The organism is Nitrospira sp. NS4 (assembly GCF_049546785.1).
GTDB lineage: Bacteria > Nitrospirota > Nitrospiria > Nitrospirales > Nitrospiraceae > Nitrospira_D.
Genome location: NZ_JBMWAN010000001.1, coordinates 57,075 through 169,534, shown reverse-complemented (window position 1 = coordinate 169,534; position 112,460 = coordinate 57,075). Strand labels below are relative to the sequence as shown.

At 59.6% G+C, this 112,460-nt stretch carries 110 protein-coding genes and 3 tRNA genes (1 of these 113 only partly in view); 72 read left to right on the top strand and 41 right to left on the bottom strand.

Annotated elements, in window-relative coordinates:
• The 20 genes from ACO9S2_RS00825 to ACO9S2_RS00730 form a co-directional block, all read left to right on the top strand.
• Positions 1-45 carry the 3' end of a VOC family protein gene (locus ACO9S2_RS00825; protein ID WP_423719859.1) on the top strand. Its footprint begins 543 nt before the window's first position, so 45 of the gene's 588 nt are visible here — the last part of the coding sequence; its start codon lies off the left edge, out of view; its stop codon occupies positions 43-45.
• Positions 46-74: 29 nt separating this feature from the next.
• Positions 75-1,181, top strand: a complete 1,107-nt coding sequence (locus tag ACO9S2_RS00820; protein WP_423719858.1) for a homogentisate 1,2-dioxygenase — start codon at positions 75-77, stop codon at positions 1,179-1,181.
• Entirely contained in the window at positions 1,181-2,173 is a 993-nt protein-coding gene (locus tag ACO9S2_RS00815; RefSeq protein WP_423719857.1) for a fumarylacetoacetate hydrolase family protein, read from the top strand. Before ACO9S2_RS00820 ends, ACO9S2_RS00815 begins: the two co-directional genes overlap by 1 nt.
• Before the next feature lie 2 nt (positions 2,174-2,175).
• The gene (locus tag ACO9S2_RS00810; RefSeq protein WP_423719856.1) at positions 2,176-2,928 is read left to right on the top strand and encodes a hypothetical protein; all 753 of its coding nucleotides are present in this window, start codon (positions 2,176-2,178) and stop codon (positions 2,926-2,928) included.
• 30 nt (positions 2,929-2,958) lie between these two features.
• The gene (locus tag ACO9S2_RS00805) at positions 2,959-3,957 is read left to right on the top strand and encodes a thiamine pyrophosphate-dependent dehydrogenase E1 component subunit alpha (RefSeq protein ID WP_423719855.1); all 999 of its coding nucleotides are present in this window, start codon (positions 2,959-2,961) and stop codon (positions 3,955-3,957) included.
• A gap of 33 nt (positions 3,958-3,990) precedes the next feature.
• Positions 3,991-4,989 carry an alpha-ketoacid dehydrogenase subunit beta gene (locus ACO9S2_RS00800; RefSeq protein WP_423719854.1) on the top strand — a complete coding sequence of 333 codons (999 nt, stop codon included), beginning with the start codon at positions 3,991-3,993 and terminating at the stop codon, positions 4,987-4,989.
• Between the two features lie 8 nt (positions 4,990-4,997).
• Entirely contained in the window at positions 4,998-6,134 is a 1,137-nt protein-coding gene (locus tag ACO9S2_RS00795) for a dihydrolipoamide acetyltransferase family protein (RefSeq protein ID WP_423719853.1), read from the top strand.
• Positions 6,131-7,318 (top strand): thiolase family protein, encoded by a 1,188-nt coding sequence (locus ACO9S2_RS00790; protein WP_423719852.1) that lies wholly within the window; start codon positions 6,131-6,133, stop codon positions 7,316-7,318. The genes ACO9S2_RS00795 and ACO9S2_RS00790 overlap by 4 nt, the downstream gene beginning before the upstream one ends.
• 132 nt (positions 7,319-7,450) lie before the next feature.
• Complete coding sequence (locus ACO9S2_RS00785; RefSeq protein ID WP_423719851.1) at positions 7,451-8,353, top strand: 3-hydroxyacyl-CoA dehydrogenase family protein; 903 nt, start codon at positions 7,451-7,453, stop codon at positions 8,351-8,353.
• A gap of 45 nt (positions 8,354-8,398) precedes the next feature.
• On the top strand, positions 8,399-9,994 hold the full coding sequence (locus ACO9S2_RS00780; protein ID WP_423719850.1) for an acyl-CoA mutase large subunit family protein: 1,596 nt from the start codon (positions 8,399-8,401) through the stop codon (positions 9,992-9,994).
• A gap of 115 nt (positions 9,995-10,109) precedes the next feature.
• Positions 10,110-10,958 carry an MBL fold metallo-hydrolase gene (locus tag ACO9S2_RS00775; protein ID WP_423719849.1) on the top strand — a complete coding sequence of 283 codons (849 nt, stop codon included), beginning with the start codon at positions 10,110-10,112 and terminating at the stop codon, positions 10,956-10,958.
• Positions 10,949-11,350 carry a cobalamin B12-binding domain-containing protein gene (locus ACO9S2_RS00770; protein WP_423719848.1) on the top strand — a complete coding sequence of 134 codons (402 nt, stop codon included), beginning with the start codon at positions 10,949-10,951 and terminating at the stop codon, positions 11,348-11,350. The genes ACO9S2_RS00775 and ACO9S2_RS00770 overlap by 10 nt, the downstream gene beginning before the upstream one ends.
• Positions 11,347-12,630: a thiolase C-terminal domain-containing protein gene (locus tag ACO9S2_RS00765; RefSeq protein ID WP_423719847.1), complete on the top strand. Its 1,284-nt coding sequence runs from the start codon at positions 11,347-11,349 to the stop codon at positions 12,628-12,630. The genes ACO9S2_RS00770 and ACO9S2_RS00765 overlap by 4 nt, the downstream gene beginning before the upstream one ends.
• A 99-nt stretch (positions 12,631-12,729) precedes the next feature.
• Positions 12,730-13,194, top strand: coding sequence for a Zn-ribbon domain-containing OB-fold protein (locus ACO9S2_RS00760; RefSeq protein WP_423720687.1), 465 nt, complete (start codon positions 12,730-12,732; stop codon positions 13,192-13,194).
• Between the two features lie 13 nt (positions 13,195-13,207).
• Positions 13,208-13,963 carry a methylmalonyl Co-A mutase-associated GTPase MeaB gene (gene meaB, locus ACO9S2_RS00755; RefSeq protein WP_423719846.1) on the top strand — a complete coding sequence of 252 codons (756 nt, stop codon included), beginning with the start codon at positions 13,208-13,210 and terminating at the stop codon, positions 13,961-13,963.
• 16 nt (positions 13,964-13,979) lie between these two features.
• Positions 13,980-14,753 carry an enoyl-CoA hydratase-related protein gene (locus ACO9S2_RS00750; protein ID WP_423719845.1) on the top strand — a complete coding sequence of 258 codons (774 nt, stop codon included), beginning with the start codon at positions 13,980-13,982 and terminating at the stop codon, positions 14,751-14,753.
• A 149-nt stretch (positions 14,754-14,902) separates the two neighbouring features.
• Positions 14,903-16,300: an MmgE/PrpD family protein gene (locus ACO9S2_RS00745; RefSeq protein ID WP_423719844.1), complete on the top strand. Its 1,398-nt coding sequence runs from the start codon at positions 14,903-14,905 to the stop codon at positions 16,298-16,300.
• An 85-nt stretch (positions 16,301-16,385) separates the two neighbouring features.
• Entirely contained in the window at positions 16,386-17,297 is a 912-nt protein-coding gene (gene prpB / locus ACO9S2_RS00740) for a methylisocitrate lyase (protein WP_423719843.1), read from the top strand.
• Positions 17,284-18,441, top strand: a complete 1,158-nt coding sequence (locus tag ACO9S2_RS00735) for a citrate/2-methylcitrate synthase (RefSeq protein ID WP_423719842.1) — start codon at positions 17,284-17,286, stop codon at positions 18,439-18,441. Before prpB ends, ACO9S2_RS00735 begins: the two co-directional genes overlap by 14 nt.
• Positions 18,416-20,134, top strand: a complete 1,719-nt coding sequence (locus ACO9S2_RS00730; RefSeq protein WP_423719841.1) for a class I adenylate-forming enzyme family protein — start codon at positions 18,416-18,418, stop codon at positions 20,132-20,134. Before ACO9S2_RS00735 ends, ACO9S2_RS00730 begins: the two co-directional genes overlap by 26 nt.
• A gap of 94 nt (positions 20,135-20,228) precedes the next feature.
• On the opposite strand, the gene ACO9S2_RS00725 is transcribed toward ACO9S2_RS00730, so the two are convergent.
• From ACO9S2_RS00725 to ACO9S2_RS00715, 3 genes are all read right to left on the bottom strand, one after another.
• A tRNA-Phe gene (locus ACO9S2_RS00725) sits at positions 20,229-20,304 on the bottom strand.
• Positions 20,305-20,457: 153 nt separating this feature from the next.
• Complete coding sequence (locus ACO9S2_RS00720; protein ID WP_423719840.1) at positions 20,458-21,132, bottom strand: FKBP-type peptidyl-prolyl cis-trans isomerase; 675 nt, start codon at positions 21,130-21,132, stop codon at positions 20,458-20,460.
• A 182-nt stretch (positions 21,133-21,314) separates the two neighbouring features.
• A tRNA-Ser gene (locus ACO9S2_RS00715) sits at positions 21,315-21,408 on the bottom strand.
• Between the two features lie 1,012 nt (positions 21,409-22,420).
• Between ACO9S2_RS00715 and ACO9S2_RS00710 the strand changes: the two genes are divergently transcribed.
• Positions 22,421-22,771 carry a PilZ domain-containing protein gene (locus ACO9S2_RS00710; RefSeq protein ID WP_423719839.1) on the top strand — a complete coding sequence of 117 codons (351 nt, stop codon included), beginning with the start codon at positions 22,421-22,423 and terminating at the stop codon, positions 22,769-22,771.
• Between the two features lie 1,414 nt (positions 22,772-24,185).
• Here the strand turns inward: ACO9S2_RS00710 and ACO9S2_RS00705 are convergent.
• The 3 genes from ACO9S2_RS00705 to serS all read right to left on the bottom strand — a co-directional run bounded on the left by ACO9S2_RS00705 (position 24,186) and on the right by serS (position 26,204).
• Positions 24,186-24,428: a thermonuclease family protein gene (locus ACO9S2_RS00705; protein WP_423719838.1), complete on the bottom strand. Its 243-nt coding sequence runs from the start codon at positions 24,426-24,428 to the stop codon at positions 24,186-24,188.
• Between the two features lie 377 nt (positions 24,429-24,805).
• A tRNA-Ser gene (locus ACO9S2_RS00700) sits at positions 24,806-24,895 on the bottom strand.
• Positions 24,896-24,920: 25 nt separating this feature from the next.
• Positions 24,921-26,204, bottom strand: a complete 1,284-nt coding sequence (serS, locus tag ACO9S2_RS00695; protein WP_423719837.1) for a serine--tRNA ligase — start codon at positions 26,202-26,204, stop codon at positions 24,921-24,923.
• A 147-nt stretch (positions 26,205-26,351) separates the two neighbouring features.
• Here serS and ACO9S2_RS00690 point away from each other — a divergent pair, with 147 nt between their 5' ends.
• Together ACO9S2_RS00690 and ACO9S2_RS00685 are read left to right on the top strand one after the other, a co-directional pair.
• Positions 26,352-27,368 (top strand): PA0069 family radical SAM protein, encoded by a 1,017-nt coding sequence (locus tag ACO9S2_RS00690; protein WP_423719836.1) that lies wholly within the window; start codon positions 26,352-26,354, stop codon positions 27,366-27,368.
• An 11-nt stretch (positions 27,369-27,379) separates the two neighbouring features.
• Positions 27,380-27,760, top strand: a complete 381-nt coding sequence (locus ACO9S2_RS00685) for a rhodanese-like domain-containing protein (RefSeq protein ID WP_423719835.1) — start codon at positions 27,380-27,382, stop codon at positions 27,758-27,760.
• Positions 27,761-27,767: 7 nt separating this feature from the next.
• Here the strand turns inward: ACO9S2_RS00685 and ACO9S2_RS00680 are convergent, their stop codons facing one another.
• The 3 genes from ACO9S2_RS00680 to ACO9S2_RS00670 all read right to left on the bottom strand — a co-directional run bounded on the left by ACO9S2_RS00680 (position 27,768) and on the right by ACO9S2_RS00670 (position 31,683).
• Positions 27,768-28,319 (bottom strand): OmpH family outer membrane protein, encoded by a 552-nt coding sequence (locus tag ACO9S2_RS00680; protein WP_423719834.1) that lies wholly within the window; start codon positions 28,317-28,319, stop codon positions 27,768-27,770.
• Between the two features lie 95 nt (positions 28,320-28,414).
• Positions 28,415-29,923: an HD-GYP domain-containing protein gene (locus ACO9S2_RS00675; RefSeq protein ID WP_423719833.1), complete on the bottom strand. Its 1,509-nt coding sequence runs from the start codon at positions 29,921-29,923 to the stop codon at positions 28,415-28,417.
• Between the two features lie 35 nt (positions 29,924-29,958).
• Complete coding sequence (locus tag ACO9S2_RS00670) at positions 29,959-31,683, bottom strand: HEAT repeat domain-containing protein (protein WP_423719832.1); 1,725 nt, start codon at positions 31,681-31,683, stop codon at positions 29,959-29,961.
• Between the two features lie 155 nt (positions 31,684-31,838).
• Here ACO9S2_RS00670 and ACO9S2_RS00665 point away from each other — a divergent pair, with 155 nt between their 5' ends.
• Positions 31,839-32,480, top strand: coding sequence for a GDSL-type esterase/lipase family protein (locus tag ACO9S2_RS00665; RefSeq protein ID WP_423719831.1), 642 nt, complete (start codon positions 31,839-31,841; stop codon positions 32,478-32,480).
• A 5-nt stretch (positions 32,481-32,485) separates the two neighbouring features.
• Positions 32,486-32,809, top strand: coding sequence for a thioredoxin family protein (locus tag ACO9S2_RS00660; RefSeq protein WP_423719830.1), 324 nt, complete (start codon positions 32,486-32,488; stop codon positions 32,807-32,809).
• Positions 32,810-33,400: 591 nt separating this feature from the next.
• On the opposite strand, the gene ACO9S2_RS00655 is transcribed toward ACO9S2_RS00660, so the two are convergent.
• The 7 genes from ACO9S2_RS00655 to ltaE all read right to left on the bottom strand — a co-directional run bounded on the left by ACO9S2_RS00655 (position 33,401) and on the right by ltaE (position 40,845).
• On the bottom strand, positions 33,401-34,627 hold the full coding sequence (locus tag ACO9S2_RS00655; protein ID WP_423719829.1) for a BACON domain-containing protein: 1,227 nt from the start codon (positions 34,625-34,627) through the stop codon (positions 33,401-33,403).
• A gap of 456 nt (positions 34,628-35,083) precedes the next feature.
• The gene (locus ACO9S2_RS00650) at positions 35,084-35,266 is read right to left on the bottom strand and encodes a hypothetical protein (protein WP_423719828.1); all 183 of its coding nucleotides are present in this window, start codon (positions 35,264-35,266) and stop codon (positions 35,084-35,086) included.
• Between the two features lie 374 nt (positions 35,267-35,640).
• On the bottom strand, positions 35,641-36,609 hold the full coding sequence (locus tag ACO9S2_RS00645; protein WP_423719827.1) for a BACON domain-containing protein: 969 nt from the start codon (positions 36,607-36,609) through the stop codon (positions 35,641-35,643).
• Between the two features lie 456 nt (positions 36,610-37,065).
• The gene (gene zwf, locus ACO9S2_RS00640) at positions 37,066-38,610 is read right to left on the bottom strand and encodes a glucose-6-phosphate dehydrogenase (RefSeq protein ID WP_423719826.1); all 1,545 of its coding nucleotides are present in this window, start codon (positions 38,608-38,610) and stop codon (positions 37,066-37,068) included.
• 123 nt (positions 38,611-38,733) lie between these two features.
• Positions 38,734-39,519 (bottom strand): hypothetical protein, encoded by a 786-nt coding sequence (locus tag ACO9S2_RS00635; protein ID WP_423719825.1) that lies wholly within the window; start codon positions 39,517-39,519, stop codon positions 38,734-38,736.
• 2 nt (positions 39,520-39,521) lie between these two features.
• Entirely contained in the window at positions 39,522-39,746 is a 225-nt protein-coding gene (locus ACO9S2_RS00630) for a hypothetical protein (RefSeq protein WP_423719824.1), read from the bottom strand.
• A 67-nt stretch (positions 39,747-39,813) separates the two neighbouring features.
• Entirely contained in the window at positions 39,814-40,845 is a 1,032-nt protein-coding gene (ltaE, locus tag ACO9S2_RS00625; RefSeq protein WP_423719823.1) for a low-specificity L-threonine aldolase, read from the bottom strand.
• Between the two features lie 101 nt (positions 40,846-40,946).
• Here ltaE and ACO9S2_RS00620 point away from each other — a divergent pair, with 101 nt between their 5' ends.
• From ACO9S2_RS00620 to ACO9S2_RS00590, 7 genes are all read left to right on the top strand, one after another.
• The gene (locus ACO9S2_RS00620) at positions 40,947-42,221 is read left to right on the top strand and encodes an NTP/NDP exchange transporter (RefSeq protein WP_423719822.1); all 1,275 of its coding nucleotides are present in this window, start codon (positions 40,947-40,949) and stop codon (positions 42,219-42,221) included.
• Positions 42,222-42,345: 124 nt separating this feature from the next.
• Complete coding sequence (locus ACO9S2_RS00615) at positions 42,346-43,713, top strand: glutamate-5-semialdehyde dehydrogenase (protein WP_423719821.1); 1,368 nt, start codon at positions 42,346-42,348, stop codon at positions 43,711-43,713.
• A 38-nt stretch (positions 43,714-43,751) separates the two neighbouring features.
• Positions 43,752-44,942 (top strand): class I SAM-dependent methyltransferase, encoded by a 1,191-nt coding sequence (locus tag ACO9S2_RS00610; RefSeq protein WP_423719820.1) that lies wholly within the window; start codon positions 43,752-43,754, stop codon positions 44,940-44,942.
• A gap of 122 nt (positions 44,943-45,064) precedes the next feature.
• Positions 45,065-46,423, top strand: a complete 1,359-nt coding sequence (locus ACO9S2_RS00605) for a DUF3422 family protein (protein ID WP_423719819.1) — start codon at positions 45,065-45,067, stop codon at positions 46,421-46,423.
• Between the two features lie 333 nt (positions 46,424-46,756).
• A complete protein-coding gene (locus tag ACO9S2_RS00600) occupies positions 46,757-46,999 on the top strand; it encodes a CsbD family protein (RefSeq protein ID WP_423719818.1) in 243 nt (80 codons plus the stop codon).
• 82 nt (positions 47,000-47,081) lie between these two features.
• Complete coding sequence (locus ACO9S2_RS00595; protein ID WP_423719817.1) at positions 47,082-47,426, top strand: hypothetical protein; 345 nt, start codon at positions 47,082-47,084, stop codon at positions 47,424-47,426.
• Between the two features lie 40 nt (positions 47,427-47,466).
• On the top strand, positions 47,467-47,649 hold the full coding sequence (locus tag ACO9S2_RS00590) for a hypothetical protein (RefSeq protein WP_423719816.1): 183 nt from the start codon (positions 47,467-47,469) through the stop codon (positions 47,647-47,649).
• A gap of 198 nt (positions 47,650-47,847) precedes the next feature.
• Here ACO9S2_RS00590 and ACO9S2_RS00585 read toward each other — a convergent pair whose 3' ends face one another.
• From ACO9S2_RS00585 to ACO9S2_RS00570, 4 genes are all read right to left on the bottom strand, one after another.
• Positions 47,848-48,705, bottom strand: a complete 858-nt coding sequence (locus tag ACO9S2_RS00585; RefSeq protein ID WP_423719815.1) for an acyl-CoA desaturase — start codon at positions 48,703-48,705, stop codon at positions 47,848-47,850.
• A 73-nt stretch (positions 48,706-48,778) separates the two neighbouring features.
• Complete coding sequence (locus tag ACO9S2_RS00580; protein ID WP_423719814.1) at positions 48,779-49,114, bottom strand: RNA recognition motif domain-containing protein; 336 nt, start codon at positions 49,112-49,114, stop codon at positions 48,779-48,781.
• Between the two features lie 368 nt (positions 49,115-49,482).
• A complete protein-coding gene (locus ACO9S2_RS00575; RefSeq protein ID WP_423719813.1) occupies positions 49,483-49,809 on the bottom strand; it encodes a hypothetical protein in 327 nt (108 codons plus the stop codon).
• 53 nt (positions 49,810-49,862) lie between these two features.
• Complete coding sequence (locus ACO9S2_RS00570) at positions 49,863-50,201, bottom strand: hypothetical protein (RefSeq protein ID WP_423719812.1); 339 nt, start codon at positions 50,199-50,201, stop codon at positions 49,863-49,865.
• Between the two features lie 1,151 nt (positions 50,202-51,352).
• Here ACO9S2_RS00570 and ACO9S2_RS00565 point away from each other — a divergent pair.
• Positions 51,353-52,228, top strand: coding sequence for a substrate-binding domain-containing protein (locus ACO9S2_RS00565; RefSeq protein ID WP_423719811.1), 876 nt, complete (start codon positions 51,353-51,355; stop codon positions 52,226-52,228).
• Positions 52,229-52,506: 278 nt separating this feature from the next.
• On the opposite strand, the gene ACO9S2_RS00560 is transcribed toward ACO9S2_RS00565, so the two are convergent.
• Positions 52,507-53,382 (bottom strand): helix-turn-helix domain-containing protein, encoded by an 876-nt coding sequence (locus ACO9S2_RS00560; protein WP_423719810.1) that lies wholly within the window; start codon positions 53,380-53,382, stop codon positions 52,507-52,509.
• Positions 53,383-53,778: 396 nt separating this feature from the next.
• On the opposite strand from ACO9S2_RS00560, the gene ACO9S2_RS00555 reads away from it, so the two are divergent.
• The 32 genes from ACO9S2_RS00555 to ACO9S2_RS00400 all read left to right on the top strand — a co-directional run bounded on the left by ACO9S2_RS00555 (position 53,779) and on the right by ACO9S2_RS00400 (position 85,245).
• Complete coding sequence (locus ACO9S2_RS00555; RefSeq protein WP_423719809.1) at positions 53,779-53,946, top strand: DUF1328 domain-containing protein; 168 nt, start codon at positions 53,779-53,781, stop codon at positions 53,944-53,946.
• Between the two features lie 44 nt (positions 53,947-53,990).
• A complete protein-coding gene (locus ACO9S2_RS00550; RefSeq protein ID WP_423719808.1) occupies positions 53,991-54,212 on the top strand; it encodes a hypothetical protein in 222 nt (73 codons plus the stop codon).
• Between the two features lie 30 nt (positions 54,213-54,242).
• Entirely contained in the window at positions 54,243-54,611 is a 369-nt protein-coding gene (locus ACO9S2_RS00545) for a hypothetical protein (protein WP_423719807.1), read from the top strand.
• Between the two features lie 71 nt (positions 54,612-54,682).
• A complete protein-coding gene (locus ACO9S2_RS00540; RefSeq protein WP_423719806.1) occupies positions 54,683-54,895 on the top strand; it encodes a hypothetical protein in 213 nt (70 codons plus the stop codon).
• A gap of 149 nt (positions 54,896-55,044) precedes the next feature.
• Positions 55,045-55,743: a Crp/Fnr family transcriptional regulator gene (locus tag ACO9S2_RS00535; RefSeq protein WP_423719805.1), complete on the top strand. Its 699-nt coding sequence runs from the start codon at positions 55,045-55,047 to the stop codon at positions 55,741-55,743.
• Positions 55,744-56,923: 1,180 nt separating this feature from the next.
• Positions 56,924-57,202, top strand: a complete 279-nt coding sequence (locus ACO9S2_RS00530; protein ID WP_423719804.1) for a hypothetical protein — start codon at positions 56,924-56,926, stop codon at positions 57,200-57,202.
• Positions 57,203-57,356: 154 nt separating this feature from the next.
• Positions 57,357-57,611, top strand: coding sequence for a response regulator (locus ACO9S2_RS00525; RefSeq protein WP_423719803.1), 255 nt, complete (start codon positions 57,357-57,359; stop codon positions 57,609-57,611).
• Positions 57,612-58,570: 959 nt separating this feature from the next.
• Complete coding sequence (locus tag ACO9S2_RS00520; RefSeq protein ID WP_423719802.1) at positions 58,571-59,278, top strand: M48 family metallopeptidase; 708 nt, start codon at positions 58,571-58,573, stop codon at positions 59,276-59,278.
• A gap of 29 nt (positions 59,279-59,307) precedes the next feature.
• Positions 59,308-59,952, top strand: a complete 645-nt coding sequence (locus ACO9S2_RS00515; protein WP_423719801.1) for a superoxide dismutase — start codon at positions 59,308-59,310, stop codon at positions 59,950-59,952.
• A gap of 575 nt (positions 59,953-60,527) precedes the next feature.
• Positions 60,528-60,893, top strand: a complete 366-nt coding sequence (locus ACO9S2_RS00510) for a PEP-CTERM sorting domain-containing protein (RefSeq protein ID WP_423719800.1) — start codon at positions 60,528-60,530, stop codon at positions 60,891-60,893.
• Between the two features lie 314 nt (positions 60,894-61,207).
• Positions 61,208-61,516 carry a BON domain-containing protein gene (locus tag ACO9S2_RS00505; RefSeq protein WP_423719799.1) on the top strand — a complete coding sequence of 103 codons (309 nt, stop codon included), beginning with the start codon at positions 61,208-61,210 and terminating at the stop codon, positions 61,514-61,516.
• Positions 61,517-61,955: 439 nt separating this feature from the next.
• Complete coding sequence (locus ACO9S2_RS00500) at positions 61,956-62,099, top strand: hypothetical protein (RefSeq protein ID WP_423719798.1); 144 nt, start codon at positions 61,956-61,958, stop codon at positions 62,097-62,099.
• Between the two features lie 308 nt (positions 62,100-62,407).
• Positions 62,408-63,142: a GDSL-type esterase/lipase family protein gene (locus tag ACO9S2_RS00495; protein ID WP_423719797.1), complete on the top strand. Its 735-nt coding sequence runs from the start codon at positions 62,408-62,410 to the stop codon at positions 63,140-63,142.
• Positions 63,143-63,554: 412 nt separating this feature from the next.
• Positions 63,555-63,908 (top strand): hypothetical protein, encoded by a 354-nt coding sequence (locus ACO9S2_RS00490; RefSeq protein WP_423719796.1) that lies wholly within the window; start codon positions 63,555-63,557, stop codon positions 63,906-63,908.
• Between the two features lie 186 nt (positions 63,909-64,094).
• Positions 64,095-64,922, top strand: coding sequence for a class I SAM-dependent methyltransferase (locus tag ACO9S2_RS00485; protein ID WP_423720686.1), 828 nt, complete (start codon positions 64,095-64,097; stop codon positions 64,920-64,922).
• Between the two features lie 98 nt (positions 64,923-65,020).
• Entirely contained in the window at positions 65,021-66,100 is a 1,080-nt protein-coding gene (locus ACO9S2_RS00480; RefSeq protein ID WP_423719795.1) for a polysaccharide deacetylase family protein, read from the top strand.
• Between the two features lie 1,181 nt (positions 66,101-67,281).
• Complete coding sequence (locus ACO9S2_RS00475; RefSeq protein WP_423720685.1) at positions 67,282-67,668, top strand: response regulator; 387 nt, start codon at positions 67,282-67,284, stop codon at positions 67,666-67,668.
• Between the two features lie 263 nt (positions 67,669-67,931).
• Positions 67,932-68,765 carry a hypothetical protein gene (locus tag ACO9S2_RS00470; RefSeq protein ID WP_423719794.1) on the top strand — a complete coding sequence of 278 codons (834 nt, stop codon included), beginning with the start codon at positions 67,932-67,934 and terminating at the stop codon, positions 68,763-68,765.
• Between the two features lie 348 nt (positions 68,766-69,113).
• The gene (locus tag ACO9S2_RS00465; RefSeq protein WP_423719793.1) at positions 69,114-69,341 is read left to right on the top strand and encodes a CsbD family protein; all 228 of its coding nucleotides are present in this window, start codon (positions 69,114-69,116) and stop codon (positions 69,339-69,341) included.
• Positions 69,342-69,409: 68 nt separating this feature from the next.
• On the top strand, positions 69,410-69,967 hold the full coding sequence (locus ACO9S2_RS00460) for a BON domain-containing protein (RefSeq protein WP_423719792.1): 558 nt from the start codon (positions 69,410-69,412) through the stop codon (positions 69,965-69,967).
• A 90-nt stretch (positions 69,968-70,057) separates the two neighbouring features.
• Positions 70,058-70,570 (top strand): hypothetical protein, encoded by a 513-nt coding sequence (locus tag ACO9S2_RS00455; RefSeq protein WP_423719791.1) that lies wholly within the window; start codon positions 70,058-70,060, stop codon positions 70,568-70,570.
• A 125-nt stretch (positions 70,571-70,695) separates the two neighbouring features.
• Positions 70,696-71,097 carry a DUF3015 family protein gene (locus ACO9S2_RS00450; protein WP_423719790.1) on the top strand — a complete coding sequence of 134 codons (402 nt, stop codon included), beginning with the start codon at positions 70,696-70,698 and terminating at the stop codon, positions 71,095-71,097.
• A 34-nt stretch (positions 71,098-71,131) separates the two neighbouring features.
• Positions 71,132-71,515, top strand: coding sequence for a beta/gamma crystallin domain-containing protein (locus ACO9S2_RS00445; protein WP_423719789.1), 384 nt, complete (start codon positions 71,132-71,134; stop codon positions 71,513-71,515).
• Positions 71,516-71,596: 81 nt separating this feature from the next.
• Positions 71,597-71,917 carry a YtxH domain-containing protein gene (locus tag ACO9S2_RS00440; RefSeq protein WP_423719788.1) on the top strand — a complete coding sequence of 107 codons (321 nt, stop codon included), beginning with the start codon at positions 71,597-71,599 and terminating at the stop codon, positions 71,915-71,917.
• Between the two features lie 63 nt (positions 71,918-71,980).
• Positions 71,981-72,133 (top strand): DUF3309 family protein, encoded by a 153-nt coding sequence (locus tag ACO9S2_RS00435; RefSeq protein WP_423719787.1) that lies wholly within the window; start codon positions 71,981-71,983, stop codon positions 72,131-72,133.
• 124 nt (positions 72,134-72,257) lie between these two features.
• Positions 72,258-72,479 carry a DUF3185 domain-containing protein gene (locus ACO9S2_RS00430; RefSeq protein ID WP_423719786.1) on the top strand — a complete coding sequence of 74 codons (222 nt, stop codon included), beginning with the start codon at positions 72,258-72,260 and terminating at the stop codon, positions 72,477-72,479.
• 192 nt (positions 72,480-72,671) lie between these two features.
• Entirely contained in the window at positions 72,672-73,832 is a 1,161-nt protein-coding gene (locus tag ACO9S2_RS00425; protein WP_423719785.1) for a DUF1207 domain-containing protein, read from the top strand.
• 107 nt (positions 73,833-73,939) lie between these two features.
• Positions 73,940-82,741, top strand: a complete 8,802-nt coding sequence (locus tag ACO9S2_RS00420; RefSeq protein ID WP_423719784.1) for a GH36-type glycosyl hydrolase domain-containing protein — start codon at positions 73,940-73,942, stop codon at positions 82,739-82,741.
• 461 nt (positions 82,742-83,202) lie between these two features.
• Positions 83,203-83,529 carry a hypothetical protein gene (locus ACO9S2_RS00415; RefSeq protein WP_423719783.1) on the top strand — a complete coding sequence of 109 codons (327 nt, stop codon included), beginning with the start codon at positions 83,203-83,205 and terminating at the stop codon, positions 83,527-83,529.
• A 108-nt stretch (positions 83,530-83,637) separates the two neighbouring features.
• On the top strand, positions 83,638-84,000 hold the full coding sequence (locus tag ACO9S2_RS00410; RefSeq protein ID WP_423719782.1) for a PepSY domain-containing protein: 363 nt from the start codon (positions 83,638-83,640) through the stop codon (positions 83,998-84,000).
• Positions 84,001-84,095: 95 nt separating this feature from the next.
• The gene (locus tag ACO9S2_RS00405; RefSeq protein WP_423719781.1) at positions 84,096-85,037 is read left to right on the top strand and encodes a hypothetical protein; all 942 of its coding nucleotides are present in this window, start codon (positions 84,096-84,098) and stop codon (positions 85,035-85,037) included.
• A gap of 40 nt (positions 85,038-85,077) precedes the next feature.
• Positions 85,078-85,245, top strand: a complete 168-nt coding sequence (locus ACO9S2_RS00400) for a hypothetical protein (protein WP_423719780.1) — start codon at positions 85,078-85,080, stop codon at positions 85,243-85,245.
• A 566-nt stretch (positions 85,246-85,811) separates the two neighbouring features.
• On the opposite strand, the gene ACO9S2_RS00395 is transcribed toward ACO9S2_RS00400, so the two are convergent.
• From ACO9S2_RS00395 to ACO9S2_RS00380, 4 genes are all read right to left on the bottom strand, one after another.
• On the bottom strand, positions 85,812-86,108 hold the full coding sequence (locus ACO9S2_RS00395; protein ID WP_423719779.1) for a hypothetical protein: 297 nt from the start codon (positions 86,106-86,108) through the stop codon (positions 85,812-85,814).
• Complete coding sequence (locus ACO9S2_RS00390; RefSeq protein ID WP_423719778.1) at positions 86,108-86,476, bottom strand: RNA recognition motif domain-containing protein; 369 nt, start codon at positions 86,474-86,476, stop codon at positions 86,108-86,110. Before ACO9S2_RS00390 ends, ACO9S2_RS00395 begins: the two co-directional genes overlap by 1 nt.
• A gap of 369 nt (positions 86,477-86,845) precedes the next feature.
• Positions 86,846-87,136, bottom strand: coding sequence for a hypothetical protein (locus ACO9S2_RS00385; RefSeq protein WP_423719777.1), 291 nt, complete (start codon positions 87,134-87,136; stop codon positions 86,846-86,848).
• Between the two features lie 306 nt (positions 87,137-87,442).
• A complete protein-coding gene (locus ACO9S2_RS00380; protein ID WP_423719776.1) occupies positions 87,443-88,330 on the bottom strand; it encodes an acyl-CoA desaturase in 888 nt (295 codons plus the stop codon).
• A 318-nt stretch (positions 88,331-88,648) separates the two neighbouring features.
• Between ACO9S2_RS00380 and ACO9S2_RS00375 the strand changes: the two genes are divergently transcribed.
• Both ACO9S2_RS00375 and ACO9S2_RS00370 read left to right on the top strand, forming a co-directional pair.
• On the top strand, positions 88,649-89,914 hold the full coding sequence (locus tag ACO9S2_RS00375; protein ID WP_423719775.1) for a DEAD/DEAH box helicase: 1,266 nt from the start codon (positions 88,649-88,651) through the stop codon (positions 89,912-89,914).
• 56 nt (positions 89,915-89,970) lie between these two features.
• Positions 89,971-90,309, top strand: coding sequence for a hypothetical protein (locus ACO9S2_RS00370; protein ID WP_423719774.1), 339 nt, complete (start codon positions 89,971-89,973; stop codon positions 90,307-90,309).
• A 50-nt stretch (positions 90,310-90,359) separates the two neighbouring features.
• Here the strand turns inward: ACO9S2_RS00370 and ACO9S2_RS00365 are convergent, their stop codons facing one another.
• The 8 genes from ACO9S2_RS00365 to ACO9S2_RS00330 all read right to left on the bottom strand — a co-directional run bounded on the left by ACO9S2_RS00365 (position 90,360) and on the right by ACO9S2_RS00330 (position 99,923).
• Complete coding sequence (locus ACO9S2_RS00365) at positions 90,360-90,653, bottom strand: hypothetical protein (protein ID WP_423719773.1); 294 nt, start codon at positions 90,651-90,653, stop codon at positions 90,360-90,362.
• Positions 90,654-90,873: 220 nt separating this feature from the next.
• Complete coding sequence (locus tag ACO9S2_RS00360; protein ID WP_423719772.1) at positions 90,874-91,089, bottom strand: hypothetical protein; 216 nt, start codon at positions 91,087-91,089, stop codon at positions 90,874-90,876.
• Positions 91,090-91,354: 265 nt separating this feature from the next.
• A complete protein-coding gene (locus ACO9S2_RS00355) occupies positions 91,355-93,661 on the bottom strand; it encodes an ATPase, T2SS/T4P/T4SS family (protein WP_423719771.1) in 2,307 nt (768 codons plus the stop codon).
• A 217-nt stretch (positions 93,662-93,878) separates the two neighbouring features.
• A complete protein-coding gene (locus tag ACO9S2_RS00350; protein ID WP_423719770.1) occupies positions 93,879-95,594 on the bottom strand; it encodes a proline--tRNA ligase in 1,716 nt (571 codons plus the stop codon).
• Positions 95,595-95,600: 6 nt separating this feature from the next.
• On the bottom strand, positions 95,601-96,992 hold the full coding sequence (gene rseP, locus ACO9S2_RS00345; protein WP_423719769.1) for an RIP metalloprotease RseP: 1,392 nt from the start codon (positions 96,990-96,992) through the stop codon (positions 95,601-95,603).
• Positions 96,993-97,065: 73 nt separating this feature from the next.
• Positions 97,066-98,226: a 1-deoxy-D-xylulose-5-phosphate reductoisomerase gene (locus ACO9S2_RS00340; protein ID WP_423719768.1), complete on the bottom strand. Its 1,161-nt coding sequence runs from the start codon at positions 98,224-98,226 to the stop codon at positions 97,066-97,068.
• A gap of 12 nt (positions 98,227-98,238) precedes the next feature.
• A complete protein-coding gene (locus ACO9S2_RS00335) occupies positions 98,239-99,045 on the bottom strand; it encodes a phosphatidate cytidylyltransferase (RefSeq protein ID WP_423719767.1) in 807 nt (268 codons plus the stop codon).
• 89 nt (positions 99,046-99,134) lie between these two features.
• Positions 99,135-99,923 (bottom strand): isoprenyl transferase, encoded by a 789-nt coding sequence (locus tag ACO9S2_RS00330; protein ID WP_423719766.1) that lies wholly within the window; start codon positions 99,921-99,923, stop codon positions 99,135-99,137.
• A 222-nt stretch (positions 99,924-100,145) separates the two neighbouring features.
• Between ACO9S2_RS00330 and tldD the strand changes: the two genes are divergently transcribed.
• The 4 genes from tldD to ACO9S2_RS00310 are packed head-to-tail and all read left to right on the top strand — an operon-like array spanning position 100,146 to position 104,007.
• On the top strand, positions 100,146-101,576 hold the full coding sequence (tldD, locus tag ACO9S2_RS00325) for a metalloprotease TldD (protein WP_423719765.1): 1,431 nt from the start codon (positions 100,146-100,148) through the stop codon (positions 101,574-101,576).
• Position 101,577: 1 nt separating this feature from the next.
• A complete protein-coding gene (locus ACO9S2_RS00320) occupies positions 101,578-102,945 on the top strand; it encodes a TldD/PmbA family protein (protein WP_423719764.1) in 1,368 nt (455 codons plus the stop codon).
• 17 nt (positions 102,946-102,962) lie between these two features.
• Complete coding sequence (locus tag ACO9S2_RS00315; RefSeq protein ID WP_423719763.1) at positions 102,963-103,520, top strand: YbhB/YbcL family Raf kinase inhibitor-like protein; 558 nt, start codon at positions 102,963-102,965, stop codon at positions 103,518-103,520.
• Positions 103,521-103,548: 28 nt separating this feature from the next.
• Positions 103,549-104,007, top strand: a complete 459-nt coding sequence (locus tag ACO9S2_RS00310; protein WP_423719762.1) for a hypothetical protein — start codon at positions 103,549-103,551, stop codon at positions 104,005-104,007.
• 51 nt (positions 104,008-104,058) lie between these two features.
• Here ACO9S2_RS00310 and ACO9S2_RS00305 read toward each other — a convergent pair whose 3' ends face one another.
• The 8 genes from ACO9S2_RS00305 to ACO9S2_RS00270 all read right to left on the bottom strand — a co-directional run bounded on the left by ACO9S2_RS00305 (position 104,059) and on the right by ACO9S2_RS00270 (position 111,851).
• The gene (locus ACO9S2_RS00305; RefSeq protein WP_423719761.1) at positions 104,059-104,709 is read right to left on the bottom strand and encodes a uracil-DNA glycosylase; all 651 of its coding nucleotides are present in this window, start codon (positions 104,707-104,709) and stop codon (positions 104,059-104,061) included.
• 169 nt (positions 104,710-104,878) lie between these two features.
• Positions 104,879-105,193, bottom strand: coding sequence for a hypothetical protein (locus ACO9S2_RS00300; protein ID WP_423719760.1), 315 nt, complete (start codon positions 105,191-105,193; stop codon positions 104,879-104,881).
• Positions 105,194-105,225: 32 nt separating this feature from the next.
• Complete coding sequence (locus ACO9S2_RS00295; protein WP_423719759.1) at positions 105,226-106,551, bottom strand: FAD-dependent oxidoreductase; 1,326 nt, start codon at positions 106,549-106,551, stop codon at positions 105,226-105,228.
• The gene (gene hpnD / locus ACO9S2_RS00290; RefSeq protein ID WP_423719758.1) at positions 106,527-107,387 is read right to left on the bottom strand and encodes a presqualene diphosphate synthase HpnD; all 861 of its coding nucleotides are present in this window, start codon (positions 107,385-107,387) and stop codon (positions 106,527-106,529) included. The genes ACO9S2_RS00295 and hpnD overlap by 25 nt, the downstream gene beginning before the upstream one ends.
• Positions 107,374-108,318 (bottom strand): cobalamin-binding protein, encoded by a 945-nt coding sequence (locus ACO9S2_RS00285; RefSeq protein ID WP_423719757.1) that lies wholly within the window; start codon positions 108,316-108,318, stop codon positions 107,374-107,376. Before ACO9S2_RS00285 ends, hpnD begins: the two co-directional genes overlap by 14 nt.
• Positions 108,319-108,331: 13 nt before the next feature.
• On the bottom strand, positions 108,332-109,027 hold the full coding sequence (locus tag ACO9S2_RS00280) for an HAD family hydrolase (RefSeq protein ID WP_423719756.1): 696 nt from the start codon (positions 109,025-109,027) through the stop codon (positions 108,332-108,334).
• Positions 109,028-109,150: 123 nt separating this feature from the next.
• Entirely contained in the window at positions 109,151-109,951 is an 801-nt protein-coding gene (locus ACO9S2_RS00275; protein WP_423719755.1) for an SH3 domain-containing protein, read from the bottom strand.
• A 148-nt stretch (positions 109,952-110,099) separates the two neighbouring features.
• Positions 110,100-111,851 (bottom strand): adenosylcobalamin-dependent ribonucleoside-diphosphate reductase, encoded by a 1,752-nt coding sequence (locus ACO9S2_RS00270; RefSeq protein ID WP_423719754.1) that lies wholly within the window; start codon positions 111,849-111,851, stop codon positions 110,100-110,102.
• Positions 111,852-111,969: 118 nt separating this feature from the next.
• Between ACO9S2_RS00270 and ACO9S2_RS00265 the strand changes: the two genes are divergently transcribed.
• Positions 111,970-112,383, top strand: a complete 414-nt coding sequence (locus ACO9S2_RS00265) for a secondary thiamine-phosphate synthase enzyme YjbQ (protein WP_423719753.1) — start codon at positions 111,970-111,972, stop codon at positions 112,381-112,383.
• Positions 112,384-112,460 lie beyond the last annotated feature (77 nt).

Genomic DNA, 112,460 nt, shown 5'->3' with positions numbered 1-112,460 from the left:
ATTCCGATTCCCGTGGAGAAGAAGCCGCTGAAGCAGGCGTCATGAAGAGAGCCTGGCTCTGAGGGAGACCGGCCATGTATCTCAATAAAAGAGGCAAAGCTCCCAATCAGGCCCATGTCGGAATTCCCGAAGGACTGTATGAAGACGAGCATGGGCGGGACGGATTCGCCGGACCCGTTTCCCATCTGTACCGGACGCATCCCCCCACAGGCTGGGTACAGATCGATGGGGCGCTGAAGCCAAGAGCCTTTGTCTGCACCCAGGTTTCCATTACAACCACGCCATCCGCTGCCACCACCCCAACTCTTATGATGCAGAGCCGGGATGTGAGGCTGTACGTGCGGTCTTCTATGGAGACCATGGCCCATTTCGTCCGGAACGCGGATGGGGACGAAGTCTATTTTGTGCATCAGGGGACAGGGGCATTTGAGACGGACTATGGAACCCTGTCTTATGAGCCAGGCGATTATGTGGTGATCCCCAAAGGGACGACCTATCGAACCCACGTCGATGCCGGTCCTTCCCTGTTCCTCATAGTGGAAACTCCAGAACGAATCCTGATGCCGGACCGCGGACCGCTCGGCCAGCATGCCCTGTTCGACAAAGGTGTGCTGGTGGCACCGGAGCTTGGCCTCGTGGAATCGGCAGCGGACCAAGGCCTGGAATGGGAAGTCCACATCAAGCGGCAAGGGGAGACGACGCGAGTGGTGTATCCGTTCTATCCCATGGACGTGGTCGGGTGGAAAGGAGATCTTTGGGTCGCGAAATTGAACGTGCGCGATTTTCGGCCGGTCACAAGCCCCCGCTACCATTTGCCCCCTAGCGTGCACGCGACGTTTCAGGCGGGCGGATGTCTTATTTCTACTTTTGCGCCGAGGCCATTGGAAAGCGACCCTGAGGCGCTCCATGTCCCGTTCTATCATCGCAATACAGATTACGACGAAGTGCTCTTCTATCATCAGGGAGACTTTTTCAGCCGTGCGGGGATTCGACCGGGCATGTTGACCTTGCACCCGCAAGGCATCCACCACGGACCACAGCCGCAAGCGGTGCAGGCCAGCAAGGGCAAGACGCATACGAGTGAAGTGGCGGTGATGATCGAATCGAAGACACCGTTCACGGTGAGACCGGAGATGGAAGCGGCAGAGATCGTGGACTACGCGCTGAGCTGGAGCCGCTGATGAAACTCGTCAGTTTCCGTATCACAACTCCTGTCGGCCCATTCACGAGAGTGGGGGCCATTCACGGCCAGCACGTGGTCGACTTGAATCTGGCCTATGTCCGGTGGTTGAGCGACCAACACGAAGCACAACCGTATCGCCTGGCCAATGCCCAGGTGCCCTCGAACATGCTGGAGTTTCTTGAAGGAGGTCTGTCGACCATGGCCGCCGCCCGGCGGGCGGTTGACTATGCCGCCATGCTCGGTCCCTCAACGAAAGGCCCTGTGGGTGAAACCATTGCGCACGGTGCCGGCGACGTTCGGATCATCGCTCCGCTGCCTGCTCCGTCTTCACTGCGCGACTTTATTGCCTTTGAAGATCACATTGCCGCCACCTCGCAGAAGCGGGGACAGCCGATTCCGCCGGAATGGTACAAAGCCCCCGTGTACTACAAGGGAAATCACCGCACCATTATCGGGCCGGACGAAGACTTGCCGTGGCCGCTGGAGACAACGAAGTTGGACTATGAGTTGGAACTGGCCTGTGTCATTGGACGCACAGGCAAAGACGTTGCCGAACGGGAGGCGGAAGACTACATCGCCGGCTACACCATCATGAACGACTTCAGCGCACGCGACGTCCAGTTTCAAGAGATGGCTTGCCGGTTGGGGCCTGCCAAGGGCAAGGATTTTGCGACGGCCCTCGGCCCTTGTCTGGTGACTCCCGATGAGATCAGGGATCTCGGCGCCCTGACGATGACCGCCAGGGTAAACGGAGAAGAATGGTCGAGGGGGCGGTTCGGGACGATTCATTGGTCGTTCCCGCAGATGATCGCCCATGTGTCTTGCGGAGAAATGATCTACCCGGGCGACGTCTTCGGCTCAGGAACGGTGGGAGGCGGATGCGGGCTTGAATTGGATCGCTACTTGAAGCCGGGAGATGTGGTGGAGCTGGAGATTCAGCCGATCGGCTTGTTGCGAACAAAGGTGGTCGGGCCAGCGCCGAGGGGGTGACAATGAGTGTCATCACGGGTGAGCAGGCGGTAGCTGAATTCGTGCAACGGCAGCGTACGTTTTACGAGGGACCGGCGATCGATGCCAAGCTGGAGGCGATCATTCGTGAGGGCTCGCACTCCACACTCACGGAGTGGGATATTCTACAGATGCTGCGAACCTCCCGGTCGGTATTCTTCGACACCCATGTGGAAGTGGTGTCAGGCCACCACACGGCGACCTATCTGCGGTTCGATTCCATTGCCCGCTTCCCGGAGCTAATGAAGCTGGTGGCCCGGGACATGGCCGGCTGGATCGCACGGACATTTCAGCGCGAGCCGATCACCGGCATTGTAGCAACGGCGTCGGCCGCCAGATTGCTCGCGGAAGGGGTTGCGGACATTCTTCACAACACGATGCGATTGCGCGTGACGCTGACTCCCTATAGTGACGAGACCGGACGGATCGGAACGGATATCGCGAGCGGTGCGATCAATCCAGGGGAACGATTTCTGGCACTTAACGACGTCACCACCAGAGGAAACTGTGTGAGCAAGCTCGGGAAAGTCATCACCGACCATGGAGGGCTGCTGGCCGGGATGATGGTCTTCGCGCGTCGTGACAGCGGCCAATTCCCACTGATGAATGAATTGACCGCACAACATCCGTTCTATTACGCAACGGATCTCGACCTGCCACAGTGGGAGCCGGCGGACTGCCCTCTGTGCCAGCGGAAGACGCCATTGTTGTCATGGAAAGATATGCCTGAACTGTGATGCCGTTCGACCACTCTGCGGGAGGGCTTTATGAACCTGGCAGACGTGACGAGAGAAATCAAGCGAGCCGATCTGCTTCAGATGTATTACTACCTCCGGCTCACCAGAGCCCTGGAGGACCGGATTACGGCGCTCTATCGGCAGGGACGCATTGTCGGCGGGTGCTATACCAGCCACGGGATGGAAGCCATCTCCGTGGGCTATGCCTCCGCGCTTGAGCGCGATGATGTCATCGCCCCGTTTCATCGCGACATGGGGGTCTTTCTCGTTCGCGGGTTCACCCCCGGAGAAGTTCTCGCCCATTATCTTGGCAAACGGACCGGACCCACCAGAGGGAAGGATGGCAATGTTCACATGGGGGATCTCAAACGGGGGGTAATCGGCTTCGTCAGCCACCTGGCCGACAATCTGCCGGTCGCGACCGGCGTGGCGCTGGCCTTCAAGATCCGGGGAGAATCCCGTGTTGCCATTGCCGGCACCGGGGACGGAGGGACAAGCCGCGGTGATTTCCATGAAGCCATGAACTTTGCAGCAGTCCGTAAGCTCCCCGTCGTGCTCTTTTGCAACAACAACCAATACGCCTATTCGACACCTCAGCGTCTGCAGATGGCGATCCACGACGTGGTCGACCGGGCCAAGGCCTATGGAATGCCGGGCGAGATTGTGGACGGGAACGACGTGGCGGCGGTGTATCTGGCCTCCAAGCGCGCGATCGCGAGAGCCCGCGCAGGCGAAGGGCCGACCTTCCTCGAATTCAAAACAATGCGGATGCATGGTCACTCCGAGCATGACCCGGCCACATATGTTCCGCGCGAGTTGCTGGAGGAATGGAAGAAAAAAGATCCGATCCTCAAAGCGGAACAACTGCTCACACAGCTGGGTTACGGCGATGAGGCCTATTTCCATGAGGTCGGAGAGCGGGCGAAGAAAGAAGTCGAGGCAGGCCTGGAATTTGCCGAACAGAGCCCGCTGCCGGAAGGGCCGGAAGTATTGGAGGGAGTGTTTGCGGAAAAAGCTGAGAGCTATTAGCTGATAGCCAACCGCTTCGGAAGGAGCGCTTCTATGACGACTGAAACGGTGGAGCGGAAGCAGGAAGTCACCTATCTTGAGGCGATCTCGCAAGCCCTGGACGAGGAAATGATGCGCGACGAGCGCGTGTTTCTGATGGGCGAAGATATTGGCGCCTATGGCGGCGCCTTCAAGATCACCGAAGGCTTTCTCCAGAAGTACGGCGAGTGGCGCGTTCTGGACACACCCTTGGCGGAATCAGGGTTTGTGGGAGCCGCCATCGGCGCCGCGATGATGGGTCTGCGCCCGGTCGTCGAAATGCAGTTCGCCGATTTCATTTCCTGCGCCTTCGACCAAATCACTGAAGTGGCGGCCAAGAATCATTACCGGTGGGGAGCGGCGGTTCCGATGGTCATCCGGGCTCCCTTCGGCGGCGGCATCCATGGAGGCCCCTTCCATTCCGAATGTCCGGAAGGCTGGTTCTTCCACTCACCGGGGCTCAAGCTCGTGGCGCCCTCCACGCCCTACGATGCGAAGGGCCTTCTCAAAGCCGCGATTCGCGATCCCAACCCGGTCATCTATTTCGAACACAAATTTCTCTACCGGCGGATTAAAGCCACGCTGCCGCAGGAAGACTTCATCGTTCCCATCGGGAAGGCCGAGGTGAAACGGGCCGGCACTGACCTCTCGATCATCACCTACGGTGCGATGGTGCATCTGGCGCTGCAAGCAGCCCAGGTGCTGGCGAAAGACGGCATTGAGATGGAAGTGGTGGATCTGCGCACGTTGATTCCGCTCGACAAAGACACGATCTACGCGTCGGTGCGCAAAACCAGTAAGGCCATCATGCTGCACGAGGATAACAAGACGGGCGGGATCGGAGCGGAGATTGCCGCGCTGCTGGCAGAAGACTGTTTCCATTGCCTGGACGGTCCGATCATCCGCATTGCCCCGCCTGATACACCGGTGCCCTTCAGCACGCCCTTGGAAGAGTATTTTCTTCCGAAGACGAGCGATATTATCTCGGCAGCGAGGAAGTTGGCAGCGTACTAAGAGGCCGCATGTCTATGGACATCATTATGCCCCAGCTCGGAGAAAGCATCGCGGAAGGAACCGTTGTGAAATGGCTTGTCCCTGTCGGGGGGCTGATTGAAAAGGACCAATCCCTCTTGGAAGTCGAAACCGAAAAAGTGGCCTTGGAAATTCCTTCACCGGCCACAGGAACGTTGAGCGAGATCATCGTCCAGGAGGGCGAGACGGTACCGGTAGGAACCCGGCTGGCACGAATCGAGAGTACTCCTCTATCCGAAGTGATCAACCGGGTAGGGGGAGTGGTGGTCCGTCCGACTGAACCGACGCCCGAAGGCCATCATTCTCCTGTCGTCAGAGAACTTGCCAGGAAGCATGGAGTGGATTTGTCGCAGGTGACAGGGACCGGATCCGGAGGACGGGTGACCAAGAAAGACATACAGGATGTCATTGCTCGGAGTGGCGCTCCGGTTACGGGCGCACCTTCCAGCGGTGAGCGGTCAATGGGCGAAGAAATCGTGCCCTTCACCCAGATGCGGAGAACCATCGCCGAACGGATGGTCAGGAGCAGGCAGACGTCCGCCCATGTCACGACCTTCTTCGAGGCGGATTGTGCGGGCATCGCCAAATTCCGGGAAGGCCGTAACCTCACCTATCTGCCCTTTGTCATCCGTGCTGTGACCCGCGCCATTCGAGAGGTGCCGGTTGTCAACTCCGCCTGGGGCGAACAAGGCATTATCGTCAAGAAAGATATTCATGTCGGGATCGCCACAGCCTTGGAGGACGGGCTCCTGGTGCCGGTAGTGCGACATGCCGATCGGAAGGGACTGACGCAGCTTGCCAAAGAGGTGGCGGATCTGGCCGAGCGAGCCAGGTCCAAAAAGCTGAGCCCCGAGGAGGTCCAAGGAGGAACGTTTACGATTACGAACCACGGCGGGTTCGGCAGCTTGTTCAGCACACCGATTATCCATCAGCCGCAGGTTGCCATTCTGGGCGTCGGCGCAATTCAGAAGCGAGCTGTGGTCATCAATGAAGCGATTGCGATCCGTCCGATGGGGTATCTCAGTCTGTCGTTCGACCACCGGGTCATCGACGGGGCGACGGCGGATCAGTTCATGGCGAAGGTCAAGGGCTATCTGGAACAGAGTCAGTGGGAGCACATCCTGTGAACAGGACACAGCAGGCCGTCATTGTCAGCGCCGTGCGAACGCCGATGGGAAGCTTCAACGGGGTGTTCAGCTCCGTCCCTGCCACTAAGCTGGGCAGCATTGTCATTGCTGAGGCCCTCGGGCGCATCAATCATCCACCCGATCATGTTGATGAAGTGTATATGGGCTGCGTCCTCAGCGCCGGGTTAGGGCAGGCGCCGGCCAGACAAGCGTCGATCGGAGCGGGAATCCCCCACTCGGTCGGTGCGACAACGGTCAACAAAGTCTGTGGGTCAAGTCTGAAGACCGTGATCATGGCCGCGCAGGCGATTGCGCTCGGGGAGGCGAGGATTGTGGTGGCAGGCGGTATGGAGAACATGACCCGAGCGCCCTATTTGCTGGAGAAAGCGCGGCAGGGATATCGGCTGGGGCATGCGGAGCTGGTGGACAGTCTGGTCAAAGACGGTCTGTGGGACGTCTATAACAATTTCCACATGGGCCACGGCGGCGAACTCTGTGCAGCCAAGTACCGGCTCACGAGGAACGAGCTGGACGACTTTGCGTTGGAAAGTTACCGCCGCGCCCGGGAAGCCGTGGCGAGTGGGGCTTTCAAGCGGGAAATCGTGCCGGTTGACGTGCCGCAGCGGAAAGCCTCGTCCTTGACCGTCACGGACGATGAGGAGCCGAACCGGGTCGATCTGCGCAAGCTGCGCGAGCTCAAGCCGGTGTTCCAGGAAGACGGGGTCCTCACCGTGGGCAATTCTCCCTCTTGTAACGATGGAGCCGCAGCGTTGGTTGTGATGGCCGAAGAGGAAGCCGCGCGTCTCGGGCTCGCACCGATGGCGCGTCTCGTCGGCTACGCCGGAGCGGCGCTGGCGCCTGAATGGTTTACGATTGCGCCGGTGGAGGCGATCAAACTCGCGCTCAAACAGACCGGCCTGGCGATCGGGGACATCGATCTGTTTGAGATCAATGAGGCTTTCTCGGCAGTCTCCCTCGCGATCAACCGGGAATTAGGGCTCGACCACAAGAGAGTCAACGTCAACGGCGGGGCGGTCGCGCTGGGCCATCCGATCGGCGCGACCGGCGCAAGGATTCTGACGACCCTCCTGCATACGATGGAGGCTCGCGGTGCGAGGCGGGGGTTGGCCGGCCTCTGTATCGGGGGCGGAGAAGCGCTGGCAATCATAGTGGAGAGAGGCTAGCGGCTGTGGGCAAGAGGCCAGGGGTAGGATCGGAATGAACAATTCTGAGCGAGGGGCGAGACCTTCTGCGTTTCAGCGTAGGGCGTTTCTGACCCATCGCCCATCGCCGCGCACCTCTCGCCCGAGGCACTTATGACACTCGACGACATTAAGACGATCGGGATCGTCGGCGCCGGCCAGATGGGCCGCGGCATCAGCCAGGTTTGTGCCACGGCCGGTTATCGCGTCTTGCTGGTCGATGTCGCTGAACCTCCCTTAACGGAGGCCCTCTCCAAGATTCAAGCCGGCCTGGAACGAGCCGTGGAACGGGGCAGCCTCACCGACCATCAAGCGGGGGAGGTACTGGCGCTCATCCGTCCGATGGTGCAGCTCGAGCGATTGCGCGAGGTTCAACTCGTCATCGAGGCGATTCCGGAAGATCTCGCCCTGAAACAGGAACTCTTTGCCGAACTGAACCGGGTCTGCCGGCCGCACACGGTTCTCGCCAGCAATACGTCGTCGATTTCGATCACCAAGCTGGGGGCTGCCTCCGGCAGACCCGATCGAGTGGTCGGCCTGCATTTCATGAATCCTGCCCCCGTCATGCGACTCATAGAGGTTGTCCACGGCCTCGAAACATCCGAACGCACGTTGAATCTGGCACTTGAGCTGGCGAAGCGCCTGGGCAAGACGCCCGTCGTGGCCAAGGACGTGCCGGGATTCATTGTGAACCGGGTCCTGATTCCCATGATCAACGAAGCAATCTTTGCGTTGGAAGAAGGGGTCGCGACAGCCGAAGACATTGATCTGGCCATGACGACGGGGGCGAATCATCCGGTGGGGCCGCTGGCGCTCGCCGACCGGATCGGGCTGGACACCGTGCTCGCCATCTGCGAGGTCCTCTACCAGGACCTGGGCGATCCGAAGTTTCGCCCCTGCCCCCTGCTCCGCCGTTATGTCGAAGCCGGGTGGCTGGGGCGGAAAACCGGCCATGGGTTCCATCTGTATGAAGCTGCGGTGTCCAGCGGTTATCCGTCATCACCGAGCAGCGGATAAGGATTCATGGCTGATGGTTGACGGTGATCCAGGAGGCGAAGCATCATGGATGAACGCAAACCTCGGTTCACCTCTCTCTCGGGGCTCGACATCAATCGCGTCTACTCGCGCGACGATCTGAAGGGCTGGTCGCCCGAGCACGATCTCGGCATGCCGGGCAAATTTCCCTACACCCGCGGCGTGTATCCCACCATGTATCGGAGCCGTCTTTGGACCATGCGCCAATTCGCCGGATTCGGGTCTGCCGAGGATACCAATCGCCGCTTCACATACCTCCTCCGGCATGGACAGACCGGCCTGAGTGTCGCGTTCGACATGCCGACGTTGATGGGAATTGACGCGGATGACGTCCGGGCTCATGGCGAGGTGGGCCATTGCGGCGTGGCGATCTCGTCCTTGGCCGACATGGAACGGCTGTTCGACGGCATTCCGCTCGACCAGGTCACGACGTCGATGACGATCAACGGACCGGCCGCAGTGCTGTTCGCCATGTACCTGGCGGTCGCGGAGAAGCGCGGCTTCTCCGTCGGGAGCCTGGGCGGCACATTGCAGAACGACATTCTGAAGGAGTACATCGCGCAAAAAGAATGGCTGTTTCCGCCGGAGCCCTCGCTGCGCCTCATCACCGACACCATCGCCTTCTGCGCCAGGCAGGTTCCCAAATGGCACCCGCTTAGCATCAGCGGATACCACATCAGAGAAGCCGGCTCGACGGCCGTCCAGGAATTGGCCTTCACGCTGTACGACGGTGTGACCTATGTCGATGCAGCAGTCAGAGCCGGCCTCCCCGTAGACAGTTTCGCCCCGCAGCTCTCGTTCTTTTTCAACGTCCACAACGACTTCTTTGAAGAGATCGCCAAGTTCCGGGCTGCCCGCCGGCTCTGGGCCCGCGAAATGGCGCGCCGCTATGCCCCCCGAGACCCACGCTCCCTCCAGCTCCGCTGTCATGCTCAGACAGCCGGCTGTTCATTGACCGCGCAGCAGCCGATGAACAACGTGGTCCGCACCACGATGCAGGCGCTCGCCGCAGTGCTGGGCGGCACGCAATCCCTCCATACCAATTCCATGGACGAAACGCTGGCCTTGCCGTCTGAAGAGGCCGTGAAGCTCGCATTGCGTACTCAGCAGCTCATCGCCCAAGAGAGCGAAGTGACCAACACCGTGGATCCCCTCGGCGGGTCATACTATCTCGAAGCCTTGACGAATCGCCTGGAGGAAGGGGCGCTCGACTACTTCCGGAAGCTGGATGACAGAGGCGGCATGGTGAAGGCGATCGAACAGGGGTTTCCACAGCGGGAAATCCTCGATGCCTCGCAGCGGTATCAGCGCGAAGTGGAAGGGAAGGAGCGGATTGTCGTCGGGATCAATGACTATGTGGAGCGGGAGGAACGCCCGATCCCGATTCTCAAGGTCGGGCCTGAAGTGGAGAGCGAACAGGTGGCGCGCCTTTCGGATCTCCGCAAATCGCGCGATCCCTTCAAAATGGCCGGCGCCGTGGAGGAATTGCAGGAAGCCGCCTCCTGCGGCGAGAACGTCATGCCCGCTCTGATTGAGGCGGTGAAAGCCAAGGCGACACTGGGTGAGATTTGCTCAGCGTTGAAAGAGGTCTTTGGGCCATACAGGGAGCCGGTGGTGTTATAACGCCCGCGCTGGCGCGGGACTGGCTAGAGGCAAAGGGCTAGGGGCTCGAAGTAGGAACTGATTCTTTCCCTTCTGCCTCTAGCCTCACGCCACCCGCCCCTTCCGAAAGGAAGCCATGAAACTGGGATCTTTTGAAATCTATCCCGTGACCGACGGCCGGTTCAGGCTCGACGGCGGCGCCATGTTCGGGGTCGTCCCCAAAGTGCTGTGGGAGAAATGCTGTGCCGCCGACGAGCTGAACCGCGTCCCGCTGAGCCTCACCTGTCTGCTGATCCGGGCGCAGGGGAAGAACATTCTGGTGGACACGGGGTTGGGTTCGAAGGAAGACGACAAGTTTCACCACATGTTTGCCGTCGACCGGACCCCAACCCTGCTGGACTCCTTGAAGCGACTGGGTCTCGGTCGAGAAGACATCCACATGGTCATTAACACCCATCTGCACTTTGACCATGCGGGCGGAAATACCATGAGGGAGGCAGACGAGACGATCAGCCCCACCTTTCCGAAGGCCCGGTATGTGACGCAACAGGGTGAATTCGAGGATGCCGCCGGGGCCAATGAACGGACCAAAGCCAGCTACCGGCGGGACAACTTCGCGCCGATCGCCCATCGCAATCAGTGGGAACTCCTGCGGGGCGACACGGAATTACTCCACGGTATCACCGCCATCGTCACTGCCGGCCACACGCGCTGCCACCAGGGGGTCAGGATCGAATCGGAAGGGCAGGTGGCCTTCTTTCTCGGCGATCTGATCCCGACCGTGTCGCATCTCCCTCTTCCCTACATCATGGGTTACGACCTGCAGCCCATTCAGACGCTCGAGACAAAACGATGGATCCTGGACCGGGCCTGCGAAGAGAACTGGCTGCTGCTCTTCGAGCATGACCCGCTGATTCAGGCGGGTCATGTCAGGAAGGATCAGGCGGGCAGGTACGTTCTCCGTGAGGTGCAATCATGGCAGTAGCGGCGACACCTATCCGAGTCTTGATCGGCAAAGTGGGGCTCGACGGCCATGACCGCGGAGTGAAGCTGATTGCGCGCGCGTTGCGTGATGCCGGAATCGAAGTGGTCTATACCGGTCTCCACCAGACGCCGGAGCAGGTGGTGAGCACGGCGATTCAGGAGGATGTGGATGCGATCGGATTGAGCATCCTCTCCGGCGCGCACAATACGCTCTTCCGGCGAGTCCTGGCGCTGCTTCGAGAGCAGGGTGCCGAGGACATCGTCCTGTTCGGCGGCGGGATCATTCCCGACGAAGATCTTACCGGCCTCAAAGCGGACGGCGTTCGGGCGCTGTTCAGGCCGGGGACGTCCATGAACGAGATTGTGAACTTCCTGAAAGGGCTCCAATCATGAGACCGGTCTATATGATCAGCGGCGGAATCACAAAATTCGCTAAGGCGCAGCAGGATAAAGACTTCCGTCTCATGGTGAAAGAGGCGTACGACTATGCGCTGCATGACGTGCCGCGCTTTTCAAAAGCCATGATCGACGGAGCCGTCGGATCATATTTCTCCGATCATTTCACGAGACAGCTCAAGGCGGCGAGCATGGTGCAGGATTATCTGGGACTGTGTCCGAAACCCTCCAAGCGTGTCGAAGGGGGAGGCGCAACCGGAGGCCTGTGTTTTCAGTCCGCCTGGGAAGCCGTGGCTTCCGGGCGCATGAACTGTTGCCTGGCCTTCGGGTTTGAAACCATGTCGCGGGTGAATACCTGGAAAGGGAACGAGTTTATCGCGTTGGCCTCCGACACCAACTTCGACTTCCCGGTCGGCGGATTCTACAGCGGGTACTACGCCATGATGGTCCAGCGGCACATGCATGAATTCGGTACCACGGTCGAGCAGATGGCGATGGTCTCGATCAAGAACCATGCGAACGCCCTCTATAATCCTTACGCGCAGAAAGCCAAACGGCTCACGATCAAACAGGTGCGGGAGTCCCCGATGGTGGCCACGCCGCTGACGATGGAGGATATCTGCACCATGTCGGACGGTGCGGCGGTCTGTCTCCTGGCCTCGGAAGCGGTCGCCTCCAAGGTCTGCGACCATCCGGTCAAGATTACCGGCGTCGGGTCCGGTTCCGACGCGATGCGCATGGCGGACCGCCCCCACGGCAAAGTGCTGCTGCTCCCGCACGAGAGCGAATCGGACTATCGGCATCTGAGATATCCCGGCGTGCATTCTTTCAGGGGCGGTCGCATGGCGGCGAAACTGGCCTATGAGATGGCGGGCATCAGCAATCCGGGAGAGGAGTTGAGCTTCATCGAGCTGCACGACGCGTACAGCTCCTCGGAGATTCAGACCTACGAAGACTTGGGCCTCTGCAAGTATGGCGAGGGCGGCCGGTTCGTGGAGAGCGGTATGTCGTTCCTGTCCACCGTCGATTACGGCCTCGAGCTACCTGAGCGAGGCAAGCTTCCTGTGAATCCTTCCGGTGGATTGCTCGCCTGCGGCCATCCGGTCGGAGCCACCGGTCTGATGCAGGCCGTGTTCGCATTCTGGCAGTTGCAGGGCTCTATCGGGAAGCATCTGGGCGACGAGAGACTCCAAGTCCAGCAGGCCAAGCGCGGTTTGATCCACAGCCACGCCGGGACGGGGACCTATATCACCGTGTCGATCTTGGAGGCGGCATGAGGCGTGAAACGTATCTCGCGAGACAACAAAAGAAGATCGCCCGCGAACGACATGATCCGAGTTACGAATGACGTGCCACCAAAGGAGAGGAGCGACGTGATGCGAGAGAAAGGCACCATCCTGTACGGCATAGACCCGCTGGTCATTCATGATCATTACGACATTGATTACCGCCATAGCTACGCCCAAGACTCACCGTTCTTCATCGGGCTGACCAAGGGGAAGCTGCTCGGCTCACGTTGTACGGCGTGCGGGTATAGCTATGCCACTCCCCGTGCTCATTGTATGGAGTGCGGCGCACCGACGGCGTGGAACGAGTTGCCGCTCACCGGCCGCATCCACACCTTTACCACCTGTCACTATGGCGGTGAAGCATTCCTCAAAGACACTCCGTTCACGTTAATCCTGGTGGAATTCGACGGAGCCGACACATTATTCCTCTCGCGGCTGAAAGGCATGCCGCCGGACGAAGTCCGCATCGGCATGCCGGTGATCGCGCGTTTCGCCAGGACACCATCGTTCAAGGTGACAGATGTGTGGTTCGAGCCTGCAGACAAGGAGTGAAGCGGGAGACCCGGTGGCATTGGTCGATCGGGTCAAGGCCGGAGACGTCCATTCCGTCGCTCGTCTGATTACGTTGTTGGAGAATCATGAACCGGAGGGCCTCGCCATGCTCCGCCTCCTGGCCCCGGTCCCGCATAACGCAGCCGTGATCGGCATTACCGGATACCCAGGGGCCGGCAAAAGCACGCTCATCGATCAACTCGTGACCGCCTATCGCCGCGCGGGGATGAAAGTCGGGGTTCTGGCCGTCGACATGAGCAGTCCCCTGACGGGCGGCGCGCTGCTCGGCGACCGCATCAGGATGCAGGAGCATACGCTCGATCCCGGCGTCTATATCAGGAGCATGGCCACGCGTGGACATCATGGGGGGCTCGCCCAAACGACCGGCAACGCAGTCTTGGTGTTGGAAGCGGCGGGGTACGAGGTCATTCTGATCGAGACGATTGGAGTCGGTCAGAACGAAGTGGATGTGATGGATCTCGCCCGTACCGTGGTCGCAGTCGTGGCCCCCGGTCTCGGCGATGAGGTGCAGGCGATGAAAGCCGGGTTATTGGAAGTGGCTCACATTGTCGTCGTCAATAAGGGAGATCTGGCCGGTGCGGATACGACGTTGCGGGACCTGCGAAACTGGTGTCCGACCGTGCTCCGGACCGTAGCCATGAGAGGAGAAGGGATTCCGGAACTCGTCGCGGCCATTGCCGGGCATCAACGGCTGCGCGGCCTGGAAGGTTCGCCCGTTCGTCTTAACCGGAAAGTCGCTGCCTTGTGAAAAGCTGGAGGATGTCATGCCGCACCAATTGTTGACCATCACTCGCCATGTTGCGCGGATTACACTGCATAATCCACCGGCCAACGTGCTCAATCTCCCGGTGCTCAAGGAGCTCGAACTGGTTTTAAACGAGGTGGAAGAGGATGAATACGTTCGAGTGGTGATCGTGACCGGTACCGGACGGTTTTTCTGTGCGGGGGCCGACATGAATGAATTGGCACACCTCAATACCGCGCATGGCGGCTCGGAGTTTGCGGTTCGCGGGCAGTCCCTGCTCAGCCGCATCGAGCGTTCCGGGAAGCCGGTGCTCGCTGCCATCAACGGAACTTGTGTCGGCGGCGGGCTTGAACTGGCCCTGGCGTGCCACATTCGGGTCGCGGCAGCCGGGGCTCTGTTGGGGTTGCCGGAAATCAAACTCGGCCTTATTCCCGGTTTCGGGGGCACCCAACGACTGCCGCGCGTCGTCGGGGCTTCCCACGCGGCAGAGATGATCCTGACCGGTGAGAGCCTGGCGGCCGAGGAGGCTCTGCGAATCGGCCTTGTCAGCCGGGTCGTACCCCCGCATGAGTTGGTGGCACAGGCTGAAGCCATCGCGGCCCTGATGACGGCGCGGGGAAAGAACGCCATTGAGGCGGCGCTGCACGCGATCAGGGGCGGCCTCGACATTCCCCTGTCTGAAGGGTTGGCCAGGGAAGCGGAATTGTTCGGCCGGTTATGTGTGACTCCGGAAAAGCAGGAAGCCGTTCAGGCGTTTCTCGAAAAGCGGCAGCCGAAGTTTGCCGATGCGTGAAGAACGTGATTCGTCATGCGTCAACCGCCGGTTCCGTCAATGGTCACACGTCAATCGAAAGAGGAGAAGCGATGTAGAGAAATGGTTCCCTGTTGTTCCCACGATTGACGCATGTCGCATGACGGTTGACGTTCCGTCTGAGGTAAAGGATGCTCGCAGAACGTCTCGCTCGCTACAGCAGGGCGCTGGGCTACGATGACCTGCCCGGCGCTGTCGTGCACGAAGTCAAACGGCGAGTCCTCGACAGCCTCGGCTGTGCGCTCGGGGCTTGGAACGCGCTGCCCTGCCGGATCGCGCGCGGGATCGGTCGGACTGTCACCGTCCCCGATGGCGCCACGCTCTGGGGAACGACTCATAAAACGCTTCCTGACCTTGCTACGTTCGCCAACGGCGCGCTTGTCCGCTATCTCGACTTCAATGATACCTATCTCGCCAGGGAACCCGCACACCCTTCCGACAACATTGCCGCCGTACTCGCGGTCGGAGAAGCCTCTCGCGCCTCCGGCAAACGCGTCATCCAGGCCATTGCGCTTGCCTATGAAGTCCAGTGCCGCCTCTGCGACGCGGCGGCCTTGCGCCCGCGCGGCTGGGATCATGTGACCTACGGTTCCTTTTCCTCCGCCCTCGGCGCCGCCAAGGTGATGAAGCTCTCCGATGCACAGACCCTGCATGCCATCAACCTTGCGGGCGTCGCGAACATCGCGTTGCGGCAGACTCGGGTCGGGGACCTGTCCATGTGGAAGGCCTGCGCGTTCTCGAACGCGGCGCGCAACGGCGTCTTCGCGGCCACGCTGGCTCAACGGGGGATGACGGGCCCCGCTCCGATCTTCGAAGGGGAGAAGGGGTTCATGAAACTCGTGTCGGGGCCGTTCGAGCTTGCGCCCTTTGGTGGCGAGCAGGGAGCCTCAGAGCCGGTCACGTTCAAGATTCTGGACACCTATGTCAAGCATTACCCGGTGGAGTATCACGCGCAGACGGCCGTGGAAGCGGTCCTGGCGCTCAGAGCGGACATGCTCAAAGTAGAAGGAACCGATGCACTTGCGGGCATCACAGATGTCGAAATCGGCAGCTATGATGTCGCCATGGAAATCATCGGGCGGGATCCGGAAAAGTGGCGCCCTCAGACGAGAGAGACCGCCGATCACAGTTTTCCCTACTGTGTGGCAGTCGCGCTCCTCGACGGCAAGGTGACGCAGCGTTCGTTCGAAGCCAAACGTCTTGCCGATCCGGTTGTACATGAGTTGATCCAGAAGGTGCGCGTGGTTCCGCTGTCCGAGTTCACCGGCCGTTATCCGCTGGCGATGCCGACGCGGATTATGGTTCGGACGAAAGCCGGACACTCTTATGTCCAACAGGTGGATTATCCTCTCGGCCATCCCAAGAACAGAATGTCCGATCATGATGTCGAAGACAAATTCCGCCGGCTGGCGGCGGGGAAATTAGAGCGAGCCCGCATGAACAAGCTGATCGATTTCGTGTGGAAGCTCGACCAGGTCAAGGATGTCAGCGCGTTGATGCCCCTTCTCAAGCTGAAAGGCCGGGGTTAAGAGGCGAGACATGAAGGGCGATGGATCGATCCTCTCTTAACCTGAGCCTGAATGTCAGTCAGTCCCGGTCGTCGGAGAGCAGGATATGGATCACCCCGCCCAATCTAAGCCCCAACGCTTGCGTGAGCTGATCGAGCGGCAGACCGTCGTCCTGCCCGGAGCCTTCAACGCTCTGACGGCCATGCAGATCGAGCGTGCCGGGTTTCATGCCCTGTACGTCTCGGGCGCGGGTCTGTCGGCCGCACGAGGATTGCCGGATATCGGCTTGTTATCTCTGGCGGAAGTGGTCGCCGATGCCGCCTCTATGACCAAGGCCGTCACGATCCCGGCGATCGTGGATGCGGACACGGGCTTCGGCCCCCCGCTCGCCGTGATGCGGGCGGTGAAGGAATTCGAGCAGGCGGGGTTGGCAGGGATGCAAATTGAAGATCAAGAGCTGCCCAAGAAATGCGGACATCTGCCGGGCAAACGGCTGGTCTCGACGAGCGAGATGGTAAGCAAGATCTGTGCGGCGAGCGATGCCAGGCAAGACCGGGAGTTTTTCATTGTGGCCCGCACGGATGCGCGAGCCGTCGAAGGATTGGACGAGGCCGTGCGACGGGCCAGGGCCTATATCGATGCCGGTGCCGACGCGATCTTCCCGGAAGCGCTCGAGTCTGCCGACGAATTCCGCCTGTTTGCCCGGCAACTCGCCAGGGAGGGAGGCAAAGCGCCGCTGGTCGCCAACATGACAGAATTCGGAAAGACTCCCTACCTGAGCGTCGGCGAGTTCGAGGACCTGGGTTATCGTCTGGTGCTCTTCCCGGTCACAGCCCTGCGGATGGCGACGAAGGCTATCGACCAGATGCTGTCGGAGCTGAGAAGCCGTGGTTCGCAGCGCGGCCTGCTGGAGCGGATGCAGACCAGGGGGGAGCTCTATGACCTGCTGCGGTACGCGGAGTATGAGCGACGGGACCGGCACTTTCACTCCACGGAGGATGACCATGGCAGTGGGTGAGACCTCAAAAACTCAGGCGTACAGCCCGGGCCTCGATGGAGTCCTCGCCGGTGAAACCGCTCTGTGCCATGTGGATGAAGGCGAAGGGGGACTGAGATACAGGGGCTACGCGGTCAGCGATTTGGCGGGCAACGCCACGTTTGAGGAGGTGGCCTATCTGTTGCTTTTCGGCAAGCTCCCGACCTGGAAAGAGCTGAAGGGCTTCGCGATGCAGCTGGCGGCAGAGTCCATTCTGCCCGGCCCGGTCGAAGCGTTGCTCGGCATGGTTCCCCCCGCGGCTCATCCCATGGACATTCTGCGGACCAGCGTCTCTCTGCTGGGCATGACCGATGCGGAGGCCGCGGACAATTCCCATCAGGCGAACCTTCGTAAATCGCTCCGGTTGCTGGCGCAAATTCCGCTCATTATCGCCACGGTCCATCGGCTCGCCAACGGGAAACCCGGTCTGGAGCCGAAACCGGACCTGAGCTTTGCCGAGAATCTGCTGTTCCTCCTCACCGGGCGGAGAGGGGACGAGACGGCCCGGGCGATGGCCCGCGTGCTCGATGTGTCGCTCACGCTTTATGCCGAGCATGAATTCAATGCCTCCACCTTCTCGGCCCGGGTGACGGCATCGACGATGACGGACATGTACTCAGCCGTCACTTCCGCGATCGGCACGCTCAAAGGGCCTCTCCACGGGGGAGCCAATGAAGCCGTCGCAGAGATGTTTCTCGACGTCACGAGCGGCGACCGCGCGGAACAGTGGGTGCGGGAGGCCCTCGCACACAAGCGCCGGATCATGGGATTCGGCCATCGCGTGCTCAAGAAGGGCGACACGCGCTCGGCCATCATTCAACAACATGCCGACAGGTTGAGCCGGATCTGCGGCGACCTCCGCTGGTACGGGATCGCAACGACCATTGACCGCGTGATGCAGCAGGAGAAGGGGCTCTACCCCAACCTCGACTTCTATACGGCTGTGGCCTACCTCCTGATGGGCATTCCGCGAGAGCTCTACACGCCCCTCTTTGTATGTTCACGTATTACCGGCTGGTGCGCCCACGTCATGGAACAGCAGGATCACAACCGGCTGATCCGGCCCAGGGCGCTGTATACCGGACCGGCACCACAGATTTATGTCCACATTGATGGCCGTCGCTGAACATATTGCACAAGCCCGGCAGATGGACGAAGGCCCGCCACTGCTCCCGTGGAGTTCGTTCGCAGAGTTCTTGACCTCCCGAGTCGACGATCCACGATTGGCCAACCGGACATTCCTCACCTACTACGACGATGATCGACAACGCCGCTGTACATACAGCTATGCGGAGTTCGGCACGGCCGTTCAACGGGCCGCCGCTGTTCTTCATGACCAGGCCGGGCTCCGGCCCGGAGACCGTCTGGCGACCATTCTGTTTAACCATGACCTCACCGTGGTCCTGTATTTTGCTGCCTGGATCTCGCGAATCACGGTCGTACCGATCAACATCGAAGAGCCGACGGAGAAGAAGCGCTTTATCCTGGAGCATTCGGAGGCCTCGGCCGTCTGCTGCTGGCATAGTGCTGTCGAGGAAGTGACGGAGCTACAGCGGGACCTGCCGGCCTTGCGACATGTGATGGCGTTGAATGACGAAGGTTTCTTGGAAGGCGGGGGCGGGGAGGCTGGATGCAAGAGGGACGTGCCCCGTACGACCTCTCCCTCCCGGCCTCCTGCCCCCTGCCTGGATGATGTCGCCCTCATCGTCTATACGTCCGGGACGACAGGTCCGCCCAAGGGGGTGGTCCTGACAGTGGAGAATCTGCTGGCCGACGCCGACGCGATCGCCGATTGGCATCACCTCGGCGTAACCGATCGTGTGATGTGCGTGCTCCCGATCCATCATGTCAACGGAACCGTCGTTACGCTCGTCACGCCCTTCTATTGCAAGGGGAGCCTGATCCTCAATCGGAAATTCAAGAGCGCCACCTTCTGGCGGAGACTGCATGAAGAGCGCATCACCTGCGTCAGCGTCGTGCCTACCTTGCTGGAATTTCTTCTTGACGCGAACGAAGATCTTGGTCCCTACCGGCTCGACCGTTTCGGAGGATTCATCTGCGGCGCGGGACCGTTGCTGAAAGACACGGCCCTGCACTTTGAAGAGCGGTTTCATTTTCCGATCCACCATGGCTACGGCCTGTCGGAAACCACCTGCTATTCCAGCTTCTTGCCGAACGATCTATCGCCCGAGGAACATCGTCACTGGCTGAGCCACTATGAGTTCCCCTCCATCGGTGTGCCGTTACGGCATACCGTGATGACCATTCTCGACCAGAGCGGAATGCCTGCGCCGGAAAAGACACGGGGAGAAATTTGCATCCGTGGCGGAACCGTCTGCGCCGGATACTTCAAGCGCGACGACGCCAATGAGGCGGCCTTCAAATGGGGCTGGTTCCGTTCCGGGGACGAGGGATTTTACTCGCGGGACAACAGGGGGCGGCCGTTTTTCTTCATTTCAGGCCGGCTGAAGGAATTGATCATTCGAGGCGGCGTCAATATTTCCCCGCTGGAGATCGACGATGCGTTGAAGAGTCATCCGCTTGTCCAGTTCGCGATGGCCGTTCCATTCGAGCACCGGTACTACGGAGAAGAAATTGCCGCCTATGTGGTCCCGCGTCTCGGAGCCGCTACGGTGACGGCGCGGGACCTGCAGGAACACTGCCGCCGTCTGCTTCCTTTCTCCAAACGTCCGAAAATCATTCTCTTCGGACAAGAAATTCCCTACACCTCGACCGGAAAACCCAAACGCCTGGAGCTGAAAACCCGGCTCGCTGCCATCTTACTGGCTTACCGTGATCAGCAGTTTAAGGAGGAGTAACAGCATTGGTTCTGGACGACGAATCCGTAGCGGCTAGGCCGGAAGGAATCAAAACGGGAGGATGCTGCAGGTCAATGAGATTGTAAACAAGATGTGGTGCCGAGGGACAGAATCGAACTGTCGACACCAGCCTTTTCAGGGCTGTGCTCTACCAACTGAGCTACCTCGGCACGCCAGAAGAGTCGCGTTCTGGAAGGTGGTGACAATACCGCAGGAGCCGTGAGTTGGTCAAGGCCATTTGGGCCTGTCTTTTGGTCCTCTGGGAAAAAAGAAGGGCGGCAGCGCGATGCTCGTGCTGCCGCCCTTCTGTCTCTCGCTGTCGCTTACTTAGGGGCGACGATCTCTAAGAGTTCAACTTCAAACGTCAGGGTTGCGCCGGGCTTAATCGTCGGAGGCGATCCCCGATCTCCGTAGGCCAGGTTGGCAGGGCAGACGAGACGGCTTTTGCCTCCCACTTTGATCTGCTGCACGCCTTCGGTCCAGCACTTGATGACCTGACTCAGCGGGAAGGTGGCTGGTTCGCCGCGCTTCACTGAACTGTCGAACACAGTGCCATCGATGAGCGTGCCGTGGTAGTGGACCTTCACGGTATCGGTCGCTTTTGGCGTGGCGCCGGTTCCCGGCTTGATCGGGGTGATGACGATGCCGGAGTCCGTTTTGGTGGAGCCCTTTTCGGCTGCGGCTTTCGCGAGGTATGCGGCGCCGGCTTTCTTCTCGCCTTCGGCCACGGCTGCGGCTCTGGCCTGCTGGAGTTGCTGAATCTTGGGCCCGAACGCCTGGAGATCCGCTTTAGGGGTGCGCTTCAGGACCCCGTCGGTAATGCCGGTTTTCACAAACTCCAATTCCGACTCGCTGAGGGCAAACGTCCCCAGGGACTGGCTGATGGCCAATCCCAGGGCATACAGGGTCTTTTGGTCGTCAGTGGTAGGATCTCCCGAAGACGCCAGTGTGGGAGAAGCGGTCAGCAACAGAGCCGCAAGCAATGCAACGATGCGCATGGGTCATCCTTTCGTGATGGTGGCTCGATGATGAGATGGTGTTGTGTCACTCGTAAGATACGATACCGCTTCCGATCGCACAACTGAAAACGACGGAGCCGGGTCTCTTTAGCCATTTCAAAGGTGCAATCTGGTTAAGGGGGAGGCTCAGGAGTGTGCTCAAACAGCCCGGATGGAAAAAATGGCGGAGAGGGAGGGATTTGAACCCTCGGTAGAGATTTTAGTCCCTACGACGGTTTAGCAAACCGTTGCCTTCGGCCACTCGGCCACCTCTCCACGATAGGGCTGCGATGGGTCTCATGTCCGTGGGTCTATGACGGGCATGTTTTCGTCAGTGGGGAATCGTCCGCTAACGAGCGGGGTGATAATACCTCAGCCGGTATGAGCGGCACAAGTGAAAGGTCTTATCGAACAGAGGGAAAGTGCCAGTCCGACTTTGCTATGTCCCATTGTACCCTTCTCAGGCATTGGAGGACTTGTTCAAACCATGCTCTGGCGGTCACCAGGAGACGGTTTGCGGCCGGATGTGATTGACGCGGGCGCTGAGGCGTTTGGGCTTGGACTGTACCGAGGATGTTCCGCGGGCGCTTGGGGTGTTCGTGACGGTCATGAATCGCGGCCACTTTCAAGGGCGAGAGCGTATAGCGAGGTTCACTGGTGCTCGGGCGAACCACGCCGCTTAGTGCGAGCAGTTGCAGGGCTTTCCGTTTTTGTGCGCGAGTGCGGCGGTAACGATTCCATCGTGTGAGGGGCATCATACCTCTCTCCTCTGCCTGCGGTGGAAGAGCGACTTCACGGTTGTAGGTAGCCTACATCCAGATAATTTCGCCCAGGTTTTTGCCGATCGCATTTTGCCGGTGACACTGTGTGCAAAGGGCATGCAACTTCACGGTTCCAGGCTCAGGTGCGGGAGTTAGCCTGAGTTGGTACTGATGACCCCCGCAGAATACGCAGGGCTTCCCTTTCACTTCTCGGCTAATCGCTCCAACTTTGCCGATGTGCTTTTCCATGGGGCGTCCTCCTTCCGCTGGTCAGCCCGTTTGTTGTGGCGCGCGTACTCCGGTGCCTTTCGTCATCTGACCGGTGAGAGCGACATGCGACAAGATACGAGGTCCCGGTGAGGTGTGAAATACCGTAGAGGTAGGGTGTGCTTCCTAAAAGGAGGGACGCGTTTCGTCAGCCGCACCGGCAGATATCAGGTGTTCGGTCTATCCAACTTCTGGGGGATAGTGATGCCCGTCGTGAAGTAGTAACGTAAGAACCTGAACGAATCACCCAGGGGAGAATCATGTACCTAAAGTCCTTGGCAACGATCACGATTGACTGCGTGTTGAGTTCGGTGGCACCGCAGTACCGGGCGGATGGCTGTATTTATGAGATGTCCGGGACGGATCGACGGCTGAGAACTCCCGGCTCTCTCAAGGCGGGGGACTTGGTCAGGGTGCGTCTCTGGTTACCGGACGACGACACCCATGTTTTTATCCGGCTGGCAGAGGTCCGGTGGGTCAGAAATCAATGGGTCGGTATCGACTTCATTACGGTCGATGCGCGCGAGAGAGCGCGGTTGGAACGATACTCAGAGCAGCAGCGGAAAGAGCCCGTGAGTCAACCCTGTGAGCAAATCCTGATTCGCGCGTAGTAGTCGCTGCCTGTGGGAATGGAATCCGGTCTGTAAGAACAGGATTCTGAGACAGCGGTTAATGGCGGGGGGGCGAGATTTGAAGCCCGCGAAGCCTCCGGGACTATAGGTGCTGATCTCGTCCCATCCTTTCGTTTTCAATCACTTACAGTAGATTTAGGGGCAGGGGCGGAACCGATCAAGATTGATCGGACTGGATAGTTCTGCCACTGTTTAGCCACAGGTGTGGTGCCCCCCAATCTTTAGATCATGCTAATTGTCTATGACATGCCCGTTTCTTTGAGGGGCGAGATTCCTTTTAGGAACAAGCTATTAGAAAAAAGGCGTCGCTTTGTCGGTATACGGGCGTTGCAAACGGAATCCCACGCTCTAGCCTCCCTTAACTAAGACAAAAGGGAAACTGACGGTCATTGGGAACGAGAAAGCTGCTTCCTGAACAGTGCAAGGAACATCACGGTCCCAACCTAAAAGCAGCAGAGTGGAGGGTTAGGGAACGCTATTGAACCGGATGTTATCGATCCGTCTGAGAGTGGATCCGTCTGGTGGTCAGTTCCGGTCTCCATCGCTGCCACCGCTGGCAGATGACACCCTCCTTGTCCAGAATGAGCCTAAACTAGGTGTTCATAAAATCCGGGTAGAACCCCTCTTCCGTTTTGATGCAGGGATTTCCATACGAGAATGCAGATCATATGGCCTAGGCAGCTCTAAATTCCCCATTAGATGCGTAGATACCACGATTCGCGAAGTGGCATCGGCCTTGCTCATAGTCATCACGTAATACAGCTGACACCCATCAGACTAGAGAGCTTTATTCAAATTGAGTGTGGAGTGATGAGATGGCGCGACTGGCGACGCAGGAAGAGGTTTCCGAGGAACGCCGGAGGCTGAAATCCCAGCTTAGAGAATTGCAGTGGGCTGCATGGCTCGCCGGCACACCTGCCCTGCTATATTGCGGTGACTGTGACGCAGCGGTTTCCTGTGAGAAAGTCATCGAGGGGCCGCTCCAGGATTGGCCCTATTGCCCAGTTCACGAGAATAAGCCGCTGACGATTCACTCCGCCTTGCCGCCCGAGAAAATGTAACAATCTGTTCTTCACGCCATTGCTGTGGAACTGGACCGATCACAGGAGTGGTTTCACCCGGTACCAATTTAGGCCCACGATCAAGGAGCGAAGCCGGGACGGGCACGGTTGGTCTTTCGGCGTGAGTTTCCATTTTTCCGCCACCACCCCACAAAATCGCGATCGGGCGGGGTATCGGCTTAGGTTCGCCTGTGCGTCAGGTTCAATGACATACACGACAGTCCCAAACGCCTTATTCCTGTCGAGGCGGGGGGGCACGGCCCCAACAGCGCCGAGCCTCCAAAGATATGAAGGGTTCGCCTTGACCTTCCCCCAGTTCCGTGGACACCTGGTTAAGCGACTGCCGCCCCCGCTTCGTTTTCGAACCCTTCCAGCACCGTATCCTCCGGCGCATACTTCCGATACCACCAGGACCAGCTCTCTTTGATCAGTGTGTGATTGACGTTCGTGTCGTCCGGAACGAAAACATCGGCGATGGTGCGGCCAAACTCCTCTATTTCTTTCGTCACAAGCGTTCTGTTCTTAAGCCCATGTGTCAGATCAGGAGTGAGATTTTTGAAATGCCATTGCCCCATCGACTAACAAGTAGATGGCAAACACAAGCAGTAATGTTCCGCCCGCAAACCAGTCGAAGTCCGTGTGGTCCGCTATCTGATAAGTAGCCGGCGACAGCGTAGATCCAAGTATCCCGCAGAGGCAGCCAGCCCCTGCCATGAGACGAGCGATAAGAGTTCGTTTTGCTCCAGGCGACATCAATCACCTCGTGTGTGAGAGTTCAGTGCTAGGGGCGAATCTTTCATGGCAGTTTCTACTGCTTCGCCACGATCCTGTGATCTGCTCATAGGCGGCGCGTGGAAACATTGCCTTCCGCGCGTTCATCCTTCTGTGCAGAGGGTCGGCCCTTGATGATTTTCTTGGAGTCGGCGCTGCCGGTCAATTGTCGGGGAAAGGATGGCGGAGGGGGCGAGATTTGAACTCGCGGACCCCTTGCGAGGTCTCCAGTTTTCAAGACTGGCACGTTCGGCCGCTCCGTCACCCCTCCGTAGCCGTGCTTGCAATATGTGCCGTTATTTGCGGATGCAGTCAAGCCCTCCCATGTAGGGGCGGAGGGGTTCCGGAATGGTAATGCTCCCGTCTTCCCGTTGATAGTTTTCCAGGATAGCGAGCAAGGTTCGGCCGACGGCCAGCCCTGATCCGTTCAGGGTGTGGACGAACTCCGTTTTGGACTCTTTTTTGTTCCCCTTTGTCCTGTAGCGGATATTGGCTCTCCGGGATTGGAACGCCTCAAAGTTGCTGCACGAGGAAATCTCCCGATACTGTTGTTGGGACGGGAGCCACACTTCGATGTCGTACGTCTTGGCGGACGAAAAGCCCATGTCTCCGGTGCAGAGTGTCACAACCCGATAAGGCAGTCCCAACCCCTGCAAGATACTCTCGGCATGTCCGGTGAGCCGTTCCAACTCGGCGTGAGAGTTTTCTGGTGAGCAGAAGCAGACCAGCTCCACCTTGTTGAACTGGTGCAGTCGAATAAGGCCCCTGGTATCTTTCCCATACGACCCGGCTTCGCGGCGGAAGCAGGGGGTGTAGGCGGTGTAGCGAATCGGCAGCGTCTCTTCATCGAGCAGCTCGTCCCGGTGGAGGTTCGTTACCGGGACTTCTGCCGTGGGGATGAGAAAGTAGTCTTCATCCTTCAGGCGAAACAGATCCTCTTCAAACTTGGGCAGTTGTCCGGTTCCGGTCATGGTCGTCCGGTTGACCAGGAGCGGCGGCAGGATTTCCCGATAGCCGTGCTGCGTGGTATGCCGGTCCAGCATGTAATTGATCAAGGCACGCTCCAGTCGCGCGCCGGCGCCCAGCATCACGGCAAACCGCGCTCCGGCAAGCTTGGCGGCGCGGTCGAAATCCAGGATGCCCAGGGCTTCCCCCAGGTCCCAATGCGGTTTGGGTGCGAATGAGAATGCGGGATAGGTGCCCCACCGGCGGATTTCCACATTGTCCGCTGCGTCCTGTCCGGCGGGAACGGATTCATGCGGGATGTTGGGGATGCGCAGATTGAGGTCGGCGAGGGATTCTTCGACCGAGCGGAGGCCGGTTTCAATTTCGCGAATCCGGTCGCCGAGCCGTTTCATGGCGGCGACGGCGTCGTCGGCCGGTTGCTTCTCCCGTTTCAGGCGGGCCACGTCGTCGGATCCTTTTTTGAGGTCGTGGCGGAGCTGCTCCACCTGTGTGGTCATGCTCCGGCGCTCCTCCACCAGTTTCTTCATCGCCTCCCAGGGCACGTCGGATCCCCGGCGGCCCAGGCGTTCACGGATCGATTCCAGATTATCGCGCAGCTGACGTAGGTCGTACACGACTCAACTCCTCAAAAAGTCCGAGGAATCTAGCACCTGGTCGTGGCGGAGTCAACGAAACCGCTTAGTACATGTTTTCAAGCCGGCGATCCTCCGGCGGGGCGTGGTGGATTGACAAGGACGGAGACGTCTGGACAGGATAGCGCCATGCGCAGGGTTGCCAATCCGCCCAATCCCTTTGAGTCGCAGCACCGCGAGCTGCTGGAGCCGGCTCCTCCCGCCAAGCTGGTGGTCTTTGAAGACGCCAGCCGGGAAATCCTCAGCCGGAATGACAGCCCGGATCTTCCCTTTCGCTGGAGCGTCAATCCCTACCGGGGGTGCTTTCACGGCTGTGCCTATTGTTACGCCCGGCCGTCACATGAGTACTGGGGATTCGGGGCTGGAACCGACTTCGATACGAAAATCATCGTGAAGGAAGAGGCTCCTCAGCTCTTGCGTCGGGCGTTTGGGAAGCCCTCATGGCAGGGTGAGTTGATTGTCTTTTCCGGTAACACCGACTGCTATCAGCCGCTCGAGGCGTCGTATGGATTGACACGCGCCTGCCTGGAAGTGTGTGCCGAGTACCGGAATCCTGTGGGGGTGATCACCAAGGGGGCGCTGGTGAGGCGCGATCTCGATGTGTTGACCAGCTTGCGCCGGGAGGCCTGGGTGCAGGTGTACGTCAGTATTCCATTTGCGGACGACGACACGGCGCGACTTGTGGAGCCGCAGGCGCCCTCGCCGGCGAAGCGGTTTGAGACGATGCAGGCGCTGGCGGATGCCGGAATCCCGACCGGCATTTCGATTGCTCCGATTATTCCCGGTCTCAATGACGAGGATATTCCCGCGTTGCTGGAACGAGCGCGTGAAGCCGGAGCAAAGACGGCCGTATATAGCCTGCTGCGGCTCTCCGGCAGTGTCGAACCGGTGTTTCTCGAACGGATGAAAGCTGCTTTCCCAGACCGGTTCGGCAAGATTGTGAACCGGCTGCGAGAGACCAGGGAGGGGCAGCTGACCGAGGGCGCATTTTTTAAGCGCCATCAGGGGAGCGGGACCTACTGGTATATGGTTGAGCAGTTGTTCGAGGTTGCGAAGCGAAAAGCCGGGTTCGATGCGGGAGATGCGAGCGGGATCCCTCAGACATTCAGACGCCCAGAGGGCGCGCAAACTTCCTTATTTGATTAAGAGGAGAACCGATGCAGCACAACCCCGGATTTCTTCGATTGGTGGAACAGGCGAGGCAGCGGGTTCAGGTCTGTACCGTCGCCGAGGTGCAGGCCAGGCTGGCGAGAGGGGAACGGTTTCATTTGGTCGATGTGCGTGAAGACCATGAGTTTGTGAAAGACCATGCGGCAGGAGCCCGTCATCTTGGGAAGGGTATCATCGAGCGCGATATTGAGACGGCGATACCCGACAAGCAGGCCCCGATCGTTCTGTACTGCGGAGGCGGATACCGGTCTGTCCTGGCCGCGGATGCGCTTCAGCAGATGGGCTATACCGATGTGCTTTCGATGGACGGGGGAATCAAGGCCTGGCGTGAGGCCGGCTGTCCCCTGGACAAGGGGCAGCCGGCCTAGCGGGGGGTTACTTATTGACCCGGTCAAACTCTTTGACGACCTGTTCCGTGAGGTCAATGGTGTCTTTGCTGTAGATCACGATTTTGATGGTCTGTTCGCTGCCCTTGTCGACGACCAGGGAGAAGCCGCTTTTTTCGGCCACAGTCTGGGTGGCCGCGGCGATCCGCTTCATGTAGTCGTCCACCAGCTCCTTTTGCTTGCCCTGCAATTCCTGGTTGAATTCCTGTGCGCGGCGCTGGTAGTCCTGAATCTTGCTGCGGAACTGCGCCTCTTTTTCTTTCTTCTCGGCGTCGCTCAACTTGGCCGCTTGCTCTTTCAATTGCTTTTCGTAGTTGCGCAAGTCTTCTTCATCCCGGGAGAGCAGCTTCTGGCGGGTGGAGACATATTCCTTCAGTCCCTCCAGGGCTTTCTTGCCGGCTTTTGATTTTTCGAGCACGCTTTGGGGATCGACCACGCCCATTTTGAACGCTTCCGCGGCCTGGAGAGAGGCTGACAGTGGAGCGAGTGCGAGGGAAAAGAGGGCGGCCGCGAACAGGGTCCGGAAGACCGGGAGACGCATATGGATACTCCTTAGGCTAAGCATAACGCAGGACTCTCGCTGATCGTGGGTCAGAATAACGAGGCGATGGGTGCCTGTCAAGGCGCAGGACCGGGTTAGACGAAATAGCGGCTGGTGTCGAATTTGCGTTCGGTATTGTCGATGAGCCGGATGATCCAGTGACAGTGTTCGCCCGTCTCGTCCTTCTCGCGGAGGTCCAGTTCCCGGCCGTTATCGACGGGCGTGCCGGACGGGTCTGTGATCACCTTGACGTAGGGATATTCCGCCTCGGCCTGGTCGGCGGCGGGCTTCAGGACGATCGCGAGTTCGTTTGTGTTCAGCATGACGAGGCTGCCGATCGGGATAATCCCGACGCAGGTCATAAAGAGTTTCATAAGCGTGGGGTCGAAGGAGGCTCCGGCTTTGGCAAACATAATGTTCAGGACTTTGGCCGGCGACATCGGTTCCCGCCGATAGACCCGCGACGAGGTCATGGCATCGTAGCAGTCCGCGATCATGAGAATGCGTCCGGTCATGGACAGTTTCCAGGGCACGTTGAGTTTGGGGTAGCCGGAATAGTCCAGGTTCATGTGGTGCTCGAACGAGGCGGAGGCCATGCGTCCGGGCAAATTGGTGATCCCGCGCATCTGCGCCAAGCTGAGCGCCCCTTCGGTCGGATGATTGCGCATCATCTGCCATTCATCCTCCGTGAATTCGCCCGGTTTGTTGAGGACTTCCATCGGGATAGTGGCTTTCCCGAGATCGTGAAAGAGGGCCGCGAGCCCCAAGTCGGCCAGCTCGACCTTGGGATAGCCCGCCCGGTTCCCTAAGGCCATGGAGAGCAGAGAAACATTGACGGAGTGGTTGTGGGTATATTGATCGTGGCAGCGCAAGGTGGTCAGGCCGAGGAGGGAGGCTTCGTCGTTCATCATGAGATCGACGATGCTCTGAATGGCCCGCTTGGCCTGCTTGAATCCGATCGTGCCTTTTTCGCGGGAGTCTTGGATGAGCGTTCCGACAGCGGCCGCCGCATTGGCATAGCGAGTTTTCGCCGTGGCTTTGCCACGAAGGACCCGGCGCTCCTCGATCGCAATGCCGCTGACGGATTGTGTGTACAGCGTGGTCCGCAGGGTTTCCAATGAGTGTTTGGTGGCGTCAAGGCTGGCGAGGTGGAAGGCAAACTCACGGAGGTCCCGCGCCGTGGTCGTTGATGCAAACGAAACCCCGCCGATATTCCACTTATTGAACGTGTCGATCACGATCGAAAAGACCGGCATTTGGGCGGATGTGACTTTCAGGTGCCGCTGGCCGAGAAAGAGAAAATCGTTCTGGAGCCTGATGGAGGCCGGTTCCTCATGGGCCAGTGTCGCAATCACGGTCATGGCGGTTTCGACGGGGTTGTCGAGTGCGGCGTTCGTCCTCCCGTGTATGCGGAACATCTTAATGAGGATACTCAGCTGAGTGACTAATTGAGTGCCCAGCATGAGTACCTGCTGGTCGAAGATGTCTCCGGCTTCCGATCCCCTCGCTATCTTTTTCGTGAGCGATTGTTCATGGGTCAGAATGGGCTGGGACGCTTCGGCCGCGGATGTGACGGAGGTGGTAGTGCGCAATGGTTCAGTCACAAGACGACTCCTTGCAGGGCAAAATGGTGCGTCGGCTAGGGCGTATCCGCGTGTTTCGTCATATGGGCCAGAGCGGTCAGGCAGGCTTTCTTCACCGCAGCCGTGCCCTTATCGGCGCCGGTCTGCAGGGCACGTTGCGCGGCCGGGGTTCCGAGTTTTCCGAGCGCATCGACGGCCATGAGCGCCAGCTCTTCTCGTTTTTTCCGATTCGTCCATCCCCATTCCGTGAGAAGGGGGGTCCAGAATGGGACGGCTTCATCACCTGCCGTGGCGCGCATGGCGTGGAAGATATTGCGTCTTTCCGCAGGTGGACGGTCGCCGAAGGTTTCCGCTGTGACGATCGGTTCCCACACCGAAAACGGAGCCGTGTAGTGGCCGGTCAGCAGGGGCTTGAGCGCCGCCAGGCGGACGGCTTCATCCGGGTCGTTCAATAGCGGGACGATCTTGGCGCCGCTGCCCGATGGTCTGAGCACTGAGAGCGTCCGGATCACTTCACGCCGGATGAGCGGATCCGGGTAGCGGATGATCTTTTCCACAGCGTCTGCCAGGCCGGGATTACTCCAGTGAGTAATAATGTTCAAGAGATTGCGCACAAACGCCGGCCGCCGGTCGGTGAGATGTCGTGCGAGGATGTCCGGGGTCTCTTTGGCGAGGTCGGTCAGCACACCGGAAAGCAACGTTTGATGCGCGGGCTGTTCCAGATTGCCGAGCAGCACGCAGAGAGCGGGGATCGCGGACGGTGGCATCATAAGGAGCACCGATTGGAGCCCCTCTAAGGCAGGCTCCTCCGTGGTATTGAGGTACCGTTCGATCAGGCTGACGCGTTCCGGTTGTCCGGTCCGCTCCAGCATCGCCCTGACTTTCTCCTTGTGCTCCGGCGTCAGGTCCGGGCGCATGGCTTCGGCATCGGAAAGCAGGGTGAGGACCTGCTCCGTCAGGTGCCAGTGCCCGCCTTGGACGAGCGAGGTCAGAATGCCGTCATAGACGTCCAGGACTTTGAGCAGCAAGGCCGGGGATCGTTCTGACGAGAGAATGGCCCCGAGGATCTCCAGGACATAGGAGGCGCTGTCACGGGCCGACTCGGCCGCAATATCGCGTTCAAGCCCCGCCAGTTCGAATTCCGAGACTTCATAGCCCATGATGCCGGAGGTCAGTCGGGGCTTCTGGGTTTGATCGTGTTGTTTGTCGGTCGCGTCTTTTGCGCGAGCGTCAGCGAGAATGTCCCGGAGAGAGGCTTCCGGCGGGGTTTGCCCTTGCGGGGTCAGGATGTCATCGATCTCCGAGACTTTCATGACTTCGTCAGCAGTCACGATCGTGATGGTGGGGAGATTTTTCGTCCACAGGCGCGTCACGATGTCATCGTCCGCCGAGGCGGCAGGACCAGAGGTATCCCACAAGGCATCGAAAAAGAAGAGGACGTCTTCTTCCGTGATGTCGGGGTGAAGGGTCAACTCTCGAATGCCGTCGCTGTAGAGCGTAAAGGCAAAGTTTTCTCCGGCCTCGTCGGTTTTCGAACTATAGACCAGCTGTTCTTTGAGGTAGAGGCCGTCTCGTTGCACGGTGAAAGTCAATGCGTCGAATCGGGTCAGGTGGGTGGTTAGTTCGCTATAGAACTGGCTGAAAAACTTTTCCGCGACGCTATTGCGAAGGCCGAAGGTGCGGACATTTTTCGAGGCGCGGTCCAGAGATTTGAGCAGCTGGATTACCGACGTCAGTTCGGGATCGGCATGCTGCTTCGCGGCTATAGCGTCAGCCATCATCTGCTGGGCTGTTTTCAGGTCGGGCATAGGACTACAAATATCGGGACATCCGGAAATCGTCAAGAAAATCGGGATTCTTGACCCGCGGAGGCTCTGGGCGGCCGTGCTATCCGGCCGCTTGTCACGGGGCATCCTGGCCGGTAGAATCGCCCACCATGAATCAGCCCCTTCCCGTTCGGGTCATCTGCTTTGGCGACAGCCTCACCGCCGGGTTTCAGTCCCCGACCAGGGAGAACCCCCAAGGCCGGTCCACGCCCTATGGCGATTGGGTGCAGGAGATGATCGGCGCCGCTGGAGAGGTACGGACCAGCGGAATTTGCGGCGAACTGACCGGCGAGATGCTCGTGCGGTTTCGTCGGGATGTCCTGGCGCACCAGCCGCACTATGTCGTGATCCTGGGCGGGACGAACGACCTGGGCTGGAACGGGTCGCTGGGCGAGATCATGCGCAACCTGGCCAAAATGTATGAGCAGACCTTGGCCGCAGGCGGTGTGCCGGTCCCGGTCACGGTTCCCTCGCTGCGGGTCGAAGACGCAACAGGCGGCCGCGAGGGATGGGAGTGGGTGGCCGGTCATCTGGCCCGGCGTTTCGAGCTCAACACCTTGATCGGTGAGTATGCACGGACGAAGGGGTTTCCAGCTATCGACTTGTTTGCGGCAACCGCCGAATCCGACACGAATCTGCTCGCCCGCGAGTATTCCAACGACGGTCTGCACCTCAGCACGGCGGGGTATCGTCTCTTTGCCGATCTCGTCTACCGGCAGGTTTTACAGCCTGCGTTATCCAACAAATCGTAGCGACGATGTCTTTACGACTCCAGCCGGTGACCGATGCGGACTTCGACCGGATGGTTGAATCTGGCACGGTTCCCATGCTGGTGGAGTTTTGGAAGCCCGGTTGCGGACACTGTCGAGCCTTGATGGCTCAACTGGAGCAGCTTCAGGAGGAACTGGAAGGGAAGATCGTTGTCCTCACCATGAATGTCGAGGAGAACTACCAGATCCCTGCCGAACTGGAAGTCTCCTCGCTTCCCGCGCTGGCCCTCTATCGCAGTGGATCATTCGAGCGCTTCATCGGCGGGTTGGGGAAGAAGGAAGAGATTCGCAAGCAGTTGGATGTAAGGTGATAGGTCAGATGCATCCTGGTTGCCGGGCGTGGCCGTCGTTTTCAATAAGACGGTCGGCTTCGACCGGTCCCCATGTGCCGGCTTGATATTCCGGCAGCCAGCGTTGTCCGGGTTCCTCCCATCCTTCAAGGATTTGCGTCACTCAGGCCCGGGAGGTTTTGACGCGCGTCGGGCCGCATCAAAACGTGACGCATCGCCCGCCATCATGTCCGGGAGCAGCCTCCTTGCGACCTCTCAGAATGCAACATGGAGGGAGCAGATCATTTCCACAGCCTGCCGCCGTGCTGCATTGCGAAAAGGGCGGATTCGGCCCGGACCAAGTCCAATGAATGAGGATCACTGACCTGGCTCCTCGCGCATATCACGGGTCAAAGCCATTGGACTGACGGCTTATTCAATAGCAGGGTAGGTGAGTAAACTCACGGGATGGTGTGATCTGGTTTCCCTGGTCTGGCCGGTTGGTTGAACCGGACAGACCAGATGGACAAGAGAAGCCCGCAGGAGCTCGCCCCTCACGCACCACAATTTGTGGTGCGTGAGGATTGTCAGCACCCTGCGGGCAGAGCGGTCTCATCCCGTTACAGACAAGGTTTACCGCGGTCGGACAGTCATCGTCACCGGCACGGTAACCGATGTGGCGCCGGTGGCACTGATGGTGATGTTTCCATAATAGGTCCCGGCAGCCAAGTAGCCGGGGGTCGCAGTCACTCCCACGACACGATTTCCTGTGCCACTGGTCGGATCCACTTTCAACCAGGCGACATTGTCGCTGAGGCTCCAGGTGAGCGTGCCGCCTCCCGTGTTGGTGATGCTTAAGGTTTGGGACGGGAGGTTACTATCGCCTACGTACCCAATGAAGGTGAGGCTCGTCGGACTGACCCCGATGCGCGGAGTCGTGGTAGAGGAGGAGGAGATGTTGAATGTCACTGGCACGGTGACATTGGAGGCCCCGGTGGCACCAATGGTGATGCTGGCATAATAGGTACCTGCCGCCAACCCGCTGGCGCTGACAGTTACCGTCACCGTGCCGTTCCCTGTGCCGTTATTCGGGCTCACCGTCAACCAGGTGGCGTTGTCGCTGAGCCACCAGCTGAGGGTGCCGCCCCCTGTGTTGCTGATGCTCAAGGTCTGGGATGCGGGGTTAGGGCCACCAACGGTCGTGCCGAAGGAGAGGCTTGTCGGCATCACTCCGATGCGCGGTGTCGTGCTGCCTGTAGTGACGGTGAACGCCACGGGAACAGTGACCGAGGTGGCTCCAGTGGCACTGATCGTGATGGTGCCGCTATAGCTACCGGCCGCCAGGCTGCCGGTGGTCACACTCAGCGTCACTGATCCATTCCCGCTCCCCGAGGTCGGACTCACCGTCAACCAGGAGGCATTTTCGCTGGCGCTCCAGGTGAGGGTGCCGCCCCCCGCGTTGCTGATATTCAAAGTCTGGGACGCGGGGTTGGCGCCGCCCTGTGTCGCACTGAAGGAAAAGCTCGTCGGACTCACCCCGATGACCGGTGCCGTGGTCGGGGGCGTGTAGGTCATGACGCTGCTCTCGCCGGATTCATTGCTGGCTACATCATAGGCGGTGACAAAGAAATACCGGATTGCGGACGGCGTACCGACATTGTAGCTCGTCACCGGTCCCAGCGTGGCGAGAGTGGACGCATTGCCGGATGCCCGTGAACAGGGCAGCAGACTGCATTGATACACGCGATATCCTGCCAGGTCCGAGTCGGTGTTGGCGTTCCACGTCAACGTGGCACTCCACGCAGTACTTGACCACAACGCAAACATCAGGACAGCAGCGATAGCCTTGATCAGGTTCATGTGAAATCTCCTATTCGCGTATTTTCCGGCAGCAGGCACACCCACCACCCGAGAAGTCAGCTTCTCCAAAAGAAGCGACCATGTCGGATTGCACAACGGAATTTGCGATCTGAAGAGGGGAACTATTCACCCCGTTCACTGTGGCGTATGAGCAAAGTGCATGCCATAAAATGAAAATTATTTGATTGATAAAACGCTATGAAAATCAATAACAATGAGAACGAGATAGCTGGTGATGCTGAAGATACTGTAGGAAATTTCAGGAGATTGCTGGAATTCGAGGTTTCTCAGGGGGTAGACGACGTAGTTGTTTGCCTACAGGTCCGAACACCATCCGGAGAGCCAGGACCGACTGATTTTGGGGGTCTCCCTCGCTTATTACGGTTCACCCGGAGAGCTGAGTAAGTCGAGAGGCGGCGCAATCGGGTTAGTTGTAGCTCGTGTCTGCAGCGTGCGTCAGGTGCGGTCGTCGTGTTCAATGAGATGGTCGGCTTCGATTGGTCCCCACGTCCCGGCGTGATATTCCGACCGCCAGCGTTGCCCGGGTTCCTCCCACCCTTCGAGGATTTGTGTCATCCAGGCCCAGGAGGCCTCGACTGCGTCGCGCCGCATGAAATCTGACGCATCGCCTTCCGTCAAGCCCTGGGGCGCCTTCTTGCGACGTCTCAGAATACAACACGGAGGGAGCAGGTCATGACTCTAGCATGCGGGCCTGTGTCATTCTGAAAACGGAGGATGCGGCGCCGACTCTGTTTATTGAAGGATGACCGCATGAGTTGGTTCCTCACGCTTTTGACGGCTCAAATCCATAGGGCTGACGGCTAACGCACCAGCAGATTCGCCGGGTGGGACTGATGGGATGGCTGGCTCCGGTTGCTCTGGTTTGTCTGGTTGAACCAGAAACACAACGGAAACCCTCAGGAGGTTGCCCCTCACGCACCACAATGTGTAGTGCGTGAGGATTGTGAGCATCCTGCGAACAAGGCTGTTCTCATCCCAATACCAGACAGATTTTACCTGAAGAACCAACCGAGGAAACGCAGCCCGGTTGGGCTCTGCGGGCGTTGATAGGTCACGGAGGTTGTATCGACGGTCACCGTCACCGGCACGGTGACGGTGGGGGCACCGGTGGCAGTGAGCGTGATCGTGCCATTGTAGGTGCCGGCGGCCAAGGTGCCGATGTTCACGCTCACCGTCACCACGCCATTCCCTGTGCCCGAGGTCGGACTTAACGTCAACCAGGCGGCATTGTCGCTGGCGCTCCAGCTGAGGGTGCCGCCTCCCGTGTTGCTGAAGCTCAAGGTTTGGTTCGGGGGGGTGCTGCCGCCTGTTGTCGCAACAAAGGTGAGGCTTGTCGGGCTGACCCCGATGACCGGAGGGGCGGAGGAGATGGTGAACGTCACCGGTACGGTCATCGGGGAGACTCCGGTGGCACTGATGATGATGCTTGCGCTATAGCGACCTTCCGCCAAAGCGCCGGCGCTCACATTCACCGTCACCACGCCATTCCCTGTGCCCGAGGCCGGACTCAGCGTCAACCAGTCGGCGTTGTCGCTGGTGCTCCAGCTGAGGGTGCCGCCCCCTGTGTTGCTGATGTTCAAGGTCTGGGCCGCGGGGTTGGGGCCACCCACGGTCGTGCCGAACGAGAGGCTTATCGGTGTCATCCCGATGGCGGGGGGCACGGGGGCGGGGGTGTAAGTCACGACGCTGCTCTCGTCCGACTCATTGCTGGATACATCATAGGCCGTGACAAAGTAGTACTGAATTGCGGAGGGCGTCCCGATGTTGAAGCTCGTCACCGTTCCCACGGTGGCGAGAGAGGACGCATTGCCGGATGCCCGTGTACAGGGGAGCTCACTGCATTGATACACGCGATATCCTGCCAGATCAGAGTCACTGTTGGTGTTCCACGTCAACGTGGCGCTCCACGCAGTACTCGACCACAACATCAGGACGCCAGCGATGACTTTGATCAGGTTCATGTGAATTCTCCTCTTCGCGTATTTTCCGGCAGCAGGCGCACCCATCCAGGAGAAGCCAACTTCTCAAAAAGCAGCGACCATGTCGGATTACGCAACGGAATCGGTGATTCGAAGAGGGGGACTATTCACCCCCTTCACAGCGGTAGTAATGGCAAGGTGCGTGCCGTAGCAGGAGGAGAATGGGCAGAAAAAATACTAGGAAAATCAACAGTGGCGAGAACAGTGGTGAGGCTGAGATGGTTGGTGATGTCCAGGGTACTGTGGGAAATCTTAGGGGGACAATAAAACGCTAGCGTTTCTGAGAGGTTAGGAGATAGAGTTGTTTGCGTACGGATTGTGACAAAATTGAACGAGGACCGGCCGTTTGCTCTGGTCTCTCTCGCCTATTTTATGGTTTAACCAGTGAGCTGAGTAAGTTGAGAGGGGCAGCGCAGTCGGGTTGGTTGGGGCTCGTCTCTACAGGGTGCGCCAGGCGCGGCCGTCGTGTTGTATGAGGCGGTCGGCTTCGACGGGCCCCCATGTGCCGGCTTGATATTCCGGCAGCCAGCGCTGGCCGAGCTGCTCCCAGCCTTCGAGGATTTGCGTAATCCAGGCCCAGGAGGCTTCGACCGCGTCGCGCCGCATGAAGCGTGACGCATCGCCGGCCATCACGTCCAGGAGCAGCCGCTCGTAAGCTTCGGGAGACGGTTTGCCGAACACTTCCCCGTATTTGAAATTCATTTCGACCGGATGTGTTTGGGCTCTCGTACCGGGTACGCGTGAGACGATCCGGAGTGACAAGCCTTCCTCCGGCTGGATGCGGAGTGTCAGGACGTTGGGCGCCTGCGGGGCCTGGGCGTTGGCGTTGAAGAGAATCTGCGGAATGTCTTTGAACTGCACCGCGACTTCGCTGGCGCGGAGAGGAAGGGCCTTGCCGGTGCGCAGATAAAAGGGCACGCCGGACCAGCGCCAGTTCTCGACAAAGCACTTCACGGCCACGTAGGTCTCCGTTGTCGATGTCGAGTTCACGCCTTTTTCACGCCGATACCCGGGCACCGGTTCGCCGTGGGCTGTGCCTTCGGTGTATTGCGCCCGCACGGTAAATTGCTCGACGTCCTTTCCGGTAATGGGGCGCAGGCAGCGAAGCACTTCCATCTTGGCGTTGCGGACGACATCGGGGTCGAGCGAATAGGGCGGCTCCATGGCGACCAGGCAGAGCAGTTGGAGCAGATGGTTCTGCACCATGTCGCGCAACGCCCCCGCTTCTTCATAATAGCTGGCCCTCGTGCCGACGCCTTCCGCTTCGCTGACGGTGATCTGCACGTGGTCGATGTACTTGCGGTTCCAGATCGGCTCGAAGATGCTGTTGGCGAACCGCACGACCATGAGATTCTGAACCGTTTCCTTTCCCAGGTAATGATCGATGCGGAAGATTTGCGACTCGTCGAAGACGCGACCGGTGACGGCATTGATCTCCTGCGCCGACTTCAAATCGCGCCCGACGGGCTTTTCCACGATGATCCTGGCATAGGAGGTCTCGCCGCCCGCTTTTGCCGCGATCCCTGACGCAGACAAGCCTTCGCACACGGGGGTGAAGGAACTGGGCGGGATGCTGAGATAGAAAATGCGGTTTCCCGGCAATTGAAAGGTCCGCTCAAGCTCTTCGGCGCGAGCCTTCAGCCGGACATAGGTATTCGGATCGTCGTTTTCACCGGCCATGTAAAAGAGGTGGCGGGCGAAGGCGTTCCACGTATCTGCGATCAGCGCCTGGCGGGAATGTTTCGCGACACCGTCGCGGACGGCGGCGCGGAACTCTTCGTCGCTCATCGGTTTGCGGCCGAGTCCGAGCACGACATAATTCGACGGCATGAGGCCGTCGAGGAGCAGGTTGTAGAGCGCCGGGATCAGCCGGCGTTTGGCGAGATCGCCCGATCCGCCGAAAATGACGAGCGTGCAGGGCTCGACCGGCGGCAGGGTTTCCTGGGTCGGGTTGATTTCGCTTCGGTGGTCAGTGGGTGCCATGTCAGTGCCTGTGAGGGAAAACGCTCCAGCGGTCTCCCGTGAACGTAGGGATACTGGTTCCCTGTCTTCCGGCGTATCGAAGTCCGCAACGGACGCGGACGACCTCTCTGCAGATCGATGCCTCTAGTCGATCCGTGCCGGATTCGGGATGTCCTTAAAGAGGAGATCGGCAAATTGTCGTCCGAAGTTGAGCCGGTCGGCCACGTTGGAGGCGAGGAGGAAGCGGGCGGCCAGATCGGCCAGCGCCGGTTCGCGGGACGACATGAAGCGATGAATGTCCACGGGAGCGGTCAGCCAGAATCCCCGGATGCGAAAGAAGGCCTGGGTAGACTCCTCAAAGAAGATATTGAGCAGATATTGAGCAAGGGCCGGTTTATCCGTGACGTCCTGGGCCTTGCCCAGCCAGTGAAGGCATTCTGCTTTGAGGCGGATCTGCTCGTTCATCGAGGCGGTCGGGGGGCCCTGCCGGAACCGTTGATTGGCTTTGTCGATGAGGGTGCCGCAGGCTCCTTCGTGATCGTGGAGGACACGGGCTTTTCGCAGGAGCGAGGGCAGAACGAGGGAATAGGTTAATTCGTCCTCGACAAGCTTGTACCCATAATAGCGGATATCGACGAGGCGTTCGCCGGCCCGGAGAATTTCATGTCCCTCCCGGTCTCCCTTCACGAGCGCGATCAGGTCGATATCGCTGTGCGGGGTGATGGCGCGGCGTGCGCCGGACCCGACCATGAGAATGCCGGTGAGATCGCCGCCACGGCGTCCGCGGATATGTTTGAGCGCGATCGCGACGCTGTCGTCGAATCCGGGGGGCTCGGGGGTCGCCGGTTGCTCGGGCGGTTCCGGGACCTCCAGGAGTTCGGCGTTGAGTTCTTCCCGCGTGGGGAGCGGAGACGATACGTTCAGGTCCATGGTCATCCGTGCAGCTGCTGAATCTGGGCCGGAAGCGACGTGAGCCATTGGTCGAACGGCTGTTCCGCGTCGACGATGATTTCCAGCTTGCCGTTGGTCAGTTTGCGCACCAGGCCGGGGCTCTCCGGTGAGAGAGGAATTTCGACCCACTCCCGGTCGAGTCCGAGCGCATCGGTCACTTCGAGAATGCGGCTGATATGTTGAAACGAAACCATTTGGAGGGGCATGGGGTCTCTCGCTGATTGATGAACGGCATTGTATGTGTCGCGGAAAGGAGGTGTCAACGGACACGTCTCACGAACCGATGACACGCGCGAAGATTTCGACTGCTTCATCGATTTGTTTTGCTGTGACATTCAAATGCGTGACGGCTCTGAACCGGTGCCCGCCCACGGTATGGATCAGCACGCCGTGTTGTTTGAGTTGGGCGACGAGTTCGGCCGGTGTGAGGCGATGCTCGGGGATCTCGAACATCACGATGTTGGTTTCGACGTGTTGCGGCGCGATGCGGACGGAGGGGATCTGGTACAGGGCGCGTGCGAGTTTCCTGGCGTGGTCGTGGTCCTCCCGCAAGCGCGTCACATGATGTTCGAGGGCGTAGATGCCGGCGGCCGCCAGAATGCCGGCCTGGCGCATGGCGCCTCCGTACATGCGGCGGAAGCGGCGGGCCCTCTCGATGAACTGGGTGTCGCTGGAGACCAGCAGCGAGCCGGCCGGTGCGCCGAGGCCTTTCGAGAGGCAGAAGGAGACGGTTTCAAAATGCTGCGCATAGGTGGCGGGCGGCAGGGTCGTGGCCGCCACGGCATTGAACAGACGCGCGCCGTCGAGGTGCATGGGGATGCCGTGTTTCGTGGCGATGGCGCGGATCTTTTCGATCGTCGAGAGAGAGTAGATGGTGCCGCCGCCGCTGTTGTGCGTGTTCTCGATACAAATCAATCCGGTGGGGATGCTGTAGGGGTCCTTCGGGCGGATCGCCGTTTCGACCTGGTCCGCGGTCATGATTCCGCGGTCGCCCGGGACCCAATGGAGTTGCACGCCGGCCAGGGCGCCCGCGGCGCCTTGTTCGTAGCGCACGATGTGGGCGGTGCTCTCGACGATGACTTCCTGGCCCGGCTGGGTGTGGGCGCGAATGGCGAGCTGGTTCGCCATGGTCCCGGAGGGCACGAAGAGGGCGGCGCGTTTTCCCAGCAGCGCAGCGGCCATCTCCTGGAGGCGATTGACGGTGGGATCTTCGCCGTAGACGTCGTCTCCGACCTCAGCCCGCGCCATGGCTTTGCGCATCGCATCGGTGGGGAGGGTGATGGTGTCGCTGCGAAGATCGATCATAGTGCCTCCTGTCAAAGCCTGACGGTGCGCATTCTAGCAAATTTTCTCCTTGCAGGAGAGTGGAGCGGTCGGGCACTGTCGCGGGCATGAGGTGGAACAGGATGCCCGCGCGCTCCGTCATCTGGAGATGGATCAAGGTCGAGGCGGATGAGCGGGTGCCGCTGTCCTGGTCCTTTGCCTACTTTTTCTGTCTGCTTTGCGGCTACTACATCCTGCGGCCGGTGCGCGACGAGATGGCGATCGAAGGCGGGGTGCAGCATCTTCCCTGGATGATGACGGGGACCTTCCTGACGCTGCTGGTGGCGACACCCCTGTTTGGATTTGTGTCGGCGCGATGTTCGCGCGCCAGGCTGCTGCTGTCGGTCTATCTCTTCTTCATCACTCATCTGCTGTGTTTCTTCGTCGCGATGATGAGCCAGTGGCATCCCGAGTGGGTCGCGCGCGTGTTCTTCGTCTGGTTGTCCGTCTTCAACCTCTTCGTCGTCTCCGTGTTCTGGAGCTTTATGGCGGATATGTTTTCTCCGGAGCAGGGGGTGCGGCTTTTCGGCCTGATTGCGGCAGGCGGGAGTACGGGCGCCCTCTTGGGGCCCTTGCTCACAACCGGTCTGACCTATCTGTTCCCGGTTCCGGTGCTCATGCCGGTCTCGGCGCTCTTCCTGTTTGTCTGTATGGGATGCATCTACCGGTTGGAGGTGTGGGGGCGTGACCGGGCTGCGTTCCGTCACGAACATGCCGGGGAGCCGATAGGCGGCGGGGTGCTGGCGGGTGTGCGCCTGGCCGTTTCTTCTCCCTATTTGCTCGGGATTTGCGGGTATCTTGCCATGCTCACTATGACTGCCACCTTTCTGTATTTCGAACAGCTCCGTCTCGTGGCGGACTATGTTGCCACGCCGGAGGCGCGGACGCGTCTCTTTTCCAGTATGGATTTTGCCACGAACATCCTCACGTGGCTGACCCAGATTTTGATCACCAATCGTCTGGTGGGCCGGTTTGGCCTGGTGTCCGCGTTGTTGTTTCTCCCTTTCATCAGCCTTGTCGGTTTTCTCGGCGTCGCACTCTGGCCAGGACTCGTCGTCTATGTAGTGTTTTCCGTCCTGCGGCGGGTGGGTGAATATGCCTTGTCCAAACCGGCTCGCGAAGTTCTCTTCACGGTGGTCAGCCGGGAGGAGAAATACAAGGCGAAGAATTTCATCGATACGGCGGTCTCACGCGGCGGGGATGCCTCGACCGGGTGGCTGGTGTCGGGCGTCAAGGCGCTCGGGGTGACCACCATCCACATCGCGTGGGCTCTCATTCCGGTCATGTTTCTCTGGGCCTGGCTCAGCCGCTGGCTGGCTCTTGAGCACAGCCGGCGTGTCCCGCCGCCGGTCGGGTAAGCGTTGCCCCTGCCTATAAATGGGCAGGGCACGGGACCGTACGGTCGGCTTTACTCTCGAAAAAATCGCATGCTATAGTCCGCGCGGTATTCTGCGAAGAACTCCTCAGGGAAGGGGCCTCGATATGCCTGAAGTTCCAGTTAAGATATACATCGATAAACTGTTGAAAACATGTCGCGATGTCACGGGTCAACTTGCGTTGCTTCAGGGGCCGGTGAAGGAAAAGGCGCTGCGTGCGATGGCCGACCGGCTTGAGCAGGATGAGGCCGCGATCCTGGCTGCAAACAACCTTGATGTGGAGGCGGTCGGCAAGACGCTCTTGGGTGAAGGTGCGCGGGGGGAGCGGGTGAAGGAAGCGGTGACCCGTGTGCGAATGACGGCGGACGATGTGAAGGAGATGGCCGATCGCCTGCGTGTGATCGCCGACCTGCCCGACCCGGTGGGGGCTGTGACGAAGCGATGGGAGCGGCCGGACGGTCTTCAGGTCAGCCGGGTGCGTGTACCGATCGGCGTGATCGCGGTCATCTCGGAATTGAAACCCCTGATCACCGTCGAGTCGCTGGCGCTCTGCCTTAAGTCCGGCAATGTGTGCGTATTCCGCGCAGCCTTTGAGTGGAGCCGGACGCATCAGGCGATCGAAAGCGGGTTGCGCGAAGCGGCGGAGCTGGCGGGGGTTCCGTCCGGTGCGTGGTTGTTCATCGATCGGCCTGAAAAGGAGGTCGCGATGGAAATCATGCGGGCCGGCAAGAGCGTGGACGGGATCATTCCTCGCGGCGGAGCCGGTCTCCGCAAGACCGTCCTGGATGCGGCAAAGATGCCGATCTTGTGTTACGACGGCGGCATCAGCCATGCGTATGTCGATGCGGATGCCGATATCCCCATGGCGCAGAATGTGGTGATCAACTCCAAAATACAACAGGCGTCCGCGCCGAACTCCATCGACACCTTGTTGGTGCAGCAGGCCGTCGCGCGGCCCTTCCTGCCTGCCCTGATTCGCCGGTTGCTCGATGAGTACAAGATCAGGGTGATCGGGTGTCCCAAAACAGTGGCTCTGATGGGGCAAATGGCGATGACCGGGCACCAGGCGGTGGAGCCGGCGACTGAGGAGGATTGGAACAGGCAATTCCAGGCGCCGGTTCTGGCGATCAAGATGGTGGCCGGCCTCGATGAGGCGCTGGCGCATATCGCGGAACACGGCCCCGTCCTGACAGCGGTGATTGCCACCTCGGATTATAATAACGCCCTGCGGTTTACTCGCGAGGTCGATGCGACGGCGGTGATGGTGAATGCGTCATCACGGCTCAATGCCGGCGATAGCTACGGGGCGGGACCGGACATCGGACTCAATCTTTCACGCGTTCAGACGAAGGGGCCGATCGGGCTCGAGCAACTGACGAATGAAAAGTATGTCGTATTCGGCGGCGGGCAGCTGCGGTATCCGCATCCGGTTCCCGATACCTACGAAGACGCGATTATGCTCAAGCGCGCGTGACCGGTGACTCGCCGGGCGGCTGTCGTCGAGAGGAAAGTGTGCCGAGCGACAGGGGAGACGAGGAACGAACGGCGCTGGAGGCACATCTGGCCCGATGGGGACTCCGGCATGTCCTGTCGGATGCCGACTACTTCGCCTGGCAGCGGAAGACCCTCTCTGCCGCAGATCTCAATCAACTTAACCGGCAGGTTGAGCGCAAACGGAGCGGGGATCCCCGCGACGAAATCGCGTTCTATGATCTGACCGCGCAGCCCCACATCCTTCCTGTCCTCTACAGCCAGCGGTACGAGTATTACTGCGGGATCGGGTGGCGTGTGGCAGCCCGCATCAATTCAGCCAATACCGTGCTGGATGTCGGTTGCGGGGTCGGGATTCTCACCACATTCTATGCCCGGCGCTACCCTGAGAAACAATTCGTAGGGATCGACCGATCACCGGCGTCAATCGCGGCGGCGCGGCAGCAGGCAGAGCGGCTTGGCCTGACAAATGTTTGCTTCCACTGTGAGGACGTCGAAACGGCGCCACAGGCCGCTTCCTATGACCTCATCGTGGCCACCCACGCACTCGTGCAGGCCGAGCAGGATCCCGGCATTCCGAGCCGGAGCTGGCAGACGTTCGAACGTGCTCGGGATAGCCGCCTGCAGGCTGATTTTGAGCAACGAACGGGCGTCGGGGTTCGACTTGATCGGCTGACTGGCCTCCTGTCGCCGGGAGGAAGATGTATTGCCTTTGAGAAAACCAGGCAACTCGCGCGGCGGGTGCCGTTTCAGCGGGCGTTGGCGGCGAGAGGATGGCAGTTAGCCGAACAGCCGGAACTCATTCGCTACCGGCTCGTGGAAGAAGTGGCCGACGACGGGCCGTTCTATGTTATGCAAAATGATGGCGAGGGGAGCCGGGCGTGGGATGAATCGCCGGATCCGGATGAAGGTCAGCCGTTTGATGCCGGGGCGTTGCACGGCCGGCCGCGTGATCCGGACGCACCGCTCTATGAAAACCATTGGCCCTCTGCGCAGCAGGCATGGGAACGGCTGGTTGATCGAACGGTGATGAACGAGTGCACTCGACAAGAAGCGGACGGGCGCCAGTTCCATGTCGAACTCGGGACGATCTCAGCCGGGGCCTATCTCTACTGTGCGAACACCTTTGATCAGCGGCAGCTGGTGATCGTCGCGCCGGCTCGTGTGGCCGTTCTGGAAGGGTACTACCAGGAGATTGTGGCTGCCCCTTGAGGGCGGCTGTGTCCACCCGGCGATGGGCCGGCACTGCCCGGATACTTCCGGAATTTCCGGCAGGGATGAATAGCGAATCGATTGTGAATTGCGCTAAGATGCGGCTCATTTGCGAGGGGAACGTGGAGCAAGTAGGCGAAAAGAAAACCGGCACTGACGAACTTCTGAGGAAACTTCACGAACGGCCGCAGATTCCACTGACGGAGTGGCTGCGTCTGCCGGCGCATGTTCACTATCAGGCCTTCCGGATGGCCGATCCGCCGACTGATCGGCCGGCAAGTCGTGAAGAGTTTCGTCGCGTCGTCGAGGCCTTTCAGATGGCTCCGAACCATACGGTGCTGCGGGAGACCTTCGGGTACGGGGTCAAGGTCGCGGTGAACGGGGATCGTTTGATCGTCGTCTGGCAGGCGCACACGGAGTACTACAGTTATCAACTGTGGCATCTTCCCGCCGGCGCTGGTGCCAACGTCAGTTTCGGGACGCTGACGTACCCCGACTACCGTTTTCCGGTCACGCCACTTGGAACCGAGGTCTGCCGACTGGATATTGTCCTGGGTCCGGAGGCGATTCCTTTACGGGATGACCTGCACGCGCTCTTGCCAGGTCCGGTGATCTATGGGAGCAGGATTTTTGACGAGGACACGTCGCTGGTTACGAGTTTTACGCCGGACGAGCATCGGCGTGAACGCTACTTGGTGAGCGTGGGATCGGGGCGGACGGAGGCGTCGCATCTCAAGGACATTGTGGATGCGATCGTGCGGATTGAAACGTACTATCACTTGTTGCTGATGCAGAAGCCGTTGTTTTCAGCGGCGATTGACTCGGTCCATAAGTTTGAACAGGTCCATATGCAGCAGCGGGAAATCATCACCGGGCATATCGGTCATGCCGACGCGCTGACCTTGCAGCGGTGGCTGAACAGCCTGACGCAGGATCTGTTGAAGACCAATCGGCTGGCTGGCCGCCTGCAGTTCGAGCTATCGGCGTCATTGCCCTACGACAAAATTGTTCATGCCACGCTCGCGTCGTTGGTCGAGCGCCCGCTCATGTCCTATCGGCCCTTTTCCGACTATGTCCTGAGCGGAGTGACCGGTGTGGCGGAGGGCTATCAGCAGCTCTTGAAACGTATGGAGACGCTGGGGCGCGGGTTCGAAGGGATCATCTCGATCATTCGGGCCCGGGTGGACTTGATGCTGGAAGCGCAAAATCTGGCTCTGCTCACGAGCGTGGATAAGACGACGAAGAGCCAGGTTGTGCTTCAGCATACCGTTGAAGGGCTCTCGGTGATCGTGATCGCGTATTATCTCAGCGGGCTTGCCGGGTATTTCTTCAAGGGGTTTCATGAACTAGGCTGGCTCCACAATCCGAACATGGCGTCCGCTGTGTTTGTCCCTGTCGCCATCGGACTCGCCTTTCTCATCACAACGCTCAGCAGGAGGTTTCTTCACAAGAAGCTCTCCGGCGAGAAACCTCCGGCGTAACCAGCCCGATCAGACTCTTGCCAGGCGGGTCAGAGAGCTTGTTGGGTGCGGCCATTTGGCGATTTGCCTGACCATAAGTCTTTGGGCGTTCGAATTGGGCTCCATTGACAGTGCTACGTCGGCCCTGTAGGGTGGTCCATGACGTATTGAGCCACGCCGACTGTCCCATCTCTCGCGCATCCCTTCCTGCTCGATGCCGGCGCGTCTGATTCCCCGGTCTCCGCCGCTTCTACGCCAGAGTATCCGTCCCCGTTCGCGAGATCCACGGCCGTCCTGGCCCGGGTGTCGTGTCCCAGGGGAGTCGTCCGCCATCTCATAACCAAGGAGTTCGCGATGAATCAGGAACAGTTCGGACAGTTTTGGACACAGCTGAAAGCCCCGCTGAAGGCCAAATGGGAGAAGATTACAGATGAGGATTTGCTCGAGATTCAGGGCGATTTAGCCAAGTTTAGCGGTGTCCTTCAGAAGCGGTATGGGGAGGTTCAGAAGGAGGAGGTGAATACCTGGGCCAACCGTCGTTATTCCCACTGGACCGGGAACTACATCGGCTACAAAGATCCTGCGCCGAAAGCCTAGATGGTATGTGGAATCGGTCGGGCCGATTTATAAGGATGGGCCAAGGTTCATCTGTCGAAAAGAGGAAGAGGGAGGCCGCATCATGAAGAAAATCGTGATCAATAAAAGCTACGAAGAATTTTGCGTCAGTCATAAAGCGTTTCTGCGCCTGCGAGAGTTGGGGCAACAAGAGGCGTTGCAGGAGAAGGATCTTGGTGTGTATTGGCCGCAAGCCGCCGCGCCTCGCGAGCCGAGCTTGAATCAATGCGGTCACCTCATTCCACGGAACGACGCGACACTCGTGCGTGTCGTGGAAGAGATGGGCGCGGATGCCAACGGGCATTGCGCGGAACTCAAAGTCGTGACGATTCCCGACGAGGTGCAGTGGCAGATCAGCAAGACGAATGGGATCGAGCACGTGAGCGAAGTCCATCGGACCTGGGAATAGGACAATTCAGAGGAGGCTGCCTGCGCGCAAGGACATGAAGATGCAAGAGACGTCCAAGAATCCGGGAGATGAGAAGGTCCGTAAGAAAGTCGATCCGGCTGCGCCCGTGCGGGACTCCGAAGATTTGACGTGTAATGAGGGACAAGTCGAAGATCTCCTCTCGCAAGGAGAGTCGGCTGAGGCGGACAGGCCGAAGAAGCCCAAGCGACCGTCCGGTAAGTAAGCGATCATCCCACCTGCAATCTTGATTGCGTCTGAGGCCGAGTTCCGTGCAATGGTCGGCCTCAGCGCGTGATCGGGCTCCTGGGTATCCCGTTCATCGCTCGCTCTCCACGGGCCCTGGCACGGATGGTGAGGAGGTCGCCATGGGGGCCGTGTGCCGTATCTTTGACTGCCACGGGCACAGGCGCAGGATGCGGGGCTATGCGTTGGGTGTCGTGCGAAGCGAGGAGGCCAGCCCGAGTTTCGAAAAGGTAAAGATCAGCCATTTTGACGGATCAAAGTTGTACCAGCGGGGTCCGTTGCGGTAGTCGCTTTGGTGGGTGTGGTGATAGTTGTGGTAGCCCTCGCCGAACGTCACAAGCGAGACCAGCCAGCTGTCGCGGCTGGAGTCGGCCTGGCCATGTGGCTGGCGCCCCCAGAGATGGCAAATCGAGTTGATGCAGAAGGTTGAATTGAGCACGGCAAAGGTTCGTCCCACACCGGCCAGCAGGAAGCACCCCAGACCGCCGATCCACCCGTTGTGGAGAAATCCCACCACAAATGTGAGCGCGAGACCCGAGAGGACTATGGGCAGGTAGTACCGGTGCTGCCAGATCACGACGGGGTCTTGCCGGAGGCGCGAGGCATATTTCTCATTGGCGTTGATATCCTTGAAGAACAGCCACCCGCAGTGGCTATACCAGAATCCCCGCTGGGCGTTATAGGGATCGGTTTCCTGGTCGCAGTTGGCATGGTGGCGGATGTGGTCTGCCGCCCACTTGAGCGCGGAATTTTCGAGCGCCCATCCGCCGGCGATCAGGAAGCCCGCCTTGACCCAATTGGGACAATCGAAGCTGCGGTGCGCCATCAGCCGATGGTAGCCGACCGTAATCCCCAGGCCAGTCATAACATACAGCAGCCCGAACATCGTCCAGTCCAGCCAGGTGTAGCCATAGAAGTAGGCGAAGGCGGGAACTCCAATGACCGCGCCCAGTGTGACGAGACCGAACAGCAGCGCGGTCACATAATTGGGGGCGCCACGTTTGAGCTGCGGGGATGACATGGAGGCTGGGGTCATGAGGTGGTCCTCTCAGGGGGTGGGGGAGGGGCGCCCCTCAGGGAGGCGCCCCCTATCAGTCCGCCTTGTGGCGTTAGAACCGGCTGCGGCTGCCGAAATCGTTCCCGCGTCCGCCGCCTCCGCCACTGAACCGACCGCCGCCTCCGCCGCCGGAACGGGGTTCCTGGGGCTTGGCTTCGTTCACAGTCAGGGATCGGCCGTCCATCTGTGATCCGTTCAAGGCATCAATCGCCGCCTTGGCTTCTTCGGGGCTGGACATTTCGACGAAGCCGAAGCCCCGCGATTGTCCGGTGAACTTGTCCGCAATCACGCGCGCCGACTCAACGGTGCCGTGCGTGGCAAACAAAGTGGTGAGTTGCGATTCGGTCGCCGAGTAGGGCAAGCCGCCGACATAGAGTTTTGAACCCATGGGGGTTCCTCCTTCTGAGAATGACATTGTCTGAGACTCGAGCAGGAGAGGGGAAGGAACGGGCCGAAGACGCAATCACGAAGGCGGCTTAGGTCGGACTTCCGATCAGATTCTCGGTGACAACAACATCGGTGATGGGCCGTTCGATGAGATGTTCCATGCGAGGCCCGCCGCGTTGAAACAGGCACATCCTAGCACGTCTGCTGCGAATAAGCGAATGTATCGGCAAAAACCCCATCATGCCGATCCAACGCGGGTACTATTCATTGTCATCGCGAGGCCGTTGCGGGCCTGGCACCATTCCCTTGAGATCCGGATCGTCTTCACCGGTGGTGTGGGCGAATACAGGCTTGTCCTGTCTCCGTTGTTCACGGCGCACCGCCTTTTCCTGCTGTCTTTCCTGTTGAGTTTGTTGCCGCTGTCGTTTTTTTAGCGAAGTGTGGCCCATGATGACCTCCTGGGATACGGTCGTTCGCATCCGTCATGACTAAGTCGAGCACCCGCTTGGCCGCTTCAAACGCGACGGTCTTCGCGTCCCATTCGGATTTGTAGGTATCCAGGGGCTGGTTGCCGGATTTGCGGGGAGTGGCCTCCCATAGCCCCGGTATCGTAAAGCGAGAGATCCAGACGCCATGTCTATTCTGTTCTGTGTGGATGATGATCTTCCTGCCTCTTGAGTAGCAGATTTCGGCCATGTCTGCCTCGTTGAATAAGAGGGCTATCAGCAGTCGCGATGCCCGGTCCGGGACTAGGTAGACTTCACGAACCGGTCGTCGGCGAATGCGCTACGCAGATGCGCGGTGACAGACCGACGATAGGGCTCTTTCTGCCGTGCCATGATGATCAGGTTGTTCCCATCAAGCAGAATGGACAGATCGTGCTCGGTGACCAGCTGCCTGGTCTGAGAGCCGACGTTCAGCCGGTATTGAGTTTTTCCGTCTGGATTCCGGTCCGGTCCTGAGACGCATTCTGTCAGGCCATCGATGAATCCATCATGCCCCTCCTGACGGTGCCGAACCATCGTGCCATTTGGAATGCGGATCCACGTCTTCTCTGTGCGTGCGGGATGGGTTGGAACAGCGGTCATGCGGGCTCTCCTTTCGGCCTCATCCTGATCGACAGCAGCCTGCCGGCTCCGGGGATGATGCGTGACTGCCGCCTTCGGAATGAAGGACGGGCCACTTCGACAACAACGCACATGTCAATCATGCATGTGCGGCAAGCGGTGACGGAAGAACGGTGCGGACTATCGGAGCAATCGCGTGTCGACGCAGAAGAGACGGACGGAACGATGAGGCAGTAAGAGAATATCAGGAATACAACGAATGAATCACTCTACCACGGCACCGGGCCAAATAGCGAACGATGGCTCGTTTTATGCCCGAGCCGATGGAAAACAATTGAGTGACGATGTCGCTCTTGGCGGTGCGCTGCTGCCTGAAGTTTCGTTCGGAGAGTGTCCATGCTTGGAGGACTCTGTTCGGGATGATACGTCTGCGACGCGTTGACTCTCCTCCGAGCGCCTCCTAGAATGACACTAACGTATGGCGATGCTCCGCGATACGATCTTATCTCTCGCGCATCCTCGATCTTTCGTAGCTCGTCCGGCTTCCCTGTCCCCGCTGCCGCCTGATACTCACGTAGTCGATTTGTCCGTCATGCTCAGTAACGTTCCCGGCTCGTTCCTCCTCTGAGGATTGGGAGCATCACGTATGTGACCGGTACCGCCCACCCGGGAAGTCTGAAGTCTTATGTGCACCGGAGTCAGATCGGTTCCATCTATGCCTGTTCTCTATGGATGAAGAGATTGAGACGGGTGTTCAATCAATAGAACGTTAGGAGAACGTCATGAACTGTCTGCGCTGCCAAGGTCTTATGATCGCTGTCCAACTGAGAGATGTGTCGAGCCAGGACACGGTGGCCGGGTGGCGGTGCTTGCTCTGTGGCGAGACGACCGATCCCGGCATTCAGGCCAATCGAGTGAGCCACCAGCCTCCGCCCCAGAGCCGGGCACGCGTTCCCGGTTCTCCTGTGGCCAATCCCGGCAAAATCAGAGTGAAGAGCGGTGCCAGGGTTCTTGGAAGGGCCACGGGGTGATGGGCGTTGGCGCATGTGAACGGGAGTCGGGAGGATGCTGACCTGGGATTCGATTTGGCCTGCAGGTCTTTTGATGGGCCTCGCGATCCTTGCGATCATCGACGCTGTCACGCGAGCGATGGCATCGAGACGATAATCACTATGGAGGAGCTGATGGGCTGTGGCTGGCTGCGGAGGAATGCAGGCAAGCAGAGGGGGCGACGTTGGGTGGCAGGGGCTCCGGCCCTCTGGCTCTTGGTGATATTGGCCGGGATCCTCTTGCCGGTATCGGAGGCCGTATCCGGAGCGATCGCCATTGCAGGAAATGGTCCCGAACTGCGTGTATTTGAACGGCTGACGCGGGCGTTTGAGAAGAAGCACCTGGGTGTCGTGGCAGAGATCCGCTGGGATTCTTCATTTCATCCGATCGCGATGGTCAAATCGGGCGAAGCAGATTTGGCCGTGGCGGGAGAGCGCGATCCGGATCTCGATGCCGTTCCGATCGCCTGGGACGGAATCGCCGTCGTGGTCGACTTCACCAATCCCGTAAAAGGGCTTACGGCAAAACAGGTCGCGGCAATGTTCTCCGGCAGGGTGACTCGATGGTCGGATCTGGGCGGGACCGACAACCGGATCGAACTCATTGATCGGCCCTCGAATCAGCATATCCGTGGAACCTTCGAAACCGTGCTGGGGATTGTCGGGAAGATTCCGCTTTCTGCGCAGGTGAGGCGTTCCGACCAGCGGGCGATCAGCAGTGTCGCCGGCAACGGAGCGGCGGTGACCTATGCCTCGTTGGGGGTGGTCCTTGATGCGGTCATGTACGGTGTCGGTGTGTCGCCGTTGCTGATCGACGGGGTCGAGCCCGCCAATCAAACCGTCAAGGACGGCCGCTATCGCCTGCGCCGGCCGGTGCTGCTGCTCAGAAAGCCTGGCGCGAATCCTATCGCAGATTCTTTTGCGGAGTTTGCCCTCTCGAAGGAGGGGCAGGACATTATCGAAGACATGTTTGCTCCATACAACGACCCTGGCAGGTAGTTCCACGCGGTGTAGTTTGTTGGGGCAGGAGGAAGAGACCGTGTTTGCCATGGGGAGATAGGCACATCATCGGTCGTCACGCGAGGAGATTGTCATGCATATCCCGCGCGAGATCTGGCCTGAGCCTTCAGTATTGCTGGTGCTGATGGCGATGGTCGCTGCAATAACCCTGACAATGGTTTTCGCTCGCTGAGCAGAAGGGCAGCGGTCGGCTCTGCCAATCTGAACAGACGGATCCCGCGAGTGACTGGTCTGCCCTGGTACCGTCTTGTGTGTGGTTACCGCCCGCGTTTGCCTGGGGACACACGAAAATGCAGCGGGTCCCTGAGGCTCTGAATTTCGCGGTAATAGTACAATGGTGTTGGCCGCTTGTCCTGGAATGTGAGTGAGCGAAGGAACGCGATCTCTTCTTGGGTCGCATCCCCGCTGAGTGACGAATCCTCGAGAAATTCCTTGAGCCCTGCCTCCTCTTCCGAGGGGACCTCCGGTCCTCTTTCGATGAACTCGAAGGTTTTATGATGGCCCGGCGACACCCGGCGGTTGAGAACAATCTCAATGCAAAACGTCGCGAGGTCAATGTCCCAGGATTCGATCAAGAGGTCCAGGAATGCCACGCAGTTTTCATTCGAGAGATCGAAGATCGTCGTGTCGAGAAACTGCAGGACAGTGACCCGCATTTCCGGATAGCTCTTCTTGCTGAGGCGGGCGACACGGCGGAGCCACACAGGGTTGTTGAGTTCCTGCCGGGCGACGTTCTTCACGACCCCGAGCAGTTTCTGCGTGACGAACCGCTCGAGTTCTCCGAACGGTTGCTTTTCAAAGATCGTGCGGATTTGCCGGTGCTTGCCGGGATGGCATTTGCGGAGAATCAACTCCCGCACATTGTGGAGCAGGGCGCCCGGCTGGTCTCCCAACCGCTTCCTGAGATGCTCGTGACGCTGCAGGTCGGCAAGCTTGGCGAGCTGTCCCTCCGGTAATTGCAGGGCGCGGCCGATCTTGTCGTACATGTCGGTCCGGTTCGGCGCCGGAGGAAGCTTTTTCTCCGCCAGCAGTTGCGAGATGTACGACTCGGTGACGTGCGCCGCACGCGCGAGATCCCGCTGCCCCAGACCCAGTTCTTTCAGCCGATTCCTGATGAGAAGCGCAATAGGCACGAGTCATCTCCTTGTGAGGAAGGTTAACGTAACGTGGTTAATCATAAAGGGCCATGAATGGCAATGCAAGAATATGATTGACTAGTATTAGTTAAGTCGTTTATACTAACGACTAGTGGAGGAGGATCATGAACGGGGTCTCCGTAGCGGAGACGATAAGGGGAGGCGGTTTACGGGCCGTTCACACTCCTGACGTTTTAGTTCCGCTCCCTCGTGCGCCTCGTTTCTCTTCTGCGCGATCGATCCCTCTGTTTCCGCTGCTTCAACGCCGGAGTGTCACCGCAGTGCTGTGATTGTTGGTTAAGCCGGCAAGGCCGTCGTGTTGCGACCGACCTGCGGTGGATTTCGCACAGGGACCATTCAAGAGTAGTTCACCGCTCACGGAAGGAGTTCGATATGTTGTACTACGCACTGGTGTTCTTGGTTGTGGGACTGATTGCCGGGGCGTTGAATTTGGCCGGGATATCCGCGGTTGCGACTCAGATTTCCTGGATCCTGTTTTTAGTCGGGATTGTATTGCTGGTGATCCACCTGGTCACGGGGCGTACCCCCCGGGATACCTAACCAATTCAGGTGCTCGATCAAGATTCCCAAGAAGGAGCGGTCTCATGACACCAGAAGAGCAAATCTCGAAAATGAAGAAAGCGATCATTCAGGCCATTAAAGTGATGGGAGACCGGTTCGGATCGACAGAGCAGGATGTCGTAAGGGCCATTGAGGAGCTGAAGGCCTCGATGCAAACGACGTCGCAGCAGGACCCTTCCGCAGAAACCGTGCCACGAGCGGACAACCGGTCGCCACGGAATTTGGAAGTACCTGTTGGGACGTAATCCCGTTTGCAGCGAACAGGAGGACGAGAAATGAGTGCTCAAGTCACAGTTTATAGTCATGTGGACATCACGGACACGCTGGCCAGGTTGTATCTGTTCCTGGCGCAAAGCATGGATCGTTGCATCAGTGAAGACGCACGCATCAGTTACCCGGAGGCCGAGTTACAGGCGCATCTCGAGGCGACCAGAGCCGCGGCGCTGGACATGCTGTCGGGTAATCCGGTGGTGAAAGGGAAGGTCGAGCAGGAGTATCGGCGCGTGCGAGCCCTCGTTCAGGCCTGCCATATCGATGGGCCCGGACGACTGGCGGCATTAAATGAGTTAAAGGCGGAACGGGCTGTTCTGCAACACAAGACCATGGCGTTGAGCGATCTCCTCGCCGTGTTTCGAGCCGCCTAACCAGAATCTGGACGGGCCATGCCGTTGTGCCTATGGATCCATGCAGCCGTTACAACTCAAAGGGGGGACTTATGAAGACCACAAGACGAACCTATGTGCTGACCTTGAATGCGCCGTCCAAGAAGGGACTTCAGCTCTGGATGGGCAAGAGTATCCATGCGTTGCGGCATTGCCCGAATAAGCAAATGGGACAGGCTTTACGGGAACTGCAACAGGATATGGACAGTCTGTGCCCGCCGGTCTCGCCGTCGGGGGGATCCTATTCCCTCAACCGGGGTCGATAATATGATCAATGTGCGCGCAGGGCAGAGACGGCGCGGTGGATGAACAGGCGAGCGCATCCGACCTCCTTAAACAAAAATAAGGAAGAAAAGCCATTGCAATTCCTGCCAAACCCGAACAGGCCTGAGTCTACCAGGCAGGGAGGTCTATGATGGCACGCAAACAAACGACACCGTTTAATCTCGATGCATTCCTCACCAGGGCGGGCAACGGCAACACGAGTTTGACTGTACCCAAGAAACGCACGATCTATTCGCAAGGGGAGGCGGCGGACGCCGTGTTCTATCTTCAGACGGGCAAAGTCAAACTGACGGTAGTCTCACAGCATGGCAAAGAAGCCGTCATCGCGATTTTGGAGCGGGGCGCCTTTTTGGGGGAGCCATGTCTTGTCGGACAGATGGTCCGTGCGGAAACCGCAACCGCCGTGGAAGACGCCGGTCTCGTGCGTATCGACAAAGAGGCCATGATTCGTCTGCTTCGCACCGAGCGCAAATTTACCGAGTTCTTTTTGACCTATCTCCTGACTCACACGATCCGCATCCAAGAGGACTTGGTCGATCAGCTCTTCAATTCCAGCGAGAAGCGGCTCGCGCGGGTGCTCCTCCTCATGGCGCACTTCGGGAAGGAAGGGAAGCCGGAGACGGTGATTGCGAAAATCAGTCAGGAAACCCTGGCCGAGATGATCGGTACCACCCGCTCCCGTGTCAGTTTCTTTATGAATAAGTTCCGGAAGCTGGGATTCATCGAATACAACGGTAAGTTGCGTTCGGACAGTTCGGACAGTTCGGACAGTTCGGACAGTGGGATGCGTATACACAGTTCGCTCCTCAATGTCGTCCTCCACGACTAGCTCCCTTCCGGTTCAGCAGATTTAGTCCCGTGGGGCTGAATCCAGCCGCGGCCAGCTGCGCCACCGCTTCAATTCCGCACCCCTGAGCAATTGTGATCAGACTGCAATGGGTCATCTCGGCATACTGTCTCTGTCACTTGCCGTCTGTTCGGAGCCAGAAGGAGGTGCCATCATGACCTGCCGAGTCGCCCGGTCGTTTCAACGCGAGATCCATACGGAGCCGGTCTGTTGCTGTGAGTGTAGCGCGAGGTATGGGGAAACGTTTGTGCGAGCGAACACCCAGGGCCCGCATCTCTGCCCAAGTTGTGCCCGGTCCATGGCCTGCTGCGGAGGGGTGGACAGGAGAACGTCATCGGGAATGACGGCGCAGCCTGTCGCCTGACCTGAGGGGATCAGGGCAAGCGGGTATAAACGAGGTCTGCGGTCGATGTCGTTTGTCCTGCGGCCAGTAGCGGATGCGATAAAGCGGGAAACGACGACCATGATCGACCATCACTGCGCAGGGGTGGCCTGTGCGCTCGCAAGCCGTCCGGGTGAGGCCTTGATTCAATGCCAAACTGGCACACGGCGAGGTTCTCAGGCCATGGCATCATCATATGCAGGGGCTGGGCGGGGGATTCGACCGTTACAGGAGCCATCGTGGCGGGAGATCCGTCACCCCAGGTTCCGCCTGTGTCACATTGAATGCAGAAGGAGGCTCAATGCTCTGCCAACGCTGTAGGGGACTGCTTGTCCCTGAAACATTTGACGATCTGAGGGAGGAAACGAACCGGATGAGTCCGGTCACGCGATGCGTGAATTGCGGTTGTATCGAGGACGAGGTCGTTCTCGCCAATCGCATGCGCCCTCCGATGCCATACCGGTCGGAGCCGCGCAGAAGAATCAGGAAGGACGGGGTCGTGTTTCTACGGGCCTCTGTTGAACGCTAGGACTTTGTCCAGCGCTTTCCTCGCCAAGCACACTGACTTGAGGGCCTGGCGACAGGTACACACGTCGCTCGCTACGTCCGACCCAGGGAGACAGTTATTTGATACACGACGGATACGGAACACGAGATGGTTCTGAGTCGCAGGGGCGGCATCAACCGGGGTTGTCCCCTCTTACGATGAGTACAAAGGGGGGCGCTACGCGATCGCACTCTGGCCTTGTGATCTTTTCGCAGCGCCAACAAGTGCTGCATATGAATCGACGGGCCTTGGAACTGACCGGCCAGCCTGATCTGCGGGACACGGGGTCTGCCAGCGAGAGTGTTCCGGCGCATACCCTTAGGATGATGATCCAGGAGATGCTGGGCCATCCCACAGGGGGGGGCATGTCTGAACTCTTCGAATTGAAGCGTGTCATCTGTGACGCGGGGCGAAAGATCTTCTTTCGCGGGTTCAGGTTAACGGACCGACAGGCTGATGAGGGCGCACGCATCGTAATCATTCTCGAAGAAGTCGGCCTTCCACAGCCCTGAGACTCGAAGCCGGAGCGGGCGCGTGTGGTGGCCTGGAGTCGGTTCAGCGAAGATCCAGCCGCCGGGTATTCATGGTGTGCCAGGGGGAACCCTCCGAGCCGTCATCGCTGTTGGATTGGAGCGGAATGGTGAGGACACTCCGGGAGGTCTTGCAATGAGGAATCTTCGTGTGTTGGAGGTTGATGACGCCCCCGCGTTGCGAGGCCTGCCGGTGATGCGGTTGGAGCATGTCGGGTCCACGGTGGAGACGGCCGAAGCCGGTTGGGACGGTCTCAGTAAACTCGCGTCTGCCGGGCACGTGGTGGTGTTACTCGACTACATGATGCCGGGGATCACAGGGTTGAAGGTATTGCAGCATATGCAGGTGTGGTATCCGTCAGTCCCCGTGGTGATGACGACGGCCAGATAGGTGGCGAGATTGAGACCCAGGCCCTTGCGGCCGGGGCATGCGGTTGTCTTGAGCAAGCCCTTTGAGTGCAAGGAATTGGAGCGGACCCTGCGCGGCTGCATCGATCGAGCTCACTTTGAGCCTGTGAACCGAGCCGCGCGAAACTGAACGTGTTCCAGGCAGACCCCCCCTCGGCCTTCGGGTTGCCAATCGTGAGGAGTACGATGACCGATTGGGAGGATGAGGAGAGCCCCATGATAACCCCAAAGAGACAGGCGGTTGCTGCACAGGGTATGAAGGCGGTCAATCCGGCTCAGATTAGCGATAACCCTCTTGTCTCTCATCGGGACCTACCCAGGCTCACGATCACGGTCGAGAAAATCGATCGTGTGTTAGCGGAGATTCAGGCAGAGATCGAGTGCCTTCGTCGGGAGAGAACGAATCTGCGATCGGTCAGGGGGAATTGGCCCGTATGGAAACACCGCGGAGTGGCGGCTGAACGCCGCAGTCGTGTCTTTATCCTGGCCGTGGCATGCTGCCTGCTTTGCGATGAACCGGGAACATGGGGGGCATGGAGGAGTTCGGATCACGTTTGCGAGAATGCGTCGTCGGACTCACGTGTGGAACTCTGGAAATGTGCAGAGCCGGAGCAGGAACTCGCCGGACCCTTCGGCCGAAAGTGACATGGCCATGAGGGGCATGTACGTCAGCGCCGGTCGCTCTCCTCACCCCTGATTCCCTCCGGATTATTGAAGCCAGGTCGCTATCGCATGCTGCACCCGGATCGAGTGTCCTTGATGACCAGAGCAATTCTCGACGCCTGTGCAATGGAGGCGCTTCACGAGAGATGTCTGACGACACGGTGCGCACGTCGGTGTGGTCTCCGGCTGCGCGATTCGTTTCTACGGTGAAGTTCTTGAAGACCGATGTGTCGGAGCAAGATGAACGAAACGGTCTAAGCCGTTCAGAAAGGCGCGATCATGTCTCTAAAAACACTCTTTGTCTCGTCCGTACGGCGCCCCGGTGTCTCTGCGCTTAGCCTGGCCCTTGTGCTGGCAGGTTGTCTGATGGTGACCTCCCAGGCGCCGTCCGGGGCGCAGGCGCCGACTGGCAGCCAGCAGTCGGCGCCCGAGGGACGGCACTTGGATCCCCAGCAAGCCGAGCGGCTGAAGGTGGTCATGACCCCTTTACTCCAGAAGATGGACCACCCGATTGCGCTGGATCAGGTTCGCATCGCGTTGATGGATGACTCGCATATTAATGCGGCCAATGCCGGTGGCGGCGAATTCTATGTCACGACCGGACTGCTTGCGAAGGCGAATGATGAGCAGCTCGCGGGCGTCCTCGCGCATGAGGTCGCGCATGCGGATCTCGGGCACGTGACCACGCTCCAGACCATTGGGACCGGGACGAGTATCGCCGCCATCGTGCTCAATGCGCTGGGTGTGCCGGGCGCAGGGTTGGTGCCGATAGCCGGGGACCTGCTGATCGCACGACCTTATGGGCGAGACGCGGAATACGCGGCTGATCGCCATGGAGCCGAACTCCTCCAACTGACCGGCCGCGACGGCAAACACATCATGGCAGCCACGTTGACGTGGCTGATGCGAGTGGAGGGTGCAGGGGACGGAGGATTCTTCGCGACGCACCCTGCGACCGACGATCGCATCCAACGAGTGCGGGCATAGCCGACGGGCACAACATGGAGGTCGACATCATGCTGAAGATCCCCGAAGTGAATACACCCCGCGAGTTCAATTTGCATGGGCTGAGAGGAATCTCCGATCAGACCATGGCGATGCATCTGACGCTTTATCAGGGATATGTCACCGCCACCAACGAGTTGATCGAACATCTGTGGGCCTTCTTGAAGGACGGGACGGTGGACCACGAGGGAATGCCGGCCTATTCAGAGCTGACCAGACGGCTGGGATTCGAACGCAACGGAATGGTGCTCCACGAGCAATACTTCGGTAATCTGATGCAAGGCGGTTCGGATCGTCCGGGCCGGCATTCTCTGTTTGCCAAAGCGGCCGAGAACAGTTATGGAAGCGTGGACCTCTGGAAAACTGATTTCTGCAGGGTGGGCATGCTACGCGGGGTCGGCTGGGCAGTGTGCTCCCTGAACCCGGCAACCCGTCGCTTGTCCAACCACTGGATCAGTCTTCATGAGCACGGGCACGTGGCCGGCTTCATTCCGATCCTTGTGATGGATGTGTGGGAACATGCGTATCTGCTGGATTACAAGCCATCGGAGCGGGGAGTCTACATTGAGTCGTTTTTTTCAAATATCCATTGGAAGACGGTTGACGAGCGCCTCGATACTGCTGTCCCGGCTTATGCAGGGAGCGTCCCGCGGTAATACGTGGTGAGCGTTTCCACACCGAACGGAAAGGGTGTCTCCATTTCGAGCAGCGACTTCTGTGGTGATCAGCGCGCCGTCATCCATTTCTGCTTCGCCGTTGGCGCACTGTTCCAAACCAGCGGCAACGAAGCAGGTCCACAGACGTTGCCTGGCTCTGTCTGGGGTATCGACGTAATTCCGGCGCCTCTTCGCATCCGTGCCTCTCTGCGCTATGCCGAAGCCGTCGAGGCCTTGCCATGACGCCGCGTAAGTGTTGGAGGGGGCTACGAAAAGCAATGTGCCTCTGGATACTGCAAGTTGAGCAATTGTGAACAGACTGTTGGCTGGCTTCTTGGCATATTAATCGCCAGGGAGGGAAGGCAGGTAAAGTGCCCAAGTGAAGGAAATGACAAGAATTGGGTGCTTAACATTCAGGATAGGTGTCGCGACAAGAAGGATGAGGTCATGAATCGGGCGGGCCCACTGGCGGCGGCAGTCGACACCGGAAGTTTTGGGGGCCATCCCAGCGAATGGATGCGCTTCAGGAGAGACGTTTGAAACCACATTGTCACCGTGCACGTAAGGAGAAGATCATGAAAACAAGCGTTGTGCTGATGCTCTGCGCCGCTCTGGTTGTTGCTGAGGCATTGATCACTGAACCGGCGAACGCGAAGAGTGATGCCAGGGAGAATATCCCGAATGTGGGGAGCAGTCTCGAGACAGTGCGATTGAATCCGGCGCCCACCTTTTCCGATCGATATCTCGATCCGCAAAGTTTTCATGCGGATGGAGGAAAGAGCGGGTTCGCGTCCGGAATGGCTCAGCAGGGGCAGTTATCGTCGAGCGAGCACAGAGGTTCTTCGAGTGTTCCAGAGCCGTCCACGTTGATTCTGTTAGGTGTTGGCTTTGCGGGTGTTGCCGTGTGGCGTTTTCGGCAGCCAAAGGCTTCTGCGGCATAAACGTTTCGGCTACCGCTGATTCTATGAGCGTGCCGCTTGGGTGCTTAAGCGGGTGAAGCTGTTTTTTGGTGTCAGATAAAGGGTTTCGGGGATTCATATACTGAGCTTGTAGGGCATAGCTTGGTGATGTCGGAGAGGGTGTGGTTTCACCGGTGCCCTTGGAGTTGACGCGGGAGTACCCTGCCTCGAGTCATTGCGATGCTTGGTCGCGGCGGTCTTGGTCGTTCTCGTGTTGACTGGTCGGCTTTAGGGGCCCCTGCGCCATCGTTTCTAGCAGCCTGACGGGAGCTTGCGTGACCAGAGGGAGAACTCGTATGGCTCGGACGCTACACATTCTGATGGCTGGGGCTGTTTCCATATTGCTCGCCACCGGGTGCAAATCGAATTCCCAGACCACGGGGCACTACATCGACGACACGGCCATCACGACAGCAGTCAAGACGCATCTTGCAACAGATGGTCCGCTCAAGACGATGACGCAAATCAGTGTCAAGACCGTCGAGAACACCGTCTATCTGAGCGGCGTGGCAGCGACTCTGCAAGACAAGCAGCGGGCGGAGGAGATTGCGCGTCAGGTGGAAGGGGTTCAAGCAGTCGTGAATAACATCACTATTCAGCCATAGCCAGTTCCAGTATATAAAATTCGCGTGCGATGAAATCCAGAGATTCCCCACCAGTGGAGAAATAAGCACAACGGGACTCAAGTCGTCCCTCTGCCGCATACACCGCAAGTCGGGCCTTTCCCACAAGAGCCGGGACTCCTTATTCAAGCTTGAGCGGGGTTGTTCCGGACATGAGGGAGGAGCGGGCTCAGTCAGTTCGGCACATGATCAATGCAGTCCGCTCATCCACCGCTCGTCCCTGACTAGGAACGGGCCATTCGCACCGAGGTCTTCGGCATCGGACACCTCGATCAGCAGGGTGAGCGTCTTGTGGCAGCACAGGGCATGTTTCCCAGGCGAGACGAATTCCCGTTCGTGCTTCGCATGTTCTGGAGACCGGCCGCTTGCTGCCGGGGTCCTACTGAATCATTGCACGGGCGGTTCAGCAGGAGCCTGCAACTTGTTGCCGGCTCACTTCGCGAAAGAAGATGAGCCCGACACAATCATTCCGAAGGTCAGTCACAACGCGCTGGCCGAAATAGTCGGCGCCACGCGTTCCCGCATCAAGTTCCTCTTGAATAATCTCCGGAAGCAGGGGGCATAGATTACAACGGCTGGTTGCACGTGCGCTCATTCCTCCTCGTTCGGATCCTGCACGATTAAACCGTCTTATTCCTGGTGATCTTTCCGCGGAGGCACTGCCAAGCCGCTACCGGATGAATTCGTCACAGCTGAGCAATTTTGACCAGCATGGAATGGAGTTGCCTGGTATGTGATACCGGTCATGGGAGGTTAGGCGGCGAATGGCGCTCCACACATGATGCCCGTTCGTCCCTCCTGGAAGGAGAATCATCCCATCACAGCTGTCCGTGAACTCTGCGCTCAACATCGAACAGGGCGATGATGAGGGGTATGAATCAAAAAGGTCTGTCCCCACAGATATGGCCATTTCTGTTTATCGTGATTGCCTTCATTGGTTGGCTTGCCACGGCCTTTATCTCACGATCTGAAGCAAACGGCTCGATGAGCGATACGGGGGCGACCATTGTTGTAGTCGGGGCCTCATATGTCGAAAGCTGGGATCTAAACAGGCCGATTGCCGGTTATCGGATGATCAACAAGGGCGTGCATGGGCAACAATCCTTTGAGATGTTAGATCGATTCCAACACGACGTCATCGCCTTGAAGCCGGAGGCGGTGATCATATGGGGCTTCAATAATGACGTGCATCGGTCTGATCCAGCTCTGATCGACAGAACGTTGAGGCGAACGAGGGAAAGTCTTTTGGCCATGGTTCAGTTGGCGAAACAGGCGGGGATTATCCCTATTCTTGCCACAGAAATACTCGTCCGGGGCCGGGATGATTGGTCGGAATTTTTCAAAGCATTGATTGGAACCATTCGCGCAAAGGAGAGTTATCAGGATTACATTAACCGGCACGTGGCCGAGGTAAATTGTTGGATCAGAGACACGGCGACTCGTGAAGGGATCATGCTCCTGGATCTGGAAGCGGTATTGACGGATCAACAGGGCCAACGGCGAAAAGAATCTGCTAAGCCGGATGGGCGTCATATTTCCCATGAAGGGTATGAGGCTGTGACACATTACCTCGTAAATCGGCTCAGTATCTCGTTCGCCGCCAGATAGTTCTCCACCGCGCGCTCAAGTACATGGGGAAATGGGTAAGCATCGGTTGCTCCATGGTGGGCCAGCACGGCTCGATAGGTCAGGGTGAAGCAAGCGGGAGAGGTGGAGCGCAGCTACTCCTCACTGTCTCAAGCGGAGGAGGAGAACGGCCAGAGCCGCATCTATCTCGGCATCCACTGGTCTTCGACAAGACCGAGGGCATCGCGCAGGGCCGCCACGTGGGCGACTACGTGTTTACGCATGCGAGGCAGCCGCGACCTCAATGAGGTGGCGACGGTGAGATGAGTCGGCGAGAAGTTTGTCTTCTGGATTCTTCAAATGTGAGCAATAGTGAACAGATTGCCTTCTCTGGAGTTCGATAAAATAGCCGGAAATACACACACGAATGGGCGTGTGTCGACTGGAGGACATTATGAACTATTCCGCAATGGCGATGTTGTTGTGTGTGTTGGGAGTGTCCGCAGGTTGCTCAATAACTGATACTGCGTCTGATTTGCGCGGCATCAAAGGGATGGATGGCGACAAGCTGACGCACATCAACACGAGGAACTACGCGATTAATTTCCTCATGGAGAGGCCGATGATTGGAGACGCCACACTCAACGCGACAGTCCAGAGCTTCGCCGATGAGGCCAAGAAACACGGTGCCACGAAGGTGCGGATTGTCCAATCGGACACGACGGTTATGTGGTATCTCATTCCTGTCTTGGGGTTCATTTTCACCCCGGTGTACACGAACGTTGCGGGAGATGCGCTGCTTCCCTAGGCTCACGCGATACGGAGGCCAATCCGGGGCACGAGCAGCCCATTGACGGGAGCCCTATGGTGCTGCTATTTCGTCTGCGTCTCCTATACGCTCTGGGACTTCAGAATGAGCCGGCTATTTTCACGAGCGCGACACTTCAGTCGAAATGGGATTGCAGGGACCCCGTCCCAGGCCGTAGCTGTGGCCTTGCCAGAGGTCTCGGCGAGGAATGCCGCCCGTTCGTCTAGCGCCGCCATCAACCAAGACTTTTACGACACGCTCTGGTCGACGAGCAGTGTGACGTCCCCGGAGCGTTTCAACACCTGGCCCCTCCTCTCGCAGCTCGCAGCCTCGGCGCCGGCACGGCTGGAGATCGGCGCAGGCTTGCGCCCGAGGCTTCCCATCGCAGGAACGTCCTTCGTTGATATCAGCCGACCGGCAGTTTCCTGCCTGAAGGCTCGCGGCGGTCTTGCGATGCTTGGTGAAATAACGGCACTGCCATTTCCCGACTCCAGCTTTGATCTGGTGTGCGCCTTCGACATCGTCGAGCACGTTGAGGATGATCGACGTGCTTTCCACGAACTCACGCGGGTCGCGAAGGATCATGGGACGGTGATTGTGTCGGTGCCCCTGCATGCCGGCCGCTGGAGTGCCTTCGACGACCTCGTCGGTCATGTGCGACGCTATGAGCCTGACGAACTCCTGGCTATCCTCGGAGAGCATTCTCTCGTGCTTGAACAGAGCGCGATGTTCGGCATGCAGCCGCGGAACGGCTGGTTGCTTGACCTCGCCGTGTGGAGTATGACGCACAAGCGTGCGCAGGCGATGCGCTGGTACAACGGGCTGTTTCTCCCCCTCGGGCTGCTTCTGCAACGACCGCTTGCCTGGGGCCCGGGCCTGATTGACGTGACGAACGTGGATGAGGTCCTGCTTGTCTGCCGGCGGGATGGTCGGCGTGCACGCACCGTGCCTGCCGAGGGCCTCAGGTCCGGGTCCATGGAGGCTCTCGACTTGGGCAGGGGAAATCGCGCTTAGAGGAAAAGGGCCTTCTCCAACGTCCTGTGGGCCGGGCATGATAAAAAGAGGTCACAGGGGACCCAGGGGCAGCGAAAAGGAGCACCGCGTCGGATACCGTGAAGACTGATATGCACAAGACGGTCGAGGAGCAGGAGCGCCGAGATCCGTGCGGCGATTCTTCAACCGGGTTGCCGGAGCAGTCGGAACGATCGCAAGCCCCCTCTCCTATGCCTGCAGGAGCCGTTCGGCGATGGCACTTTACCATCGATGTGGACTGGGTTCCCGGTTCCGAGGTCGGGTTGGAGGGTCTGCTGGAATTCTGTGACCGATGGAACCTCAAGGCGACGATTTTTGTGGCGGGGCGGTTTGCGGAAGCCTATGCGACTCTGATTGGAGAATGCCGGCGGCGAGGACACGAAATCGGCACGCACGGGTGGGAACATGGCGGTCTTGAGCGTGACGAGGATTTCAGGTCCGCCAGTTACGCCAGGCAGCGAGACTGGATCAGGCTTGCCACGGAGGCCGTGGAGAAGGCCTCAGGGGTTCGCCCGGTCGTTTTCCGCGCACCGAGCTTGTGGATCGGCGAAACGACGGTGCGCGCGCTTGAAGACGAAGGCTACCAATACGATTCGTCGGTGCCGGCGAGACGATTCGATTGCGGCTTCGGCCGGGTGCATTACCTGAAATACTTTCGTGCTCCGACTGAGCCGTATCGTCTCTCGTCATCCCATTTATGCCTGCGGGGACGCAGCGCGATCATTGAGATGGCGCCCTCCGCGTTTCTTTTCCCCATCAATATGGCGACGCTTCGGGTGCTCGGCCTGCCGGTCATGAAGTGGATGGTGCGCCGGATTGTCCGGCGGTCTCCGCGGCTGGTCTTCTACTGCCATCCCCACGAATTCGTGTCTGCGCATCAGCAAACGTTTCCGCACAATATGTCCATCTGGAATATGCAGGGCATGAGCCCCAGGAACTTCTCCCTCCTGCACGCCTTTGTCGAGCACATGGTACTGCGAGGGCATGAATCGTCGCTGTTTGCGGATTCCTTGAGCGGGGTGCCCGGTTCAGCCTATGACGCATGCGAGCGAAGCGGCGCACCTGCTATCGATCGCCTCAATGGGCCTGTGACTGCACTCGCAGGGAGCGACATCGCAGAGTCCCGCGTCGGGACCCATCTGTTCAGGTCTCGAGGATAAGACGGTTTATCTCCGGGCAGTCATACCTCTGGTCTCGACCAGGTTCTTGAAAGCCTGCTCCCGCTCCTTGTGGTCCGGCAGAGGTTCGATCTTGCCCTGTCCGGTATTCTCGGCATTGTGCTGACCTTCATTATTCTCAACCTCATCTTCTGGCGTTACTACGTTCGGCCCCAGCATTCATAAGGCTGTTTCATCAGAACGGGTATGTTGCTCGTGATGATCGTCGCAGGTCGATTCGAATCAGCGAGGCTCCATGGGGCCGTGTGGTGACGCACTGTCATGAACACTGAGGGTGCACGAGTGTCTCGCTGGACCGCCGGCCTGTCCCGCCAGGGGGGCTAGTGAGCAAATATGACCAGACAGCTCGTGGTGTTGTCCGCATACTGTGCTTGATATCACCGTCTATCCGGGACCCGAGGGGGTGGTCCAGTGAGCCTCAGACGTGATGGCCGCCTCACAATCCGGGACATCAGCAGACGCCTGCCCCGCTTCAATAATCACATTCGCGGCGGGATGAACCTGCTATCGGTGTTGGGTCACTCGTTCACACCACATCGATTGGAGAAGGGAGGGTCTATGCTCTGCCAACGTTGTAGGGGGTTGCTTGTCCCTGAAACATTTGACGGTTTCAGAGAGGAAATGACCCGAATGAGTCCGGTCACGCGATGCGTCAATTGCGGGTGCATCGAGGACGCGGTCGTTCGCACCAATCGTATTCGCCCTCCGACGCCATATCGGGGCGCGTCTCGCAGGACAGTCAGGAAGAGCGGGATCGTATTCCTGCGCCCTCACGCTGAAAGTGCTTATCCTTGAGACGGAGGCAAGGTCCTGGTCCGCGGATTCGGGTTGGCTGGTCGGAATGCGGATGAGGGCTCACGTCTCGAGGTTGTGAGGGGGAGTTCGAGTTCCCAGGGGGAAGCTCGTCTGCTCAGACGGATATCGCGGTTCAACCTTCCGCGCGAGCAGGCGCGAAAGCCAGGGGCGTTGCACAAGGGCGACTCAGGAGACCGATATCTTGTGTGCACACAGGTGGAGTGCCTGACCCACCATCATCCCATGACCCGGTGAGACAGGGCAGGCTCCGAAAGGATGCTCCCATGAAGCGGAAGCGTATTCTTGTGGTCGACGACGATGCCATCCTCCGGGGCTTACTGACGATGCGCCTGGAATAGAACGCGCATATTGTCGATGAGGCTGAGAACGGCTGTGATTGTTTGAACAGGCTGGCGCACGCGGACTATGTGCATGCGAACTATGATGTGGTGCTGTTGGATTATATGATTTCCGGGATTACCGGCCTCACGGTCTTGTTCCATATTCAAGTGCGGTATCCGTCTGTCTCAGTGATCGCCATGATCGGTCATCCGGGCGGTCAGATTGCGGGTCAGGCCGTCGCAGCAGGCGCGCGCGCCTGCCTGACCAAACCCTTCGACGCGGTGGAGTTGGAGCAGGCGCTGAAGTGCTGTGCCGGAATCGCCGCGTCCGCATACCTCGTCGGCCAGCACGAATCTGCTCCGAAGGTCGTGCGACAGGGAATGCCCCGATCGGTGCCGCATCGTCACGCGTGATCCTGCGAGGGGGTGGCCAGGGCTTCGATGCGTAGCAGCGTGTTGAAGTATTGGGCTCGCCGATGAATCTCTCGGAGCCTGGTGAGCCGGCGAGTCTTCAGATGAGCAGCTCGTCGATCGCTGCTCTGCGAGATACACGAAATAAACTGACGGACCCTGATATCAAACCTGACAGGCTCATAAGCGGTCCAATTCATGGCTGAGTTCTTGAGACAATGCAGACGTTATTCAGCATCCTTTCAGGTCGTGTCATGAGCACCGGTATGTCCATTCGTCAGGTCCGCATCAAGTTGGCCGTCCTCCTGCTCACGGCGACGCTCGGATCTGTCCATTTCGCAGATGCGGCGCCTGTCGCCGTCCGGTTTTCTGAGGGCGTCACTCATGCCTATTTGCTCGTGCGGTCGATTGCCGGGGAGATGCTCGGCCAGGGAGAATTGACCCAGGTGGTTAAAGAGGACGGTCTTGTCGAAAGCCGGATGATGTTCCGTTTTAAGGACGGCTCTCTCCACGATGAGGTCGTGGTCTTTTCGCAACAGCGTGTGTTTACGGTGATTCGCTATCATCTGGTCCAGCGCGGCCCATCGTTTCCGGACCAGATCGACGTCTCGATAGATCGAGGGACGGGGCAATATAAGGTTCGTTCGAAATCGGGAGAAGGCGCGAAAGAGGAGATCCTGACCGGGGCAGTGGATCTGCCTAAGGATGTCTATAACGGGATGCTGATCACGGTATCAAAGAACCTTCAGAAGGGAGTTGACGAAACGGTGAGCATCCTCGCATTCACCCCGACGCCACAGGTGTACAGACTGCAGTTACTTGCGATGGAGGATCAACCCGTCCGCATCGGCGACCAGGCAGGGAAAGCCACGCAGTATGTCTTCCAACCGCAGGTTGGGTTGATTAAGGAGTTTTTCGGGAAGATGACCGGCCAGCTCCCGGCGTCGTTTCACTATATGTGTTGGATTCTGGTCGATGAGGTGCCGGCGTTTGTCCAATTTGAAGGGCCCTTGCAACTCATGGGGCAGATCGTGCACATCGAACTTCTAACCCCCCGGGTTACCGCTGAGATGGCGGATAAGAAACGCTCTGCTAAATAGCGGTGCGCTAGTCGTTCCGATCAGCGGTGTCGCCATTCCGGTTCAGGTTTTTCATGAATCGGTTTCCCAAACTGGGCGTTATTGATGGCACTGTGGACGTGCACGTACACAGCTCCCTTCTCACAGTTCACCTCCACGATTAGGGACTCCGTCTGCTTCCTCTCCTGAGCTTCCATTGCGCCGGGGCCGTTTACCGCGTTTCCGGTTGCATTCGTCAATACTGTGCAATTTTGACCAGACCGCCGCGGTTCTCCTCGCCATACTGGTCCAGGAGAAGGGGGATTGGACTGACAAAGCCAGAGCGATAGGAGAACCAAGGCATCGTATCTCACACGGAAGGAAGACACCATGAATGCGGATCAATTCAAAGGAAAATGGATGCAGTTCAAAGGTGAACTGAAACAACAGTATGGCAAGTTCACTGATGATGACTTAACGCAGATCGAGGGGAGCTACGACAAGTTTGCCGGCAAAGTGCATGAGCGCTACGGCGACAAGAAGGAGGAGCTCATGAAGTGGGCGGACCAGTGGCTTCAGAAAGCGGCGCCGGAAACCCCGAAAGATAAGATGCGCTAACAGGAAGTCATCAAACAATCAATGCTGGAGCACTGAGCGATTTCACATTGAGTTAAGGGGATACAATCATGAACATACGCTATGTACTGACACTCTGCACGGCCCTGGTTATTGGTGGGGCTGTCATCACCGGATCCGTGACTGCTGCGAATAAGGCCACAGAGAAGACCCCGATCAACGACACGTGGCTCACGGCGAAAACCAAGATCGCCCTTGCGGCCGATGGCCGGGTTAAAGGACGGCAGATCGATGTCGAGACTACGCAGGGCGTGGTGATGCTCCGTGGCAAGGTCGATTCTGATGCGGCCAAGCATGCGGCGGGGGACATTACCAAACTGATCGATGGTGTGAAGAGCGTGAAGAACGACCTTGAGGTCGTGGCCCCGTCCAAACGCGAAGCGGTGGAGGAAAAGGACGAGACGATTACGGCCCGCGTCAAGGAACATTTTGCGAAAGACGCTCGTCTGAAGAAGGCCGATATTGCGGTGCAGACCAACGCAGGGGTCGTCTCGCTGACCGGCGAGGTCAAGGACCTCATGACCAGTGCGGACGCGTCGTGGACGGCCTGGTTCGTCCCGGGCGTGAAGTCCGTGAAGAACGATCTCACTGTGAAGGAGAATGCCTAGGGTTTTGAGGAAAGCATCGCTCGTTCCGGTTCGAAACGGCTGAGTCCGTGTAAGCTCGTGCCGCACAACCACATACAGGGAGGTTTCATCATGAAGAAGTCTATTGGTCTGTTTATGTGTGCCATGGTCCTCAGTGTTGGGACGGCAGCATTCTCATACGCGGCTGGTGATAAGGCTGCGCAAGCCAGCCAAACGGTCAGCGGGGATCTATTGAAGATCGACGGGGAGTTTTATGTGGTGAAGGATATGTCCGGCAAGGAAATCCGCCTGCATGTCGATAAGACCACGACTCTGGACGGCGCCGTCAAGGTCGGCGACAAGGTCGAGGCTCAGGCCACCGAAAAGAACCACGCAGTCTCCATGAGACACGTCACCCCGGCTGGTGGGATGGGCGCGTCAGGCACCCAGACCATCAAGGGGGATCTATTGAAGATCGACGGGGAGTTTTATGTGGTGAAGGATATGTCCGGCAAGGAAATCCGCCTGCATGTCGATAAGACCACGACTCTGGATGGCGCCATCAAGGTTGGCGATAAAGTCGAGGCTCAGGCCAACGAAAAGAACCACGCATCGTCGCTTCGCCACGTCGCGCCGAAGATGTAGGTTCAGGATATGAAAGTAGACGCTCAGACACAGAGATTGGACCTGTCCTCAGGGCTGGCCCAATCCATACCTGGATAGATTGGTCTGGGGGTGAAATAGTGGGATCCGAACACCGGGGGTGTCTTATGCGCATCATGACATTGAAGGGGCTCGTGGGTGCAGTGGTGCTGGCAAGCGCCGGACTCGTCAGTTCCGCCTGCAATACAACTAAAGCTACGTTCGACACGTTTGCCAAGTTCACGTCGAGTACGAGTCCGGGGGAGTTTTTCACCGCCGACGGCGTCGTGCGGGAAGACCAAAAAGCGCGATTGTTCGCAGCCGTGGCGTTTGAGAACCTGGAGCAGGACATTGCGCGTGGGCATGGCGAATATCTGACGGCCTTAGCGGTCTTGCTGAAAGTGCCCGAAGAGGAACAGCGCAAGTTCGGAGCACTCTCTCAGCGCCAATATTCTGTGCTGTTCGCGCCGGACCGGCGGACGGCAGAGAGTCTGTTGGCCGCGCTGACCGGCAAGCGGGACGACGATTAAGACGACGGTCACAAGTATTCTAGAGGAGATCACCATGATGTTGTTCAGATTGTTTGCCGTGTGCGGAATGGTTGCGATTGGAGCGTTGTCCGTTGAGGCTGCGGACATGGAGTTGCAGATGGTCGATAAGAATTGTTGGATTGAGGTGTTTGACGACACCAAGTACGATGCCGATGATCCGCATGTCAAAGTGCAGGGCCCCAAAGAGTACGCCTCATTGGAGAATCTCAGCGGGAGAGATTGGAACAATGATATTCAGAGCGTCATTGTGGGGTCGAACACGACGGTGCTTGCGTACAAGGATAAGGATTTTAAAGGGACGGAGATTGCTTTCGCTCCGGGCCAGCGGATTCCGAATCTGTCAGATCTGGACATGTCGAATGATATTGAATCGATGAAGATCACCTGCGGCAAGTAAGCCGTTGTCCGGATCGCGTCGAGACATGAGGTCTTACCGTCGTCGCGATGATGCGCGGTGGTCGAAAAGGGAGAAGCTTCCATGGCAGACAACAGAGGTAATTCACCGGTAGCGGTGTTGTTGGCATTTGTCGGAGGAGGAGTCGTGGGAGCCGCCGTGGCCCTTTTGCTGGCGCCGCAGTCAGGACGCGAGTCGCGGGAGCAGCTGCGTGGCTATGCGCGGCGCGCCGAGGAAACTGTTCATGAGCTGGCCGAGCAGGCTGCGCAGGTCTTCGGGCAGGCGGTGGACAGGGGACGGGAGTGTGTCCACGAGACGCAGGCGGTCCTGACCGAGGCGGTCGAGGCCGGGCGCACGGCCATGCAGCGGGAGCGTGAGCGGCCGGCCAGCGAGAAGAAGGGGTGACGGCGGTAGGTCTGCTCCCGGGTAAGAGTTTCCGGTCGAATGTCTGCGGAAAGGAGGGTTGAAATGAATCTGATTCTAATCATCGTGCTGGTGTTGCTGCTCGTCGGCGTACTCCCCACCTGGCCGCACAGCGCAAACTGGGGATACTACCCCAGCGGAGGGCTGGGCTTAGTGCTTCTGATTCTGATCATTCTGGCCCTGACCGGTCGGCTCTAGGGAGCGACTTCCAGGGCGCAGCTTATGTACGGCTGAGAGTCCCGGCAGCACCTGTCTGATCGCATAAAGGCCGACGTCGCCCGCAAGGCCAGGCGGGGTTATCCGGGAGGAGGGGGAACTGACAATGAAACCAGCAACGAGTCTCGGTCTCGCGCTCATCGTCCTTGGCATCGTGGCGTTCGTCTATCAAGGGATCACCTACACGACTCGGGAAAAGGTGATTGATCTCGGCCCGCTTCAAGCCACGGTCGACACGAAGGAAACGATTCCGCTTCCGCCCATTGTCGGGGGATTGGCCCTCGCCAGCGGCATTGCCTTGCTGGTAATGGGAGCCAGGAGAGCATAGGAGGAGGACGATTGGGATGCCGACCATCGCCCGACACATGGGTTTCGTGTCTGTGGTCATTGCAAGGGAGCGGGATCTGTCTGGTGTTCAAGATGGACAGGAGGGAAGGGCCGTCGCTCATAAAGACCTCACGGCCTTCCGCTCATCCCAATGCTCAGAGGAATCTCAATCGTATGTGAGGGGGACTGTGCCATGATGAAACACGATGGTGCGAAACCTGTCGCGCCTTTCTGCCGGGTCTCCGGTTGTCGAGCTCCGCTGGTCTTGATGGCGGGGGGAGCCCTCGTTCTATGTCTCATCCTGGGTTTTGTGCCGGCAACGATCGCCGCTGACGATTCGTACATTACCGGCTACGCCGCCGCTGTCCTCCAACATGAATTTGAAGCACCCAAGGCCTCTCTACATGTGCAAGGCGGAGTTGTGGTTGTCGATGCCGAGTCGCTCGGCAAAGCCGACCGGGAGAAAGTCCTGGCGGCATTGGGAAGCATTCCCGGTGTCGTGCGAGTGGAGATCCGGGAAGGTCAGGCTCTTACTGATGTCCGTGAGCCGGCTCCCGCTCAGCAAGACCCCGCCAAGCCGGGGGCTAAATTCCTTCCTCGCGATCTCCTCATGGCTCCGTTCCATGCCGACCCGCGCACACCGCATTTCTCCGTGGCGTCCCGTCAAGTGACATTGGGTGCGCCGAGCAATACCGGCTCGGCCAATTTCGGTGAAACCTTTTCACTCTACCGGAACGCCGCCCCCTTCAATGGCCAATGGGAAATCGCTATCCAGGCCGGCGTCTTCAGCGTTTTCAACATGAACGCTCCATCCGGATCGAAAGACCTCGTCAATGCCGACTATATCGCCGGACTGCTGACCAGCTACCGGAGCGGGTCGTTCTCAGGCTATCTGCGCATCCACCATCAGAGTTCCCACTTGGGTGATGAGTTCATCCTCAATAGCAACCCGCCGATCAATCGCATCAACTTGAGTTTCGAAGAGGTGGATTTCAAACTGTCCTATGATCTGACCTCCTGGTTCAGGATCTATGGTGGTGCAGGCTACTTGGTGGGGCGTGATCCCGGCGATTTGAAGCGCGGCACGAGCCAGGGGGGAGCTGAACTCGCGAGCCCCTGGACCTTGTGGGACGGCAAAATTCGTCCGGTGGCCTATGCAGATTTCCAGGCCAATGAGCGGAGTAATTGGCGGGTCGCCAGCTCCGTGATGGCGGGGCTGCAGTTCGAAGATGCCCGTATCGGAGACCGTAAGTTGCAACTCCTGGCCGAATATTTCAGCGGCCCCTCGCCCAACGGACAATTTTATACCGACAATACCGAGTGGATCGGAGTCGGTCTCCACTTGTATTACTGATCGTTCTACCCGCCCTCATTGCCGCTTGCGAATCGTGCGCGTTCGGGATGCCGGGGTTCTTCTCCCGCTGACAGGACCTGATCCATCCGGACTTAATTGGGAGGCCTATGGATACGGTTCCTTTATCTGGTTTTCTCAGCGCTGAACTGGAAGAGCCGATTCGCGCCGAGTTGTTCGGCGTCGAGCGGCTCGAGCAGCATGCGGAGAGTCTGGCGGTTGCGCAGGTTGTGACCGGAGATTCCCGGCTGGGCGCACTCCTCATGCCACGCGTCCTGGAGAATGGGCGGGTGTTGGTGGAATCCTACCGGACGATCGCCCGCGCGATTCGTGACGAAAAGGCGATTACGCCGGCGGCCGAATGGCTGGTCGACAACTTCCACATTGTGGATGAACAGCTTCGTGAGATCGTCGACGATCTGCCGCCCGGCTATTACCGGCAATTGCCGAAACTGGCGTCTGGCCACCTTCAGCATTATCCACGGGTGTTCGGTGTCGCCTGGGCATTTGTCGCGCATACCGACAGTCGATTCGATCCCGACATGCTGCGCCGGTTTGTCGCGGCCTATCAACGTGTGCAACCGCTGACGATCGGCGAGCTGTGGGCCGTCGCGATTTCGTTGCGTATCGTGCTGATCGAGAATCTTCGCCGGCTGACTGAGCGGATCGTGCATAGCCGTGCGGCCAGGCTGGAAGCCGACGAATTGGCGGACAGCCTGCTCGGGAGCGGGGCGTTGGCCCCTGAGCCGTCGGCGACGGCCCTACGTCGGTTTGAGCACAGACCATTAGACACGGCGTTTGCCGTGCAGTTGGTCCAGCGCCTCCGCGACCTCGATCCCAAAGTGCGTCCTGTGCTGCGATGGCTCGATGAACGCCTGGCCGCGCAGGGGACGACCGCTGACGACATGGTCCACGCCGAGCATCAGCAGCAGGCGGCCATGAGCGTGACCGTGCGCAATATCATTACCAGTATGCGGCTGACATCGGCCTTCGATTGGGCTGACTTTTTCGAGAGCGTCAGTCCGGTCGATACCATTCTGCGGGGTGCTCCCGGCTATGCCGAGATGGACTTTGTCACGCGGGACACCTATCGCCACGCGATCGAGGATCTCTCGCGCGGCACGGGAATTTCTGAAATAGAGGTGACAACGCGCGTCGTCCACCGCGCCATGCAGGCGGGCGTGGAGCTTCATGCGAGTGAGCAGCCGGAACGGGAGCGGCATCGGGATCCCGGCTATTACCTCATCTCACAAGGGCGCCGGGCATTTGAAGGTGAACTCGGCTACCGGGTCTCCTGGAAGCGACGGCTGGTGCGTTGGTATGTCCAGGCCTCAGCGCCAGGCTATCTGGGATCGCTGGCAGTCGTGACCGCCATGGTCCTGGCTTTGCCGCTGTGGTACGTGGACAAAACGGGTGTGAGCGTCGCGGGTCTAGCGTGGCTGGCTCTCGTGGCCCTCATCCCTGCGTCCGATGTCGCGATGGCGCTTATCAATCGGACAGTGATGGCGATCCTCGTCCCTCGGCCATTGCCTCGAATGGCCTTGCGCAACGGGATTCCCAAAGAATTGCGTACAATCGTCGTGGTTCCCACGCTCCTGACGGACCAACAGGGCATCGATGAGCAAGTCGAGCGATTGGAAGTGCACTATCTGGCGAATGCGGATGATGACTTACGCTTTGCCCTGCTTTCAGACTGGAGAGACGCCCCGAGTGAGCGCATGCCGGGTGATGCCGAGCTGCTGGCGAGGGCCGTGGAGGGGATCGCGCATTTGAACAAGCGGTACGGCCCCGCAGCCGGGGGTGGGCCTCGCTTTGTGTTGTTCCACCGCCGGCGTGTCTGGAACGAGTCCGAACATCTCTGGATGGGATGGGAACGGAAGCGAGGCAAACTGCATGAGTTGAATAAACTGTTGCGTGGTTCGACGAGCACGACGTTCATGTCTGTCGGTGGCCTCCCCCCCGAGGCGATTCCTTCGGTCCGGTTTGTCATCACCCTGGATGCCGATACACGGTTGCCGCGTGGAGCCGCACGCCGCTTGATCGGCACCATGGCCCATCCGCTGAACCGGCCCCGGTTCGATCCGCGCGCCGGTCGTGTTCTTGAAGGCTATGGGGTTGTGCAGCCGCGCATTACACCGTCGCTCCCGGGCAGCGGCGAGGGCTCGTATTTTCAACAGACGTTTTCCGGTCCCAGCGGGGTCGATCCCTACGCCTCGGCCGTGTCTGATGTCTACCAGGATTTGTTTCGGGAAGGATCCTACACGGGCAAGGGCATTTACGAGATCGACGCGTTCGAGGCGGCGCTGGCGGATAAGGTGCCGGACAATGCGATGCTCAGTCACGATCTCTTTGAAGGCCTGTTCGCGCGCGCGGCCCTGGCGACCGACATCGAACTGTTCGAAGCCTTCCCTGCCCATTATGAAGCGGCGGCAGCCAGACAGCATCGATGGGCGCGCGGCGATTGGCAGTTGCTGCCCTGGCTCTTCGGGCGCGGCCACACCGGTTCGAAGCCTCCTCGCCCGGTCCGGATTCCCACCATCGGCCGTTGGAAGATGGTCGACAACCTTCGCCGCACGCTGTCGGCTCCCACCGCTTGTCTGACATTGATCGTCGGGTGGCTGCTACCGGAGGGATCTGCCTGGGTGTGGTCCGGGTTTATTCTGAGTACGATCGCGATTCCTTCGCTCTTGTCCTTTGTGCTTGGGCTCTATCCGCATCGGCCCGGTGTGGCCCTGCGCACCCACTTTCGTGGGGTTGGCGCCGACCTCACGTTGGCCGCGACGCAAATTGTCTTGACGGTCACCTTCCTCGCGCATCAGGCTTGGCTGATGACGGATGCGATTGTTCGGACGCTTGGACGGCTCGCGATCACGCGAACGCCGATGTTGGAATGGGTGACTGCGGCGCAAGCCGAGCATGCGTACACGTGCAACTTGAGAGGGATGTATCGCCGCATGGCCGGTAGTGTGGTGCTGGCTGTCCTCGCGGGTATCGGAATGGCGGTATGGGGATGGTACGACTCCTGGGCCGCTGCGGCCCCGTTCCTCCTGCTCTGGACGGCGGCTCCTGCCGCGGCGCGGTGGGTCAGCCTGCCGCCTCCAGTATCCGGGGCTGAGCCGGTTACCCCGGCCGATGCCAGGACCCTGCGATTGATTGCGCGCCGAACCTGGCGGTTCTTCGAGACGTTCGTCTCTCCGGAGGACCATGCGCTGCCACCCGATAACTTTCAGGAAGATCCGAAACCCGTCGTCGCGCACCGCACGTCTCCGACAAATATCGGACTCTATCTGCTCTCAACCCTGGTCGCCCGGGATCTGGGTTGGCTGGGGACGGTCGAGGCGGCCGAACGGCTGGAAGCCACGCTAGCCACCATGCAGCGTCTCGAGCTGTGCCACGGACATTTCTATAACTGGTACGACACCCGGACGCTGCACCCGCTGGATCCCAAGTATGTGTCCTCGGTCGATAGCGGGAATCTCGCAGGACATCTGTTGGTGTTGAGCAACGGATGCCGTGACCTGATCCAACAATCATCCATCGATGGCAATCTGTTTGCCGGCGTCGATGATGCCATCCGGTTGTTACGCGATGCGCTCGCGGAGATTCCGGATCAGCAACAGACGCATACCGTGACGCGAAAACAGCTGAGCCAGGCGGTCGAGGTGTTGGCCATGGCGCTGCGATCAAGACCGGGCGATGCCGCTGGATGGACGAGCCGGTTTGGCCAGCTGAACACCTCATCCCGCACGGTGGCAGATATGGCGCAGGCCCTCTCGCAGGAGCGGGGAGAAGGGCCGGACGGGGAGCTGCGCTTCTGGGCCGATGCGATCCGAGCGTGCGTCGAGAGCCATCTCCGGGACGTGGCCCTGTTGCTTCCATGGATCCGCTTGAGTGCCAAGGATCTGCTGTCCATGATCGACGGCTCATCCGGGCCGGCGCCGGAGTGGGCGGTCATCGCGCCCTGCTTTCATCCCGTTCCCACACTGGCCAACGCACCTGAACGGTTTGCGGCCGCGCTCCGTGCGCTGGAGCGCTTGCGGGAAGAGTGGCTCAGCAATCCCGTGCAGAACCGGGTGAGTTTGGGAAGGATCGAGGCCCTGGCTGACGCCATACGACAATCGGCGGCGGATGTCACGATGTTGACCCGCCGTCTCTCGGCGATCGCGCAGGCCGCAGAGCACATGGTGCGCGCCATGGATTTCGCATTCCTGTTCGATCCGACCCGTAAGCTGCTCTCTATCGGCTATCGTGTGACGGAGAACAGTTTAGACCCCAGCTGCTACGACCTGCTGGCATCGGAGGCCAGACTGGCGAGCTTTGTGGCCATCGCCAAGGGGGATGTGCCGGCATCGCACTGGTTTCACCTGGGCCGGGCTCTGACCCCTGTGGGAACCGGTTCGGCGCTGGTGTCCTGGTCCGGTTCAATCTTCGAATACCTGATGCCGGCCTTGGTGATGCGGTTCCCGGCAGGCAGCTTACTGAGCCGGACGTATGACCTCATCGTGCATCGACAGATTCAGTACGGGGCGGAGCGCGGCGTGCCCTGGGGCGTTTCGGAATCGGCCTACAATGCCCGCGACCTCGATTTGACCTACCAGTATTCCAGCTTCGGCGTGCCCGGTCTGGGCCTCAAGCGCGGTCTCATCGACGATGTCGTCGTGGCCCCCTACGCGACTGCGCTCGCGGCCATGATCGATCCCGCGGCGGCGACGCAAGGCTTCACGCGGCTCGCCGAGGCCGGGGGGCGGGGAGTCTTCGGTTTTTATGAGGCGCTGGATTACACCGGCACACGGGTTCCCGAAGGCGCAGCGGTGGCTGTCGTCAAAGCGTATATGTCCCACCATCAGGGCATGGCGTTGGTCGCCATCGCCAATGTCCTGAACGATGGAGTGATACGAAGCCGTTTCCACGCCGAGCCGATGATCCGGGCGACGGAGCTCCTGCTCCAGGAGCGGACGCCGCGCGATGTACCGGTGACGCGGCCGCGAGCAGAAGAAGTCTCTGCCGCGGCGCAGGTCCGCGATCTCATTCCGCCGGTGGTGCGGCGATTTACCTCGCCGCATGAGGCGACGCCGAGGACGCACCTATTGTCCAACGGGCAGTATGCCGTCATGGTGACTGCGGCAGGCTCGGGCTATAGCCGGTGGCGGGATATTGCCGTGACGCGCTGGCGCGAAGATGCGACGCGGGATAACTGGGGCTCCTATTTGTTTCTTCGCGATATGCGGACTGGATCCGTGTGGTCGGCCGGGTATCAGCCCAGCGGCGTCGAGCCCGACGACTACGAGGTGTCCTTTTGCGAGGAACGGGCGGAGATCGTCCGGCGGGATGGCGATTGGAGCACCACGCTCGAGGTGGTGGTGTCATCAGAGGATGATGCCGAGGTCCGTCGCCTCTCGATCAGCAATATGGGCGCGAGCGCATGCGATCTGCAAGTCACCTCCTATGCCGAACTCGCCCTGGCCCCACAGGCGGCCGATGTGGCGCATCCGGCTTTTGGGAATCTCTTCGTGCAGACGGAATTCGTGCCGGAGGTGGGAGTGTTGCTCGCCACTCGGCGCAGACGGTCGGAAGAGGAGCCGACGGTGTGGGTGGCTCACGTGGTGGTCGTCGAAGGGGAGACCGTGGGTGCCCTGGTATATGAAACGGATCGTGCCCGGTTTCTCGGACGCGGGAACCATGTCCGTACGCCGGTGTCGATGATCGATGGGCGTCCGCTGTCGAATACGGTCGGGTCCGTCCTCGATCCGGTGATGAGCTTGCGCCGCACGGTGCGTGTGCCAGCTGGAGGGACGGTGCACGTCGTGTTTTCAACCATCGCCGGTTCCACTCGCGAGCAAGTGCTGGATCTGGCGCATAAGTACCGTGATTCGCGGGTGTTTGAGCGCGCGGTGTCGCTGGCGTGGACGCAGGCACAGGTTCAGCTGCATCATCTCGGCATCGAGACCGATGAAGCGCAGCTATTCCAGCGATTGGCGAATGCCGTGTTGTATGCCGATGCCACACTGCGGCCCTCTTCAGAGATGCTGGCCCACAGCACGCTGGATCGTACGGCACTCTGGGCCCATGGCATCTCCGGTGATCTGCCCATCGTCTTGGCCTCGATCGATAAGGCGGAGGATGTCGATCTCGTCAGGCAATTGCTCAGGGCCCATGAATACTGGCGCATGAGACAGCTGGCGGCCGATGTGGTCATCCTGAACGAGAAGGCGTCGTCATATGAGCAGGGGCTGCAAGGCTCGCTGGAGGCGCTGGTGAGGGGCAGTCGATTGCGTCTCTGTCCGGATACCGGCGCACCACGGGGCAGCATTTATCTCCTGCGGACCGATCTCCTCTCTCCGCAAGACCGGCTGCTCTTGCAGCAGGTGGCCCGGGTTGTGCTGTTGAGCCGGCGGGGCTCATTGGCGGAGCAGGTGACCCGATTACAGCGCCGGCAGGTGGCACCCTCGCCGACCCTGCCTGTACGGCGGGTCCGTCGACGCCTTGATGTGCCCTTGCCTGACCGGGACCTCGAATTCTTTAACGGACTGGGCGGCTTCGCCGATGATGGCCGTGAATATGTCACGATTCTTGGTGAAGGGCTGAGGACGCCGCGCCCGTGGATCAACGTGATTGCGAATCCATCGTTCGGCTTTCTGGTCTCGGAGTCCGGCTCGGGGTTTACCTGGTCGGTTAATAGTCACGAGAATCAGCTGACGCCGTGGTCGAACGATCCGATCACCGACCCCTCCGGGGAGGCGATCTATATTCGCGATGAGGATTCCAAGGAAGTGTGGACTCCTACGGCCCTCCCGATTCGTGATGACCTGGCACCCTATGCCGCCTGTCACGGGCAGGGCTATAGCCGCTTCCATCATGGGTCGCACGGAATCCTCGTCGAACTTCTACAATTTGTACCGCCTGAAGACCCGATCAAGATTTCGAGACTCACGCTGCAGAATGCATCCGGCCGCTCCCGGCATCTGTCCATTACGGCCTATGCCGAGTGGGTGTTGGGGAGTTCCCGTAGTGACTCGGCACCCTACATCATCACGGAGATCGATCAGGAAACTGGTGCGCTCTTTGCGCGGAATGTGTGGGGCGGCGAGTTCGGGGGGCGTATCGCCTTTGCCGATCTCGCGGGGAAGCACACGTCATGGACCGGTGATCGCGCGGAATTCCTCGGGCGCAATGGGACCTACGCGCGTCCCCTGGCGCTTGAACTCGGAGGGAAGTTGTCAGGCAGAGTCGGCGCCGGGCTCGACCCCTGTGCCACGCTCCAACTGTCGATTGAGCTGGCGGCGGGCGAACGGGCTGAGATTGTCTGGTTCTTGGGCCAGACAGAAGGCAGAGCGCAGGCGCGTCTCTTGGTCGAGCGGTATCGCGATATGGATGTGAACGCGCTCCTGGGCGACGTGATCCGTCGGTGGGATGACGTGTTGGGTGCGGTGCAGGTCCGCACGCCTGAGCGGGCCATGGATGTCGTGCTGAATCGGTGGGTGCTCTATCAGACGCTGGCGTGCCGGGTGTGGGCGCGCGCGGCGTTTTATCAGTTGAGCGGGGCCTATGGATTTCGGGACCAACTCCAGGATGTGATGGCGCTCAGTGTCGCGACACGCGACGTGACGCGCGAGCATCTGCTCCGGGCGGCCGCGCGGCAGTTTGTCGAAGGGGACGTGCAGCACTGGTGGCATCCTCCATCCGGGCGCGGCGTGCGGACCCGCATTTCCGACGATTTGCTCTGGCTACCGTACGCGGTCATTCAATTTCTTGAAGTCAGTGGCGACATGACCGTCCTCGATGAACCGGTGCCTTTCCTGGAGGGCGAAACCTTGGCGGAGGGGCAACAGGAGTCCTATTTTCAGCCGCGGGTGTCCGAGACAACCGCCACCCTCTTTGAACATTGTGCGCGCGCGTTGGACCGGAGTCTGGCGGTCGGCAGTCACGGCCTCCCGCTCATGGGCTCCGGAGACTGGAACGACGGGATGAACCGTGTCGGCCAGCAGGGCAAGGGGGAAAGCGTGTGGCTCGGCTGGTTTTTGCATACGGTGCTCTGGGAGTTTGCCAAAGTGGCGGCCTCCCGTGGCGAGCATGTGCGCGCAGAAACCTGGAGGCTCCATGTGAGTGCCTTGAAGGCCGCCATCGAGCGGGACGGGTGGGACGGAGAATGGTACCGGCGCGCCTATTGTGACGACGGGACGCCACTTGGTTCCGCGGCGGGCCGGGAGTGCCGGATCGATTCGATCGCGCAGTCCTGGGGCGTGATCAGCGGCGCCGCAGACCCGGCCCGCGGTGCCCGCGCGATGGCGGCGGTTGAGCAGTATCTGGTGAACCGGCGAGACGGGCTGATCCGGTTGTTGACGCCGCCCTTCGATCGGATGCCGATGGATCCCGGATATATCAAAGGCTATGTCCCGGGCATTCGCGAAAACGGCGGCCAGTACACGCATGCGGCCGTCTGGACTCTGCTGGCATTTGTGGCGCTAGGTGATGGAGACAAGGCCGGCGAGTTGTTCCGCCTATTGAATCCCGTTCATCGCATTGGCTCGCGCGCGAACGTTCAGCGTTACAAAGTCGAGCCCTACGTGCTTGCCGGCGACGTCTACGCCGAGCCCCCGCACGTCGGGCGCGGGGGATGGACCTGGTATAGCGGGGCGGCCGGCTGGTTCTACCGGGCCGGTGTGGAATGGATGCTCGGTTTCCGCTTGCGCGGCGAGACGCTCTGCATCGATCCGTGTATCCCGAGTCACTGGCCGGGGTACTCCATCCAGTTCCGGTATCACTCGGCCCTGTATGACATCGCGGTGGAAAATCCGCGCCACATCTGTCGCGGCGTCACTCTGGCTGAGCTGGATGGCCAGCCGTTGATAGGCCGCAACAACATCCCGCTCGTCACCATTGGTGAACACCGCATCCGCATCGTGCTGGGGTGATGCGCACGGTAGGGAGCGGCAGGGAGCGCCCGGGCCTATTGCTTGTCCTGGCACAAAATATTAACTAGTATAGGTTAAGTAGTGCGCCTCAACATCTCTACTGAAGATAGTAGTTGACAGATAGTGGTAAATGGTCCAGGGTAAAACCTGATGGAAGATCTGCACTCAGTGGGGAAAAGGAACGTAGCCTTGACAGGTTGGTTCAGGTCCTGACGTTCCAGTTACGCTGACTGTCCTATCCCTTGCGCTTCCACACCTTCCTAGCGCGATCGATTCCTCAGTCTCCGCCTCTTCAACGCCAGAACGTCTGACGGTCCTAATGAGGGTGACCTCATGGACTGGTACTCGGGCGTCGGTCTGTTGCCGTGATGATAGGGGCGACCTCCCGATCATAGATCGGGATCGTCCTTTGTGGAGCGGCGCGGTAGCTGGTGGTGTGTTCAACGAAAGGGGTTCTTACCATGAGACTCTTTATGATGGCGATGACGGGCGTTCTATTCGTCGGAATGAGCGCACTTGCCCTGGCGAACCCGGCGATGCTGCCGAAGCATCCGGGGTATCCATCGGGCGGGGAGTATGCCAACGACACTGGGCAACAGAATTTGACCCATAGCCAGTCCATTCTAGAGGCTGCGAAGTCCGGGGATACGAAGGTGGTTCCGACGGTTATGGATCCCAATAATACCCGGTTGCTGGAGCATCAGGGCGCCGGGCGGCTGCCGATCGTCCAAGGACCAAATATCAAGATCGAGCCGCCAGTCAAAGAAGGCACACGGATGCCTAAGTAGGACGATGTCTCTGAGCGATAGCGCGCATCTGAATGCGGCGACCGCAATCGTCTGGGGCTCTGCGATTGCGTGTCCACATTTGAGGCCTCGTACAAGGAGATGGACGTCATGGATAAGAAGAGTGTGATTATTGCTGGTGTGGTGATTGCCATAGTGGGGGTTGTGGGCGGGATGGTCTGGAGCGCTGAGAAAGAGAAAGCCAAAGGGTCGGAGGCGAACCTGGAGATTGCTCTGGCCACATCCGCCAAGATCACCATTGACGAGGCGATGAAGACGGCCTTGGAGAATTTCCCCGGAAAGATCATCGAAGCGGAGTTGGAAACGAAGCAGGACAAGACCGTATGGGAGGTCGAAATTCTGACCGCCGAACAAGGAGTGATGGTGGTCCACGTCGATGCCGACTCAGGAGCAGTGATCTCGACTGAGGAGAAGTTGAAAGCGAAGCAGCCGGTTGGAGAGAAGAAGTCATAACTAGGCGCCGCACAGTGGTCAGGAGCTGGGGGTGAGAGGGGAGAAGATGAACTCCCGCACCTCCCAGAGTGGGGCCGGGTTGTCAGGAGGTGAGCATGCAAGGGAGATACGAGCTGATCGATATGGTCGCAGTTGTTGGATTGTGTGCCACGATTGCCGCCGGCGGGCTGTTGTTTATGGCAGCGAATGGCGCACTGGTCGTCACGCTTGCGGGACCTCCCGTGAGCGAACCATTGAGCGGCAGGGGCGATGGCATGCAATGGCTCCAGCCGACGCTGGGTCAGGCCATCGTGGAGCAGAATCTGCTTGATCTTCGGCATGCGACTGTTGCGCCGGCTGCGATGACACGGCTGACCGGGGTGAGCGGAGAGTATCGGCGCTGGCAGAACTCGCCGTACGGGTATCTTGATTCCATCAAGACGTCTGCGATGTGGGCAGAGGCCGGTCATGACACCAGAGTTCAGACGGTCATGGGCCGTGCGATCGTGCAGTTCACGCGGCGCGGGATTCTGGGCGGGCTTCTGTCGCTCGAGGATGCTGGTTCTACGTTCAACCGTCGGATGATTGCGGGAACGGAGGCGTTGGGGCAGCGGATGGATGACGAGTTTGTCGCCAATTGGCAGCCGAATCTTGGCCGAGCGATTGTTGCGGCCAGCCAGGAGAGCATGAAGGCCGTGGGCCTGAGGCAAGAACGGTTGGGCGGGGCGATCGTGCACCTAACCTATGTTCAATCCGTCTACGATACAGCCCATGCCGCGATGCAGGAGCAGCTCGGAGGCGCGATGGTTGTAGCGACCCGTGTGGAATCGCAGATGAGCGTGAGTGCGCGCGAGCCTTCTGCTCAGGATGCGATGGTGACAGCGGCTGCCCCACAGAGTTGGCCGGCCATTCCGATGACCGCCATCGTGGTGGCCTCGCTCATTCTGATGGGCCTGTTCTCTGCCGGGCTTCTTGTATTCCCCAGCCTTTCAGCGGGTGATCTGGATGAGCGGGATCGGATCAGACCAGCGGGACTGGTGTCGCATGAGGCGGTGTAACATTGCGTGAGTCACGGGCTGTTTTGAGAGGAGGGGTCATATGGTGATGATTATCGGATTTCTGACGATGGGCGCGCTGGTTTGGGTTCTTGTCTTCTGCCTGGCACGAGAGAGTGACGCGGACAAGCGGCGTATGAGCGAATTGGCGGAGCCGCTCTTTCCTTCGGCGAATGTACCGGGCCTGCATGCCGCGAGGCAGGCTGCATAGCGGCCTCCTTCACGGCCCCTCCGTGGGTAACACGCATGGTGCTCAAATATGGGTGCAGTGCCGGACATGCCCAAAACCACGACGGCTCAGGTATTGGAATCGATCTGGCGCAATCCCGCCCGTGACTGTGTGCAATGGGTGGCGTATTGTTCGGACTTCATGTGGAATCGGCTCTATTGTGGTTCGACTGGTTGAGCCGGTTAGGGCCGCTCCGCTTCATGCCGGCTGAAAACGGCCACTACTTGATACCGCATGTGCAGCAGCGGAGCGCGAAGTAACGGACATTGTCGTAGATCATTCCGCAGCCAGACCCATTCCCACCCTCTCGTCTTTCCCGGATCCGAAACACGGAAGTCCCCGCTGAGGTCATGGAATTGGCGAAGGGGGAGCGTGACAGCGGAAGACCGGATCATTAAGAAGACCTTAAGAAGACCTTGGTAATCAAAGTCGGGGGGGGCGGCGGTTCGGAGCGATGGAGATGGGGCGCCGAAGCCGTCAACGCAGCCTGGTCAGGCGACGCACGTGTCGCTCTTCCTTGCCTCGGTGGGGCAGAGGGGGCACGAGGATCACTGAAGCAGTGTCGATCGGGGGCCCGACCAGATCAGGTAGGGGGGCTTCTTCAATAGACTGTCTGCGTGGGGAAAATGCCGGAGGGCGTAGTCATAGGCATGCGCTTGCGCGCTCAGGCTGGTCGAGGCAGACAAATGGTTGGAGATGACCTCAAAGGAGGCGTGATCGTCTTCTCCGAGTATGGCGGTATAAAGCACGCACGAAAATTCTCTCTCTTTCGAGCACTGCGTGCTGATGACCAGGTGTGAACCGTCGGGGAATGTCATGAGGAGGTCAAGATTGGTGCGGCTCATCAGTGCTCCTGCGGTATTGATGGTTGTGGTTGCGAATTCTGAGCGACATGGGGGGTGACGTACAGCCGGAGTGAGTGGCCGGCGAATGCCGTGCCTTCCAGCGCGACGGCCGCGTTGCGGGCCTGTTCGCCGGAGCCCATTTCAACGAAGCCGTATCCCGCAGATTTGCCGCTGTACTTATGCCGGATGATGTAGGCGCGTGCGACCGCTCCGTATTCTCTGAATAGATCGCAAAGGTCATTGTCCGACACCGTTTCAGCAAGCCCCCCGACATATAGGACCCGTTTCCCCATGGGTGCTCCTTCGCTCTTCGGCAAGACAGGCCGGTCCGCTGCACTATCGTTGATCTCTGGGCTCAAAATAGGCATGCACCAGAACTCCACACACGCCGGTGACATAGACGACAGTAGCCGCGCCCAGCGGGTTATGGGTGAGCCATTGAAGGAGGTGGTGGAAAGCGAGCATGCGGCGCGGGACCTTTCTTCATTCCAGTTGGTGTGCGGGTTCAGCGAATGGGTCATTCAAGATCATCGGGCGAACGTGGCGCCAGAATCATCAGGCGAGTCTGCCCGGAAGATTCTCATTGCTGCAGAGGAAGGTGGAGCCCAGGCCTTGGGAATGCTCCTCATCCGGGGTGCGGGAGGAACCGAGACGGCCGATTGGTGTGACGTCATCCGGATGATTTGGCCTCTCGTCCGGATGACGCCATTCCTTCCGTCAAACAGTCGTCTTGCTTCCTATTCGGTCGCGTCGGTTGCGCCGCGACGGCTGGTTCGGTTAGCCGCTGAGGGGTGGTTCCGGCCCAACGACTTACTGTCCTGAGCTGTGGCGCGAGACCGCGTGTCAGGCCCAATTCCGAATCGGGCCATTGAGGACACTTCCAGTCTGATGGCCTCGATGGAAGGGGAGTTATCTACGAGATTGGGATCGGTCAGACCCAGGAGCTGCCATCGGATTTTAGGCTTATGGACGGACCGGTTCTTCTTCTTGGTTGTCTTGCCGCTTTTCCACACGGACGAAATCTTCATGGGGATGCTCCTTGTGCGGGGCCGTGAGACTTGCGCCAGGGTGATCCCTGGCCAAATGACGGAGGAACCGGATTCAATAGCGACGCGGAATGATCCCGTCTTGTTGAATGGCAATGTGGACCATCCAGCATGGCGGACGTAGGAGCAGCCAAACTACCGAGACTGTCGCGCAGAGACAGGGAGTGACAAAGAAGAGCGCGAAGGGAGGAACCTGCCTCGTACGACTTGAGACCCTATCATGCGCATGGAGTGGAGTCAAACCGCAGCCATGCAGGCCTATAGCTCTGCGGAGTTCGGAATGAGGCTTTAGGAGCCTGATGGGCGACGCGAGGAGGCGGCTCCGGAGTAGGAGGCGGTGCGGAGGCCTGAGGCGAGGCCCAAGAGAAAGAGGGTATAGATGAGCCACTTCGAGGGGTCGAAGTCGTACCAGCGGGGGCCATTGCGATAGTCGCTGGGATACATGTGGTGATAGTTGTGGTAGCCCTCGCCAAAGGTGATCAGCGAGACCAGCCAGCTATCCCGGCTGGAGTCCTTTGACCCATGCGGCTGGTTTCCCCACAGGTGGCAAATGGAATTGATGCAGAAGGTGGAGTTCAAGACGGCGAAGGTTCGTCCGACTCCCGCGAGTAAGAAACAGCCGATGCCACCGATGAGGCCGTTTGCAAGAAACCCGATCACGAAGGTCATAGCCAGCCCGGCCAGGACGATCAGGGCGTAGTGTTTGTGCTGCCACATGGCGACGGGGTCCTGCGCGACACGAGAGGCATATTGCGCATCGTCATAGTTTCGTTCCGCGAACAGCCAGCCGCAGTGGCTGTGCCAGAATCCGAGCTGGGCGTTATAGGGATCGCCCTCTTGGTCGCATTGGGCATGGTGGCGAAGATGATCGGCGGTCCATTTGATGGCGCTGTTTTGCAGCGCCCAGGCTCCGGCAATGAGGAGGGCGCCTTTGACCCAGTTCGGACACTCAAAGCTGCGGTGAGACATCAGCCGATGGTAGCCGACCGTGATGCCGAGGCCGCTGATCATGTACAAGACCCCGAAGAGGGTCCAGTCGAGCCAGGAATAGTCGTAGAAGTAAGCGTACGTCGGGATGGCCAGCAAGGCCCCGACAACAATGGACAGGAAGAGCACGACGGTCCAGCCGACGTGGTAGCGGCGGGCCAGTCGAACGGGGATTGTGGTCGTGGTCATCGTCATTCGTCCTGTGAGAATTTGACGGTTACGATAGCATAGATGTCCAGGGATGGCGAATTTTCCAGGGGGCAAGAGGTTGAGCCGGGAGCCTGTTGATGTTGACCCAAATGGGCAGGAGGTTGACGGGTGAGGTCGCATGCTGTATGTTGAGGACACATTGGTTTCGCAGTAGTCCGGCGAGGCAATGTTCACACCATAACGGACTTCGCGATCGCATCGCGACCAGGTCCAGTTTGGAGTTGCACCCTTCCCGGTTGTTTCTCCCCTCGGTTCTCTGATCCCGTCATAATGCGATCAAACTGAAAGGATAGTGTAGTGGATACGTCTGTTCACGAGAATTTTCATGCCCTGGGCCTGTCCGAGGTGCTCTTAGCTGACCTCACAAAGGCCGGGTATACTTCGCCAACCCCCATTCAAACCCAGGCCATTCCTCCTGCCATAGCCGGTCGGGATGTCATCGGCTGCGCGCAAACCGGAACGGGAAAGACGGCCGCGTTCGTCATTCCGATCATCGAGCGATTGGCGGTCTTGCCGAAAGGCCAGCCGCAAGCGTTGATTTTGGCGCCGACGCGCGAACTTGCGCTGCAGATTCTTGCCACAATCGAGAAACTCGGACAGGGCCGCCGCATCTCTGCCACCGCAATCATGGGCGGAGCCGATATGCAGGCGCAGGTGCGGGGGCTCCGGCAGAGGCCGGATATCATCGTCGCCACACCGGGTCGGTTGCTTGACCATATGTGGAATGGCACGATCAATTTGGCGCCGATCAAGATCCTCGTGCTGGACGAAGCGGATCGGATGCTGGATATGGGCTTTGCTCCACAGATCAATCAGATCCTCGATGCGCTTCCGGAAGAACGACAGACATTGTTGTTCTCCGCAACGCTTCCGGCGGATCTCACCCGCCTCGTGCAGGCGAGCGTGAATAATCCGGTGCGTGTCATGGTGACGCCGTCGGCGACGACGGCCGATGGCGTGACGCAGGCCTTGCATCATACGACGCATGACGGGAAAGCCGATCTGCTGGTCTCGCTGCTCGGACAGGAACAGGACACCGTCCTGGTATTCACGCGCACAAAACATCGGGCCGACAAGCTGGGGCGCGTGTTGGGCCGCGAGGGGCACAAGGTGGCGGTGTTGCATGGCGATCGGAGCCTGTCTCAGCGCCGTGCCGCGCTGGACGGATTCAAGCGTGGGTCCTTTCGCGTGCTGGTGGCGACCGACATTGCGGCCAGAGGCATCGATGTGGCCAACATCGGTCACGTGATCAATTTCGATTTGCCGAACTCTCCCGAGGACTATGTGCACCGTATCGGTCGCACGGCCCGCATGAAGACGACGGGTCGGGCAACGAGCTTCGTGACGTCTGAAGATTCTCTCCAATTGCGGGCGATCGAGCAGCTGTTGGGGCACGCGGTTCCGCTTGCGCCGGGCAGCGCCAGTCCGACGTTTGATTCGAGGGGGCCGCAGCGCTCGGCACGTCCGGCGCAGGGGCGGCCGACCGGCCAGCGTGATCGCCGCTACGCAGGGCATGGCGCGCCGCGCGCCGCACAGCCCGTTCAGCGCACTCCCGGCAATTAGCGAGGGGTTTTACGATGGATCGCTCGCTCATTCAATTACTTTTAGAAGGGGAAGTTATGCCTGAGACGCAAAGCCCATCAGCCACCACCGGAACGTCATGGATCAGGATCCCGGACGGCACCAAAGTGCGGTTGCGGACGGACAATCAGGAAGGAGTCGTTGACGGGCTTACCGAAATCGTCACCGGCCCGGGCCGAAACCCTGATGGGCGAACGCAGTACCGGATCAACCTGGGCGACCAAGCGCGCACGCTGGTCGTCGAGGACGATCTGCTGGTGTTGGTCGATGCGGAGGGAATGGTCTTGATGCTCAAGCAGAAAGTGGAATTTCGCCGCTTCATCACGCAACGGCTGCGGGGGGCGTTTGCGGCGGATCGATTTGTGCGTCCTGCGTAATCACGCCTGAGGAGGGGGCCGATGATCTCGGTCCCCCCGTCGGCGTGCGGCTAAAAGAGGGGCGCTTGGGGCCCCCACCGGAGTCCTGCCAAATCTGGGTCTTCTCCTTCGGGCGTCGTCCCGCGCACATCTTTCTCATTCTTGCGTATGGCGCGTTTTTCTTCCTTTTCTTTCCGCTTGGCCTGAATCGATTTTTCCCGATCCCGCTTGGCCATGGTGGTTTTTCCTGGACGTGCGATGGTGACCTCCTTGGTAATCTCGTGAATGTCGGCAGGGTGCCGTCTATCCTGAATCCCTGTCGTGTCGCGTTCGGTCTTCCGTGCCGGCTCCGACGTAGGAGGCATGCGTTGTTCGGCATTGTGCCAAAGGCGCCCGCATGGTTACGCCGGTCCTGTGAAACAACGCCCGGAGGACCTGAGGCGTGGGCGAGAGGGATGTTCCCGTTGTGTGGATGCGACTTCACAGTACCATGAAGGGCCGGTTCAGTCAAAGCTGAGTTGCGGCGATGGGAGCGTTTGGCGCCGATGAGATGGCATCCAGAGGGGTATAAGGTACAGGTGTGTGCTAGGAGGGGCGCGTCGCTTCCGAAAGATGACGCGGCAGTTCGTCCGCTCGGGCGTGAATCTTAAATGCGACCCGCCGGCTCTTGCCGCGATCCATGGCTGTGGGCGCACCATAGAGCAGGTGCTGCTTTCTGCCTCCGCTGGCGGACGTCATACGTTGGAAGGAGGCGGCGGCTTGCGGGGTGTCATGCTCACTGATGTCGAGACGCTTCACCATCACCCGAAACGATCATTCCTGGCTCGGCCGCAAATTGACGGCATCCTGGCCCAGGTCGTCGGTACGTCCTTCAAACATCTCGGAATCAACATGGTTGCAGAGCGAACCGCACAGGACGGTCGCGTAACGGGGCATCATCTCCTGAAGAAAACGATCGGCGCTGTCAGGGAAAACGGTCTGGCGTCCGCCGTCGCGGGAAGGCTAACGCCGTTCCCACGTCGGGGATTTGTCACCGGGGGGAGCCGTCTCTGGATTCGAGGAATGATTATTTGATGGCCACCGCCTTGACTTCCTTGAAGGTGGTATGTCCCTGAAGAACTTTCTGAATGCCGTCTTGCATCAGCGTCGTCATGCCTTCTTCAAGTGCGGTTCTCAGCATGTCCTCGGTGCGTGCCTTTTCTTGGATCATGCGTTTGATCTTCTCCGAACCGAGCAGCAGCTCATGTAGGGCGACCCGTCCCTTGAAGCCGGACCGGTTGCAGGTCTCGCAGCCTTTCCCACGGGTCAGCCGGAAGGTATTGTCCTGTTTGATGCCGAGCTTGTCCCAATATTCAGGTCCGTAGCCTTGCCTGAGTTCCTCATACTCCACCGGGCTGCCCACATATTGTTCCTTGCAATCTTTGCACACCCGACGGGCCAACCGTTGGGCGAGCACGCCGAGCATGGCGTCGGAAAAGCTGAAGGGATCGCAGCCCATGTCCAGGAGTCGGGTCACCGTTTCCACGGCGCTGTTAGTGTGCAAGGTGCTGAGCACTAAGTGGCCGGTGAGGGAGGCCTCGATTCCGGTATCGGCCGTTTCTTTGTCTCGCATTTCTCCGACCATGATCACGTCCGGGTCGGCGCGGAGGAAGGCGCGCATCGCATTGGCGAAGGTAAAGCCGATCTTCGGCTGGACCTGGACCTGGCGCAGTCCATATTGCGTGATTTCGACGGGGTCCTCAGCGGTCCAGATCTTAATGTCCGGCGTATTGATATTGCCGAGCACGGAGTGCAGCGTGGTTGTTTTTCCTGACCCGGTAGGTCCGACGCAGAGAATAATCCCGTACGGTTTTTCAGAGATCTCCTTGATGCCCTTGAGATTTCGATCCGAGAAACCCATCTTGTCGAGCGGCAGGGGCTCGCTGGCGGCCAGGATACGCATGACCACGTCTTCGTTGTAGCCCGCGGTGGGAATCGTCGCCACGCGGAGCTCGATTTCCTTGGTGTCGTTGAGCTTGAATTTAATCTTGCCGTCCTGCGGCTTGCGCCGCTCGGCGATATCCAGGCTGGCCATGATTTTGAGGCGTGAGACGATGGCGCGCCGGTAGCTCTGTGGAATCTTCATGTATTCGAAGCAGTCGCCGTCGACCCGGAAGCGGACCAGTGTTTCGCGTTTTTCTCCGTACGGTTCGATATGAATATCCGAGGCGTTCTGGCGATAGGCATCGGCGATGATCTGGTTGGCGAGACGGACGATCGCGCTGTCATTTTCGTCGAGCCCGCCGCCCGATGCGGCCTCTTCCATCGCTTCGGCCTGGGCTTCGGTCACGAGTTCGCCGAGAATGTCGGAGACATTTTCGTCGAGCTTTCGCCCTCCCCCTGCGTCGCTCTGGCCTGTGGCGCTGGCGAGGAATTGGGCGATGTCGCGGCGCAGACTGACGGCAAAGCGGATATTGAGTCCGGGGAACGTACGCTTGATGTCCTGGACACGGTCAAGGTCCCCCGGGTCATCGGTCAAAATCTCGATCGCCGTGCGATCCCGCTTGAGCGGCATCCAGTGGTTCTTTTTCAGATAATCAACATTCAGATTCTTGAGCAGCTCAATGTCGACGAGGGTCCGCTCGCTGTATTCGATATAGGGGCATTTGAAGAATTGGGCCAGCGATTTCCCCAGGTCGAGTTTGGGGACCTTGTATTTCTCAATCAGAATGCTTTCCAGATCGCTCATCCCTTTGCGGGACTCCGCAAGCGCATTTTCAAGATCATTTTGCGTGATGCGGTTATTCGTGACCAGGAGGTCAAACTTGGTCGGATTCTTTTTCGAGACTCTTCTGAGGTTGAAAAACGCGATGCCCAGAGCTTTGGCGATTTCGGCGACCGACTCTTCATCTTTTCTGGTGAAGCGGCTGCCGCTTTTCTTGTTCAGGAGTTGGAGCACGCCCATCAGGTATTTGTTGTCGGCGACGATCGGGTAGGTCAGGACCTGCTTGGTTTTGAAGCCGGTGCTTTTGTCATAGGAGGTGTCGTGGAGCAGGGCCGGGTGAATGCTCTGGAGCTCGGCCATATTGTACGCATCGGCGATGTTGACCGGGCGGAGATATTTGGCGCAGAAGCCGGCAAGGCTTTGTTCAGAGATGGGAATGCGGACTTCTTGGACGCCATCGAGGTGGAGGACTTTGGAGAAAATTTCTTTTTTTTCTGAGTCGAAGGCGAACAGCGTCAAGTCTTCGGCATCGAATAGCCCGAGGATGTCTTTATGGAGATCGAGGAGAATCTGGTCGAGGTCGGTGGCGGCGTTGATCTGAATGGTGATCCGCTTCACATGCTCGGCGTATTCCGCTTTTGGCTGAAGCTCTTGGAGATTTGTGGGCATCGGCTTGGCCTGCATCCTGGCTGTCCTTCTTAGCTCAGAGTCGTGAGGTAAACGGCTGCGCGGCTTGCTTCATGAGTACCCGGCTGGTCAAGAGATCGTGGCGTGTTGCTCAACGAATGTCAGTCTAGCCCAATGGACTGGGAAGGCAAGGAAAAGACAAGTTTCCTCGATGAGGAATGGAGCGGAAGGAGAAGGGGGCTGTAGACGCGATGCGAGATTAGCGCTGCGACTCAGTGGCCTGAACTGTTGCGCGGAGATGCTGCAAGAGTTCAGCCGGAGCGATACGTGTTTTGACCCCGGATCGGCGGACTTTGACTTCCACGACGCCCTCCGCCAGTCCTTTGTCGCCGACCACAACCTGGAACGGTGCGCCGATCAGGTCCGCATCGTTGAACTTGACGCCGGCGCGATCGTCCCGATCGTCCCAGAGCACCTCAAATCCGCCCGCCACGAGGTCCGTATAGATCGCGGCGGTGGCCGCGGCGGTCTTTTCAGATTGGCTGACGGGAATCAGATGCACATGGAACGGGGCGATGGGGAAGGGCCAGATGATGCCGCGTTCGTCGTGGTTCTGCTCGATGGAGGCGGCCGCGGACCGGCTGACGCCGATGCCGTAGCAGCCCATGATGGCCAGACATTCTTTACCCTGCGGATCCAGGAAGGTGGCATTCATGGCCTTGCTGTATTTCGTGCCGAGCATGAACACATGGCCCACCTCAATGCCTTTGGTGGTTTTCAGGGTGCCGTCCCGTCGAGGAGACGGATCGCCGGCCTGCGCGTTGCGAAGGTCGAGGACCTGGTCGGCCTTGAAGTCACGCTCCCAGTTGGCATCGACGTAGTGTGTGTCGGGCTGGTTGGCGCCGACAACCACGTTGCGCAACGCGGGAACGGCATGGTCGGCGAAAATTGGAATGCCCTTCAGCCCCACAGGACCGGCAAACCCGACGGGAGCCCCGGTGACTTTTTCAACGGTTGCCGGACCGGCGAGTTCGATTTCCGTCACGCCCAACACCTTTTTGAGCTTGATCTCATTGACGGCATGGTCGCCTCGCACCAGCACAGCCACGGTTTCTTTACCGGTCGTGTATATCAAGGTCTTGACGAGACGGTTCGCCGGCACTTTGAGAAAGGCCATGACTTCTTCAATGCTGCGGCAATTCGGCGTAGAAACGGATTGCAGGGGCTTGGGCGCTTCCTGTTCGGTCTGAGCGGGTGGCAGGACTTCGGCCCGTTCGACGTTGGCGGCAAACGTGCCCTGGTCGCTATACACGATCGTTTCCTCGCCGGTATCCGCCAGGACCATGAACTCGTGCGATGAGGTGCCGCCGATGAGCCCGGTGTCTGCTTCCACGGCTCTGAATGTCAGGCCGCAACGGGTAAAGATCCGGTGGTAGGCATCGTACATTTTCTGATAGTTCAGACGGGCGCCGGCCTCATCGCGGTCGAAACTGTAGGCATCCTTCATGAGGAATTCGCGCCCGCGCATCAGGCCGAACCGCGGACGGATCTCGTCCCGGAACTTCGTTTGGATCTGATAAAAGTTCAGCGGCAGCTGCCGGTAGGATTTCACTTCCCGGCGGAAGAGGTCCGTGATGACTTCCTCGTGCGTGGGGCCCAGGCAGAAATCCCGCTCGTGCCGGTCTTTGAAGCGCAGCAGTTCTTTCCCGTAGAAATCCCAACGGCCCGTTTCACGCCACAGTTCGGCGGGGGAGGCCATGGGCATGAGCACTTCCTGTGCGCCGGCGCTGTTCATCTCCTCGCGGATAATCTGTTCGACCTTGCGGAGCACCCGGAGGCCGAGGGGGAGATACGTGTAAATGCCGGCGGCGACTTTCCGGATCATTCCGGCGCGCAACATCAGCTTGTGGCTGACAGTTTCAGCCTCACCGGGATCTTCCCGTAACGTGGGGATCAGGAGCTGGGATGTTTTCATGGATGTTTAGCGAAGGAAGATACGTTCGATGTCGTTCCAAAAAGCGAAAATCATGACGCCGACCAGCAAGACCAACCCGACTTGTTGCGCGATTTCCCGCTGCCGGTCGCCGAGCGGTTTCCGCAGAATGCCCTCAATGAGGAAAAAGAGCAAGTGCCCCCCGTCTAAAATCGGGATAGGGAGCAAATTAAGCACCCCGAGATTGATGCTGAGAATGGCGATGAGGAAGACGACGCTGGAGGCGCCTTGTGAGGCGGCTTCCCCGGAGATGTTTGCGATCGTCAGCGGCCCGCCGATGTTTTTGCTGGAAATATCGCCCACGACCATTTTATAGAGCCCGACCGCCGTCAATTCCGTCCAACCCCACGTGGCATCGAGTCCCTGGTAGACAGCCTGAAGCGGATTATCCGCATGCATCAGAGAGCGGCCGGGGCCGGAAATGCCGATCTTCCCCACTTCGACGGATTGACCGTTGACCGTGGCTTTTTCAGCCGACGGGGTCACGCTGAGATGGACGCGTTGCCCGTTGCGCAGGATATCCACCTGCAAGGCTTTCGCGGGGTTGTCCCGCACAATAGTCGTCATTTGGAGCCAGGTGTAGATTGGCTGCCCTTCAATCGCGACCACGCGATCTCCGGCCAGAAAACCGGCTGTGGCAGCGGGCAATCCGTGCATCACCGACGTGACCAGCGGAGGAGTTTCCTCGACGCCGATGGTATAGGCGGTCTCTTCCGCGTCGGAGGGTTGTCCCTGCACCGGCACCGGCGCGACGGTCAGAGCTTTCACCTGACTATCACGTTTGACTTCAAGGGTGATGGGCTGTCCCTTGCTGTGCGCGACCGCGTCCAGCAACTCGGTTCGGGTCGAAATGTCCTTTCCGTTCACTTTCGTGATCCGATCGCCGATCTCCATGCCCGCCGATGCAGCCGGTGAGCCGGGAACGAGCGCTTCGATATCGGGGCTGAGGTCGCGGAAGGTGGGGACGAACAAGGGCGATCCCGTTGAGAGCCAGCCGGCGAAAATGAGATAGGCCAGGATGAAGTTGAACCCCGGGCCGGCGGCGACAATCAACACTTTGCCCCATAATCCCTGGTGGGCAAACGAGCGGCGCCGGTCTTCCTGAGTCGTCGCCTCGGTTTCATCTTCCCCGAAGAGTTTCACGTATCCCCCCAAGGGGATGGCGGAGAGCAGATATTCGGTTTCTCCGACCTGCCGGCCGAAGAGTTTCGGGCCGAACCCCAGGGAGAACTTCAAGACCTTCACCCCGACCCAGCGGGCGGCCAGGAAGTGTCCCAGTTCGTGGAAGGCGACGAGGACGCCGAGCACGACGAGAAACCACCAGGCTTTCTGCATCAAAATCCAGAGCGTATCGGGCGACCAGGTGAAAGCAGACAGCATAATATTCAGCGCTCAGTGTGAAAGGTTCAGGTTCTTAATCTAACATCCATCATCCAAAAGTCAAAATGACCCGTCAACGCGGCAAGGCGTGGACCAACGACCCGGCTTTTTCTCTCGCCCACCGGTCCGCGTCGAGCGCGTCTTCCAAGGACTCGATTTCTTTGGGCGAATGCGCGTCCATGGTCTGTCGAATGACCTCGGCGATTTCGAGAAACCGGATGCCCTTTTGGAGGAAGGCGTCGACCGCGATTTCGTTGGCGGCGTTCATCGCCGCCGGCATGGTTCCCCCGATCCGCAGGGATTCATAGCCGAGCTGGAGACAGGGGAAGCGTTCGTGATCGGGCTTGCAGAACGTCAATTTCCCCACCTCGGTCAGGTCCAACGAGGGCAGATCCAGAGGCAGTCGTTCCGGATAGCGCATGGCATAGGAAATGGGCGTGCGCATGTCCGGCAGTCCGAGTTGGGCGATCATGGAGCGATCTTCATATTCCACCAGGGAGTGGATGATGCTTTCCCGATGGACCAGCACCTCGATGCGGGATTCCGGAATATCAAACAGCCAGCGGGCTTCGACGACTTCGAGCCCTTTGTTCATGAGCGTCGCGGAATCGATCGTAATCTTGGAGCCCATCTTCCAGTTGGGATGTTGCAGCGCCCGTTCGGGGGTGACATCGCGCAGTTGCTCTTGTGTCAATGTCCACAGCGCCCCGCCGGACGCGGTGAGGATCAAGCGGCGGACATCTTGAAGCCGATGGCCCTCCAGCGATTGAAAAATGGCGCTGTGTTCGCTGTCGACCGGGAAGATTTTGACGCCGTGCTTGTGGGCTTCCTCCTGCATGAGCTTGCCCGCCATGACCATGGGCTCTTTATTCGCGAGCGCGATGTGCTTGCCGGTTCGAATCGCAGCGAGGGTCGGGACCAGCCCCGCTGCCCCGACGATGGCGGAAATTAGCATCTCGGCTTCCGGCAATGACGCCACCTCCACGATGCCCTTTTCACCGGAGAGGATTTCGACGGGGAGGCCGGCACAGCGTTGCCGCAGTCTGGCCGCCGCCTCTTCTTGGGAGACGGCGACGACTCGTGGTGTGAAGGTCCGGATCTGTTCTTCGAGTTTGTCGATATTATTGCCGGCGGTGAGGCCCGCGACGCGGAACTCCCCCGGAAACCGCTGAACGATGTCCAGGGTATTGGTGCCGATGGAACCGGTGGAGCCCAAGATGATGATGGTTTTCATATCGTCTCCTGCCTAGGGCAGCGGTGAGAGGCCGCGGACCAGCGTGACATAGTAGTAGAAGGTGGGGGCGGTGAACAAGAGACTATCCAGGCGATCGAGCATGCCGCCATGACCGGGAAGAATGCCGCCGGAATCCTTGACGCCGACGCTGCGCTTGATGGCCGATTCACAGAGGTCGCCGAGGAGGCCGGTTCCCGTCATGAGAAGGCCGAGGATCAGCGCATCTGCGACAGTCAATTGCGGGACCAACGAGAATTGTGCGAGCAGGGCGATGAGGAACGAGAGTGCGAGCCCTCCCAGCAATCCCTCCACGGACTTCTTGGGGCTGATCGAGGGGGCCAGCGGATGACGTCCCCACAACGTGCCTGCATAATAGGCGCCGATATCGCCGGCCCAGGTCACGAGGGCGATGAACACAATCAGCCATTCTCCTCCGGGCAATGCGCGTGTCGAGACCAGCGTGCTCAGGGTAAGCCCCAGATATAGTGAGCCGAACATGGCGACCGCCGTGTCTCGAAACCGCGATTCGAGTGGGTTCGAGGAAAAGAGCATGGCCAGCAGGGCGAGCAGAATGCCCGGCAGGACAATCGCGGCAACGGGAACCGTGCCGTGGGGGCTGGCAATAAGCAAGCCGGTCAGTGCGACGGCGATGCCGAGCAAGGCCTGATTACGCCGGTCGCCGAAACACATGCGGGTCAATTCGAGAAGAGCCAATACCCCGCCGCTGACGGCCAGTGCCGTGACGCCCAAGGCAGGCAGGTAGCGGATGATGCCGTAGACAATCGGGATGCCGACGAGGGCCGTGTAGACTCGTCGCACGTCAAATCGTTTTGGTGTGGCGGGAGCGGAAGGGACCGGTGTCGGCCGATCGGCAGGGGCCTCTACGGTTCCGAGGTTGCCCACGGGAGTTATGACGACACCGTGCTCAACACCCGGCCGAACCGGCGTTCACGCCGCTGGTATTCGATCAGCGCGAGCAGAAATTCGCGCCGGCGGAAGTCGGGCCAGGGTGTGGCGGTGAAATAGAGTTCCGTATAGGCGAGTTGCCAGAGCAGAAAATTGCTGATGCGCGTTTCGCCGCTCGTTCTGATCAGCAGATCCGGATCGGGGAGCGGGTGGGTATACAGATACCGTTGCACAAGGGATTCATTGAGGTGATCCGGCCGGATTTTCCCGCTCTGGGCGTCTGAGATAATGCCTCGAACGGCATCGACGATTTCAGCGCGGCCTCCATAGCTGAGCGCCACGGTCAGGTGCATCTTGTCCAAATGCGCCGTTTCTTGTTCTGTGGTGCGGACCCAGTGCCGGGCCGACTCCGGAAGCGCGTCGAGCCGTCCGATGGCGCGGAAGCGGATGCGTTGCTCGATCAGGCTCGCCCGTTCGGTGGACAGGTAATGTTCCAGCAAGCCCATCAGGGCCGAGATTTCCTGCATGGGCCGGTTCCAGTTTTCCTGGGAGAAGGCATAGATCGTGAGGTATTGGATGCCCAGCTCGAGGCAGAGGGTGATCATCTCACGGACAGAATTGATACCCTCGCGGTGGCCGGCGATGCGGGGGAGCCCCTGCAGCTCTGCCCAGCGGCCGTTTCCATCCATGATAACCGCGACATGCTTCGGGAGGAGCTCGGGCTCCAGTTTGGCGGTCAAATCAGGCTCGGAAAGCTGTTCCAGACCGGGGGATGAGGATGTCTGTTGCATGGGAAACGAGCCGGTGTCCTTTTCTTGTACAAACCCAATGGCAGGCAAGCAAAGTCTACTGGCAGGGGTATGCAATGTCAAACCATATTTAGTAAAAGCCCTATGTCTGTCAATGGTTAAGATGCTTTGCATTGCGGCTGCGGAAATGAATCGGCTATACTTCGCACTCGTTCAGAATTCCCGGCATATCCGGCACACCGGCATACATAAAGGAATCGATCGATGTCCGACTCCGTTCAGCTGGCCAGATTCGGCATGACAGATCTGGAAGTCCGTCATGCCCTCGACCGCTTGAATGTCCGCGATGTCGATTATGCCGATCTCTACTTTGAGTCGCGGGTGTCGGAATCCGTCTCCATGGAAGAAGGCATCGTCAAGCGGGCGGCCAAGAGCATCTCTCAGGGTGTCGGCGTGCGGGCGACAGCCGGAGAAAAGACGGGTTTTGCCTATTCCGATGAACTGACCAGGAAAGATTTGGAAATCGCCGCTGATACGGCACGGTATATTGCGAACTCTCCCAAAGGGGATCGGGGTCTGCCGGTCCCGGTGCAACGGCGGCCCACACGGGATCTGTATCCGATTGAGCGGGCCAAAGCGGAAGTGGCGACGGCAGACCGGGTGGCGCTGCTTAATGCCATTGATGCCGAGGCGCGCCGCTACGATCCGCGCATCAAGAACGTCCTGGCCTCCTTCAATACCGAATATAAGGTGGTCGTCGTCGCGACGTCGGACGGCACGCTCATCGGCGATGTCCAACCGCTCTCCCGTCTTCAAGTCACCTGTATTGCCGAAGAGAATGGCAATCGGCAGGTGGGGTCGTTCGGCGGGGGCGGGCGGGTCGGCTTCGAGTTCTATCGCGATGAGAACCGCTATGTGGAATACGCGAGGGAGGCGGCACGCGAGGCGATCCTCAATTTATCGGCGGTGGATGCCCCGGCCGGCGTCATGCCGGTGGTGCTTGGCGGGGGATGGCCTGGCATTTTGCTGCATGAGGCCATCGGCCACGGTCTCGAGTCCGACTTCAATCGCAAGAAGACCTCCGCGTTTTCCAGCCTGATCGGCAAGCGCGTGGCGTCGGATGTCTGCACGATTGTGGATGACGGCACATTGCCGTTCCGACGAGGCTCGTTGAATATGGATGACGAAGGCACGCCGACAGGGCGGACGGTGTTGATCGAGAAGGGCATTCTTCGCGGCTATATCACGGATAAGCTCAATGCGCGCCTGATGGGCATTCCGTTGACCGGCAACGGCCGGCGCGAAAGTTATCAAAGCGTCGTGCTTCCCCGCATGACCAATACCTTCATGCTCGCCGGCGAGTCGGATCCGGATGAGATCCTCAAGTCCGTCAAGCGCGGGCTCTATGCAGTGTCGTTCGGCGGCGGCCAGGTGGATATCACGAACGGCAAGTTTGTGTTCTCCGCGAGCGAAGCCTATCTCATTGAAGACGGCAAGATTACCAAACCCGTCAAAGGGGCCACGCTAATCGGCAACGGCCCGGAGATTCTGACGAAAGTCTCCATGGTCGGGCATGATCTCCAGCTCGACAACGGAATCGGCACCTGCGGCAAGGACGGACAGTCCGTGCCCGTGGGCGTCGGACTGCCTACCCTCAAAATCGACGAGATTACCGTCGGCGGGACGCAACGCTGAGATGAGTGATCTTCTCCCACAGACGAACGGGTACGCGCAGCTCGCCGCCGATGTCCTGGCTCGCGCCAAACAGTGCGGCGCAACAGAAGCGGATATCGTGGTTGCCGATGGAGAAACCTTCTCCGTCCAAGTGCGGGTTGGTGTTGTTGATCGCTTGAGCAAGGCCCGGGAGAAGCGCCTGGGGTTGCGGGTCTTCGTGGGCAAACGCTCGGCTTGTACGTCGACCTCTGATTTTTCGACGGAGTCGTTGCACCGGCTGGTCGATGAAACCTGTACCCTGGCCAAAGCGGTGGTGCCGGACGAGGTCTCCGGCCTGCCGGATGCGGCGCAAATGGCCACCCAGTGGCCCGATCTCGATCTCTACGACAGCACGAAACTCGATCCCGATCTCCAGATCGAGTTGGCCAAACGGGCCGAGGCCGCCGCGATGACGGCGGATCCGCGGATCACGAATTCAGAAGGCGCCGATTTCGACTCCTCTTCCGGCCGGTTGGTCCTGGGGAACAGTCATGGGTTCATCGGAGAGTATCGCAGTTCCAGTTTCTCGCTGGCGGTGTCGCCGATCGCGACGGACCCGGAGAGCGGGGGCATGCAGCGGGATTCCTGGTATGAAGTCCAACGCAAGTTCACGAAGCTCTCATCGCCAGAATCCATCGGCCAGGAAGCCGCCCGTCGCGCGTTGCGCCGCTTGGGTGCCCGCAAAGTGGCGACGAAGCGCGTCCCGGTCATTTTCGACCAGGAAACGGCCGGCAGCATGCTTGGGAATCTCTGCAGCGCCGTCTCCGGCTACGGTCTCTATAAGCGTGCCTCGTTTCTACTCGACCAGCTGGGCAACCGCATCGCGTCCGATCTGATCACCGTCTACGACGATGGGCGGATGGAAGGAGGGCTCGGTTCCCGTCCCTTCGATGGCGAAGGCCTGGCGACCCGGAAGAATACGATCGTGGAACGCGGAGTGCTGAAGAGCTATCTGCTCGATACCTATTCGGGAAAAAAGCTGGGATTGGCTTCGACGGGAAATGCTTCGCGGAGCGTGGGGGAAAGCCCGTCGGTCGGGCCGACGAATTTTTATCTGGTCCCCGGATCGAAGAGCGCGCAGGAGATCATCGCGTCCGTGAAAGACGGACTCTATGTCACTGAGTTGATCGGCTTCGGCATCAACATGGTGACGGGTGATTACTCCCGCGGGGCCTGCGGGTTCTGGATCGAAAACGGTGAGTTGGCCTACCCGGTCGAAGAGATTACGATCGCCGGCAATTTGAAAGAGATGTTCAAGGACATTGAGATGGTCGGGAACGATCTGGTCTTTCGCGGGCGGGTTGCGAGTCCGACCCTCAAATTGGCCGAGCTGATGGTGGCAGGGAATTAGCGGAGGAGGACACGCCTATGCGACGAGTGTTAAGCGCCCTGATCTGTGCCGTGTTCGTCATTCCCGCTGCGAGCTTTGCGGGAGGATTCCAGCTAGCCAGCCCGACGATCAAGAATAAGTCGACGATTGGAAACGAACACGTGTTCAACGGATTCGGCTGCACGGGGGGCAATGTCTCGCCGGAGCTCCGATGGTCGAATGTGCCGAAGGATACGAAGAGTTTTGCGGTGACCGTGTACGATCCCGATGCGCCGACCGGCAGCGGATGGTGGCATTGGCTGATCTTCAACATCCCTTCAAGCGTGACTTCGTTGCCGGCTGGCGCAGGAACGCCGGACGGCTCCGGGGCTCCGCAAGGCAGCATCCAGAGCATGACCGATTTCGGGCAGCCTGGTTTCGGAGGACCCTGTCCGCCGCAGGGGGACAAACCGCATCGCTACATTTTTACGGTGTTCGCGTTGAAGGTGGATCAGTTGCCGTTGAAGCCAGAGGCCTCTGGTGCGATGGTCGGATACTTTTTGAACCAAAATGCCCTCGCGAAAGCCTCGTTCACCGGGATGTACGGACGTAAGTAAGCCCAATCCGAGGAATAAGGAACAGACCATGCCGCTTGATGCCGAACTAGGAAAGAAAATGCTCCAGTTGATCACGTCGCGCTACGACGACCGGCATTGGCGCAAGAAGATCGAGAAGACGCTGAGCCTGCCACAATCCGGTGTCAGCGATCCCACGCAGCAGCAGATCTTCATGTATTTAAAGATTGAGTTGAAGGCCTACAAGTCCCGTCGGGCCGATCCGGATTCCTGGATCATCGGCGGCTATGCGACGAAAGAAGTCATCGACAGGGCGAAATTCCAGCCCCACCTGGTTGGTCCTGAGGTGAAAAAGGACGACGTTGCCTTTCTGGGCGCCGATCCAGGCGATGAGGTGACCGAAGGCTGGTGGGACGAGATGCTGGTCCAATGGTTCGATGTGCCGGAAGAAGAACAGCCGGTCGAAGGCGAAGAAACGAGTGTCGAATCAGAGGCGGCGGCCGTCGAAGAAAAGTCCTCGAAAGCCTAGCAGGATGCTGAAATAGTCGCCGCTCGTCGTTGTGAGCGGATTGAGGGAAAGTCAGAACAGGCTGGTCTGTTCCGGTTGGGGCGAGTCGATTTGCAGGGTGGGGCCTGTCGCGGGTTTGCCTGGCTCTGGGGCAGCCGCTTTGGTGTTCGTGTCGAGAAACTCCTTCAGCTTCTTGAAGTCTGCCTTCAACGTGTCCAGCAACCCGCCCTGGTGAAGCGCCGCCGCCGGATGGAGGAGCGGGAAGAGGACGAAGTCTTTCAGATAGAAGGCCTGCGCCTTTACTTTTGTAATCCCCACTTTTCGTTCCAGCAGCGTCTGCGTGGCCCAATTCCCCAGCGTACAGACCAGCTTCGGTCTGATGAGCTGAATCTGCTGCAGCAGGAACGGCTTGCAGGTCTCAACTTCATCCGGTTCCGGATCGCGGTTGTTGGGTGGCCGGCATTTGATGACGTTGGCGATGTAGATTTGATCGCGCGACAAGTTCGCCGACTGCAACAGATCGTTTAAGAGCTTTCCCGCCGCGCCGACAAACGGCTCGCCTTTCTGATCCTCGTTGAATCCCGGCGCTTCGCCCACGAACATGATCCTCGCATGCGGATTTCCCACGCCGAACACGACCTGGCTGCGGCCCAGCTTGGCCAGTTTGCAGCGCTGGCAGTCATGAAGGGACTTCGCAAGTTCTTGGAGCGGCGTCGTGGTCATGATCCGGTCGGAGTGAACGAGTGTGGCGGTATCTTAGAAAGGCGACGTGAGGTTGTCAATGCGGCGGCAAGCCGGGGTGTGAGAGGTGCCGATAGACGATATGTCAGAGTAGCAGAGAGCTGAGCGGGTTGACCGGTAGTGGGCCATCAAGAGCGCCGGCACTTCTATGCTATTCGACGCGGTAGCCCTTCGCCGCCAGGCAGGTATCCCGCATGGCATTGATGGTCGAGAGGCCGTGCAGTGCGCGGGCATGGTCGGCTGGACTTTGCGGGCCCGGGCCGAAGGGAAACGGCGAGCTCCGGCTGTAGAACTGTTCTTGGTTGGCCAGCCTGGCTTTGTACTCACACTCCATATAATCCCGTTCCACTTCTGCTTGGCTGTGGCCTGCAGGACGGACATTACGTGCGGAAGGACCGGGCGTGCAGCCGATCAACCCGAGAATTAGTCCCCCGAGTATCACGTTCCTCTGTTGGCGCGTCCACATATTGTTACCCCTACCATTAGGAGGGGGGCTGGTCAATCCGCCGGTCCGGCTATGATTTCCACACATCGACGTGCGCTGACGACGGCGCTTTCGATGTTATCCGGCCAGCCGGTGTCCGTCCATCCTCCGGCGACGAGTAGATTGTGAACGGGGCTGCGCTGAATCGGCCGCGACATGGCGGTGCCCGGTTTGAGCGAAAGGACGGCCTGCTTGTTCCGTTGGACGGCGAGGAGCTGCAGGTCTGCGGCGGGGATGGACGGAAAGATGCTGCGCAGGTCTTGCGTGGCCAGACGAAAGAGGTCCTGGTCTGTATGCGCGGCAAACGAGTCATCGACGGTCGCCGCGAATCCGTATGCGCTGTATTCTGAATCCGTCGGGGTAATGCTGAGCCGATCAAACGACGTTCCGGACAGGAGCAAGAGCCGGGGGGCTTGTCCCTGGCGGAGGCCGCCTATCTCAATCGCGATTTCGTGACGGGTCTGAAGCTCGCCGAGATGTGAAAAGTACGCATAGCGTGTCAGAACCCGATCGGGGATGAGCGCCAGCAAGTGGTGATGGGGGAGCGCGCTGAGATACCAGGTCGCCTGCAGGGTGCTGCCGTCGTAGAGACGCACATGACCGACGGCGTTGCCCTCGAAGTGGACATGCGGCAGGTCTTGCTGCGGAAGGACGGTGACGCCGGCTTGTGTGAGAGCCTCCCTGAGAGGTTTCATCAGTCTGTCGCGAATGGAGCCGCCGAGCAGGGTCAGCCGGGAGGAGTTGAATTGGCTGAGGAACGGCCGTGCGACGGCCCGGGCGAACGTCGCGGCGGAGAGTCCGGTCAGACAGTTGCCGGTGAGGAAGCGCGTGAGCGGAGCCCAAACGGCGTCGCGCGCGGCCTGGCTTTGGCCGATGGAGGCGAGCCAGGCGTCGGCGGTGCGTTGCTCCAGCGTGCTCGGAACGGAATCCTGTTGCTCCCAGACCCGCTCCAGATAGGAGAGTACCTGCCAGCGATCCTGCCATGACAAGCCTTGAAACCGGAGCAGGCCGGCGATCCAATGGAACGAGCCCGGCAGCGACGTGGGGCGATAGGACATGATAGACCCGCCAGGGAGCCGGAATTCCAGCGGGAGGGTGTAATCGTGATATGACGGTTCCCCGGGGGGGAGCGAACGCAACAGCACCCAGGTATGGTGATGGCACCCGAGTAGGTACGTAGGGGACAGTCTGTCCGATACCCAGCCAGGATGTTCGATGAGCGTCACACGACAGCCTGCGCGGGCCAGGTCGTCGGCGGCGACCAAGCCCGGCAGAGTGCTGCCCAGGATAAGCACGGATTCTGTGCGCCGGCTCGTCACGAGAATCGAGAACGCAGCCAAATGCTCGCCGCGATGGCCAGCCGGTGGCTGGTCGAGAGCCGGATGCGCGGGCCAAAGACCTGAAACTCGCTGTCTTCGATCTTTTTGAGAATGCCCGCATACACGCCGCGCATGATCTCGGCGACGGTGAGCGCGCGCCGCTCCTGCCTGGAGAGGGCGTTAAACGCGGCACGGGCTTTTTCGTAGTACTGGTGCGCGCGGGCCGCTTCGAATTCCATCAGCCGGATGAACTCCGGCGAGTAGGTCTGCCGCCGCAAGGCCTTTTCCGAGTGCTGGGAGGTTGTCAGGTCTTCAAGCGGCAGGTAGATGCGATTCTGCGCGGCGTCGGTTCCGACGTCGCGCAAGATATTGGTCAGTTGAAAGGCCATGCCGAGCGCGACCGCATAGTCCTGCGCGCGGGCTGAGGTGGCGCCGAAAATGTAGAGGCAAATCAGTCCGACGACGGATGCCACGCGGTAGCAGTACAGAGAGAGTTCGTCGAAGGTCAGATAGCGGTTGTTCTGCAGATCCATTTCCACGCCCTTGATCAGCTCCTCGAAATAGACCTTGGGGATGCCGAGGGCTTTGACATGGTGCGCCAGGCTGATGGTGATGGGCCAGGTCGGGGTGCCGTGATAGGCCGCCTCCAGTTCCGCGCGCCAGCGCGTGAGTTCTTCCTGCGGCTGGGTCCCGGGGGGCGGTTCGTCCACGGCGCTATCGACGGCCTTGCAGAAGGCATAGACCGTGTACATGGCATTGCGCCGGGCCTTGGGCAGGAAGAGGAAGGAATAATAGAAGTTGCTGCCGCTTTGTTTCGTGAGCGCGGTGCAATAGGCTTGGGCGTCATCGAGCGTCATGCTGAGGCTCCAGGGCAAATAGCGAGGGGGACAGTAGCACGGCTTTCTCCGGATCCAGTGGTCGGGACGGGGAAGGATGAAAAATATCCGCGAGCAGCTCGACGCCGTCGAGCAGCCGCGGGCCCGGCCGGCTGAAATAGGCGGCGGCATCGACCACATACGTGGCCGGCCATTGTGCGAGCGCGGTGCTCCAGGGGCCTCCCGTTCGTTCCACCCGGGCGAGTTCATCGAGCGTTCGTTGCACCGGATACCCGCAGGGCATCACGAGGAGCAGGTCGGGATTCGCTTCTCCGACTTCCTCCCAGGTGGTCTCGCGGGATGGCTGATCCGGGTTGCCCAGCACATCCTCTCCTCCCGCCAGGGCGACCATTTCCGGAACCCAGTGCCCGGCAATATAGAGCGGGTCAAGCCACTCCAGGCAGACGACACGCGGGCGTGCGGCTGTCGCTCTGGACCGGACCTGTGCCAGTCCGGCGCGGAGCGATTGGACGAGCACCTGGCCGCGCGCCTCGGCTCCCACGGCGCGGGCGATGCGTTCAATATCCTGCAGGATGTCGCTGAGCGATGCGGGATTGAGCGTCACCACTTGCGGCGTCGCGGGCAGTGACTCGATGGCCTGTGTCAGCTGGTCGGGGGTGACGGCGCAGACATGGCAGAGATCTTGTGTGAGAATGACCTCCGGTTCGGCCTCGAGAAATCGGGGTATGTTCAGTCGATAGACCCGTTGGCCGGAGGCTACGAGCTCTTTTACGGCCCGATCGATGTCCCGGCTTGTTGAGGATCCGGAGCCGACCACCGGTTCGACCACCACAGGGGCATGGCGGACAGACGCAGGGTAATCACACTCGTGGCTGATCGCCACGAGCTGGTCGGCCAGACCAAGCTCGGCGATGATTTCCGTGGCCCCGGGAACGAGTGAGCAGATTTTCATCGGGTCCGTGTCCTTACGCCGGCGGCCATAGGCGGGCTTCAAGATCGGTGAGCTGCGTTTCGGCGAGGCTGTGGGCGATGGCATGGGCTTCATGCAGATCCTGGACGGTATGGGTGTTGGCGACGGCGAGCACTTTCATGCCGGCCGACTTCGCCGCGCGGATTCCGGGGAGCGAGTCTTCGATCACCAGACAGGAGCCGGCCTGCAGCGCCAGAGCGGGGCGCTGTTGTGTGAGGCCCGCCAGGGCATATTGAAAAGGTTGCGGGTCGGGTTTGCCGCGGCTGACATCCTCCGCGCTTGTAATATGCAGGAAGGCGTTCCGGATGCCGGCTTGCTCGAGGATCAATTCGATCTCCTGGCGCAGCGCGCCGGAGGCGATGGCCAGCGGATAGCGTGCGCCGGCTGTCCGGACAAATTCACGCACACCGGGGAAAATGACCAGATGATCCTTGATCGAGTCGAGATAGGCGACGGCCTTTTTCTTCATCAGGTCGCGGACGAGTTCCTGAGTGATCGGTCGTCCATTTGCCTGTAAGGCCGCGAGTACGCACCCGCGGTCGTCGAAGCCCAGATAATTGGCGTAGTAATCCGATTCGGTGAGCGTGATGCCGATGTCTTCAAGCGTGCGGCGGAGTCCGGCATAATGGAGCGGCTCCGTGTCGGCGATGACGCCGTCGAAATCAAAAATGATGGCGCGCATGGTATCCATAGGGTCTCGCGATACGTGATGTGCAGGGTCTACGGGATTAATGGGGGCGCATTATAGCACAGCGGGCGGCGACACAGGGTTGTATCGCCGCCCGCAGGTCTGGGAAGAAGATTCTTGCCGGGGCTACGGTTTGAGGCGAAGCCGCTTTTCCGATACCCACCCTTTCGCGCCATCGTCGCTGCGGACGGAGTAGACCCATCCGGTTGGCTGGAAATCCCCGTCGAGAACTGTAAGGGGTGTTCCCGGACGAACCGTCAAGCCGGGCTTTGAGCCCGTAGGGTCTTGCGAGAGCGTGATGGTATCGCCGGCTGCCGCAGGATCGAGCACCACCGTCACCCGTTGGCCTTCCCCAAACATCGGCGCCGGTACGGCAGCAGCCGGCGGAGTTGCGGCGACGGGACCTCTGGGCGCAGCCGAAGGAGCGGGGGGCATGTTCGGAGCAGCCGGGGCTGCGGCGGTTGGGGCCGGCATCGGAGGTGCCATCGCCGGGGGAGGGGCCGTTGGGGATGGTGCCTGGGGAGGCGTCATGCCGGGTGCCGGTGCGGCGACTCCCGGTGCTGACGGAGCCGGTTGCCCTCCCTCCGGAGTGCCGGGAGCGGGCGTCGTTGTGGCCGGTCTGGCCGTACGTATCGGTTGCGGCTCCTGAACGGCAGTATCCCCAAGCAACTGGTTGACCCAGTCCAGAACCATTTCCGGTTCCATGGCGACATAGGCGCCGCCGCCGACGAGGGCTAGGAGCACGATCCAGAGCAGTGGACCCCCTCCGGACTTCTTGGGCGGCTTCATCGGGGAAGATGAACGAGTTCCGGTCGTCTGCTCCAATTCTTCTTCGGTGAATTCCAGATCCGGTTCCGGTTGAATGGCAAAGAAGAGATTGGAAAGCGGACTACCCGTGTTTGACGGGCCATCAGCGACAGCGAACATCAGGCACCTCCCTATGGCGAACGTCGATCTTCTTGGAAACTCTGTGAAACTACTTATCACCAAGGTGGGGTGGAGTCAATTTTGTGCGCAAATTCTGCAGGGCCGCGCCAGGGGACTTTCTGAGCGGGGGGAGGAAGGTACGCTCCGGTTAACAGGACTGCACGTGTGAGCAGGAGAGCACCTGGTGGCTCCGGCTGCCCGAACGGAAGACCGTGAGGCCCTTACACCCGAGTTGATGGGCGAGGTGGAACGCATCGGCCACGTCGCCCGGCGTGGCCTGTGCGGGGAGGTTGATGGTTTTCGAGACGCCGCTGTCACTATAGCGCTGGAAGATGGCCTGCATCCGTACGTGGTGGGAGGGGGCGATGTCATGGGCGGTGACGAAGAGGGACCGCAGCGACTCCGGAATCGACGTGAGGTGCCGGATGGATTCGGTCCGGCTGATTTCAGCCCGAAGCCGGGCGGGCGGCAGTCCGTGACGTGCGGCTTGGCGCATGAATTCAGGGTGGAGGCTGGTGAGGGTGAGGCCCTCCAGGACCCGGCGCACGATGCTGATCCCGTACAAGGGCTCGATGCCGGCCGAGCAGTCCGCGATGATGCTGATGGTGCCGGTCGGTGCGATGGTTGTCACCGTGGCATTGCGCCGCCGGTCTCCAGCGGCGTGCAACCGGCTTCCGTTGAAGGCGGGGAATAGGCCGCGCTGCTGCCCCAATCGCGCTGAGGCCTGGTGCGCCTCGCGTTGAATGAAGCCCATGAGCTGATCGGCGACGGCCAGGGCTTCGTGCGTATCGTACGGAACGCCGAGGTGAATCAGCAGATCGGCAAATCCCATGATGCCAAGCCCGATCTTGCGTGTCAGCCGGGTGTGGCGGGCGATGGCGTCCAACGGAAAGCGGGAACGGTCGAGCACGTTGTCGAGGAAGCGGACGGCGGTCGGAATAACGGCCCGCAGACGCTCGAAATCGATGGCGGCCCGTCCATTGGCGTGCGAGACGAACCGGGCGACATTGATCGAGCCCAGGGTGCAGGATTCGTACGGAAGCAGGGGCTGTTCGCCGCAGGGATTCGTGGCTTCGATGGTCCCGAGTTGCGGGGTCGGGTTGGCGCGATTCATGGTGTCGAGAAACACAATTCCCGGCTCTCCCGATTGCCACGCGGCCCGGACGAGCCGGTCGAAGACCTGTTCGGCCGGAATCCGGCGGACGCACCGGCCGGTGCGCGGATTGATCAGCGCGTAGCCCTGGCGGCGCTGGACGGCGCGCATGAAGCGATCGGTCAGACCCACCGAGAGGTTGAAGTTGGTCATCTCCGACGGGTCTTGTTTGAGCGCGATGAACTCGAGGATATCCGGATGGTCGACTCGCAGGATGCCCATGTTGGCGCCGCGTCTCGTCCCGCCTTGCTTGATGACATCGGTGGCCATGTTGAACACGCGCATGAACGACACCGGCCCCGAGGCGATGCCGTTGGTGGTGGCGACGCGGTCGGCCTTGGGGCGCAGCCGGCTGAACGAGAAGCCGGTGCCGCCTCCCGATTGATGGATGAGAGCCTGGTATTTGACGGTGTCAAAAATGGATTCCAGCGAGTCCTCGATCGGCAGGACAAAGCAGGCGGAGAGCTGCTGCAACGGGCGGCCGGCATTCATCAGCGTGGGGGAGTTGGGGAGAAACTCGAGCCGGTGCATGAGGTCATAGAACTGCCGGGCGAGATGCGGAGTGCGGCCGGCGCGCGGATAGCTCCGTTCGGCCTGCGCGATATCTTCGGCCACACGCCGGAAGAGTCCGGTGGGCGATTCGCACAGGGTGCCGCGGGCGTTTCGTGCCAGGTATCGCTGACGCAGGACGGTCAGCGCATTATCCGACAGGTGCTGTGAGGATCGTCGTGGACGGGGCGCCCGCATGGTTTTATTATAATCTCTTTTCCGGATTGCCACATCCGCGTGCCCCCTTTTTTCGATGCCACTTGAATCTGCGAGGATCCGTTCGGCAGAATGCTTTTCCGATCAACGGACGGGACCGATGAAATCCTATCGCGAAGAACTGTGGTTTGAAACGAAGACGCGTCGTGCATACCTCAACGTCACGCCGCAGGTGGCTGCGGCGGTCCGGAGGAGCGGGGTCCAAGAGGGGCTGGTGCTCGTGAATGCGATGCACATTACGGCGAGTGTCTATATCAACGACGATGAACAGGGACTCTTGCGGGATTATGACGAATTTCTCGAACGGCTGGCGCCGCAGGATGCGGTCTATCGTCACAATGATACGGGCGAAGACAACGGCGATGCGCATCTGAAGCGGCAGGTGATGGGACGGGAAGTGGTTGTGGCGATCACCGGCGGGCAATTGGATCTGGGACCATGGGAACAGATTTTCTACGGCGAGTTCGATGGGCGTCGCCGCAAGCGCGTGCTGGTGAAAGTGATCGGCGAATGAGGCCGCCTCGGGTCGTGCGCAGGCGGCCGCGCCTCTGCCACCGGAACTGTCTTCATCCTTGCTCCAGTCGGGAAAGT

What these genes read in the sequence shown, in the direction of transcription:
- ACO9S2_RS00820 (WP_423719858.1), top strand. Translation starts at nt 75, where the DNA reads ATGTATCTCAATAAAAGAGGCAAAGCTCCCAATCAGGCCCATGTCGGA.
- ACO9S2_RS00815 (WP_423719857.1), top strand. Translation starts at nt 1,181, where the DNA reads ATGAAACTCGTCAGTTTCCGTATCACAACTCCTGTCGGCCCATTCACG.
- ACO9S2_RS00810 (WP_423719856.1), top strand. Translation starts at nt 2,176, where the DNA reads ATGAGTGTCATCACGGGTGAGCAGGCGGTAGCTGAATTCGTGCAACGG.
- ACO9S2_RS00805 (WP_423719855.1), top strand. Translation starts at nt 2,959, where the DNA reads ATGAACCTGGCAGACGTGACGAGAGAAATCAAGCGAGCCGATCTGCTT.
- ACO9S2_RS00800 (WP_423719854.1), top strand. Translation starts at nt 3,991, where the DNA reads ATGACGACTGAAACGGTGGAGCGGAAGCAGGAAGTCACCTATCTTGAG.
- ACO9S2_RS00795 (WP_423719853.1), top strand. Translation starts at nt 4,998, where the DNA reads ATGTCTATGGACATCATTATGCCCCAGCTCGGAGAAAGCATCGCGGAA.
- ACO9S2_RS00785 (WP_423719851.1), top strand. Translation starts at nt 7,451, where the DNA reads ATGACACTCGACGACATTAAGACGATCGGGATCGTCGGCGCCGGCCAG.
- ACO9S2_RS00780 (WP_423719850.1), top strand. Translation starts at nt 8,399, where the DNA reads ATGGATGAACGCAAACCTCGGTTCACCTCTCTCTCGGGGCTCGACATC.
- ACO9S2_RS00775 (WP_423719849.1), top strand. Translation starts at nt 10,110, where the DNA reads ATGAAACTGGGATCTTTTGAAATCTATCCCGTGACCGACGGCCGGTTC.
- ACO9S2_RS00770 (WP_423719848.1), top strand. Translation starts at nt 10,949, where the DNA reads ATGGCAGTAGCGGCGACACCTATCCGAGTCTTGATCGGCAAAGTGGGG.
- ACO9S2_RS00765 (WP_423719847.1), top strand. Translation starts at nt 11,347, where the DNA reads ATGAGACCGGTCTATATGATCAGCGGCGGAATCACAAAATTCGCTAAG.
- ACO9S2_RS00760 (WP_423720687.1), top strand. Translation starts at nt 12,730, where the DNA reads ATGCGAGAGAAAGGCACCATCCTGTACGGCATAGACCCGCTGGTCATT.
- ACO9S2_RS00750 (WP_423719845.1), top strand. Translation starts at nt 13,980, where the DNA reads ATGCCGCACCAATTGTTGACCATCACTCGCCATGTTGCGCGGATTACA.
- ACO9S2_RS00745 (WP_423719844.1), top strand. Translation starts at nt 14,903, where the DNA reads ATGCTCGCAGAACGTCTCGCTCGCTACAGCAGGGCGCTGGGCTACGAT.
- prpB (WP_423719843.1), top strand. Translation starts at nt 16,386, where the DNA reads ATGGATCACCCCGCCCAATCTAAGCCCCAACGCTTGCGTGAGCTGATC.
- ACO9S2_RS00735 (WP_423719842.1), top strand. Translation starts at nt 17,284, where the DNA reads ATGGCAGTGGGTGAGACCTCAAAAACTCAGGCGTACAGCCCGGGCCTC.
- ACO9S2_RS00730 (WP_423719841.1), top strand. Translation starts at nt 18,416, where the DNA reads ATGTCCACATTGATGGCCGTCGCTGAACATATTGCACAAGCCCGGCAG.
- ACO9S2_RS00720 (WP_423719840.1), bottom strand. Translation starts at nt 21,132, where the DNA reads ATGCGCATCGTTGCATTGCTTGCGGCTCTGTTGCTGACCGCTTCTCCC.
- ACO9S2_RS00710 (WP_423719839.1), top strand. Translation starts at nt 22,421, where the DNA reads ATGTACCTAAAGTCCTTGGCAACGATCACGATTGACTGCGTGTTGAGT.
- ACO9S2_RS00705 (WP_423719838.1), bottom strand. Translation starts at nt 24,428, where the DNA reads ATGGGGCAATGGCATTTCAAAAATCTCACTCCTGATCTGACACATGGG.
- ACO9S2_RS00690 (WP_423719836.1), top strand. Translation starts at nt 26,352, where the DNA reads ATGCGCAGGGTTGCCAATCCGCCCAATCCCTTTGAGTCGCAGCACCGC.
- ACO9S2_RS00685 (WP_423719835.1), top strand. Translation starts at nt 27,380, where the DNA reads ATGCAGCACAACCCCGGATTTCTTCGATTGGTGGAACAGGCGAGGCAG.
- ACO9S2_RS00680 (WP_423719834.1), bottom strand. Translation starts at nt 28,319, where the DNA reads ATGCGTCTCCCGGTCTTCCGGACCCTGTTCGCGGCCGCCCTCTTTTCC.
- ACO9S2_RS00670 (WP_423719832.1), bottom strand. Translation starts at nt 31,683, where the DNA reads ATGATGGCTGACGCTATAGCCGCGAAGCAGCATGCCGATCCCGAACTG.
- ACO9S2_RS00665 (WP_423719831.1), top strand. Translation starts at nt 31,839, where the DNA reads ATGAATCAGCCCCTTCCCGTTCGGGTCATCTGCTTTGGCGACAGCCTC.
- ACO9S2_RS00660 (WP_423719830.1), top strand. Translation starts at nt 32,486, where the DNA reads ATGTCTTTACGACTCCAGCCGGTGACCGATGCGGACTTCGACCGGATG.
- ACO9S2_RS00655 (WP_423719829.1), bottom strand. Translation starts at nt 34,627, where the DNA reads ATGAACCTGATCAAGGCTATCGCTGCTGTCCTGATGTTTGCGTTGTGG.
- ACO9S2_RS00645 (WP_423719827.1), bottom strand. Translation starts at nt 36,609, where the DNA reads ATGAACCTGATCAAAGTCATCGCTGGCGTCCTGATGTTGTGGTCGAGT.
- zwf (WP_423719826.1), bottom strand. Translation starts at nt 38,610, where the DNA reads ATGGCACCCACTGACCACCGAAGCGAAATCAACCCGACCCAGGAAACC.
- ACO9S2_RS00635 (WP_423719825.1), bottom strand. Translation starts at nt 39,519, where the DNA reads ATGGACCTGAACGTATCGTCTCCGCTCCCCACGCGGGAAGAACTCAAC.
- ACO9S2_RS00630 (WP_423719824.1), bottom strand. Translation starts at nt 39,746, where the DNA reads ATGCCCCTCCAAATGGTTTCGTTTCAACATATCAGCCGCATTCTCGAA.
- ltaE (WP_423719823.1), bottom strand. Translation starts at nt 40,845, where the DNA reads ATGATCGATCTTCGCAGCGACACCATCACCCTCCCCACCGATGCGATG.
- ACO9S2_RS00620 (WP_423719822.1), top strand. Translation starts at nt 40,947, where the DNA reads ATGCCCGCGCGCTCCGTCATCTGGAGATGGATCAAGGTCGAGGCGGAT.
- ACO9S2_RS00615 (WP_423719821.1), top strand. Translation starts at nt 42,346, where the DNA reads ATGCCTGAAGTTCCAGTTAAGATATACATCGATAAACTGTTGAAAACA.
- ACO9S2_RS00600 (WP_423719818.1), top strand. Translation starts at nt 46,757, where the DNA reads ATGAATCAGGAACAGTTCGGACAGTTTTGGACACAGCTGAAAGCCCCG.
- ACO9S2_RS00595 (WP_423719817.1), top strand. Translation starts at nt 47,082, where the DNA reads ATGAAGAAAATCGTGATCAATAAAAGCTACGAAGAATTTTGCGTCAGT.
- ACO9S2_RS00590 (WP_423719816.1), top strand. Translation starts at nt 47,467, where the DNA reads ATGCAAGAGACGTCCAAGAATCCGGGAGATGAGAAGGTCCGTAAGAAA.
- ACO9S2_RS00585 (WP_423719815.1), bottom strand. Translation starts at nt 48,705, where the DNA reads ATGACCCCAGCCTCCATGTCATCCCCGCAGCTCAAACGTGGCGCCCCC.
- ACO9S2_RS00580 (WP_423719814.1), bottom strand. Translation starts at nt 49,114, where the DNA reads ATGGGTTCAAAACTCTATGTCGGCGGCTTGCCCTACTCGGCGACCGAA.
- ACO9S2_RS00575 (WP_423719813.1), bottom strand. Translation starts at nt 49,809, where the DNA reads ATGGCCGAAATCTGCTACTCAAGAGGCAGGAAGATCATCATCCACACA.
- ACO9S2_RS00570 (WP_423719812.1), bottom strand. Translation starts at nt 50,201, where the DNA reads ATGACCGCTGTTCCAACCCATCCCGCACGCACAGAGAAGACGTGGATC.
- ACO9S2_RS00565 (WP_423719811.1), top strand. Translation starts at nt 51,353, where the DNA reads ATGGAGGAGCTGATGGGCTGTGGCTGGCTGCGGAGGAATGCAGGCAAG.
- ACO9S2_RS00555 (WP_423719809.1), top strand. Translation starts at nt 53,779, where the DNA reads ATGTTGTACTACGCACTGGTGTTCTTGGTTGTGGGACTGATTGCCGGG.
- ACO9S2_RS00550 (WP_423719808.1), top strand. Translation starts at nt 53,991, where the DNA reads ATGACACCAGAAGAGCAAATCTCGAAAATGAAGAAAGCGATCATTCAG.
- ACO9S2_RS00545 (WP_423719807.1), top strand. Translation starts at nt 54,243, where the DNA reads ATGAGTGCTCAAGTCACAGTTTATAGTCATGTGGACATCACGGACACG.
- ACO9S2_RS00540 (WP_423719806.1), top strand. Translation starts at nt 54,683, where the DNA reads ATGAAGACCACAAGACGAACCTATGTGCTGACCTTGAATGCGCCGTCC.
- ACO9S2_RS00535 (WP_423719805.1), top strand. Translation starts at nt 55,045, where the DNA reads ATGGCACGCAAACAAACGACACCGTTTAATCTCGATGCATTCCTCACC.
- ACO9S2_RS00530 (WP_423719804.1), top strand. Translation starts at nt 56,924, where the DNA reads ATGAATCGACGGGCCTTGGAACTGACCGGCCAGCCTGATCTGCGGGAC.
- ACO9S2_RS00525 (WP_423719803.1), top strand. Translation starts at nt 57,357, where the DNA reads ATGAGGAATCTTCGTGTGTTGGAGGTTGATGACGCCCCCGCGTTGCGA.
- ACO9S2_RS00520 (WP_423719802.1), top strand. Translation starts at nt 58,571, where the DNA reads ATGTCTCTAAAAACACTCTTTGTCTCGTCCGTACGGCGCCCCGGTGTC.
- ACO9S2_RS00515 (WP_423719801.1), top strand. Translation starts at nt 59,308, where the DNA reads ATGCTGAAGATCCCCGAAGTGAATACACCCCGCGAGTTCAATTTGCAT.
- ACO9S2_RS00510 (WP_423719800.1), top strand. Translation starts at nt 60,528, where the DNA reads ATGAAAACAAGCGTTGTGCTGATGCTCTGCGCCGCTCTGGTTGTTGCT.
- ACO9S2_RS00505 (WP_423719799.1), top strand. Translation starts at nt 61,208, where the DNA reads ATGGCTCGGACGCTACACATTCTGATGGCTGGGGCTGTTTCCATATTG.
- ACO9S2_RS00495 (WP_423719797.1), top strand. Translation starts at nt 62,408, where the DNA reads ATGAATCAAAAAGGTCTGTCCCCACAGATATGGCCATTTCTGTTTATC.
- ACO9S2_RS00490 (WP_423719796.1), top strand. Translation starts at nt 63,555, where the DNA reads ATGAACTATTCCGCAATGGCGATGTTGTTGTGTGTGTTGGGAGTGTCC.
- ACO9S2_RS00470 (WP_423719794.1), top strand. Translation starts at nt 67,932, where the DNA reads ATGTCCATTCGTCAGGTCCGCATCAAGTTGGCCGTCCTCCTGCTCACG.
- ACO9S2_RS00465 (WP_423719793.1), top strand. Translation starts at nt 69,114, where the DNA reads ATGAATGCGGATCAATTCAAAGGAAAATGGATGCAGTTCAAAGGTGAA.
- ACO9S2_RS00460 (WP_423719792.1), top strand. Translation starts at nt 69,410, where the DNA reads ATGAACATACGCTATGTACTGACACTCTGCACGGCCCTGGTTATTGGT.
- ACO9S2_RS00455 (WP_423719791.1), top strand. Translation starts at nt 70,058, where the DNA reads ATGAAGAAGTCTATTGGTCTGTTTATGTGTGCCATGGTCCTCAGTGTT.
- ACO9S2_RS00450 (WP_423719790.1), top strand. Translation starts at nt 70,696, where the DNA reads ATGCGCATCATGACATTGAAGGGGCTCGTGGGTGCAGTGGTGCTGGCA.
- ACO9S2_RS00445 (WP_423719789.1), top strand. Translation starts at nt 71,132, where the DNA reads ATGATGTTGTTCAGATTGTTTGCCGTGTGCGGAATGGTTGCGATTGGA.
- ACO9S2_RS00440 (WP_423719788.1), top strand. Translation starts at nt 71,597, where the DNA reads ATGGCAGACAACAGAGGTAATTCACCGGTAGCGGTGTTGTTGGCATTT.
- ACO9S2_RS00435 (WP_423719787.1), top strand. Translation starts at nt 71,981, where the DNA reads ATGAATCTGATTCTAATCATCGTGCTGGTGTTGCTGCTCGTCGGCGTA.
- ACO9S2_RS00430 (WP_423719786.1), top strand. Translation starts at nt 72,258, where the DNA reads ATGAAACCAGCAACGAGTCTCGGTCTCGCGCTCATCGTCCTTGGCATC.
- ACO9S2_RS00425 (WP_423719785.1), top strand. Translation starts at nt 72,672, where the DNA reads ATGATGAAACACGATGGTGCGAAACCTGTCGCGCCTTTCTGCCGGGTC.
- ACO9S2_RS00420 (WP_423719784.1), top strand. Translation starts at nt 73,940, where the DNA reads ATGGATACGGTTCCTTTATCTGGTTTTCTCAGCGCTGAACTGGAAGAG.
- ACO9S2_RS00415 (WP_423719783.1), top strand. Translation starts at nt 83,203, where the DNA reads ATGAGACTCTTTATGATGGCGATGACGGGCGTTCTATTCGTCGGAATG.
- ACO9S2_RS00410 (WP_423719782.1), top strand. Translation starts at nt 83,638, where the DNA reads ATGGATAAGAAGAGTGTGATTATTGCTGGTGTGGTGATTGCCATAGTG.
- ACO9S2_RS00405 (WP_423719781.1), top strand. Translation starts at nt 84,096, where the DNA reads ATGCAAGGGAGATACGAGCTGATCGATATGGTCGCAGTTGTTGGATTG.
- ACO9S2_RS00400 (WP_423719780.1), top strand. Translation starts at nt 85,078, where the DNA reads ATGGTGATGATTATCGGATTTCTGACGATGGGCGCGCTGGTTTGGGTT.
- ACO9S2_RS00395 (WP_423719779.1), bottom strand. Translation starts at nt 86,108, where the DNA reads ATGAGCCGCACCAATCTTGACCTCCTCATGACATTCCCCGACGGTTCA.
- ACO9S2_RS00390 (WP_423719778.1), bottom strand. Translation starts at nt 86,476, where the DNA reads ATGCCTATTTTGAGCCCAGAGATCAACGATAGTGCAGCGGACCGGCCT.
- ACO9S2_RS00385 (WP_423719777.1), bottom strand. Translation starts at nt 87,136, where the DNA reads ATGAAGATTTCGTCCGTGTGGAAAAGCGGCAAGACAACCAAGAAGAAG.
- ACO9S2_RS00380 (WP_423719776.1), bottom strand. Translation starts at nt 88,330, where the DNA reads ATGACCACGACCACAATCCCCGTTCGACTGGCCCGCCGCTACCACGTC.
- ACO9S2_RS00370 (WP_423719774.1), top strand. Translation starts at nt 89,971, where the DNA reads ATGCCTGAGACGCAAAGCCCATCAGCCACCACCGGAACGTCATGGATC.
- ACO9S2_RS00365 (WP_423719773.1), bottom strand. Translation starts at nt 90,653, where the DNA reads ATGCCTCCTACGTCGGAGCCGGCACGGAAGACCGAACGCGACACGACA.
- ACO9S2_RS00360 (WP_423719772.1), bottom strand. Translation starts at nt 91,089, where the DNA reads ATGGTGAAGCGTCTCGACATCAGTGAGCATGACACCCCGCAAGCCGCC.
- ACO9S2_RS00355 (WP_423719771.1), bottom strand. Translation starts at nt 93,661, where the DNA reads ATGCCCACAAATCTCCAAGAGCTTCAGCCAAAAGCGGAATACGCCGAG.
- ACO9S2_RS00350 (WP_423719770.1), bottom strand. Translation starts at nt 95,594, where the DNA reads ATGAAAACATCCCAGCTCCTGATCCCCACGTTACGGGAAGATCCCGGT.
- rseP (WP_423719769.1), bottom strand. Translation starts at nt 96,992, where the DNA reads ATGCTGTCTGCTTTCACCTGGTCGCCCGATACGCTCTGGATTTTGATG.
- ACO9S2_RS00340 (WP_423719768.1), bottom strand. Translation starts at nt 98,226, where the DNA reads ATGAAAACCATCATCATCTTGGGCTCCACCGGTTCCATCGGCACCAAT.
- ACO9S2_RS00330 (WP_423719766.1), bottom strand. Translation starts at nt 99,923, where the DNA reads ATGCAACAGACATCCTCATCCCCCGGTCTGGAACAGCTTTCCGAGCCT.
- tldD (WP_423719765.1), top strand. Translation starts at nt 100,146, where the DNA reads ATGTCCGACTCCGTTCAGCTGGCCAGATTCGGCATGACAGATCTGGAA.
- ACO9S2_RS00320 (WP_423719764.1), top strand. Translation starts at nt 101,578, where the DNA reads ATGAGTGATCTTCTCCCACAGACGAACGGGTACGCGCAGCTCGCCGCC.
- ACO9S2_RS00315 (WP_423719763.1), top strand. Translation starts at nt 102,963, where the DNA reads ATGCGACGAGTGTTAAGCGCCCTGATCTGTGCCGTGTTCGTCATTCCC.
- ACO9S2_RS00310 (WP_423719762.1), top strand. Translation starts at nt 103,549, where the DNA reads ATGCCGCTTGATGCCGAACTAGGAAAGAAAATGCTCCAGTTGATCACG.
- ACO9S2_RS00305 (WP_423719761.1), bottom strand. Translation starts at nt 104,709, where the DNA reads ATGACCACGACGCCGCTCCAAGAACTTGCGAAGTCCCTTCATGACTGC.
- ACO9S2_RS00300 (WP_423719760.1), bottom strand. Translation starts at nt 105,193, where the DNA reads ATGTGGACGCGCCAACAGAGGAACGTGATACTCGGGGGACTAATTCTC.
- hpnD (WP_423719758.1), bottom strand. Translation starts at nt 107,387, where the DNA reads ATGACGCTCGATGACGCCCAAGCCTATTGCACCGCGCTCACGAAACAA.
- ACO9S2_RS00285 (WP_423719757.1), bottom strand. Translation starts at nt 108,318, where the DNA reads ATGAAAATCTGCTCACTCGTTCCCGGGGCCACGGAAATCATCGCCGAG.
- ACO9S2_RS00280 (WP_423719756.1), bottom strand. Translation starts at nt 109,027, where the DNA reads ATGGATACCATGCGCGCCATCATTTTTGATTTCGACGGCGTCATCGCC.
- ACO9S2_RS00275 (WP_423719755.1), bottom strand. Translation starts at nt 109,951, where the DNA reads ATGTTCGCTGTCGCTGATGGCCCGTCAAACACGGGTAGTCCGCTTTCC.
- ACO9S2_RS00270 (WP_423719754.1), bottom strand. Translation starts at nt 111,851, where the DNA reads ATGCGGGCGCCCCGTCCACGACGATCCTCACAGCACCTGTCGGATAAT.
- ACO9S2_RS00265 (WP_423719753.1), top strand. Translation starts at nt 111,970, where the DNA reads ATGAAATCCTATCGCGAAGAACTGTGGTTTGAAACGAAGACGCGTCGT.